The sequence below is a fragment of the Candidatus Trichorickettsia mobilis genome, from assembly GCF_034366785.1.
Lineage (GTDB): Bacteria > Pseudomonadota > Alphaproteobacteria > Rickettsiales > Rickettsiaceae > Trichorickettsia > Trichorickettsia mobilis_A.
The window spans coordinates 692,055-807,397 of record NZ_CP112932.1; the positions used below are offsets into that span (position 1 = coordinate 692,055).

General features: G+C 33.9%; 92 protein-coding genes and 3 tRNA genes (2 of these 95 cut by a window edge). 59 read left to right on the forward strand and 36 right to left on the reverse strand.

The window, feature by feature from the left end; all coding sequences use genetic code 11:
* Positions 1-1,649, reverse strand: the 5' portion of a protein-coding gene (gene yidC / locus Trichorick_RS03225) for a membrane protein insertase YidC (RefSeq protein ID WP_323738814.1). It extends 43 nt beyond the left edge of the window; 1,649 of the gene's 1,692 nt are visible here — the first part of the coding sequence; the start codon lies at positions 1,647-1,649; its stop codon lies off the left edge, out of view.
* A gap of 136 nt (positions 1,650-1,785) precedes the next feature.
* On the opposite strand from yidC, the gene Trichorick_RS03230 reads away from it, so the two are divergent.
* From Trichorick_RS03230 to Trichorick_RS03275, 10 genes are all read left to right on the forward strand, one after another.
* Positions 1,786-3,096 (forward strand): class I SAM-dependent methyltransferase, encoded by a 1,311-nt coding sequence (locus tag Trichorick_RS03230; protein WP_323738815.1) that lies wholly within the window; start codon positions 1,786-1,788, stop codon positions 3,094-3,096.
* A 37-nt stretch (positions 3,097-3,133) separates the two neighbouring features.
* Complete coding sequence (locus Trichorick_RS03235) at positions 3,134-4,453, forward strand: class I SAM-dependent methyltransferase (protein WP_323738816.1); 1,320 nt, start codon at positions 3,134-3,136, stop codon at positions 4,451-4,453.
* Positions 4,450-5,955 carry a carboxypeptidase M32 gene (locus Trichorick_RS03240; RefSeq protein WP_323738817.1) on the forward strand — a complete coding sequence of 502 codons (1,506 nt, stop codon included), beginning with the start codon at positions 4,450-4,452 and terminating at the stop codon, positions 5,953-5,955. The genes Trichorick_RS03235 and Trichorick_RS03240 overlap by 4 nt, the downstream gene beginning before the upstream one ends.
* 71 nt (positions 5,956-6,026) lie before the next feature.
* The gene (truB, locus tag Trichorick_RS03245; RefSeq protein WP_323738857.1) at positions 6,027-6,914 is read left to right on the forward strand and encodes a tRNA pseudouridine(55) synthase TruB; all 888 of its coding nucleotides are present in this window, start codon (positions 6,027-6,029) and stop codon (positions 6,912-6,914) included.
* Between the two features lie 18 nt (positions 6,915-6,932).
* Complete coding sequence (rpsO, locus tag Trichorick_RS03250) at positions 6,933-7,202, forward strand: 30S ribosomal protein S15 (RefSeq protein WP_323738818.1); 270 nt, start codon at positions 6,933-6,935, stop codon at positions 7,200-7,202.
* Positions 7,203-7,498: 296 nt separating this feature from the next.
* Entirely contained in the window at positions 7,499-9,745 is a 2,247-nt protein-coding gene (gene pnp / locus Trichorick_RS03255) for a polyribonucleotide nucleotidyltransferase (RefSeq protein ID WP_323738819.1), read from the forward strand.
* Positions 9,746-10,098: 353 nt separating this feature from the next.
* Positions 10,099-11,178 (forward strand): LptF/LptG family permease, encoded by a 1,080-nt coding sequence (locus Trichorick_RS03260; RefSeq protein WP_323738820.1) that lies wholly within the window; start codon positions 10,099-10,101, stop codon positions 11,176-11,178.
* A gap of 83 nt (positions 11,179-11,261) precedes the next feature.
* Positions 11,262-12,740 carry a UbiD family decarboxylase gene (locus Trichorick_RS03265; RefSeq protein ID WP_323738821.1) on the forward strand — a complete coding sequence of 493 codons (1,479 nt, stop codon included), beginning with the start codon at positions 11,262-11,264 and terminating at the stop codon, positions 12,738-12,740.
* Between the two features lie 343 nt (positions 12,741-13,083).
* A complete protein-coding gene (locus Trichorick_RS03270) occupies positions 13,084-13,290 on the forward strand; it encodes a cold-shock protein (protein ID WP_316354261.1) in 207 nt (68 codons plus the stop codon).
* Positions 13,291-14,466: 1,176 nt separating this feature from the next.
* A complete protein-coding gene (locus Trichorick_RS03275; protein WP_323738822.1) occupies positions 14,467-15,663 on the forward strand; it encodes a DEAD/DEAH box helicase in 1,197 nt (398 codons plus the stop codon).
* Between the two features lie 271 nt (positions 15,664-15,934).
* On the opposite strand, the gene Trichorick_RS03280 is transcribed toward Trichorick_RS03275, so the two are convergent.
* The 8 genes from Trichorick_RS03280 to Trichorick_RS03315 all read right to left on the reverse strand — a co-directional run bounded on the left by Trichorick_RS03280 (position 15,935) and on the right by Trichorick_RS03315 (position 24,298).
* Positions 15,935-16,771 (reverse strand): metal ABC transporter solute-binding protein, Zn/Mn family, encoded by an 837-nt coding sequence (locus tag Trichorick_RS03280; RefSeq protein WP_323738823.1) that lies wholly within the window; start codon positions 16,769-16,771, stop codon positions 15,935-15,937.
* 5 nt (positions 16,772-16,776) lie between these two features.
* Complete coding sequence (gene fsa, locus Trichorick_RS03285) at positions 16,777-17,427, reverse strand: fructose-6-phosphate aldolase (protein ID WP_323738824.1); 651 nt, start codon at positions 17,425-17,427, stop codon at positions 16,777-16,779.
* Positions 17,427-18,296 (reverse strand): ParB/RepB/Spo0J family partition protein, encoded by an 870-nt coding sequence (locus Trichorick_RS03290; protein WP_323738858.1) that lies wholly within the window; start codon positions 18,294-18,296, stop codon positions 17,427-17,429. Before Trichorick_RS03290 ends, fsa begins: the two co-directional genes overlap by 1 nt.
* Positions 18,297-19,079: a ParA family protein gene (locus Trichorick_RS03295; RefSeq protein ID WP_323738825.1), complete on the reverse strand. Its 783-nt coding sequence runs from the start codon at positions 19,077-19,079 to the stop codon at positions 18,297-18,299.
* On the reverse strand, positions 19,079-19,684 hold the full coding sequence (rsmG, locus tag Trichorick_RS03300) for a 16S rRNA (guanine(527)-N(7))-methyltransferase RsmG (RefSeq protein ID WP_323738826.1): 606 nt from the start codon (positions 19,682-19,684) through the stop codon (positions 19,079-19,081). Before rsmG ends, Trichorick_RS03295 begins: the two co-directional genes overlap by 1 nt.
* A gap of 32 nt (positions 19,685-19,716) precedes the next feature.
* Positions 19,717-21,567, reverse strand: coding sequence for a tRNA uridine-5-carboxymethylaminomethyl(34) synthesis enzyme MnmG (gene mnmG / locus Trichorick_RS03305; RefSeq protein ID WP_323738827.1), 1,851 nt, complete (start codon positions 21,565-21,567; stop codon positions 19,717-19,719).
* A 229-nt stretch (positions 21,568-21,796) separates the two neighbouring features.
* A complete protein-coding gene (gene ndk, locus Trichorick_RS03310) occupies positions 21,797-22,216 on the reverse strand; it encodes a nucleoside-diphosphate kinase (protein WP_323738828.1) in 420 nt (139 codons plus the stop codon).
* 183 nt (positions 22,217-22,399) lie between these two features.
* Positions 22,400-24,298, reverse strand: coding sequence for a hypothetical protein (locus Trichorick_RS03315; RefSeq protein WP_323738829.1), 1,899 nt, complete (start codon positions 24,296-24,298; stop codon positions 22,400-22,402).
* Positions 24,299-24,978: 680 nt separating this feature from the next.
* On the opposite strand from Trichorick_RS03315, the gene Trichorick_RS03320 reads away from it, so the two are divergent.
* The 5 genes from Trichorick_RS03320 to Trichorick_RS03340 are packed head-to-tail and all read left to right on the forward strand — an operon-like array spanning position 24,979 to position 30,321.
* A complete protein-coding gene (locus Trichorick_RS03320) occupies positions 24,979-25,692 on the forward strand; it encodes a VirB8 family type IV secretion system protein (protein ID WP_323738830.1) in 714 nt (237 codons plus the stop codon).
* Entirely contained in the window at positions 25,679-26,095 is a 417-nt protein-coding gene (locus Trichorick_RS03325; RefSeq protein WP_323738859.1) for a TrbG/VirB9 family P-type conjugative transfer protein, read from the forward strand. Before Trichorick_RS03320 ends, Trichorick_RS03325 begins: the two co-directional genes overlap by 14 nt.
* Before the next feature lie 11 nt (positions 26,096-26,106).
* Positions 26,107-27,549, forward strand: a complete 1,443-nt coding sequence (locus Trichorick_RS03330; RefSeq protein WP_323738831.1) for a TraB/TrbI/VirB10 family type IV secretion system protein — start codon at positions 26,107-26,109, stop codon at positions 27,547-27,549.
* Positions 27,546-28,553: a P-type DNA transfer ATPase VirB11 gene (virB11, locus tag Trichorick_RS03335; protein WP_410250258.1), complete on the forward strand. Its 1,008-nt coding sequence runs from the start codon at positions 27,546-27,548 to the stop codon at positions 28,551-28,553. Before Trichorick_RS03330 ends, virB11 begins: the two co-directional genes overlap by 4 nt.
* A complete protein-coding gene (locus tag Trichorick_RS03340) occupies positions 28,531-30,321 on the forward strand; it encodes a type IV secretory system conjugative DNA transfer family protein (RefSeq protein ID WP_323738832.1) in 1,791 nt (596 codons plus the stop codon). Before virB11 ends, Trichorick_RS03340 begins: the two co-directional genes overlap by 23 nt.
* 192 nt (positions 30,322-30,513) lie before the next feature.
* Here Trichorick_RS03340 and glmS read toward each other — a convergent pair whose 3' ends face one another.
* Together glmS and Trichorick_RS03350 are read right to left on the reverse strand one after the other, a co-directional pair.
* Entirely contained in the window at positions 30,514-32,331 is a 1,818-nt protein-coding gene (gene glmS / locus Trichorick_RS03345) for a glutamine--fructose-6-phosphate transaminase (isomerizing) (protein ID WP_323738833.1), read from the reverse strand.
* Between the two features lie 2 nt (positions 32,332-32,333).
* On the reverse strand, positions 32,334-33,320 hold the full coding sequence (locus tag Trichorick_RS03350) for a DapH/DapD/GlmU-related protein (protein ID WP_323738834.1): 987 nt from the start codon (positions 33,318-33,320) through the stop codon (positions 32,334-32,336).
* A gap of 149 nt (positions 33,321-33,469) precedes the next feature.
* On the opposite strand from Trichorick_RS03350, the gene glmM reads away from it, so the two are divergent.
* Positions 33,470-34,852 (forward strand): phosphoglucosamine mutase, encoded by a 1,383-nt coding sequence (gene glmM, locus Trichorick_RS03355; RefSeq protein ID WP_323738835.1) that lies wholly within the window; start codon positions 33,470-33,472, stop codon positions 34,850-34,852.
* Positions 34,853-34,863: 11 nt separating this feature from the next.
* On the opposite strand, the gene Trichorick_RS03360 is transcribed toward glmM, so the two are convergent.
* Positions 34,864-35,772, reverse strand: a complete 909-nt coding sequence (locus Trichorick_RS03360) for a mechanosensitive ion channel family protein (protein ID WP_323738836.1) — start codon at positions 35,770-35,772, stop codon at positions 34,864-34,866.
* Positions 35,773-36,024: 252 nt separating this feature from the next.
* Between Trichorick_RS03360 and Trichorick_RS03365 the strand changes: the two genes are divergently transcribed.
* From Trichorick_RS03365 to Trichorick_RS03390, 6 genes are all read left to right on the forward strand, one after another.
* A tRNA-Met gene (locus tag Trichorick_RS03365) sits at positions 36,025-36,101 on the forward strand.
* Positions 36,102-36,137: 36 nt separating this feature from the next.
* Positions 36,138-37,226 carry an LptF/LptG family permease gene (locus Trichorick_RS03370; protein ID WP_323738837.1) on the forward strand — a complete coding sequence of 363 codons (1,089 nt, stop codon included), beginning with the start codon at positions 36,138-36,140 and terminating at the stop codon, positions 37,224-37,226.
* Positions 37,227-37,714: 488 nt separating this feature from the next.
* A complete protein-coding gene (locus Trichorick_RS03375; protein WP_323738838.1) occupies positions 37,715-38,755 on the forward strand; it encodes a rod shape-determining protein in 1,041 nt (346 codons plus the stop codon).
* A gap of 3 nt (positions 38,756-38,758) precedes the next feature.
* On the forward strand, positions 38,759-39,661 hold the full coding sequence (mreC, locus tag Trichorick_RS03380; protein ID WP_323738839.1) for a rod shape-determining protein MreC: 903 nt from the start codon (positions 38,759-38,761) through the stop codon (positions 39,659-39,661).
* 335 nt (positions 39,662-39,996) lie between these two features.
* Complete coding sequence (locus Trichorick_RS03385; protein WP_323738840.1) at positions 39,997-42,039, forward strand: protein kinase domain-containing protein; 2,043 nt, start codon at positions 39,997-39,999, stop codon at positions 42,037-42,039.
* Between the two features lie 10 nt (positions 42,040-42,049).
* Positions 42,050-42,532, forward strand: coding sequence for a hypothetical protein (locus tag Trichorick_RS03390; RefSeq protein WP_323738841.1), 483 nt, complete (start codon positions 42,050-42,052; stop codon positions 42,530-42,532).
* Between the two features lie 7 nt (positions 42,533-42,539).
* On the opposite strand, the gene Trichorick_RS03395 is transcribed toward Trichorick_RS03390, so the two are convergent.
* Positions 42,540-43,304: an alpha/beta hydrolase gene (locus Trichorick_RS03395; RefSeq protein ID WP_323738842.1), complete on the reverse strand. Its 765-nt coding sequence runs from the start codon at positions 43,302-43,304 to the stop codon at positions 42,540-42,542.
* Positions 43,305-43,329: 25 nt separating this feature from the next.
* Here Trichorick_RS03395 and Trichorick_RS03400 point away from each other — a divergent pair, with 25 nt between their 5' ends.
* The 4 genes from Trichorick_RS03400 to Trichorick_RS03415 all read left to right on the forward strand — a co-directional run bounded on the left by Trichorick_RS03400 (position 43,330) and on the right by Trichorick_RS03415 (position 47,826).
* Entirely contained in the window at positions 43,330-44,493 is a 1,164-nt protein-coding gene (locus tag Trichorick_RS03400) for a glycosyltransferase family 4 protein (protein ID WP_410250263.1), read from the forward strand.
* 217 nt (positions 44,494-44,710) lie between these two features.
* Positions 44,711-45,493 carry a glycosyltransferase family 2 protein gene (locus Trichorick_RS03405; protein WP_323737639.1) on the forward strand — a complete coding sequence of 261 codons (783 nt, stop codon included), beginning with the start codon at positions 44,711-44,713 and terminating at the stop codon, positions 45,491-45,493.
* 171 nt (positions 45,494-45,664) lie between these two features.
* The gene (thyX, locus tag Trichorick_RS03410) at positions 45,665-46,552 is read left to right on the forward strand and encodes an FAD-dependent thymidylate synthase (protein ID WP_323738861.1); all 888 of its coding nucleotides are present in this window, start codon (positions 45,665-45,667) and stop codon (positions 46,550-46,552) included.
* A gap of 14 nt (positions 46,553-46,566) precedes the next feature.
* Positions 46,567-47,826 (forward strand): MFS transporter, encoded by a 1,260-nt coding sequence (locus Trichorick_RS03415; RefSeq protein WP_323737640.1) that lies wholly within the window; start codon positions 46,567-46,569, stop codon positions 47,824-47,826.
* Between the two features lie 61 nt (positions 47,827-47,887).
* Here Trichorick_RS03415 and Trichorick_RS03420 read toward each other — a convergent pair whose 3' ends face one another.
* Both Trichorick_RS03420 and Trichorick_RS03425 read right to left on the reverse strand, forming a co-directional pair.
* Positions 47,888-50,356: an autotransporter domain-containing protein gene (locus tag Trichorick_RS03420; RefSeq protein WP_323737641.1), complete on the reverse strand. Its 2,469-nt coding sequence runs from the start codon at positions 50,354-50,356 to the stop codon at positions 47,888-47,890.
* Positions 50,357-50,500: 144 nt separating this feature from the next.
* Complete coding sequence (locus tag Trichorick_RS03425; RefSeq protein WP_323737642.1) at positions 50,501-51,754, reverse strand: hypothetical protein; 1,254 nt, start codon at positions 51,752-51,754, stop codon at positions 50,501-50,503.
* Between the two features lie 534 nt (positions 51,755-52,288).
* Between Trichorick_RS03425 and Trichorick_RS03430 the strand changes: the two genes are divergently transcribed.
* The 4 genes from Trichorick_RS03430 to Trichorick_RS03445 are packed head-to-tail and all read left to right on the forward strand — an operon-like array spanning position 52,289 to position 55,617.
* Entirely contained in the window at positions 52,289-53,266 is a 978-nt protein-coding gene (locus Trichorick_RS03430; RefSeq protein ID WP_323737643.1) for an FKBP-type peptidyl-prolyl cis-trans isomerase, read from the forward strand.
* A gap of 21 nt (positions 53,267-53,287) precedes the next feature.
* A complete protein-coding gene (locus tag Trichorick_RS03435) occupies positions 53,288-54,475 on the forward strand; it encodes an aspartate kinase (protein ID WP_323737644.1) in 1,188 nt (395 codons plus the stop codon).
* 18 nt (positions 54,476-54,493) lie between these two features.
* Entirely contained in the window at positions 54,494-54,751 is a 258-nt protein-coding gene (locus tag Trichorick_RS03440; protein WP_323737645.1) for a DUF1653 domain-containing protein, read from the forward strand.
* A gap of 5 nt (positions 54,752-54,756) precedes the next feature.
* Positions 54,757-55,617 (forward strand): CPBP family intramembrane glutamic endopeptidase, encoded by an 861-nt coding sequence (locus tag Trichorick_RS03445; protein ID WP_323737646.1) that lies wholly within the window; start codon positions 54,757-54,759, stop codon positions 55,615-55,617.
* 47 nt (positions 55,618-55,664) lie between these two features.
* On the opposite strand, the gene Trichorick_RS03450 is transcribed toward Trichorick_RS03445, so the two are convergent.
* The 7 genes from Trichorick_RS03450 to Trichorick_RS03480 all read right to left on the reverse strand — a co-directional run bounded on the left by Trichorick_RS03450 (position 55,665) and on the right by Trichorick_RS03480 (position 65,939).
* The gene (locus Trichorick_RS03450) at positions 55,665-56,417 is read right to left on the reverse strand and encodes an MBL fold metallo-hydrolase (RefSeq protein WP_323737647.1); all 753 of its coding nucleotides are present in this window, start codon (positions 56,415-56,417) and stop codon (positions 55,665-55,667) included.
* A gap of 37 nt (positions 56,418-56,454) precedes the next feature.
* On the reverse strand, positions 56,455-57,765 hold the full coding sequence (locus tag Trichorick_RS03455; RefSeq protein WP_323737648.1) for an adenylate/guanylate cyclase domain-containing protein: 1,311 nt from the start codon (positions 57,763-57,765) through the stop codon (positions 56,455-56,457).
* A 50-nt stretch (positions 57,766-57,815) separates the two neighbouring features.
* On the reverse strand, positions 57,816-59,282 hold the full coding sequence (locus Trichorick_RS03460; RefSeq protein ID WP_323737649.1) for a PAS domain-containing sensor histidine kinase: 1,467 nt from the start codon (positions 59,280-59,282) through the stop codon (positions 57,816-57,818).
* A gap of 29 nt (positions 59,283-59,311) precedes the next feature.
* Complete coding sequence (locus Trichorick_RS03465) at positions 59,312-60,418, reverse strand: AAA family ATPase (RefSeq protein WP_323737650.1); 1,107 nt, start codon at positions 60,416-60,418, stop codon at positions 59,312-59,314.
* Positions 60,419-60,453: 35 nt separating this feature from the next.
* A complete protein-coding gene (locus Trichorick_RS03470) occupies positions 60,454-62,406 on the reverse strand; it encodes a Sca4 family protein (protein WP_323737651.1) in 1,953 nt (650 codons plus the stop codon).
* A gap of 100 nt (positions 62,407-62,506) precedes the next feature.
* Positions 62,507-63,670 carry a hypothetical protein gene (locus tag Trichorick_RS03475; RefSeq protein WP_323737652.1) on the reverse strand — a complete coding sequence of 388 codons (1,164 nt, stop codon included), beginning with the start codon at positions 63,668-63,670 and terminating at the stop codon, positions 62,507-62,509.
* On the reverse strand, positions 63,633-65,939 hold the full coding sequence (locus Trichorick_RS03480) for a pentapeptide repeat-containing protein (RefSeq protein WP_323737653.1): 2,307 nt from the start codon (positions 65,937-65,939) through the stop codon (positions 63,633-63,635). The genes Trichorick_RS03475 and Trichorick_RS03480 overlap by 38 nt, the downstream gene beginning before the upstream one ends.
* Positions 65,940-66,423: 484 nt before the next feature.
* Here Trichorick_RS03480 and Trichorick_RS03485 point away from each other — a divergent pair, with 484 nt between their 5' ends.
* The gene (locus Trichorick_RS03485; RefSeq protein WP_323737654.1) at positions 66,424-69,450 is read left to right on the forward strand and encodes an efflux RND transporter permease subunit; all 3,027 of its coding nucleotides are present in this window, start codon (positions 66,424-66,426) and stop codon (positions 69,448-69,450) included.
* Positions 69,451-69,582: 132 nt separating this feature from the next.
* On the opposite strand, the gene crcB is transcribed toward Trichorick_RS03485, so the two are convergent.
* The 3 genes from crcB to Trichorick_RS03500 form a co-directional block, all read right to left on the reverse strand.
* Positions 69,583-69,990: a fluoride efflux transporter CrcB gene (gene crcB / locus Trichorick_RS03490; protein ID WP_323737655.1), complete on the reverse strand. Its 408-nt coding sequence runs from the start codon at positions 69,988-69,990 to the stop codon at positions 69,583-69,585.
* 134 nt (positions 69,991-70,124) lie between these two features.
* On the reverse strand, positions 70,125-71,615 hold the full coding sequence (locus tag Trichorick_RS03495) for an Npt1/Npt2 family nucleotide transporter (RefSeq protein WP_323738862.1): 1,491 nt from the start codon (positions 71,613-71,615) through the stop codon (positions 70,125-70,127).
* 241 nt (positions 71,616-71,856) lie between these two features.
* Entirely contained in the window at positions 71,857-72,774 is a 918-nt protein-coding gene (locus Trichorick_RS03500; protein WP_323737656.1) for a 50S ribosomal protein L11 methyltransferase, read from the reverse strand.
* 110 nt (positions 72,775-72,884) lie between these two features.
* Here Trichorick_RS03500 and Trichorick_RS03505 point away from each other — a divergent pair, with 110 nt between their 5' ends.
* The 11 genes from Trichorick_RS03505 to Trichorick_RS03555 all read left to right on the forward strand — a co-directional run bounded on the left by Trichorick_RS03505 (position 72,885) and on the right by Trichorick_RS03555 (position 82,451).
* Positions 72,885-73,259, forward strand: coding sequence for a hypothetical protein (locus Trichorick_RS03505; protein ID WP_323737657.1), 375 nt, complete (start codon positions 72,885-72,887; stop codon positions 73,257-73,259).
* A gap of 60 nt (positions 73,260-73,319) precedes the next feature.
* The gene (locus Trichorick_RS03510) at positions 73,320-73,577 is read left to right on the forward strand and encodes a monovalent cation/H+ antiporter complex subunit F (RefSeq protein WP_323737658.1); all 258 of its coding nucleotides are present in this window, start codon (positions 73,320-73,322) and stop codon (positions 73,575-73,577) included.
* Between the two features lie 50 nt (positions 73,578-73,627).
* Positions 73,628-74,113: a glutathione peroxidase gene (locus Trichorick_RS03515; protein WP_323737659.1), complete on the forward strand. Its 486-nt coding sequence runs from the start codon at positions 73,628-73,630 to the stop codon at positions 74,111-74,113.
* Positions 74,114-74,115: 2 nt separating this feature from the next.
* The gene (locus tag Trichorick_RS03520; RefSeq protein WP_323737660.1) at positions 74,116-75,288 is read left to right on the forward strand and encodes an FAD-dependent monooxygenase; all 1,173 of its coding nucleotides are present in this window, start codon (positions 74,116-74,118) and stop codon (positions 75,286-75,288) included.
* 281 nt (positions 75,289-75,569) lie between these two features.
* Entirely contained in the window at positions 75,570-76,616 is a 1,047-nt protein-coding gene (locus tag Trichorick_RS03525) for an ABC transporter substrate-binding protein (protein WP_323737661.1), read from the forward strand.
* Positions 76,617-76,698: 82 nt separating this feature from the next.
* Positions 76,699-77,667 carry an ABC transporter substrate-binding protein gene (locus Trichorick_RS03530; protein WP_323737662.1) on the forward strand — a complete coding sequence of 323 codons (969 nt, stop codon included), beginning with the start codon at positions 76,699-76,701 and terminating at the stop codon, positions 77,665-77,667.
* Positions 77,664-78,503 (forward strand): ABC transporter permease, encoded by an 840-nt coding sequence (locus tag Trichorick_RS03535; RefSeq protein ID WP_323737663.1) that lies wholly within the window; start codon positions 77,664-77,666, stop codon positions 78,501-78,503. Before Trichorick_RS03530 ends, Trichorick_RS03535 begins: the two co-directional genes overlap by 4 nt.
* A 9-nt stretch (positions 78,504-78,512) precedes the next feature.
* On the forward strand, positions 78,513-79,265 hold the full coding sequence (locus Trichorick_RS03540; protein ID WP_323737664.1) for an ABC transporter ATP-binding protein: 753 nt from the start codon (positions 78,513-78,515) through the stop codon (positions 79,263-79,265).
* A gap of 408 nt (positions 79,266-79,673) precedes the next feature.
* Positions 79,674-79,748, forward strand: a tRNA-Cys gene (locus tag Trichorick_RS03545).
* Positions 79,749-79,765: 17 nt separating this feature from the next.
* Complete coding sequence (locus Trichorick_RS03550) at positions 79,766-80,701, forward strand: site-specific tyrosine recombinase XerD (RefSeq protein WP_323737665.1); 936 nt, start codon at positions 79,766-79,768, stop codon at positions 80,699-80,701.
* 64 nt (positions 80,702-80,765) lie between these two features.
* Complete coding sequence (locus tag Trichorick_RS03555; RefSeq protein WP_323737666.1) at positions 80,766-82,451, forward strand: ABC transporter ATP-binding protein; 1,686 nt, start codon at positions 80,766-80,768, stop codon at positions 82,449-82,451.
* A 98-nt stretch (positions 82,452-82,549) separates the two neighbouring features.
* Here the strand turns inward: Trichorick_RS03555 and Trichorick_RS03560 are convergent, their stop codons facing one another.
* Entirely contained in the window at positions 82,550-83,875 is a 1,326-nt protein-coding gene (locus tag Trichorick_RS03560) for an MFS transporter (RefSeq protein ID WP_323737667.1), read from the reverse strand.
* Between the two features lie 543 nt (positions 83,876-84,418).
* Between Trichorick_RS03560 and Trichorick_RS03565 the strand changes: the two genes are divergently transcribed.
* Positions 84,419-85,513 (forward strand): glycosyltransferase family 4 protein, encoded by a 1,095-nt coding sequence (locus Trichorick_RS03565; protein WP_323737668.1) that lies wholly within the window; start codon positions 84,419-84,421, stop codon positions 85,511-85,513.
* Positions 85,510-86,346: a DUF2608 domain-containing protein gene (locus tag Trichorick_RS03570; protein WP_323737669.1), complete on the forward strand. Its 837-nt coding sequence runs from the start codon at positions 85,510-85,512 to the stop codon at positions 86,344-86,346. Before Trichorick_RS03565 ends, Trichorick_RS03570 begins: the two co-directional genes overlap by 4 nt.
* 628 nt (positions 86,347-86,974) lie before the next feature.
* On the opposite strand, the gene Trichorick_RS03575 is transcribed toward Trichorick_RS03570, so the two are convergent.
* On the reverse strand, positions 86,975-87,973 hold the full coding sequence (locus Trichorick_RS03575; protein ID WP_323737670.1) for an efflux RND transporter periplasmic adaptor subunit: 999 nt from the start codon (positions 87,971-87,973) through the stop codon (positions 86,975-86,977).
* A 288-nt stretch (positions 87,974-88,261) separates the two neighbouring features.
* On the opposite strand from Trichorick_RS03575, the gene Trichorick_RS03580 reads away from it, so the two are divergent.
* The 5 genes from Trichorick_RS03580 to idi all read left to right on the forward strand — a co-directional run bounded on the left by Trichorick_RS03580 (position 88,262) and on the right by idi (position 93,744).
* Positions 88,262-88,630 carry a TrbC/VirB2 family protein gene (locus Trichorick_RS03580; protein ID WP_323737671.1) on the forward strand — a complete coding sequence of 123 codons (369 nt, stop codon included), beginning with the start codon at positions 88,262-88,264 and terminating at the stop codon, positions 88,628-88,630.
* Positions 88,631-89,052: 422 nt separating this feature from the next.
* On the forward strand, positions 89,053-90,312 hold the full coding sequence (nuoF, locus tag Trichorick_RS03585) for an NADH-quinone oxidoreductase subunit NuoF (protein ID WP_323737672.1): 1,260 nt from the start codon (positions 89,053-89,055) through the stop codon (positions 90,310-90,312).
* 782 nt (positions 90,313-91,094) lie between these two features.
* Positions 91,095-91,922, forward strand: coding sequence for a 16S rRNA (adenine(1518)-N(6)/adenine(1519)-N(6))-dimethyltransferase RsmA (gene rsmA, locus Trichorick_RS03590; RefSeq protein ID WP_323737673.1), 828 nt, complete (start codon positions 91,095-91,097; stop codon positions 91,920-91,922).
* 2 nt (positions 91,923-91,924) lie between these two features.
* On the forward strand, positions 91,925-93,103 hold the full coding sequence (locus tag Trichorick_RS03595) for a mechanosensitive ion channel family protein (RefSeq protein WP_323737674.1): 1,179 nt from the start codon (positions 91,925-91,927) through the stop codon (positions 93,101-93,103).
* Between the two features lie 92 nt (positions 93,104-93,195).
* Positions 93,196-93,744, forward strand: coding sequence for an isopentenyl-diphosphate Delta-isomerase (gene idi / locus Trichorick_RS03600; protein WP_323737675.1), 549 nt, complete (start codon positions 93,196-93,198; stop codon positions 93,742-93,744).
* A gap of 432 nt (positions 93,745-94,176) precedes the next feature.
* On the opposite strand, the gene Trichorick_RS03605 is transcribed toward idi, so the two are convergent.
* The 3 genes from Trichorick_RS03605 to Trichorick_RS03615 all read right to left on the reverse strand — a co-directional run bounded on the left by Trichorick_RS03605 (position 94,177) and on the right by Trichorick_RS03615 (position 100,694).
* Entirely contained in the window at positions 94,177-94,503 is a 327-nt protein-coding gene (locus Trichorick_RS03605) for a hypothetical protein (RefSeq protein ID WP_323737676.1), read from the reverse strand.
* 196 nt (positions 94,504-94,699) lie between these two features.
* On the reverse strand, positions 94,700-98,572 hold the full coding sequence (locus Trichorick_RS03610; RefSeq protein WP_323737677.1) for a pentapeptide repeat-containing protein: 3,873 nt from the start codon (positions 98,570-98,572) through the stop codon (positions 94,700-94,702).
* Between the two features lie 511 nt (positions 98,573-99,083).
* Positions 99,084-100,694: a hypothetical protein gene (locus Trichorick_RS03615; protein WP_323737678.1), complete on the reverse strand. Its 1,611-nt coding sequence runs from the start codon at positions 100,692-100,694 to the stop codon at positions 99,084-99,086.
* Positions 100,695-101,228: 534 nt separating this feature from the next.
* Between Trichorick_RS03615 and Trichorick_RS03620 the strand changes: the two genes are divergently transcribed.
* Positions 101,229-101,305: transfer RNA gene (locus Trichorick_RS03620), tRNA-Arg, on the forward strand.
* 585 nt (positions 101,306-101,890) lie between these two features.
* Here the strand turns inward: Trichorick_RS03620 and clpX are convergent.
* From clpX to Trichorick_RS03650, 6 genes are all read right to left on the reverse strand, one after another.
* Entirely contained in the window at positions 101,891-103,150 is a 1,260-nt protein-coding gene (clpX, locus tag Trichorick_RS03625; protein WP_323737679.1) for an ATP-dependent Clp protease ATP-binding subunit ClpX, read from the reverse strand.
* Positions 103,151-103,230: 80 nt separating this feature from the next.
* Positions 103,231-103,833 carry an ATP-dependent Clp endopeptidase proteolytic subunit ClpP gene (gene clpP, locus Trichorick_RS03630; protein WP_323737680.1) on the reverse strand — a complete coding sequence of 201 codons (603 nt, stop codon included), beginning with the start codon at positions 103,831-103,833 and terminating at the stop codon, positions 103,231-103,233.
* A gap of 320 nt (positions 103,834-104,153) precedes the next feature.
* The gene (locus Trichorick_RS03635) at positions 104,154-104,594 is read right to left on the reverse strand and encodes a VOC family protein (protein WP_323737681.1); all 441 of its coding nucleotides are present in this window, start codon (positions 104,592-104,594) and stop codon (positions 104,154-104,156) included.
* Between the two features lie 282 nt (positions 104,595-104,876).
* A complete protein-coding gene (locus Trichorick_RS03640) occupies positions 104,877-107,723 on the reverse strand; it encodes a PD-(D/E)XK nuclease family protein (protein ID WP_323737682.1) in 2,847 nt (948 codons plus the stop codon).
* 161 nt (positions 107,724-107,884) lie between these two features.
* Positions 107,885-108,142, reverse strand: a complete 258-nt coding sequence (locus Trichorick_RS03645; protein ID WP_323737683.1) for a hypothetical protein — start codon at positions 108,140-108,142, stop codon at positions 107,885-107,887.
* 114 nt (positions 108,143-108,256) lie between these two features.
* Positions 108,257-109,093 carry a pyruvate, water dikinase regulatory protein gene (locus Trichorick_RS03650; protein WP_323737684.1) on the reverse strand — a complete coding sequence of 279 codons (837 nt, stop codon included), beginning with the start codon at positions 109,091-109,093 and terminating at the stop codon, positions 108,257-108,259.
* 395 nt (positions 109,094-109,488) lie between these two features.
* Here Trichorick_RS03650 and hemE point away from each other — a divergent pair, with 395 nt between their 5' ends.
* The 9 genes from hemE to fmt form a co-directional block, all read left to right on the forward strand.
* Entirely contained in the window at positions 109,489-110,508 is a 1,020-nt protein-coding gene (gene hemE, locus Trichorick_RS03655) for a uroporphyrinogen decarboxylase (RefSeq protein ID WP_323737685.1), read from the forward strand.
* Positions 110,486-111,565 carry a ferrochelatase gene (hemH, locus tag Trichorick_RS03660; protein ID WP_323737686.1) on the forward strand — a complete coding sequence of 360 codons (1,080 nt, stop codon included), beginning with the start codon at positions 110,486-110,488 and terminating at the stop codon, positions 111,563-111,565. Before hemE ends, hemH begins: the two co-directional genes overlap by 23 nt.
* Positions 111,566-111,583: 18 nt before the next feature.
* Positions 111,584-112,021: a protoporphyrinogen oxidase HemJ gene (gene hemJ, locus Trichorick_RS03665; protein WP_323737687.1), complete on the forward strand. Its 438-nt coding sequence runs from the start codon at positions 111,584-111,586 to the stop codon at positions 112,019-112,021.
* A gap of 268 nt (positions 112,022-112,289) precedes the next feature.
* Positions 112,290-112,778 (forward strand): phage minor head protein, encoded by a 489-nt coding sequence (locus Trichorick_RS03670; RefSeq protein WP_323737688.1) that lies wholly within the window; start codon positions 112,290-112,292, stop codon positions 112,776-112,778.
* 118 nt (positions 112,779-112,896) lie between these two features.
* Complete coding sequence (locus Trichorick_RS03675; protein ID WP_323737689.1) at positions 112,897-113,286, forward strand: hypothetical protein; 390 nt, start codon at positions 112,897-112,899, stop codon at positions 113,284-113,286.
* Between the two features lie 51 nt (positions 113,287-113,337).
* On the forward strand, positions 113,338-113,757 hold the full coding sequence (locus Trichorick_RS03680; RefSeq protein ID WP_323737690.1) for a hypothetical protein: 420 nt from the start codon (positions 113,338-113,340) through the stop codon (positions 113,755-113,757).
* 52 nt (positions 113,758-113,809) lie between these two features.
* A complete protein-coding gene (locus Trichorick_RS03685) occupies positions 113,810-114,028 on the forward strand; it encodes a ribbon-helix-helix domain-containing protein (RefSeq protein ID WP_323737691.1) in 219 nt (72 codons plus the stop codon).
* A complete protein-coding gene (gene def / locus Trichorick_RS03690; protein ID WP_323737692.1) occupies positions 114,015-114,545 on the forward strand; it encodes a peptide deformylase in 531 nt (176 codons plus the stop codon). The genes Trichorick_RS03685 and def overlap by 14 nt, the downstream gene beginning before the upstream one ends.
* Positions 114,542-115,343 carry the 5' portion of a methionyl-tRNA formyltransferase gene (gene fmt / locus Trichorick_RS03695; protein WP_323737693.1) on the forward strand. It continues 134 nt past the right edge of the window, so the window shows 802 of its 936 coding nt (coding positions 1-802); the start codon lies at positions 114,542-114,544; the stop codon falls past the right edge of the window. Before def ends, fmt begins: the two co-directional genes overlap by 4 nt.

Consider the following 115,343-nt stretch of genomic DNA (forward strand, 5'->3'; position numbering starts at 1 on the left):
ATAATAGATAAAATATTATTCCATGACCAATAAATTAATAAACCAGCGGGAAAACTACTAAACATCACTAAAAAAATCAGTGGCATAAATCTCATTACCTGAGCCTGAGTAGGGTCTGCAGGTTCTGGACTCATCCTTTGTTGTAAGAACATAGTTAGCGCCATAAAGATTGGCCAAGCACCAATTAATAAGAAGCTTGGTGGCGTAAAAGATAATAGGCCAAATAAATTAAAAATAGAAGTAGGATCTGGAGCGGACAAGTCTTTAATCCAACCAAAGAACGGTGCATGACGCATTTCAATGGTTACATATAATACTTTGTAGATGGAAAAAAATACTGGAATTTGTACGAATAACGGTAAGCACCCTGATAGTGGGCTTGCTTTTTCTCTTTTATATAATTCCATAATTTCTTTATTTAATCGCATTTTATCATCATTATATAAGGCTCTAATGCGCTCAATCTCAGGCTGTAATTTTTTGATCTTTTTCATTGAACGATAAGATTTATTAGCTAAAGAAAACATCAACAACTTAATAATTACTGTTACTATTAAGATACTTACTCCAAAATTACCGACATAATTGTAAAAAAAGCTCATAGCATTAAATACCGGCTTGGTTAAGATGTAAAACCAACCGAAATCAATGGCTCGATCAAAAAGCTTGATGTTGTATTGTTGTTCATATTTATCTAGTAAATCAACTTTCTTGGCTCCGGCAAATAATCGATGAGTTACTGTCGATATATTCCCTGGTTCAATAGGTTGTGAGGGCGACATAAAATCTACTTGAAATTTTTCAAACCCGGTTTTTATAGCGTAATTTAAGTTTGAGCTATATTGATGACCAGCGTCTGGAATGAATGCGGTCAGCCAATATTTATCGGTAATGCCAAGCCAATTAATTGAGGTCATGGAAAATTTATGAAGCTTCTTATCCTTGATGTCTTCGTAGGAATATTCTTGCAACTCGCCATTGATACTGCCAATTAATCCCTGATGTAAGATGTTTATAGCCTTTTCTTTATTAGTGTAGTTACGGTTAATTAACCCATAATATTGGATTGCAATTTTTTGGTTACTATTATTGGTGGTAGTTTGTTTTATGGTAAATAAGTAATCATTATCCATACTAATATTAACAAGAAATTCGACCCCCTCAGGATTGATCCAGGTCAAATTTACAGCTTGTGTCGGCGTTAGTTCCTTATTATCCGTTTGCCATTGCGTACTACTATTCGGTAAATTAGTGACATCAGTACTAAACCAACCTACTTCCACAAAAAAAGCATCTTCTGACGCAGATGGAGATAATAATTCCACTGGTTTGCTGTTCTGAGTAAGATCATGCTTGTATTTCGACAATGTTAAATCATCAAACCTAAGTCCTTTTAAATTAATAGAACCAGACAATGAAGGTGATGTAATCTGCACTCGAAGATTTTCGGTAGTTGCAATAGCTTCAGCCCTGGTATTAGTTGTTGCAATAGCAGTAGTTTGTTTCTGCAGTTCTAATTGCTGGTTATAGGCTTTATGTGAAGCAGTCAATTTTTCAAGTTTAGGTTTTTCATAAAAATGTTGCCACCCAAAGATAATCCCCACAGAAAGAACTATAGCAGCAATTAAATTAGTAATATTATGATTCATTTTATGATTTTTTTAAGATTCAGTTGAGGTTTTATAGGATTTGGATAAAATAATCAAGAATTACAAACGTTAATTTGGGATATATAATCTAAGAATCTTCAAATCCATCTGTTTCTAGAACCAATGAGTATCATCAATGAAAGATTTATTAGCCGTACAAGAACATTATCAGGATTATCCTTATCCGCTTAGAGATCCAGAGGAAGAAACGCAGCGTCTTTTACATGTAACTGGTGAAGGGCTGCCAGAATTAAATCATCATTTGTATTGTGGTAAAGAAGATTTTAAGTCAGGATTCCGTGTTCTGATAGCCGGTGGCGGCACTGGCGATGCTTCTACCTTTCTTGGTGAACAATTAAAAAACACTAATGCTGAAATTATCTATCTGGATTTTAGTAAAGCGAGCATGGAAATAGCGCAAAAGCGTGCAGAAGTACGTGGCTTAAAAAATATCACCTGGATTCACGACAGCATTCTAAATATTCCAAAACTTGCATTAGGTAAGTTTGACTTTATTAATTGTTCTGGAGTGCTCCATCATCTCGCATCTCCGGATGAAGGATTGAAAATATTAAGCGACTCCTTGTCAACGCGTGGCGGCATGCATCTAATGATTTATGCTAAATATGGGCGTGCTGGTGTTTATCAAATACAACATCTGATGAAATTGATTAATTCCGATGTTAGTAGTAGAGCAGAAGAAATAGAAAACTGTAAAGCTATAATTGAGATCCTACCAGATACTAATTGGTATGCAAAGTCGCAAGATTTTATAGCTGATCATATATTATTTGGTGATATTGGGTTATATGATATGTTTTTGCATAAGCAGGATCGAGCTTATTCAATTCCTGAGATGTATGAGTTTGTTAACGCAGCTGGTTTACATTTTGTAGATTTTGCATCACCAAAACAGCGGTTAAAATTAGAAATAGAGCAGTACATAAAAGATGCTGAGTTGCTGCTTCAAATTAAACAACTAGATATTCACACTCAACAAGCAATTAGCGAATTAATTGTAGGAACGGTAGTAAAACACGATTTTTATGTATCTAAAAATCAGAATACTGTTGCAGATTTAGCGTGCTTGAATAACATACCATATTTTTATCCAGAAACTGATTTAGTAAAACAGGTTTATAATTTTATTGATAGCGGTCAAGTGCTTATAGGCCAAGAGATCAAGTTCAAATTAAATTGTCGCTATATACAAGATGTAGATATTACTATTCATGTTTCTAAATACACCAAGTATATATTTAAAAACATGATTGAAGGTTCAAAAAGCTTGCAAGAAATTTTTGATGCTATAAGAAAAGAGTTTAAATGGGATATATTAGATGCAGTATTAATTAATGAATGTAAAATTATATTTACTCAGTTTTTTAAGGTTGGAATTTTATTTCTTCGTGATAAATCAATAGCAGAATTTAAAGAGTGTATTTAGTGATTCGATATAGTTTTTTGATTTATAGGTAACCCGAATGAAAGATTTATTGGTGGTACAAGAACAATATCAGGAATATCCATATCCGTTAAGATATCCTGAAGATGAAAATAAGAGGTTGATTTCAACAATTGGTGATTGTTTAGCAGCATTAAACCATTATTTATATTGTGGTAAGGAAGATTTTAAGTCAGGATTTCGTGTTCTGGTAGCCGGTGGCGGTACTGGCGACGCTTCAACCTTTCTTGGTGAACAATTAAAAAACACTAACGCTGAAATTATCTATCTGGATTTTAGTAAAGCGAGCATGGAAATAGCGCAAAAGCGTGCAGAAGTACGTGGCTTAAAAAATATCACCTGGATTCATGATAGCATACTAAATATTCCAAAACTTGCATTAGGTAAGTTTGACTTTATTAATTGTTGTGGAGTGCTTCATCATCTCGCATCTCCGGATGAAGGATTGAAAATATTAAACGATTCCTTGTCAATGCGTGGCGGCATGCATCTGATGATTTATGCTAAATATGGACGTGAAGGAGTGTATCAGATACAGAATTTAATGCGTCTAATAAATTCAAATGTTCATAACAAAACACAAGAAATAATAAATTGCAAAGCTCTTCTTGGTTCTTTGCCTGACACTAACTGGTTTAAAAAGAGTAAAGAATTATATCATGATCATGCAGAGGATGGTGGATTGTATGATCTACTTTTACATAAGCAGGATCGTGCTTATTCAATTCCTGAAATGTATGAGTTTGTTAACAATGCTGGTCTACATTTTGTAGAATTTAGTATGTTAGAAAGTTTGTTGTTATTGGAATCAAAAAATTATATACGGAACTCTGAGCTATTGCTTAAGGTTAAAAATAAGGATGTTATTAATCAACAAGCAATTTATGAACTAATTACAGGCAAGATCACTAAGCATGAATTTTTTGTATCTATAAAACAGGAAACAGTGGCCTCTATCGCTGATTTAGATAATATTCCTTATTTTTACTATAATACTTCTTATATTCCAAAGCATGCTTATGATTATATAGAAAATAATAAGTTGGTAGCTGGTATGAATGTAAATTTTAGTTTTAATATTGCCCAAAGGTGTAATATTAACTTATTACTTTGTATGTCAGAGTATACAAAATATATATTCAAAAATATGATCGATGGTACAAAAAGTTTGCAGGAAATTTTTGATGCTATCAGACAAGAGTTAAATCGCGATCTTTCAGATGAATTATTAATCAATGAAGCTAAAATAGCTCTGACTCCATTTTTTGAAGCAGGGATATTATTTCTTCGTCACAAATCAATCGCTCCATACATAGATTACGCGGCGGAAAAATTATGAGTTCATCAAATTTAATTAATAATTACCTACAATTAACCAGTCGTTTTGAGCAAATTGGGCATTTGAACAATTTGCTTGGTATTATTCATTGGGATTATTCAGTTAATTTACCAAAAAAATCTGCAGCTAGTAGACAGCAAGAGATTACCACTCTTTCTTCTGTAATTCATAAGCTGCTAACTTGTGAGACTACAGTAAATTTAATTACGGCAGCAGAGCAAGATACTGCGGTTCTGGATATCTGGCAACAGGCAAATTTTAGAGAGATGAAGCGTCAATTTTTACATGCAAGTTGTGTTAGCGAGGAATTACAAGCACGTCACTGTCATACTGTAACTAATTGTGAGTTTGTCTGGCGAGAAGCACGGCAAAATAATGATTTTAATTTATTAAGGCCGCATTTACAGCAAGTAGTAGATGTAACCAAAGAAATAGCAGAAATCAAAGCAGAATATTTTAATATGCCAAAATATGATGTGTTAATTGATAGTTATGATCCAGATAGTAGTAGTGCAGAGATAAAGTCAGTATATGCTGTATTAAAACAACAATTGCCTAAGTTGTTAGAAAAAATTTTAGCGAAACAGCGGCAAGAAAAATTATTGCCGATTACTGAGCCTATGAGTGTGCCTGAACAAAAAATGCTGGGCAAGAAAATTATGGAAATTATGGGTTTTGATTTTACGCGTGGCAGGCTTGATGAATCTACTCACCCTTTTTGTGGTGGTACCGCTGATGATGTTAGATTAACTACCAGATATGAGGAAAACAATTTTTTATCTGGGTTATTAGGGGTGATTCATGAAACAGGTCACGGGCTGTATGAATTGAATTTACCGCTTGAATATCGCAATCAACCAGTAGGTAAAGCAAAAGGGATGGCGTTCCATGAGAGTCAATCATTGATTATGGAAATGCAGGCGGCAAAATCTAGAGAATTTACCGAGTTTTTAGCAAAGATTTTGCGCGATGAATTGGGATTACGTGGTACGGAATATTCAGGAACAAATATTTATCAGCTGCTGACTTTGGTAAAGCCGGATTTTATTAGAGTAGATGCTGATGAAGTTACCTATCCACTGCATGTAATAATGCGATTTGAGTTAGAAGAAGCTTTTATTGAAGGTGATTTAACGGTAGATGATTTACCAATGTTATGGAATCAGAAAATGCAGGAATATCTAGGTATTATTCCAAGTTCATATCAAGAAGGATGTTTACAGGATATACATTGGCCATGGGGAGCTTTTGGCTATTTTCCATCATATACTAATGGCGCTATTATTGCTGCGCAACTAATGGCAAAAGCAAAAGAAGTATATCCTGATATTCCTAGTGCTTTACAAAAAGGTGATTTTAGCTCTTTGAATTTATTTTTGACGCAAAATTTAAGACAATATGGTTCGTTGAAAACTTCAAAAGCTCTTTTGCAAGATGCTACCGGATACGATACTATTCAACCAGAGATATTTATGCAGTATTTAACTAATAAATACTTATAACTCAATGATAGGTAGGCTTCTAGTTTGAGAGAGCGACAGCGCCAATCAGTATCAGTTTAATGAGTATATCTATGCATGGTTGGTTAAATATTTATAAGCCCTTGGGTATAAGTTCTGCAAAAATAGTCGCTATAATCAAGAGAGCTTTACGTGGTAGTAAAGTAGGTCATTGTGGTACTTTGGATGTGGAAGCTGAAGGGGTGTTGCCACTAGCAATAGGTGAGGCTACGAAACTCGTGCGAGTACTGGTTGATGCTAAAAAAACTTACGTTTTTACAATCAAGTTTGGTGCTAAAACTGATACAGCAGATGCCAGTGGACAAGTCATTGCAACTACCACTAACTTCCCAAATAAAGATCAATGTGTTGATGTATGTAATAAGTTTATTGGTTCTATCACGCAAGTTCCGCCAAAATTCTCGGCATTAAAAATTGGTGGAGTTAGGGCGTATACGTTAGCAAGACAAAATAGTCAATTTGAGATATTGCCGAGAACAATTCAAATTTATGCTTTAAAGTGTCTGGCAGTTAATGAGCAAGAAAATAGTGCTAGCTATCTAGCGCAATGTTCCAAAGGCACGTATATCAGGACATTAGCAGAGGATATAGCTTTATCCTTGCAAAGTTTGGGTTTTGTGATAGAATTGCGCAGAACCCAGGTGGGACAGTTTTTTATTGACAACTCATTAAACGTAGAAGAATTTATTGAATTATCGCCACTAGTTCTTCAAGATTTTCTTGAAACAAAAATGCTAAAGACTGAAGCAGTGCTGGACGACATCCCGGTATTGGAAGCTACGTTAGAGCAAGTAAAGCAAATCAAATTTGGCATCAAATGTATATTTGAGTATGGGTACGACCTTGAGTTATGTTGGGTTAGGCATCGAAATATATTGGTAGCGATTGGTAGTTTAAACAATAATTGCTTTAAGTCTTCAAGGGTATTTAACTTAAATTAATTAAAAGGAGAAAGTGTGATGTCGATTACAGCGGAGATTAAACAATCTTTAATAAAAAAATATGCTACTAGTGAGAACGACACTGGTTCTGTTGAAGTACAGTGTGCTATTCTTACAGAAAGAATTAATAATTTAACTTTGCATTTTAAGACCAATCACAAGGATTTTGCTTCAAAGCGTGGTTTGTTGATGTTAGTTGGTCGCAGGCGCAGACTATTAAATTATATTAAAAAACAGAGCTTGAGTAAGTATTTATCACTTATCAATGAGCTAGGGATCAGAAAATAGGTATACTCGGTGAAAATCTGCCGGATTGCGTTGTCGTCATTTAGAGATCTGCGGTGCTCACGTACTCAAGTGTACGCTGCGCTCCGAAGGCTCCAAGACTCCTAGCACTCCTTGATTTTGACCGAGTATACTCTACTCAACTTCAATTGTTATTTCTGTGTAAAAGCAAGAATCAGTCAAGTTTGCTAGCATATTTAGCTATGCCGAGCCTTGAGCGTTTAATGGTGATTTAATGCCTGTAATTGAGCATTTTCATATATCGCTAAAAAAATAATATTTTTAAGGAATAAAAAATAATGTTTAACGAAATTGTTAAAAAAATTGAATGGGACGGTAAAACTCTGGAACTTAGAACAGGTAAAATCGCTCGTCAAGCAGATGGAGCTGTGCTAGTTACCATGGGTGATTCAGTGGTGCTATGTACTACTGTTAGTAATAAGGAAATAAAAGAAGGAGTGAGTTTTTTCCCTTTAACTGTACATTATAGAGAAATGGCTTTTGCTGCTGGTAAAATTCCTGGCGGTTTTTTGAAACGTGAAGGTAGAGGTTCTGAGCGTGAGGTTTTAGTATCACGTTTAATTGATCGACCAATTAGGCCGCTATTTCATTCGACGTTTTTTAATGAGACCCAAGTAATTTGTACTGTACTTTCATACGATCCTGAATGTAATACCGATATTTTGGCAATTATTGGCAGTTCTGCTGCTTTAGCCTTGTCTGGCGTACCTTATTTGGATGTTGTTGCAGCTAGCAGAGTAGGTTTAGTTAATGAAAAATTTGTTTTAAATCCATCATCAGAAATATTAAAAAATAGTAAGCTTGATTTGGTAGTGGCTGGTACTAGTAGTGCAGTAATGATGGTCGAATCTGAAGCAGATTTATTATCAGAAGCAGTAATGCTTGAAGCGATAAAGTTTGGTCATGAAGCTTTTCAACCAGTAATTCAAATAATTAATGAGTTAGTCATTGATGCTGGTAAACCAAAATGGGAGATTTGTGAATTATTTCCAGCTACATTGAAAGAACAAATCAGAAAAATGAAAGAAACAGCGATTCGCGACGCTTTTACTATTGATAGCAAACATCAAAGAATGCGCCAATTGCAGTTGATTATAAGTCAGGTTGTAGAAGAAATACAGAATAATACTGAAACTCAATTTTCAGAGTTGCAAATTAAATCTGCTTTTGAAGAAGTGGAGGCGGAGGTTCTACGTAATGATCTGCTGGAAAAAAAGATTCGGATTGACGGTAGAAAGCCAACAGAAATCAGGCAGATAGATGGTCAGGTAGCATTATTGCCTAAAGCTCATGGTTCTGCATTATTTACTAGAGGAGAAACACAAGGTTTGGTTGTAGTTACTCTCGGCACTAGTCAAGACGAACAGATTATAGATGGTTTGGAAGGTGAATATAAAGAAAGTCTGATGCTTAATTATATCTTTCCCCCTTATTCGGTTGGTGAATCTACGCCACTAAGAGCTCCAGGGCGTCGAGAAGTTGGTCATGGTAAGTTGGCGTGGCGTGCTCTGAATAGAGTAGTACCAACAAAAGAACAATTTCCATATTCTATTAGGATAGTATCCGAAATTACTGAATCTAATGGCTCTTCTTCAATGGCTACAGTATGCGGGGCATCGATGGCACTTATGGATGCTGGAGTACCAATAAAAGAACCAGTGTCAGGTATAGCAATGGGATTGGTCAAGGAAAATGGGCGTTTTATAATATTATCTGACATTTTAGGAGATGAAGATCATCTTGGTGATATGGATTTTAAAGTAGCTGGTGGTCATGAAGGGATTACTGCGTTACAGATGGATATCAAAGTAAATGGCATTACTTTTGAAATTATGGAGCAAGCATTAGCGCAAGCAAAAATTGGACGTATTCATATTTTAGAGCAGATGTGTAAAACTATTGCCAGCTCAAGCCTTGATGTTAGCCAGTACGCGCCAGTAATCAAAACATTTAAGATTGATAAGGATAAAATACGTGAAGTCATCGGCCCTGGTGGTAAAGTAATTCGTGAGATTTGTGATAGCACTGGAGTCAAAATTGATATTGCTGATGATGGTACTATTTCAGTATCAGCAGTTGGTAAAGCTAAAATTGATGCAGCAATTACCAAGATTGCAGCAATTGCCTTTGATCCACAGGTTGGAGATGTCTTTGATGGTACAGTAGTTAAAATTTTAGAAGCTGGAGCTTTTGTAAATTATTTAGGAAACAGAGATGGCTTTGTTCATATTAGCGAAATTTCTCATAGCAAAATTAAATCTGTTGAACAGGTATTAAGTCATGGTGAGGTTGTCAAAGTTAAAATTGTTGGTTTTGATAATAAAGGCAAGGCAAAATTGACCATAAAAAATGTCAGTGACCAAATAATAGCCGCTGGTGTTGAGGAAGCGGTAGCAGCAGCGCCAGCAACTGTTGGTAATAATATTAGAGAGGATAATAAAGATAATAAGCAGCCATCAAATAAAAAATGGCAACAGACTCCAGAAGAACAGAATACAACAAAGGAGCGTAAGTATTTCACTTAAGTAATATTTCGTTTTAAGAGGTGTAGTTATATGTGCTAGGTTATGTGTATATTTCTGGGAGCTTTATAAGTTTTTAAATACTCTTGATGCTATTCCTAGCTAAGTACACTAGTGTCCGGGATCATGAACGCGCACTGTCATACTGCATGCTGTCATCCCGAAACAACCCGTGAAACAAGTTCAGGGCATGGTTCGGGATGACATCGTCTGTTTGGGATCATCCACACTTAGCAACAATTTTCGTGAGGATGGGTCAGTTTGGGATGACGGCCAGTGTTCAAGAGCATTGTGTGCTCGCGTTATACAGGGTGTATAAACATATACAGTACCTAGTTTTAAATAAATTTTTTATAATGTTATTAATTTACAAGCGTTATCTTGCTAAGAGTATTTTACCGTCGTTAATTATAATTACTTTTGTAATTACTGGAGTAGTATGGATAACTCAAATACTAAAATTATTATATTTGATTGATAAAGGTATAGCGCTAAAACATTTTTTATATTTAATTATACTAATAATTCCGTCTTTGTTGTTCATTATCTTACCGTTTGTAACAGTGCTTGCAGTTATTTATACTTATCATCGTTTAAATGAAGAAAGACAGCTAATAACTTTAAGAAATGCTGGTCTTAGTAATGCAAAGCTTGCGACCCCTGCCTTGTTAATTGCTATTATTGTAACGTTATCTTCGTATTATATTGCTGCCCAATTGATGCCATCTGCTTTTATAAAACTCAAATCGGATTTGAGCTTTATAAAAAATAATTATGCTTCTAATATCATTAGTGAAAAAACCTTTAGCCAAATTTCAAAACTAGTAACTATTTATGTCGATAGAAAATTACCAGATGGTAGTTTGCAAGGTATTATTTTATTTGATAACCGTGAGAGAGGAGTGAAACCAGCGATATTATTTGCAAATTCTGGCTATTTTCAGATAGTAGACAATAACCCTTTACTTCAATTAGAGCAAGGTATTAGGCAGGCTTATGATAAGCAAGGCAATTTAACTAGATTAGCATTTGATAGCTTAGTCCTTGAATTAAAATATAATAGTTTGATCTCCACAGAAAAAGATGTCTATAATCGTGATATTAATGAGTATTATATTGATGAATTATTATCACCGGATGCTAGGTTGTCTGAATCAAGAAGAATAAAATTGCGGGTGGAAGGACATCAAAGATTGATTTGGCCGTTATATAATTTAATATTTACTTTTGTTGGGTTGGCGGTTTTCTTAAAATATCCCTATAACAAGAAGTCTCAGTTTAAGCAATTATTGACTACTGCGTTAATAATACTAATTATTGCTTTCTACCATTTTACCATACAAAATATTGCATCACGAGATTTTAATTTTATTTATATTTCATATATAAATTGTCTAATAAGTATATTGGGAGGCATTTTCCTATATACTTGGTGAAAATCAATAATTGGTGTTGTTGTGCTTGAAGATTTGTACTACTCGCTCCTTTTCAACAGAAGTTTATATGAAGCAAGGTGAGTATGAATTTTTATGATTTACCACAATTTTTAAAATTCTTGGAACAAAAACAGCAACTTAAACGCATTAGTTATCCGGTGCAAGCGTATCTTGAGATTACTGAAATCAGTAAAAGATTTTTAGAAGCTAATGGTCCAGCTTTATTGTTTGAGAATGTAATTAAGCAAGATGGAACATCGTCAACAATTCCGGTATTAACCAACTTATATGCTAGTATTGAACGTATTGCTATGGGTTTTGGTCTAAATAATTCAACAGAATTAAAAGAATTAGGGCAATTACTGGCAATGTTAAAGCAGCCTTCGCCACCATCATCAATAAGGTCAGCATTCTCAATGTTGCCGGTATTCAAAAGAATATTAGCAATGTCTCCTAAGAAAGTATCACGAGCACCGTGTCAGGAATTAGTCATTAAAGATCCAGATCTAACAATATTACCGATTCAAACATGTTGGCCAGCAGATGTTAGTCCGCTTATTACCTGGCCGATTATTGTAACCAAAGGACCAAGTGATGCAATGATCGATAATTATAATCTTGGTATTTACCGGTTACAGCCGGTTGGTAAGAATAAGCTAATAATGCGTTGGTTAAAGATGCGTGGCGGTGCAGAGCACCACAAACGCTGGTGCGAGAGTCGTAGTCAACCATTTCCGGCGGCAGCAGTAATTGGGGCTAGCCCTGCAATTACCATGGCAGCCACTATGCCTTTACCAGATAATGTTTCAGAATATCATTTCGCCGGCTTGTTAAATAACAAAAGAATAGAACTAGTAGATTGTATAAGTATAGATTTGCAGGTTCCGGCTAGTGCTGAGATAGTTCTTGAAGGTGAGGTTAGTTTAAATGAATATTTACCGGAAGGCCCCTTTGGTGATCATACCGGTTATTATAATGATGTTGAATGTTTTCCGGTATTTCACGTTAAAGCCATTACTATGAAACATAAGCCAATATATCTCAGTACTTATACCGGTAAGCCACCGGATGAACCTTCGATCATTGGTGTTGCATTAAATGAAATATTTTTGCCGATAATTCAACAACAATTTCCAGAAATTACTGATTTCTGGTTACCTCCAGAAGGGTGCTCGTATCGAGTTGCGGTAGTCTCAATTAATAAGTCGTATCCAGGGCATGCTAAAAGAATTATGATGGGTATTTGGTCATATTTAAGACAATTTATGTATACGAAATTCGTAATTATAGTAGATCATGATATTAATATACGGGAATGGAAAGAAGTGATTTGGGCGATATCTACTCGCAGTGATCCTTATCGGGATACGGTGTTCATTCAAAATACACCTATAGACTATTTGGATTTTGCTTCGCCTAAATCAGGATTAGGTAGTAAGATGGGAATTGATGCTACCAATAAGGTGCCACCTGAAACCAGTAGAAATTGGGGAGAAAAAATTAGCATGAGTGCAGAAGTTATTAATAAAATTGATAAAATCTGGCATATTATTAATTCTTAATGGCATTATATTTGTTAATCTTTCCAAAGATATTAAATAACAATGTTGATTTGATATTGACTTTGGGCTAATTATCACGTATCATGAACTTATACGAGTTTTTCATAGTACTCTTTGCATGTATAATAAGCTACTTATTAGCGGTTGTAGACTATATACTATATAGGTATATAGTGCTCCTTTCGCAGTTAATCACGATAGCGTTTTATTAAGGAGTAAAGTCGGTACTATATCTTATCTATCCAGTTCAAATAGGAAGAGATGTATAATAATACCGATAGAAAAGCTCTTCGTCCTTTTTATAGTGAAAAGGCAATAACGCTAGATGTCGTAGGAGACAAGAATGGCAAATGGTACTGTAAAATGGTTTAATCCGACTAAAGGCTTTGGCTTTATTCAACCTGAACAAGGTGGACAAGATGTGTTTGTTCATATTAGTGCAGTTGAACGTGCTGGACTTTCAATGCTAAATGAAGGACAGCGTGTAAGCTATGAGCTTGCGACCAGCAATAATAAAACCTCTGCTGCTAATCTCAAATTATTAAATTAGTTAGTAAACGCAATAGACCTCTCTACAGCTTGCTTAATAGAAACAAAATGCAAAGAGGTTAAGTATGCAACCAGAATATGTTGATGGTTAGAGTGCGCAAATCAGTGCAAGTGTTGTCTAGAAAGAAAGCTTCCAAGACGGTCAATGATTTTCTTGCTTTCTATATTATGCTATTATAGCAAAACCAATGCATTACGTGCAGTAAGTTTTAGTCATGCCTATGGTTATCACTACAGAGTATATCTTGAAAGTAAAGTAGATATAAGGTAAAGTGTTTGCAGGAATCTACACGTTAAGTTAAGGAAAAATAAGCGATATGAACGTTATTGCGAGGCGAAGCAATTCAAAAAACGAGTAATTTTGCTTCAACTATAAATGGTCTTAGCTCAAACGATTAATATTGATATAGACCTTTTTTCTTAACTTGCTGCGTATGGTTTACTGAACACTCTCGATCATAAGAGAATGTTTTTCAAACAAAAACGAAGTCTAGTTCCGCAGCGTACTTTAAGTTGGTTGCGAACGGAGACAAGTTTTGATAACAAAATTACCTCTTGGATGTACTTTTAAGACATACTCTTAGAGGGTAGATGTAAACAAGAATTTACTGCTCGTGATCCAGTTTTGTTTTATAAATTCACTTGTTGTTACCACCTAAATAATTCTAGCTAATTTGATTTAATACGTTCGTTTATTGAGACTCTAAAAGGCTCAACTGGCTTCTATTCAACCATTCTGTAGCAATAGACTTCTTTTCAGACTGATTGATGATGAAGATTTTATTCAACCTAAGCTTAGGCTTGCGCAAACTTTGACAGCAACTATTAAAATAATTTTAAAAGAAGTCTATCGTCATTCTACGTAACGCGAGTTGCCAATTATAATATTTTATTAAACACCACAGAGATCAGTTCCAACCGTCTGAGCTGAGGGAGCTTCGCTTTCTTAGCTCAGAGGTAGAAATGGGAGTTTTTAGCAATTTTAATTGGTAACTGGAGTTACGTAGACATATGTCAGAATACATGATCTAACTAAAAATAAGCTAAGTCTAAAACAGAGTTAGCATTACGTTTAAATTAAAGTTTTTTATAATTTTATATATATTTTAAGGAGTTACTTATGCAAAATTTTGATACGTTGGGATTGCCCCAGCCGCTTCTATTCTCGTTGGAGTGCATGAAATTTAATGTACCGACGCCAATTCAGGCGGAAGCTATACCTCCAGCTTTGGAAGGTAGAGATATTTTAGGATCAGCTCAAACTGGAACTGGAAAGACTGCTGCTTTTGGCATACCACTTGTAGCGAATCTCTTGGTAAATACACTTAGTTCAGCATTGGTATTAGTACCTACTAGAGAACTTGCTGGGCAAGTTATGGCTACACTAGAACAATTGATTGGCAAAGAAAGTTCGATTAAAACCAGCTTGTTAATAGGTGGAGACTCGATGTCTAAACAATTTCTGCAACTAAAAAGACGTCCTAGATTAATAGTAGGTACTCCAGGTAGAGTTAATGATCACTTAACACGAAATAGTCTGACGTTACATAATACTAGTTTTTTAGTGCTGGATGAAAGTGATCGAATGCTTGATATGGGATTTGGTATACAGCTAGACAAGATAGCTAAGTTTTTACCACTACAGCGTCAAACTTTGATGTTCTCCGCAACTTTACCGGCTAATATTGTCAAACTTTCAGAAAAATATTTAAAGCAACCTGTGCGTGTGTCAGTGGGTTCTACCATTATCCCAGCTGCAAACATAACGCAAGAAGTAATAAATACTACTGAAACTGATAAATACCAACAATTGCTTAAACAATTAGATATTAGAGAAGGCTCAATTTTAGTATTTGTAAAAACTAAACATGGCGCAGAAAAACTTGCGGTTAAATTACGCGGTGATCAACATAGCGCTGATGCAATTCATGGTGATTTACGTCAAAACAAGCGTGAGCGTGTTATTCATGGATTTCGTACTAGTAAGTATAGGATTATGGTGGCAACAGATATTGCTGCACGTGGTTTGGATATTCCTCATATTGCACATGTGATAAATTATGATCTACCTCAATGTCCAGAAGATTATATTCATCGTGTCGGACGTACCGCCAGAGCGGGAGCGGTAGGTGCTGCTGTAAATCTGATTACTCCTCAAGATGGGCTAAAGTGGAAAGCAATTCATAGGTTGATGCATCCTGGTGAAAAGATGGAACGTAGCAGTATTAGTTATTTAACTGAGCATAAGCGACCAAGTTTAGATAGAAGACCAAAGCACAAACGTAATACAGGCGCTCCACGAAGTAATGCTGTGCGGAGTAATGCCCCGCGGAATAATACTTTGCGAGTTGATGCTTCAAGAAAATATAGTTAAAGTCTCACATCAATTCAATTTCACAGGAGTAATATAAAAAATAAAGCAAGGCTTTTGGTTCGAGGATAACTACTTGAACACTTTGAGCCTGAAATTTTTTATAATTAATTGTTTAGAGCCTGTCAGATCAGTAGATATAAGAGAGGAAATTTTAGGAAAAACAAAGTCGAGTACCGCAAGCAGTCTTTTGGTTTGTTTCGGAACTTCGCCTGCGTTTTGAGTGAGCAAAATTACCCCTTATACTACTGATCTGGCAGGCTCTAAGAGAAGTCTAATATTTATCAGTACATTTCATTATAGCTTGAATCAACCTAAAGTATTGATCATAAAATGTTCTGGCATTAACTGTAGCTAATTGCCAATTCTCACTATCTATTTGTATTACTGCAGCAGCTAATTTATCATATAATTTATGATTTTGCTCATTACTGATTATTATGCACTTATTAACAGAATTTGCTAATAATTGCTCAAGGTTATTCATATATTTCAAGCTTTTATATTCAGGCTGATATAATTTATATATTTTATATTTGTCGATGAAAAAATGCTCTGCACTATCACTTAATAAAATAACGTCAGTTAAATTATTTAAAGCCGTTGCTTTTATTTGGGCTAATTCATTGAGCTGTAGCTTTGCTGCGTCTAAATTAGTGAGAATATTTTTTTCTAGCTTGGGAAAAGATTTTACAAAAATTATCGCTAATTCTTCTAAAAGCGCTTGTACATTTGATAAATTCAACCAAAAATGCCAATTATGTTGATTATCCTCTGTCAGAAATTTTATTGATGGTAAATTACTAAGCTTAATAATATTTTTATTATGGTTATTGACTATTTTTACGATAAAACCATCAAATTTATCGTCTATATAAATTACAATATCAGCATGTTTGATTTTCTGTAGATCACTTGGCCTAATATGATAATGATGAGGACAATTTTGCGTTACAGCAATAGCACTAATTTCCGCCTGATTATCCATTAACATTGCTACTATACTTGCTAGTGGCACTATACTGGTAATTATTTTAGGCTTAGCTATTGCTGTAATATTTATTAGTGCAATAGCAATGATTATTAAATGTTGTATAATTCTTCTGATCACAATGCTTAAATAGTTAATCCAGAATGTGCCCAGTCTTTATTAAAGATATCTAACCCTTTATCAGTTAATGGATGATCAAGTAGTTGCCATAAAGTTTTACCAGACAAAGTAATCACATCAGCTCCAATCATTGCTGCTGCAGCAACATGTTGAGGGTTTCTAATTGAAGCCGCAAGGATCTTAGTATCTTGTTTTTGCCGATCATACATATGCCTGATATCACTTATTAGCCTCATTCCATTATCGCCGATATCATCTAATCTACCAATAAAAGGTGATATATAATATGCTCCAGCTTTTGCTGCCAATAATGCTTGATTTACTGAGAAGCACAAAGTCATATTTACTTTTATACTTTGTCTAGCAAAATATTTGCATGCCTTAATCCCGTTCCAGGTTACAGGAAGCTTTATAACAACGTTATCTGCTATCTCTAGAATTTTTTCACCTTGCTGGATCATCATCTCAAAATCATTGGCAACGACTTCAACACTTACATCTCCGTTTACTATCTTACAAATAGCAGCTATTGTTGCGATAAATTCACTATTAGTTTTTGACATTAGCGAAGGATTAGTGGTTATTCCATCGATAATACCTAAATTATAAACTTCTTCTATTTCTTTAATATTAGCACTATCTAAAAAAATCTGCATTAACCTAACCTCGATAAAATTTCATCAAGCATATCTAAAGTTTCATAATGAAATATTAGCTTACCACCATTACGACCTTCTTCTATCGTAATTTTGACACCAAATTTCTGAATTAATGATTGTGTCAATAATTCTAGATCATTGTGATCACTATTAGTTGACGATGTTCTTTGACTATGTTTTGGTGGCGATGCTATAGCTAGATCATCTTGTTTATTCCAGCTCTTTGCAATATTTTCAGCTTGCCTAACATTTAAATCATGTTGAATAATATAATTTGCTATTGCTTCAGCATACTCATTACCTACTAAACATCTTGCATGCCCCATTGTTAACTGACCGTTCATTACTTGATCTTTAACAGCCTGAGGTAATTGATTGAGCCTCAATAAATTAGCAATATGACTACGACTTTTGCTAAGAATTTCTGCTAATTGCTCCTGAGTATAATTAAATTCCTTAATTAATCTAGCAAATCCTTCTGCCTCTTCAATAGCAGATAATTCTTCTCGTTGAATATTTTCAATTAAGGAAATTCTTAAAATTTCCTGGCTAGTTAAATCCTTGATAATTACCGGTATATCAGTAAAGCCAGCAATTTTACATGCTCTCCAGCGTCGCTCTCCAGCAATGATTTTATATTTTCCATCATCAGCAGCGCTGACAATAATTGGATGTAATAATCCTGAGTTGGCAATAGAATCTGCTAGCTCTTTTATTTTTTCGTACTCAAAATGCTTACGCGGTTGATAAACACCAGCTTCAAGTTTATCTATATCAACGAGCTTTACTAACTCATTATTTACCGACACCACCTCTTCTTTCAACAGCGCTGATAATCCTTTACCTAAACCCCGGTGTTTCATTATTTATTCTCCATAAAGAATCTTTTTATCTAATATTTCTTTGGTTAATTCAATGTAAGCGATCGATCCAGAACATTTATGATCATATAATATTGCTGGTTGGCCATAGGATGGAGCTTCTGATAGCCTAACATTTCTTGGTATTGTGGTATTAAAAACCAGATCGCCTAAACATCTCCGTACATCTTCTTCCACTTGCTCGGTAAGACGATTTCTTTTGTCATACATCGTAAATAAAATACCGATGATTTTTATTTTTGGATTAAGATTTTTTTCTATAAGCTCAATCGTTTTTAATAGATGGCTTAACCCTTCCAATGAATAAAATTCACATTGCATTGGAATCAATACTTTATCAGCAGCAACCAAAGCATTAATGGTTAATAAACTCAAAGATGGCGGGCAATCTATAATAATATAATCATAAGTACTACTTAAGGATTTTAATATTTTAGACAAAACATATTCTCGATCTTTTAATGGAACTAATTCTAATTCAATTGCTGATAAATTGGTATTAGCTGTAATAATATTTAAGTTAGGAACTTGAGTTGTAATAATGCATTGATTAATTGAAATTTCTCCAATTAAAGCTTGATAAATATTATTTTTTCTATCTTGTTGCGAAACACCAAATCCAGTACTAGTATTCCCCTGAGGATCCAGATCAATCACTAAAATATTAGCTCCAGTGGTTGCTAACACTGTTGATAGATTTATTGTTGTCGTGGTTTTACCCACTCCACCTTTCTGATTAACGATTGCTATTATTTGGCTTGTGCTCATCAAATTCTTACTAAATTATTGATCTCTAGAATTTTGCTGGTATTTGACAAGATACTATCATATATAACATGATCAAATTGCCAATTCTTTTGCGCTTTAATTAATTCTTCCTGATATTTTGCACCTTTAAGCAGTAAATACTTATCTTTTATTTCAAGATGCTCGACATAGTTGAAAATCATTTCAAGATCTGCCAATGCTCTACTAGTAACAATATCGCACTCTATATTTATATCTTCTATTCTGCCATTAATTATTTCTATTTTATTACTGGAAATTTGTGCTGCTTGCAATAAAAAAGCTGATTTCTTACTATTAGCTTCAACTAAAGTAACCGCTTTTATACCGGCAATCGATAATATTACTCCTGGCAACCCAGCGCCACTACCAACATCAACTACATGAATATTACTATCTTTGATAAAATTCATTATTTGCAAACAATCGACTATATGTCTCTTTAATAATTCATCAGTGGTATTTCTAGATAACAAATTAATGCTTTTATTCCACTCAGATACTAATTGCATATAATCTTCAAGCGCTGACAATGTTTCACGTGAAACATTGCTAATCTCAAACAACAAATCATCAATATTTTTCATAAATCTTGCTATCCCATGAGCATATACGAAATTTAACGAGTATATGATTTTATGTAGATTATCAACGCAGTAAGCGCCGCCGGAGTCATCCCAGCAATTCTTCTAGCCGCTCCAATAGACGCCGGTCTTATTTGCATTAGTTTTTCTTTAATTTCTAAAGACAAAGCAGGAATTATACTATAATCAATATTATCAGGAATTAATTCTGATTCTTCCTGATTAAATAAAACAATATCTGCTTGTTGTCTAAAAAGATAGTTAGAATATTTGGATTCAATATGCAAAGAAAATAAAGTTTTTTTATCAACATTACTAAGCTCAGGAAAAATATCCAAAATTTTATCTAAACCCACATTTGTTAAGCCTAATAAATTAAAGGCTGATCTATAAGCACCATCTTGTGCAATTGTCACTCCTAATTTTTCTAATTTACTGGTAGTGATTTTTAAAGACTGAGTTAGCGTTCTCGCTTGCTCAAGTTTAGCATATTTTTTATTAAATATTTGCATTCTAGCTGATGAAATTAAGCCAATTTTTATTCCTAAAGGAGTTAATCTATAATCAGCATTATCCGCTCGTACAGAAAGACGATATTCAGAGCGTGAAGTAAACATTCGATAAGGTTCAGTAGTACCTAAATTAATCAGATCATCAATCATCACACCAATATAAGCATCAGCTCTGGTTAAAATAAAATTTGGCTGATTTTGGCATGATAATGCTGCATTAATACCGGCAATAATCCCTTGTCCGGCCGCTTCTTCGTAACCGGTAGTACCATTAATTTGACCAGCTAAATATAATCCTTTAATTTTTTTGGTTTCTAATGTAGCTCTTAATTCTCTGGGATCAATGTAATCATATTCAATAGCATATCCTGGTTTAAGAATAATAGCATGCTCGAGTCCTGGTATAGTATGAACAAATTCAAGCTGAACATCTTCAGGAAGTGAAGTAGAAATGCCATTAGGATATATAGTATTATCGTCCAACCCTTCCGGTTCCAGAAAAATCTGATGACTATTTTTAGAGCTAAATTTAACAATTTTATCTTCTATTGAAGGACAATATCTTGGCCCTACACCTTCTATTTGACCTGAATACATTGCAGATTTATTCAAATTATTTTGAATAATTGCAGCCGTCGCTTGCGTGGTTCTAGTAATAAAGCAATTATTTTGCAATACTTTAACAGCTTCTGTCATCTCTGAAAATGGTCTCGGCACCGCATCCCCAGCCTGCGCTTCCAGCTTACTATAATCAATACTATTACCATCTATTCGTGGTGGAGTACCAGTTTTTAGACGCCCTAGTCTAAAATTCATTTTTTTTAAAGTATTTGCTAATGCGATTGATGGTGGCTCACCAACTCTTCCTGCTGGAATAGTTTTACTACCAATATGAATAAGGCCTGACAAAAAAGTGCCGGTAGTGATAATCACTTTCTTACATTCTATTTTATTACCATTTTGTAAAATAACGGCTTGTACTTCAGCATTGTCAACAATAACATCTTCAACAACATTATATGATACTGTTAAATTAGGATAGCTTAAAATGGCGCTTAACATTGCAGCATGATAAAGCTTTCTATCGGCCTGAGCTCGAGGTCCCCATACCGCAGGCCCCTTGGTTTCGTTAAGAATCTTATAATGAATTCCGGCTTGATCAGCTACATACGCCATCAAACCGTCCAATGCATCAACCTCTTTAACTAGAGTGCCCTTAGCAACACCACCAATAGCAGGATTGCAAGACATTGCTCCAATATTTTCAGGCGCTAAAGTGATTAACAACGTCTGCACTCCTAAGCGTGCTGCTGCTGCCGCTGCTTCACAACCAGCATGTCCACCACCAATAACCACTATATCATATTTTGTCATTTGAATTTTTTTTGCAAAGCTTGCATTTTATCAGCAAATTTCAAGAATGTTCAATGAACTGTGTCAAATCGTCATTACGAGGGCGTTATCGAAGCAATCCAGAAAAAACTGCAATCGACTAAATTGCTTCGACCACTATAACGTGGTCTCAAAGCTTGACGATTTGATGCGGTTTATTGAACATTCTTGAAATTTCATACCTTATTTGTTTCACGTGAAACATCTAATTTTATTCAATAATTTCATAGCCGGCAAAGAAAAAACTAATTTCTCTTTGTGCACTCTGAATACTATCAGAACCATGAATACTATTTTCTTCGATATTATTAGCAAAAATTTTTCTGATAGTACCAGCCTCTGCTTGTTCAGGATTAGTTGCACCCATAACTTGGCGATTTAACATTACCGCATTTTCTCCTTTTAGCACTTGTAACACTACAGGGCCTGAGGTCATGTACTTAATAAGACTTGCAAAAAATGGGCGATCTTTATGTTCAAGATAAAATGCTGTTGCCAGAGCAGGAGTAAGGATCATCATTTTCTGCGCAACAATTCTTAAACCCACCTGTTCTAGCAACGAGTTTATTGATCCTATCAAATTTCTTTTAGTAGCATCAGGCTTGATAATTGAAAAAGTATATTCTATCATGTGATTTATAGACCATTATAAATTAAAGTCTTAAATTATTACACGATTTTATAATCTTTAGCAAGTTAAACTTTATTCTTAATTTTTTGATGAGCTAACAAAAATCACTTCACACTAAAATTTAAAAGTAACTAGCTCACTGACTCTAGCTATATATCTTATGAAGATGAAGTTAACCATTAATTAAGACTCAAGATCATACGTCATCGTTCCACCAATCAGTCCGGAAGGATCATTAGCAGCATATAGACTTGTAAAGAATGCCTCAACCTGTTCCACTAGATTTAGCCCATACTTATTGAAATCATCAAGATTAACCTCATGATCCGTCAAGTATTTAGATACTTCTTTTACAATTTGGCTAGGCTCACTTGTGTCATTCATGAATTTACTTATTAAAGTCTTTAATCTTTCAGTTAAATGAGCAACCGTATTTTTGGTAATTTCTGCTTGATGAGTAGCTTCTAACTTAAATATCTGCTTAAAACTATTGCAAATTGAATTTTTAAGCCTTTCTATACCAACAGTAGTCTCTTCTACAGTTGAAGAAGCATAAATTTGAGGTATCGTAGGTAATAACTCTGCTACAATAATAAAATCTTCGTCATCAGGTACTCTATGAGCTTCACCAAATTGCAATAATTTAAATTTATACAGAGATTGATTTAATATTGCTCTTAATGCTTGCTCATAGCGCCACTCCATTCCATCAGTATTATCAGACTTAGCTATCCGATCTAGAATTACTTTAAGCAACCCCTGATCGAAGTTAGGCATAACTTCTTCTATAATATATTGCGAAAAATCTACCTTATTAATTCGAGGTATCTGAGGTTGATTTGTTGATGATGTTAACAATTCGTGCGTTTTGGATAAATCAAGTAATATATTCAGGCTACCGCCAACACAACTAGCATTGAACTCTATCTCTTGCCCTACCTTAACATACTCACAAGCTATTTGAGCCAATGCTTTAATCAGATCACTGGTATAATAGTAAGGCTTTTTAGATGCTACTTCCTGTTGATGTAATTTTTGCCATACTAAGGCCAATATTTTTGTAGCATCCGGAGTTCCTAAATGCACAGCAGCTACTAAACCATCAAATGCTCGATTCGCTAATGTTAAAGCATCGGCAATTTTTAGCGTTGTAGTTACCGTCTTACTACTATCTACAGTTCTTATCCCGACCGCAATGCTATCACCATCAAAAGTAATACTTTGTTTAGGTGCATTAGCATTCGTTTTTAGTTCGTTAATGCATGCACCAATCTCACTTATAGCTTGTTCAATATTGAGATCAGGAAATTGCTGTTTAAGTTTAGCTAATTGCTTTTCTTCTTCAACGCTTCTTGTATGCGCCGATTGAGGATTCGTTACTATTTCTTTTGCTTTTACTACTTCTTTTACTTTTTCTACCGTTTCTTTAGTTATTTCTTGCTTATTATGGCGAAAACCATGCTCACGTAAATACTGCATCATTTCTGGATCAGCAGAATATTTATCCCATAGCTTTGCTTGGTATTCATTAATATTTATTAAGGGCAATCCATCTAGATTTTTTACTGTTATGAGCTTTTTTAAATGATTATTATTTCGTTGCGTAGGACTAAGAGATATAACATTGTATTGAAAGCAATTTTCTAATATTGAGTAGCTGCAATGCGCAGCTGTTATATCAATAACTTTATAAATGAATTCGGAGTTATAACACGATATCATGTCCTGCATATCATCTAGTGTTACTATCGGTGCTCGTTGTAAATACTCTAGAGCAAGATTAGGATGCTTGTCAATTATTTGAGTCACAATTGTATAAACGGAAGAATCCCAAGGCTTAAGAGAATATAATACTTTTTTTATAGTGTCAGTATTATTTGTTTTCTTAATAACAGCTATAAAGTGATGTAGGCCACAATTCACAATTTTATCTAAAGCAAAAAATTTATCAATAAAATCAGCAGTTAGATGACGAATAAAATCCTGTTTAAGTATATCAAGACTTATCTTTTTAACTTTGTTTGAAGCAAATATTTTTAATACTAGCTCAGGCTCGGGATGGTGGCACCGAGCAATTTTCATAAGTTCCTGAATAGTGCGAGTAGTTATTTCAAATAGGTCAGTCGAGTCAAGTATTTGTTGCACTTGATCATTGTCTTCACTCTTAGCCGCTGTAAGAAGAACTGTTTGTAATCTGTCATTTTTTAACTTTTTATTGTATATAAAAATATAATTATTATTTACGTATAAATTAAAATTTGTGTTATTTAATAATAGATCAGCCGAGACACGTATGACTGAGGCACAATATGTTTAGCGTACTATGCTATAGTTAAGGAATTTTTTAGACAAAAATATAGATGAGGATTGTATGCTGCGACTTGAGTCAAATTTTGTACGCAATATAGCTAGAGTCAGTGAGCTAGTTACTTTTAAATTTTAGTGTGAGGCCTTGCGCAAGCTTTATAATACGTGAGCACAGGTGAATCCACGCGAAATTTGAGAGTAACTAGCTCTGACCGACGCTATACCTAGTTACAAGAGGTCTATATATCTTCTTTGAAGCGAAGCTCGTGCTTAAGTTTGTGAGGAGGTAAACTATATAAACAATTACTAACCAAGATCTAATGCGCTGAAAATACAATATAAAAACAACGAATTAATAAGATTTTTATAGCTACAACATGATATTTTGACATTTTTTATTTTTTAATCAAAGAAGTAAAGGCATAATTAAGTCCGACATATTAAACTGAAATCTAATGTTCAATTTAACTAGCTTACTGCAAAAATTCAAATCTACCGCAGCTGCGACACAAGATAGTCAGCAGAGTAATGTAGTACGATCAGTTAGAAATTGGTATGAAGAAAGATACGACAGTATAGTAGTACAACGTAATATCTTGTTTATGTTGTTGTTAATTTTTGTCATACTATCTATAATTTCAATTATATCTGTTGCGGTTGTCATTAATTCTAAAAGATTTGATCCTTTTGTAATTCAAATTGATGAAACTACTGGTATGGCAAAAATTGTTAACCCAACATCATCGCAAATGCTTGAGGGTAACGATTCGTTAGCTAGATACTTCATTAAAAAATACGTTATCGCAAGAGAAACTTATAACCCGGTTGATTTTGATACTCAGGCTAAACAAATAGTAAGATTATTTTCTTCCAGTAGTATATTTTTTACTTATCTTGGTTACTTAAAAAATCAAGATGTAAATCCTAGTGTAATATATGGACAAAAAAACACTACTTTCCTGACAGTCAAATCATGGTCCAAGTTAGATGCAAAAAAATATATGCTGAGATTTTCGATCAGTGAAACTTCAGAAAATAGGAGAGTGTTTAATAAATTAGCAATAATAGACTTTAATTATATAGCAATGGATTTAACAGAAACAGAACGTGATATTAATCCAATAGGTTTCCAAGTACAAGGTTATAGAGTAGATGATGATAATAGTTAGATTTTTAATAGTAATCTTAAGTCTATTAAGTAGTAGTTATGGAGTAATCTATGAAGACGATTTGCCAATTACTACTGATAATAGAATAAAAACCTACATATATAATCCGAATGAGGTATATTTATTAGTATTACATTTTGGGTTTCAATCGCATATAGAATTTGCCAAAAACGAAGAAATTCAAACAATTACTCTGGGTGATTCTTATGTATGGAAAATAACACCACTGGCTAATCGATTGTTTATAAAGCCATTGGAAAAAAATATTAGAACTAATATGACTATCATTACCAATAAAAGAACTTATCAATTTGATATTGTTGCAAAAGAATTAGAAGACGGTGAAGAAAAGGATCTGGTTTACGCAATTAGATTCTATTATCCAAAACGAAAATCTGGATAAATTTTAAAGATATGGCAGAACAAACTACCTCTGAGGTAAAAACAGAACGAGCTGGCACAAAACCTGAAGTTCAACAAGAGCTTTCAAAGGTTGCGGCTAACCCAAAACAAAGTCTTTTAATTTTAGTAGGCATTTGCGGTATTTTTGGGTATTTAATTTTTAATTTATTTATCAATAAAACTCCTACTACCACTGAACCACCAATAACTGCACCTACTCAAGTTACTAAGCCAGTAGAAAGTAAAGTGTCTGATGCGCCAAAAATTCCACAATTACCAGATTTACCAAAATTAATTACTCCCAAAGAAGCACCACCGCCACCGCCACCGCCGCCACCACCATTAAAACTTGAAGAACCACCACCAATGCCACTACCAGAGGTAGTACCGACAAAAGTTGAAACTCCCGCTTTAGAATCCATGCTACCACCAAAATTAGTGGATAACACTGATGCTCAAAAGCGTAAAGAAGCAAAAAGAAAATCAACAATAATTTTAGTGGCTGGAGCTGGATCAAAAAAAACTCCAGAACAGATTCAACAAGAAACAGATTTTACTGAGCGTGGAGCCATGGAATTTGTTCTTGGACGTGGAAAGATAATTGACGCAGTACTGGAAACCGCTATAAGCAGTGATATAGGTGGAGAAGTAAGAGCTGTAGTCAGTAGAGATGTATTTGCTGAAGGAGCTAAAGTTATATTAATTCCTAAGGGAACAAGAGTGTTTGGAATTTATCAAGTTGGCACAATGGATGGTAACTATGGTAGAATATTAATACAGTGGAATAGAATTGACTTAGCTAGCGGTTATACTATAAACCTACAACTTACTCCTATCGTAGACGGTTTAGGTAGACAAGGAATACAAGGTAGAGTTGATAATAAATATACCGAACAATTCTCAAATGCAATTTTAATGTCAGCATTTAATATTGCTATAGCTAATGCTTTAGATAAAATAGTAGCACCACCGATTAGCTCTCAGGCAAATGCGACTAATACTGCTGCCGCTACTTCTATCCAAAATATATTATCTACAGTTACTGCTAGTAATGCCACTGCTGCTGCTAAAGTTATCCAAATTTGTGCGCAAACTCAAGCAGCGATTAGTGATAAAACGTCTTCGGCTTACACTTCTATGACTCAAGCTTGTACAAGCATACAGAGTACTACTGGTGCTACAGACGAGCAAAAGCTGGCATCCATAACCAACAGTGCTAATGCTGCAGTATCAAGCTTACTTACCACTACTGCTGCTAATGCTTCCACGACTCAGGCGCAAGATGCCTCAAAACAAGCATTTACTGATGTAACTGATACTTTTAAAACTATGGTTACCCAACAAGAATTTAAGCCAACAACTACTATAGATCAAGGTACTTTAGTAAAAATTTATGTTAACAGAGATTATAAATTCCCTAAAGCAGCACTAAAAAGATCGAGGTTAATAAAGTGAATTTTGCAGCATTAGAAACTTATTTATTTCCGTTTAAAAATATTTTTGCTGAGGATGGAGTTAATGAGGTTATGGTCAACAGGCCAGGCGAGGCTTGGGTTGAAAAAAGAGGAGATCAAAGGTTAGAAAAAATACCAGAGCTAGATTTAGATCATTTACTAGGTTTGGGCAGACTTGTGGCGCAAAGTACTGATCAGACCATTTCTGAAGAAAGGCCGTTACTTTCTGCATCTCTACCAAATGGTTATCGTATTCAAGTTGTATTTCCTCCGGCATGCGAAATTGGCTGTGTGGCATATGCGATTAGAAAAGGCAGTACCATGCATTTATCTTTGGATGATTATGAAAAGATGGGAGCTTTTGCTTCTACAACCGCAGAAGCTAAGGTAGATGAAAGTCATGCAGTTTTAGCACAGTTCCTTAAAGAAAAGAACATTAAAGAGTTTCTTAAAACCGCTATATTAAACAAAAAAAATATCATTATTAGTGGTGGGACATCAACTGGGAAAACAACTTTTACTAACGCAGCGTTAGCTGAAATCCCTACTCACGAAAGGTTAATTACTGTTGAAGACGCTCGTGAAGTATTATTACCTAAACACCAAAACAGAGTACATTTACTTGCTTCAAAGGGTGGTCAAGGGCGAGCTAAAGTCACTACACAAGAGTTGATAGAAGCATGTTTAAGGCTTAGACCTGATCGTATTATTGTTGGCGAACTAAGAGGAGCAGAAGCCTTTAGTTTCTTACGTGCTATTAATACAGGTCATCCAGGATCTATATCAACCTTACACGCAGATACGCCAGCTATGGCTCTAGAACAGCTTAAATTAATGGTAATGCAAGCTGGTCTTGGCATGCCACCAGACGAAATAAAAAAATATATATTGGCAGTAATTGATATTGTTGTCCAGTTACAACGTGGTAGTGGTGGCAGGAGATACATTTCAGAAATATATTTTAAAAGCTTAGGAAAAGAAGATGGATTTCCAGAAAATTCTTAGAACCGCACGTAATATTTTTGGACATGCAATACTTCATCCAACAGTCATATTTTGTGTCATCTGGATAAGTGGAGCGCTTGTATTAGTGTCGGTTGATCGTTCAACGCAAATAGAGTTAAGCCTACAACCTGTTACTATTGCTTTTACTTATCTAAAATGGCTTATTAATGTATGGTCACAACTCAGTTTTGATTATAATAATTATTTAAAGGTCAAATTGGTACTATCTCTTATTTCTCCTACAATATTAGTATGCATATTTTACTATAAAAATTTTACCAAAATCAAAGATTTAAAGTTCTTTGCTCCAAAAGAGAAAGTATATGGTGATGCTGATTGGGCAACAGCTGATGATATAGAAAGAGCGGGGCTTCGCGCTAAACAGGGAGTGTTGCTTGGTGTAGACAATATCGGTTATTTTGTAGCAGATGGATTTCAGCATATTTTATTATTTGCACCTACAGGCGCTGGTAAAGGCGTTGGTTTTGTGATCCCTAATTTGTTATTTTGGGATCATTCTGTAGTTGTACATGACATAAAATTAGAAAACCATCAGCTTACTAGCGGTTGGCGGGCGAAACAAGGGCAGGAAATTTTTGTTTGGGAACCTTCAAATCCTGATGGAGTAACACATTGTTATAATCCCATAGACTGGGTAAGTAAAAAATCAGGACAAATGGTTGATGATGTCCAAAAGATAGCTAACCTTGTATCGCCAAAGCAGGATTTTTGGGAAAATGAAGCAAGAAGTCTATTTCTTGGAGTCGTATTATCTTTAATTGCCGATCCTAGTAAGACTAAATCGTTTGGCGAAGTAGTACGTACAATGCGTAGTGATGACGTGGTATATAATCTTGCCGTTGCTATGGATACTTTTGGTAAAGATATCCATCCTGCAGGCTATATGAACATCGCAGCTTTCCTACAAAAAGCCGATAAAGAACGATCTGGGGTGATCTCTACCATGAACTCTTCTTTAGAATTATGGGCTAATCCTTTAATTGATGCAGCAACCGCTTCTTCAGATTTTAATGTATTAGAATTTAAAAAGAAAAAAACTACTGTTTATGTAGGACTTACTCCAGATAACATCCAACGCCTGCAAAAGCTAATGCAGATATTTTATCAACAGGCTACAGAGTTTTTAAGCCGGAAAATGCCTGATCTTAAAGAAGAACCATACGGGGTGATGTTTTTATTAGATGAGTTCCCAACGTTGGGCAAGATGGAGCAATTCAAAGCAGGTATCGCTTACTTTCGAGGATATAGAGTACGTTTATTTTTAATTATTCAAGATACTCAACAGTTAAAGGGTACATATGAAGAAGCTGGGATGAATTCCTTTTTATCAAATTCTACCTATCGTATTACTTATGCCGCTAATAATTATGAAACTGCTAATTTAATTTCACAACTTTGCGGTAATAAAACTGTAGAACAGGTGTCTCGTAGTAATCCAGTTTTTGGTCTTAATTTATCTGGTATGTCTAAAAGCGTATCTTCTGTACAAAGAGCATTGCTTTTACCACAAGAAGTAATTCAATTACCTAGGGATGAGCAAATAGTATTAATTGAATCAATGCCACCGATTAAATCTAAAAAGATTTTTTATTATAAAGATAAGTTTTTTACCAAAAGATTGTTGCCAGGTACTTTTATACCTACTCAAGAGCCATTCGATCCTAATAAAAACAAAGCAGCCTCATCAAGCAGCGAAGAAGCCGTCACAAACACTACAGAAAATAGTACAGCCGAACAATCATCATGAACTTACTCTTGTACAAGATAATGTGAATTATTGTTAGTTGTACTTTAGAGGGTAGATGTAAATAAAACGTTAATTGAATTTTTGTGTATCTATTCAGGGGTCTGGCAAACCGCAGATGTATGATATAACTAGTCTTACTTAACTTAACGCACTCGATGTCATTCCCAGCAACGGCGGGAATGACACCATAGGTTATTCCACAGTAACGCTTTTTGCCAAATTACGAGGTTGATCTATGTCATTTCCTTTTAAATCGGCGGTATAATACGCCAGTAATTGTAATGGTATAGTATAAATCATGGGCGCAATAAATTGGTCGCAGTTAGGGATTGGTAGTATCCAGGTAGAATAATCGCCTACTTTATCAGCATCATCTTTGCTTATAATAGATAATACTCTCGCTCCCCTGGCAATTACCTCCTGTAGGTTAGAAAACATTTTATCAAATAAAAAAGCATGATGAGGTATTAAAGCGATCACTGGCATGTTATTGTCAATTAGTGCCATTGCGCCATGTTTTAATTCGCCACCAGCATAGCCTTCGGCGTGGATATATGATAACTCTTTCATTTTTAGGGAACCTTCAAGAGCAATAGGATATAAGCTACCTCGAGCAATAAATAAAGCGCTTTTAAAATCTTTAATTTGCATGGCGATATTTTTAATATTGTTACAGTGTAACAATATTTCTTCGATCATTGTTGGAACTGATAATAATAGTGTAGTTAGGGTTTCAGATTTATGACTAGTAAGATTACCGGTCTTTACTCCTATATCTATGCTTAAGCCAGCTAGTACCATTAATTGTCCTAAAAAAGCTTTGGTCGAAGCAACTCCAATTTCAGCGCCGACCATTATTGGTAATACATAATCTGATATTCGTGCAATCGAGCTTTTTTCTACATTAGTGATTGCGATGATAGTTTGTCCATCAGCTTTTGCTTTTCTAAGTGCTTCGAGTGTATCTAGAGTTTCTCCTGACTGTGAAATAACTATTGTGACTCCATTTTTGCTACTAGCTACCGCGCGATACCTATATTCAGAAGCAATTTCTAGATCAACATTAATATCGGTTAATTCCTCTAGCCAGTATTTAGCCACCAATCCTGAATAATAAGCAGTGCCGCATGCTAGTATTTTAATACGATCAACATGCGGCCAATCGATGTCTAAAGCAAATAACCCTTTTCCTTTTAAATATCTATCTATGGTTCTGGCTAATACTATTGGTTGCTCATGTATTTCTTTAAGCATAAAATGAGGGTAATCTTTTTTAGATATTTCATCAAGCAATAATGACTTATTGGTAGTACGCTTAGCTATGTTCTGATCTTGATCAAAAATATAATAAGAGTCTAGTTTGACTATCACTTTATCGCCATCTTCTAGATAAATAACGTCGCTAACCATATTACCAAATGCTATGACATCAGAAGCAATATAAGTACCATGATCAGCCAGGCCTAATATCAATGAATTTTTTTTGCTGGCTGCAAATAAAAATTGACTATCTCTAAACATAAAAACTACTGCAAACGAGCCTTCTAATTTACTGATAGTTTGATGAGCTGCAGCCTCAGCGTCAACATCTAATGTAAGATAATAATCAAGGAGGTTGGCAACAACTTCAGTGTCAGTATCAGACTTAAATTTGTAGCCTAGCTGCTGTAATTCCTGCTTTAATTGGCTATAGTTCTCAATAATACCATTATGGACTATAGCTACTCGTTCTGTTCCATGCGGATGAGCATTCTCTACACTTGGTGCTCCATGAGTTGCCCATCTGGTATGACCAATACCAATATAACTATTTAATTCTTCCTTGAAAGAGAGTAGCTTTTTTAAAGCATTAACTTTACCAACAGTTTTGACTGTATGTATAAGAGGTCTATTGTTTATTAGCACAGCTATACCGGCACTATCATAGCCTCTATATTCTAATTTTTCCAAACCACTGACTAAGGTTGGTAAAATATTATTAATACTAATACCGGCGATAATCCCGCACATATTTATTTTCTCCGATTTGGTTTCATCTGTTGCTTACTGCGACCACTTGCAAAAGTGCTATTCGGAACATTCTGGTTAATAAATGAACCAGCTCCTATAAACGAGTTGGTGCCAATAGTGATTGGGGCAATTAATGAACTGTTCGAGCCGATAAATGTATCATCTGCAATTATAGTTTGGTGTTTTTTAAAGCCATCATAATTACAGGTAACAACACCAGCACCAATATTAACATTTTTGCCAATGATGCTATCTCCAATATAGGATAGATGGCCTGCTGAACTTGCGGTATCCAGTATAGAATTTTTTATTTCAACAAAATTACCTATTTTAACATTATTTCCAATCCTACTGTCACCACGTATTCGAGCAAAAGGTCCAATTTTTGCGCCACTTTCTATTTCTACTTTTTCTAAGTAAGAGAAAGCTCTAATATGTACATGATCATGTAGCTTAACGTTAGTACCGAAATAAACATTGGGTTCAACTAATACTTTATTGCCAAATTCAGTGTCAAATGCTAGATAAGTAGTGGCAGGATCTTGTAAGAACACTCCTTTATCAATCGCACTTTGTCGTAATTTATTTTGTATTTCCTGTTCAAATTCGATAATTTTATTCATATTATTTAGTAATTTTAGAGGATGAGAGTCAAGATTGTAGATTGGTTCATTGTTAATGGCCTCATCAAAAGATTGAATATTAGGCAAGAATGTGCTCCGTAATTTGCCGCTAATTCCGACCATGCACGCAGTATTTGCTAATACTCCTACTAGAATTTCCTGTTCTGCCTTTTGCTTTATGAACTGATCAATAATTTCATCAGTTAAACCGATTAAATTAGATTTTACAAAGACTATACTATGAGGAGATATCGTGGTAGTAACTAGATAATTAGTAATATTATCCACAGCATATTGCTTTATTGCTCTTGACGCAATCATTTGATTGCTATATTCCGTATCTATGAAAAAAATTGTATTACTCATCGATTATAATATAAAATTCGAGAATGTTCAATGAACTGTATCAAACCGTCATTGCGAGACCATAAATGGTCTCAAAGCTTGACGTGCTCTATTTTTATATCGACGCAGTTCATTGAACACTCTCCTATTTTAGATAAGGTGTAGCGATAATGCAAAAGAAATATTTTGGCACTGACGGAATCAGAGGTAGGAGTAATACCAATATTATTACTCCCGAAATCATGATTAAACTTGCGATGGCTACTGCTGTAGCTTGTGGTTTTTCAGAAAAAAGATCAACTAAACCTACTATAGTAATTGGAAAAGACACCAGACTATCAGGTTATATGTTAGAATTTGCTTTAACCTCTGGTTTTATTTCAATGGGAGTTAATATAGTATTAGTAGGACCAATCCCTACTCCAGCCATATCAATGTTGATCAGAAGTTTACGAGCAGATTTAGGAATGATGATCTCAGCATCACATAATCCATATTATGATAATGGGGTTAAATTTTTTGACTCCTCTGGTTATAAGATGGATGCAGCATTAGAAAATAAGATTGAACAATTAATGTCTACTGATTTATCAGAGTATGTGGCTCATTATAATGATTTGGGCAAGGCGGTAAAACTAGAAGATGCACGTGGTCGTTATATCGAGCACGTGAAATATTCATTTCCACATATTCATAAGTTAGATGGTATTAAGATAGTAGTTGATTGCGCCAATGGCGCTGCTTATGATGTTGCTCCCAAAGTATTCCATGAACTTGGAGCGGAAGTAATTGCTTGTGGAATCAATCCTAACGGTTTTAACATAAATCATCAATGTGGTGTCTTGGACGCAAAAGAGCTAGCTAAAAAGGTAGTAGAACATAAGGCAGATTTAGGCATCGCGTTAGATGGAGATGCTGACCGGATTCTAATAATAGATGAGAATGGACAAGCTATAGATGGAGATCAGATTATTGCCGCACTTGCCGATTATTTATCAGCTATGAATCATGGGTTAAAAAACAATACGGTAGTGACTACAATTATGTCAAATATGGGGCTTGAGCTTTATTTAAATTCCATTGGTATTAGTCTTGTGCGCACAAATGTTGGAGATAAACATGTGGCCCAAAAAATGCGTGAACTTGAGTGTAATTTAGGTGGTGAACAATCTGGTCATATTATCATTGGTGCAAACGAAGCTACAGGTGATGGTATTAAGGTAGCTCTGCAAGTGCTGGCAATGTATAAAATTGCGCAAAATATTCCAATTAGTCAATTACTCAATAAATTCACTCCGGTACCGCAATTTACTCATAATATATATTATGATCATAAATATTATGGCCAACAAAATCTTATTTGCAAAGATAGGATAGAAAACATCACTAGATTGTACCAAAAAATTTATGCCAAAGAAGCCAGGATTATAATACGTAAATCTGGTACTGAACCCATTATCCGCTTAATGGTTGAAAGCATCGACTCAGCACTTGCAAAAAATCTGTTGTCAAATATCCGAATTGAAGTTGAGAAAGAATTAAACCTTGATTAGTTTTTATAAACTTAATCTCCAGGAGTTTTATCGCTTTTGTCAGACAAAGGTTTTAATTCCACAATTTTTGGGTAGACTACAGTAAATTCGTAATCTTTGAGATGTTCTAATAAAGCTATATTTAGCGTTCCCTTTACATATTCTGGGTTTTGAAATTGTGCTATATTACAATAAAAATTAATTAAGAATGTAAATTGGTGGCTATCTATTTTGGTAAGATATATTTCTGTCTCATCAGTGTGTTGATGAGCAAATTCTAAGTTATCTATTACTGTTTTAAGAGCTCTAATAAATTCTTGATAATTAAATTTGCTTGTTTTCGGAGTAGAAATTTCTACTTGATGTTTTATTGCACTATTAGTTAATGTCCAATTTACCAAGCTGTTTTGCATAAGTTTGCTGTTTGGTACTAATACTTCAACATTGGAAAATGTATTTAGTACAACACAGCGCGCTCCTACTGAAGTCACAGTGCCTAGCACTCCTTCCATTTCAACTATATCTCCTATTTTCAAAGGCCGCTCGATCATGATAATCAAGCTGCTAATGAAATTGCCGATTATTGATTGAGCACCGAGACCAATACCTATTGCAAGTGCGCCGCCTATAAATGCAAAAGTTTTGAGCGGAACATGAGCGATTTCTAAAATTGTTACGACATAAATACATAATGCCGTATATAATATAAGTTTTTCGATAGCATTGGCTGCATCTTTATCCGAATTAATTTTAGATTTTATGCAATTTTTTACATATTTTGAAAAATGTCCGGAATATTTAAATCCAGCCAAAAAAAGAGCTATCGCCATGATTATGTTAGATACTCTGACGCTATTACCTGATATTGTCAGTATAGTGTAGTGCCAAATTTCATGTAAATTCCTGCCAATAAGATTCAGAATATTATATATTTCTTCCATAGTATTAATGTTTTGAATTATTTATTTTTATTAATTATGCTCTCCAAATTCACCATATTCTGAAAAATATTAAGGTAAACTAGGCTCTGTGAAGTTTTCCAAAAAATGCAATTTTTTTCTGATTAAAGCCAATAATAGAATTAAAAGATATTGAGCAGTGAAAAACGGAAAAACATAAATTGTAGTATGACAAATTTTTCTGGACTTACAAATATAATAATTATATAAGTTGAAAAGTCTTCAAAAAATTAAGGGTCTGTAGTTCAGTTGGTTAGAACGCACCGCTCATAACGGTGTTGTCGCAGGTTCAAGTCCTGCCGGACCCACCATTTAAGCTGCTCACCTCTTAAATTAATTTGCAGTACATGTTCAATTATAGAACGCTATCTTTCTATATTTTCCAATTATATTATAGATCCTTTGGTATAATCAGTGGTATTCTAGTCGGTATGTTACTGTTATCGAACGCTTTTGATATACTCCAAAGATTTAAATCAACTTATATACCATCTTCATTATTTTGGCGATTAATGTTATATAAAATACCTTATCTTATCAATGAGATCTCGGTATTAATAAGTTTTATTGCTATGCTTTTCTTTTTAAGAAGGATAACCAAATACAATGAATTGGTAATTATTTTGTGTAATGGTATACCGTTATGGCGATTGTTGTTGATTCCAATTATGGCAACGTTGTTATTAGGTATATTTATTATAACAGTAATAAATCCGTTGGGAATATATGGACTCATGAAATATGAGCAAATAGAAACAAAATTAACTAAAAGAAAATATAATAATCTTACGATCTCTCAATTTGGGATTTTCTTTTTTGAAGAATATGATAATTCCAATCGCATTATTCAAACTAAATCACTTAACCCAACAACTCATGAAATGCATGACGTAATAATGTTATTTGTTGATGATAGAAATCGTTTTATTAAAAGAATAGATGCTCCTCATGTTAAATTAGACAATAACGTATTTCAATTAACAGAACCAAAGGTAATCACTAATAATACTACTGAAGCTTATGTAAATCTTGTAATTCCAACAAGTTTATCGATGAATAGCTTAATCAATAGTTTTATTTCTCCTGAAATGATTTCATTTTGGGAATTGCCAACGGTAATTAACACTTTATTGAAGGCGGGATTGCCGGTGGTTAATTATCAACTACACTATTATAAACAATTGTTTAAGCCATTAATGATGGCAGCTACAGCAATTTTATCGTGCTGCTTTCTGAGTTTAAGAACACGGGATAATTCTCATAAAAAAATGGTAGTAAATGGAATTTTGTTGGGCTTTACATCTTATGCTGCAATGGAAATTATATTACGAATATTGGCTTATAATGGGCTTAAGCCTCTTCTTGCTGTATTATTACCTATTTGTTTAATGATATTTATTGGGAGCTTTATTATTTTACATTTATATGAAGCTTGATATACTAGTTTAACTGACGTGTCATATGGCAATTACTAAGACGTGATGTTGAATTTCAGCTCGAGCAAGGTTCCGCATATATTAATACGCGAGCATAAGCAAGTGGTGCAAAATTTAATGTTACGAGCTTAGGCATTGCGTACAAAATTTTAATGGGCTTATTTAAGTGTTTTTTGTCTGCAAAATAACAAAGATTTTTTGAAATAGATAAGCTATTCCTGCAAAATCTTTATTATTTTTCAACTAAAAACCATTATAAATAATCTCCATAAAATTTTGTACGCAATGCCTAGAGAGTGAAGCTATATTTGATTGATTATTGTGGCGTTGTAACAAACTTGTTACTGCTTACGCTCCGAAGGCTCCAGAGTTTTTTGGTGTTGATATCAGTTAAATTTCCACGCGCAAGAACCTAAATCCAGCGAAATTCACGAATTATGAAGTATACAGCTTCTAACCTCTTTTAATGAATATGGAGATATATAAAGATGTTTTTAAAATTACGAGGTCTTTTTTCGTCAGATATGGCAATAGATCTTGGCACTGCCAATACTTTGGTGTATGTGAAAAGTAAAGGCATAGTACTAAATGAGCCATCAGTAGTGGCGTTAATTAAAGAGAATGGCACTTTTAAACCATATGCATTTGGTAATGAAGCAAAAATGATGTTAGGTCGTACTCCTGCTGATATTGAGGCTAAACGTCCACTCAAAGATGGAGTTATAGCTGATTTCAAAGGTGCAGAAGAGATGTTAAAGTATTTTATTAGAACGATACACAATAGAAGAGCTTTTACTGGGCCAATGATTATTATTTGTGTGCCTTCTGGATCCACTCCAGTCGAGCGTAGAGCAATCCAGGAAGCTGCTGAAGCCGCAGGAGCGCGCGAGGTATTTCTGGTTGAAGAACCGATGGCAGCAGCCATTGGTGCTGGCTTGCCGGTAACTGATCCTACCGGCTCAATGGTTGTGGATATCGGTGGTGGTACCACAGAAGTAGCAGTGCTATCTTTAGGCGGTATAGTATATGCAAGATCAGTACGTGTTGGTGGTGATAAAATGGATGAATCCATTATTTCATATATTAGAAGACACTATAATCTACTAATTGGCGATGCCACCGCAGAAAGGATAAAAAAACATATTGGTACAGCATATGTTAATCCTGAATTAGAACAAAAAAGTATGGAAATTAAGGGACGTGACTTAATTAATGGCATACCTAAAGAAATGACATTAAATGCTCAGCAAATAGCAGAAAGTTTAGTTGAGCCCATCAGTCAGATTATAGAAGCAGTAAAAATGGCGTTAGAATGCACACCACCTGAACTATCTTCTGACATTGCTGATAAAGGTATCATCTTAACTGGCGGAGGAGCATTATTGCACAATTTAGACCGTGTGTTAACGGAAGCAACAAAACTACCTGTATTTGTAGCAGACCAACCTTTATTTTGTGTGGCACTTGGTACTGGAAAAGTACTTGAAGAATTCCCTAAATTTAAACATGTATTATTTAAACAAGAATAAATTATGGCAATACTTGCAAATAGAACCAGGTCTACAAATAATTTATTTGACTTTGTTCAATTTAGTATAATGATGGTAAAACGTCTTAATATCATAATATTTATTGTTTTATCAATACATTTGTTATATTTTGCTGAAACCAAAAGTTTATCTAATATTGCGTTAGAAGCTACTGGACGTTGTATATCAGTTAGTCTAATGTTATATGAGCAAGTAATAAATCAAATTAATATAATTACAAGTAAGATAAAATACTTAAATGATATTGAATCGGAAAACATAGAATTAAAATTGGAGATTGCTAGGCTAAAGACACAACAAAGTGACATGCAATCAATACGAATAGAAAATGTGATATTAAGAAAGTTGCTCTCAGTTGTAAAAGATATCGAATATCCCTACACTACAGCTAGATTACTTACTGTATCACTTACTCCATTTAGTCATACAGCAGTGGTAGGAGCGGGGCGGAATCACGGTATAGAGCTTGATCAGATAGTCACAAATGGGGAGTGGTTGATTGGCAGAGTTGTGGATGTGAGCGATAGTTATGCAAAAGTAATATTAATAAGCGATGCTGATTCAAGAATTCCAGTAGTTAGCACAATCTCAAGAGAGAGAGGTATCTTAGCTGGAGGTAACGGTCTAATTAATATGGTGTATTTACAAAATAATCATATCATTCAAAAAGATGAAAAGCTAGTGACATCTGGTGATGGAGCTGTCTATCCGCCAGGAATTGGGGTGGCTAAAATAGCTGCAATAAAACAAGAAAAGGTTATAGTAGAATCAGCGGTGAATTTACAGAAAACTGATTTTGTTACAATATACTCTAGAGGCTCTAAAGATGAATTTCTATTAAAATCTTCTGCTGATGATGCCAATCCAATTTTAAGGGAGCAATAGACCTCTCTCACAAGTTCAAACTTGAGAAAAAGGTTCGGAAGAGATGCACAATCTCGATCCACATATGTTTTGTGTATTTCAGATTACAGTTGGATTAAAATACAAATTATCCGAAGAGGTAGAGTTTGTGAGAGAAATCTATTGAACGCTAAATAGCACTTTAGTTTAGTTTGCTGAACAGTTTTCGTTTTACTCTGCAGAAGGCAAGTACTGCAGAGTATTAAATAATCACTTTCATTTAAATAATTTCTAGCAATTTAGATATAATTTATTAAAAATTTAGTAATATTTATGTTTTTTAGAATTCAAATATTTCTTGACCCTGAGGTTGTTGTATGAAAGATCAAGAAGCAATAGCGATAAATTTTCGTAATCAGATTATAATTCCCAAAAGTCTGCAAGAAGATTTAGTTGAAGGATTATATCAGATTAATATAGGTGATCCGGTACATGAGCTAAATAATGAATTTTGTCGGTATTACAAAGCAACTAACATAGAAAATGACCAAGAATATTTTGCAATTATTTTCGAAAAGAATTTTATCCCCAATTTAGATATTTTTCAAATACTTAAGACCTCCAAGTTTGAAAGCTTAAATAAACTGATTACATATTCCATAGTTAAAATATCTTATACCAAATCTTATAATTTAGTAGCAATAGTAGAACAATATAATTTTAAGAATAGTTTGGCTAACTATCTGGAGCAGAACGGCCCATTATCAGTAGATCAGATTGAGCATCGCTTAATTAGTAGTTTTACTACACTAATTAGTCAATGTGAGAGGATGAATATACCATGTGGAAATATTAATCCATCTAATATAATTATGTTAGATGATGGACAATTTTTATTACGAGAGCCAATTATATCGTATCTTCATTTTCATCAAACTGGTTGTTATGTTGCCCCTGAGCTAGTTGAATGTACTGAAGCTGGTCGTTTAGTATACGGCGTGGCAGCTGATATCTATTCATTGGGAGTTACGGTGTTTTATGCTCTAACAGGAAAACAGCCGTGGATTGATTATGAAAATGCTTATACATTTAATGAAGAACGTTTTGAACAATCAACCTTTAGATTGTTGGTAGGTAAACGTAAAATCTCAGAGCATTTTAGAGTATTTTTTAAATGGGTTTTAAATGATAATGCTGCTGCTAGATGGCAAACCAGGAATATATTTGAGTGGCTTTCTGGGTATATTCCTAAGGCTTCATTATTTGAAAAAATCAGCGAAAATACTAATCTTATTTCCTTTAATGGTCGTAATTATAGTAATTTAAAGTCTATAGCATATGCGATGTTTAATAACTGGGATGAAGCTTTGCAGTTTGTAGATGATGATAGATTATTGAAATGGGTACAACGGCATAATGTAAGCAGTGCTATAACAGAGGAATTGCAGGAATTATTAGGTAGTGAAAAATCCAACAAAGTGTTTGTTCATGGTAATGAACGTACCTGGAAATTGACAAAATTACTTTCAGTCATTGATCCACATGGTGGAATTAGGCAAGAGGGAATTGCGATATCAGCCGCTTCTATTCCGGTGGTCGTACATTATCTACATGCTAGAAATAGGAGATCAGCAATAGATCAGATAGTGAGGATTATAAAAGAGCGTTATTGGCAAGTAAGTGATAATAAATTATCAGCTATGAATGTTAACGCAAACCTTGATGCTGAGTTAAAAAATATCAGTAAATTCTTTGCGCTTGTATCCCCAATATTTGGTTTAGAGCGTGTAGTTTATTCATTGAATTTTTATGCTATTTGTTTTAGTCCTATAGTAGTAAATGAGCATGTGATGAATTTATCAGAGCTATTAATAACTTTAAATGCGATTGCGGCTCAAATACCTGATAAATTTCATATTGATAGGCATATCATTGCTTTTATGGCAGCTAAAATATCTCTTAAGCAGGAAACTGATATTAAAATTCTTAGTAACTTTCCTAAATTTTCTGAACATCATCTAATATATGGTTTATGTATCCTAAGTGTTGCACAGCAACACGAACCGGATATTAATGTTTCTGATTTATGTAAAGTTATTACTGTTAAAGTGATAGAATTATTTAATGAACACTTGCATAACATTCAATTTAAACAAAAACTTGCGGCTACACTCACAGAAGACTCTATGACAGGTGATTTATCCAAGATAGTTGGGAGATTGAATAATCAAACTGAATTTATTAATGATTATAATGGCTACTATAATGCTTGTAAAGAAGTTCAGCGCCTTAAAACTCAAATTCAGTTTTTGAAAATAGAAGATAGAATTTTTGATCGAGCTATATTTTTAGGGCAAAAATTGACAGTGTTAGTTTCTTATGTGCTGTGTTTTATTGTAACAGTTATTTTAATAATATAATTTAAGTATTATGGCTCCACAACAACAGAATCCTGATGAAAGTAATTTCAAATTTGCAGCATCTTTTATCAAAGTCATAACTTTTGCTATAGCACTTTTTTTAATAGTAATATCAAGATATGCTTTTATATTTTTTTCTGCAGCAATGTTACCGACGATAATTGCACTTTTTTTTGATCGTCATACTCACAAATGTGCTTCTGCCACGATTTGTACGTTTAATTTGATAGGAGCAATGCCATATTTAATAAGATTATGGGAAAGCCCATCAATTAATGCTATGGCAAAATTAGTAATTGCTGATGTAGATACATGGATGATTATATATGGAGCTGCATTTGTAGGTCAGCTCTTATATATGTCGATGCCTTTATTGATAGTAAGAGTGTATTCTGCGAAAGCTAGAGTACAAGCAAGCATTTTAGAGAAGAAACAAAAGCAACTTTGTGAAGAATGGGGAATTGTAGTGGATGAGCAAACCCCACCTAATTAAGCTTTGTCTAGGCTCTTAGATTGATAATTTCATTTATTGAATTAGCGATGATTTCTAGATCAATTGAGCGTGCAAGACGATGATCAGCATCTTTAACGAGTTTAAGTACGATAGTATCGCCTGCAATTTTTTCCATAAGTTTTACTGAAATATGATAAGGTACGTCTAAGTCTTTTAGTCCATGAATTAGATGCGTTGGGCAATCAATGGCAATGGTTTTTTTATTTAGTAGTAAATGACTTCTGGCTTCATGAACTAGTTTGTAACTAATTGGGTACTTTGTGTCGCAGCAGCTACCACTAACCTCTAATACTCCATCTTTTTGCATTTTTGTTTGCTGTACTAAAGGTAATTTTTTCCAAATTAATTCTTCGGTAAAATCTGGAGCAGCGCTTATGCAAATGATACCAAGTAAGTTATGAGTATTTTTGATTGCTTGCAGCAAGCTAAGCCAGCCACCCATGCTTGAACCTATTAAAACTATTGAGCCTGTCACTAATTTATTTAAAATCATTTCAAGGCCACTCATCCAGGAGCTGATAGTTTGTTCAGTAAAATTTCCGGAGGAGTTACCATGACCGAAATTATCAAATCTGATAAAATTATATCCAGCTTTTATGCAGTAGTTTTCAAGGTATAATGCTTTAGTGCCATGCATATCACTCATTAGGCCATGCAGAAAAATTATAGTAATAGTGTTTTTTTGATTGCTTTTAATCTGATTATAGACAATAAATTGAGAATCATCAGTATCGTTATATATTTTTCTCATAATTTCACGTTGAATAACAATGTCTGTGCCGGTTAATAATAATCATCCAGAATATCATAAAAAAACTATCTTACAAGTACTACCATCATTAGTATCAGGTGGAGTTGAGCGTGGTACGATAGAATTAGCAAGAAAATTAAAAGAATTGAATTATGGTTCACTAGTAGTATCGGCAGGTGGACCATTACTAGAACAATTAAAAGAACTTGATATTCCTCACATCAAGTTAGACGTAGACAGCAAAAATCCATTAAGAATTAAAGCTAATGCCAAAAATTTGGAACAGATAATTAAAGACTATAATGTTGATCTGGTGCATGCAAGATCACGAGCTCCAGCATGGAGCTGCTATATGGCAACACGTTCCACTAATGCTAAGTTCATAACTACTTTTCATGGAATTTATAATATTTCAGGAATGTTTAAAAAATACTATAATAGTATCATGACTAAGGGTGAGGTAGTTATTGCCGTGTCTAACTTTGTTAAACAGCATATTTTACAAAATTACGATATTGATGAAGATAAGATCAGGATAATATATCGTGGTGTTGATCCAAATTATTTTACGCAAGCTAACATTAGTGATGAATTATTGTTAAAATTTAAAAATAAATATCGTGTCCCCAAATCAATACCGGTAATCTTATTACCAGCAAGGATGACCGAGTGGAAAGGCCATATAAATCTAATTGAAGCATTAAATAAAATTAAACATCTGGATTTTTATTGTTTAATGGTAGGTGATTTATCGAAGCATCCAGCATTTGCCAAAAAAGTGATGGATCGAATTACCGAACTCAAATTACAGACTAAAATTCAGATATTTGGTAATGAGTTGGATATGCTGGGGTTATACGGGATAGCAGATCTGGTACTATCAACATCAATCGAACCAGAAGCTTTTGGGCGAACAATTATTGAAGGCCAGTCCATGGAAAAGTTAGTAATAGCTACCAATATCGGCGGTGCAGCTGAAACTATTATTGATGGCGTTAGTGGTTATCACGTCAAACCCAACAATATTGATGATTTAGCAGACAAGATTCAACATTGTTTAGCCATATTAGGCAGTAATCAAGCTAAAGAGCTAACGGCTTACGCTAGACAATCAGTGTTAGATAATTTTTCTCTTAAGTCAATGTTGAATAAGACCTTGAGTATATATGACGAAGTATATACTTGGTGATTCTTGCGGATTGCGGTGTCGTCATTTAGAGCCTGTCAGATCAGTAGATATAAGAGAGGAAGTTTTAGGAAAAACGAAGTCGAGTACCCGTAAGCAGTCTTTTGGTTTGTTTCGGAACTTCGCCTGCGTTTTGAGTGAGCAAAATTACCTCTTATATCACTGATCTGACAGGCTCTAAGAATAAATGGTTGTTTCAGCTAAATATCACGGAGCGTGTGTGGCAAAAATTTCTGGATTTATTATCGTAAAGAATGAAGCGTCTAGAATTACTAATGCAATAAATAGTATTAAGAAGATAGTAGATGAAATTATAGTTATTGATAGTGGCAGTACTGATGATACTGTAAGAATTGCTGAATCATTAGGTGCCAAGGTAGTGTTCAATGAATGGCCTGGTTATGTCAAACAAAAGGCTTTTGGCGAAGGTTTGTGTAAGCATCAGTGGATCTTGAATATTGACGCAGATGAAGAGCTATCAGTGGAATTGCAAGATGAAATCGCGTTTATTTTTAGCTCAAATATACAAGAGCGTTACTATGCATATCAGATTAATTTTGTAATCCTTCATCGTAATGATCTGAAGCCCAGATTGTTTGCTCCAGCCAATAAATTTATTAGAATATATAATCGTGCGTTTTGTAGTTTTGCTAATACACTTAAGTCTACTACCCATGATGCAGTGTTGTTCAATGATGGCGTTAGTTCTAGCAATATGGTATATGATCTAAATGCTATAGCTTTTCATAGATCAGGTACATCAATTACTCAGCTCGTTGATAAAGCCAATTTTTATTCTACAGAACAGGCAAAAGATATGCTGTTAATCGGTAGAAATCCTGCAATAATCAGAATTGTTTTTGAAATGTGCTTCTGGTTTTTAAAAGCATTTTTTATCAGAAGATATTTTGTATTTGGTTTTGATGGATTTGTAGATTCGGTAATTTTTGCTTTCGCACGCTTTATTAGATTAGCTAAGGCCAGGGAGCTTAACAGGAAATAAAAATATCTTATGGGATTCTGAATAAATTCAGGATGACGGCGTTGTTATTTTTGACTTCCTTTGTCTACTTACTTAACAAAGAACACTCTCAAGAGCATGGTATATATACTTTCAATATAATCAACATTTGGTAATAAGATGCAACAGGATAAAGAAGAATCAGTAATTTTTATGGAATCACAGTATACCAAGAGAGCAACTGTAGCTGCTTTAGAGGATTTGTTATACCACCCCATACCGGTGTTAGATCACGGTTTTATTAGAGTCATTGACTATATGGGCGATGATAGCGCGGTGGTACAAGCAGCACGTGTATCATACGGCAAGGGTACTAAGCAGGTTAATCAGGATAAGGGCTTAATTAACTATTTAATGCGTCATCTTCATACTACTCCATTTGAAATGTGTGAAATAAAATTTCACATAAAATTACCAATTTTTGTTGCAAGACAATGGATACGTCATCGTACTGCTAGCGTTAATGAATATTCTGCTAGATATTCTATCTTATCCAGAGAGTTTTATTTGCCAGATCCTGATCATCTTGCAGTTCAATCGATTAGCAATAAACAAGGAAGAAGTATCGATAAAATGCCGCAAGCTAAAGCTAATAAAATTCTTGATACTTTAAAGAATGATGCATTGAATTGTTATCAGCATTATATAGAAATGCTAAATGAAGATGAGCAAGGTAATATTATTGATGAAACTAGCGTTGGTTTAGCTAGAGAACTGGCAAGGATGAATTTAACTATAAATTATTATACAGAATGGTACTGGAAAGTTAATTTACATAATTTATTACATTTTTTGGCTTTAAGAGCTGATGCTCACGCACAATATGAAATCAGAGTATATGCTGCAGCGATGTTGAATATTGTCAAATTATGGGTACCTTTTGTCTATGAAGCATTTGAAGAGTATAGGTTATATGGAGCAAAATTATCAAGAAAAGGAATTAATGTCATCAAAAAATTGATTAAGGGCGAGAAAGTAAATCAAGAATCTAGCGGGATGAGTAAACGAGAATGGGAAGAATTACTGCAGATTATAAGCTAAAAATCATTTTTTGAATGAGACGTATATTAAAGGTTATAGAATATAAAACAGAAGTTTTTCTTTTTTTATTTTTAGGGTTTATCAGCGGTGTACCATTTCTTTTAGTATTGTCTACTTTAGCGTTCTGGTTAACAGAATTAAAGATAGCCAATACCATTATTGGTATATTTATGCTTACGACAACTCCATATAGCCTTAAACCCTTATGGGCACCAGTTATTGATAGTTTTAATCTACCTATTTTAGATAAATTTTTGGATATTAAGTATTCGTGGGGCATTTTATCTAATATATTATTGGCTGTCAGTATTATCGGATTAGGATTTAGTGACCCACAAAATAACTTATGGGTGACCGTTCTTTTTGCTTCATTAGTATCATTCTTTGCTGCTACCCAGGATATCGTAATTGATGCTTTGCGCATCGAGTTAACTCCAGCTCATCTTTCAGGTATAGTGGCAGCGTCGGAATCTATAGGCTTCCGTGCCGGTATGCTAACTTCTGGAGCCGGAGCGCTCTATATAGCGGAATATTTTTCATGGCCGATAGCTTATGGCTCTATGGGAGTTATAGTTGTTTGCGGAAGTTTAGTTTTTTGGTTATTACAACGTTTGTCGAAGGTCAAAACTCAAAATCAACAACCAAAAATCAATACTGATAGGCCTTTTTTACAACTTTTCTATAATTCTTTTTACAATGTCGTATCTCAATCATATTTTTTTCCGATCATTGCTTTTATTTTTTTCTATAAAGTTGCTGATACTTCTCTTAATGCGATGTCAGCGCCCTTCATATATGCATTAGGTTTTAGTAAAATAGAATATGCTAATATCTCAAAATTCTTTGGTACCACGATGATGATTTGTGGCAGCTTAGCTGGCGGATTACTGGTTAATCGTTGGAATGCATATATAACTCTTAAGCTTTACGGTGGGCTACAAATAATCTCGGCATCTATGTTTATTGTTCAGACATATATGGGTTATAATTCTTCATGCTTAATTTTGACTCTAGGCTTGGAAAGCTTTGTCTCCGGTTTAGGATCAGTAGCATATCTGGCATATCTGGCTAAATTTTGCCGTTCATCTTTCACGGCTACTAGCTTTACCGTGCTTTATTCATTTGGATCACTATTCCGAGTGCTAATTTCTTTGCTAGCTGGCTGGTGTGCTGATTATTTAGGGTGGTATGTACTTTTTTCTTTGGCAGCTGGATTGACTGCACCTATTTTTTATTGTCTTAATAGAGTTGAGCGTCCTAGGCTCTGTAAATAAAATTTAATGGGTTTATTTATAGAGCCTAAAATAGAGCTTGGTAAAAATAAGATATATCTGTTTAGAACAATATTTTTAGCTTAACCGTACCTTGATGATTTTGATATTTTTTACGAAGGTTACAATTATAATTTGCTGAAACCTCTATATTATTATATTTAGCAACTATTCCACCACCAACATTATAACTAAACTTTGCTGACTTAGCTCCAAGGCTTGCATTATTTTCAAAATAACTATCCATCCACGCTAACTTTGCTTTTACCTTCTGTTTTTTATTGAGTAAGTAACTTTCTATCGCAACATGTACCGATGGCACAACTATTAAAGCTTCCGATAGCTTTTGTGGCATTATCATGTTAATACCAGTTATAGCGGTTAAGGTATTATTTGATTTTGCAGCGACTGAGACATTATATACTCCAACACCACGCTCAGAGTAAGCTCCATCTCTGTAATGCGCATATCTAAGACCAACATTAGGCATAAAATACAAATTTTCATTCGCCATGATCTTATAATTCAGAGATGCTTCAGCACTATAGCTTTTATTTTTAACTTTGCCAGTAGCTATTTTATCCATAATCAATCGCTTGGTAGTAATTTTACTCATACCTGCTGCTAACATAGTTTTTAGTGACAAACTATCATTTAACTGATGTGCCCCATATAGCGATAAAATATGGCTATTACCAGTGGTTTTATCACCAGCTCGACTTTGCTTATACTTGAATCCAGAACGAATATTACTATAAGCAATACCAACTATATTTTTTTCGTTTAATTCAAAATCACCACCGATAGTACCACCAGCACTATTACCGTTATAACCAGCAGATCCTTTATCTGCTTGCTGTTTGCTTACGCCATATATGCCTCTAGCCCATACACCTTGTAATTTACGTTTAGTTTCATCACCAGCTGCAACACCAAGACCACTGGAAACCATGATTTCAGGTTGATTACTTAACTCATTCATTCTATTATCGATAGTATGATGAATAGTTTCTGTAACTTGTTCAGCAACCTTAATATGCGCCTGTACTGCTTGCTCCATTCTATTGATGGTAGTAGTACGCTCTTCTGGTGAAAGTATTGTCATACCAACTACATATAATAGAGCTTGTTGTTCTCGAGTTTTAGGAGTTACTGCTGCATCTAGCTTTGCGATCTCTACCTCTGCTTTATCAAACGTAACTCCCATATTATTTAATTGCTTGATTGGATCTTCAACATTTTTATGATTTTGGATTACTGGTGTTGTAAGCTGCGATACTAAGTTTTTGGTAGTCCTATCTTGCTGCTCTACTGTGTTAGAATTTGTGTCTATTATAGTACTTGTTGCTTGAATCAATGATTCTTTAATTTGCACTACACGCTGCTGCTGTACCTCAGCATCTATTTGAGTGTAGTGTACTTGTGGCACTGGCTGTTCTATGTCTATTATTCTGTTTTCTTGTCGATTCTGTTCATTAATAACTACCTCCTGATGCTGATTATCGACTACTTCTAGCGGTTGTTGCTGTAGCACTGGTCGATCGTTGTTGACTTCTAGCTCTAGCTGCTGTAGTTCATTCTGCTCGTTTTGTCTTAATTCTTGACGTTGATTATCAACTATTTCTGCTTCTGGCTCTGGTTGTCGGTTTCGATTGACTAGTTGTATCGGCTGTTGATGTTGATTTACTGGTGGTTGTACTAATTGTTGCGCTCTAGCATTTGCAATCAAAGCACCTTGTACATATTGCCATCCTGCTGGAATATTGTTTATACCTCCTTGAGGTACCACAATTTGAATATTTTGATTTTGTGGAGTAAAAACACCATTATCAAAGATAATATTGTTAGTATAAATATCGCCACTTAAATTATGTTGTGCATTATTTCGGAATTCTGTTGTACCTACAGGAGTACCATTTTGACCAATAGCACCAACATTACCATTAGCCGCAAAAATTACGTGCCCATGACCAGGTGCAGCTGCCAGAATAGCTACAGGAGCAGCAAAGCCATTAACAATGGTAATTCGTGCGTGTTGATGATTCAATAAAATATGATTAGTTGATAAAGTACGATCAATAATTCGTACTGGTGAATTACCATTAATTTCAACTATGTCGGCATAAATTGGTTGATTAAAGTCAACATTGCCAACACCCGCACGTACTCGTGCAACTCTTGCGTTTATTTCTCCAATTTGTGCTACTGTACTTCTACCAGCAAAATCTACTGTACCACGACCTCTTATCTTACCAGCGAAGTTTATATTATCATCAACTGTCAAAGTTTGTCCGGCATCTAATAAACTCAAGTTCATAGCATGAATATTATTAGTTGATAATTGAATATTAGCGCCGGCAGTAGAAAATTGAATAGATTTTAACTTAGCATTTCCAGCGCCAATTTGCTCTTGTAACTGCCTATCACCTTCGTATATAACGGTACCAGTATTTCCAACTCTTGTTCTAATATCGCCAAAAATATTCTTATCTTCAGCTATTTTTATAGCTCCATCACCAATAAATTCTAACATGCCACGATCCTGCACTACCCAATTTTCTCTTCGTGGAACTATTATTGCATCAAATTGTTGTTTTGCATTTAACCAATTATTTCTAGCAATAGTAGCTGCTTGTCTTAAATTTATAACTTGTGCATCTTGTTCTATTTCAGCTTCTTAGAGTTGATTTAAATCAACATTTGCTAATACACCATCACGTTGTCTAATTTGATTTTCTACAATTTGACGTCGTTGATTAATTGCAGCTTGTCGTTGAGCCATAATAGCTTGAGTTTGCATGACAATTACTTGTTGCTGAGCACGTTGTTGTAATATTAATACTGGTTCTTGACGCTTAATCATATCAACGTCTTCATCAAAAAGAACCAAATTTTGATCTATTTCTATTTTTTTAGCAAATACTAGGTTCTGAAATTGTGTTTCTTTACCGGGAGCTATAGTAATTTTAGATATTCTATTATCCTCGCCACCTACATCTTGTGTAAAATTTACAGAATAATTTTGATGCCCTTTAATTTCGATAATACCTAGATCGTCGTCTTTTTCTCCAACAGTAGTATTAAACGTAGAAGATATTTGAATATTACGATTTGATGGATCTATAACTATTCTTGCTTGTGCAGAATCAAAAATTACATCTGCTACACCGCCACCATATAGGTCATTTTTCAGTGTAACAGTTTTGTTATCTCTTATCTGCATTAGTCCAATGCCGGATATCTGATCCTGATTATTTTTACCAATTACATTATTGAATGTAAGATTATGATCAGCAATGATTCTACCAGCTCTACCACCAAAAACTTTGGCATCTATTGCTGTAGCTGACTCAAATTTCAAAACAGAACCTCTAACATCTATTGACCTTACAGCGCTAATATCATTACCAGTAATGGTTAGTTTAGAGTTTACTAACCCACCACCAGCATTACCTTGCGCAAGCGCATTTAATACTATACCTTGAGATTGTAAAACAAGATCTATTGTAGGATTTAAATCCATTCCAGGATTTAGAAGAACGTTTTGATTCGCAACAGTTACAGCATTTATCGCATTCTGATTTATATCATTTACTATATTACCGATTCGGATATCTCTGCCAGGAGCAACGTAAATCGTATCTCCCATATTACCATAAAGATTAATAGTTCCTATATTAACATCAGTATTAAATCCTATGCTACCATTTGCCAGTAAAATCATGTTATCACCATGTTGCGGAGCATTATTTTCCCAATCATTAGCCATAGCAGTATAACTTATTTGTTGGAATCTATTGTCTTCGCGATTGTTATTGGGAGCCGTTAATCTATCGGCACCATATGTGGTAATATTACTATTTAAACCTATTAAACTAGAAGTAGCTATTAATAAATATTTTAAAGATTTAAATTTATTGCCCGATCTCATACAACACCTTAGATAAAATAATTGAGAAATATTTACGATTAATTATTATATTCAATAACATATTAAACATTAAATTACAAGAGATTATTTTATTGTGATTAATAATGTTTACAAAATAATTAATGAGATGCAATGATTTTAGGTGCATAAAGACTCAAAGAAAGCAAAAACTCTAACAATCTCAAAAAGCGAGAGTGTTCGCAGAAAACTACGCATCAAGTTAAGAGAAATTAACACTCAGCCGTCATTGCGAGGTGCATAGCCGAAGCAACTCCAGGAAACAACTTAATAATTGGATTGCTCTAAAAGATTGCAACGACTACAATGTAGTCTCGCAATCTGGTATATCCCCACGAATTGCGTAGTCATTAGAGAGCGTTCAAAGCTTGATGACTCTTTTCGTGTAGGTTTCTGCGAACACTCCCTAAAAAAACCAATGATCTATTCAGACTCCTGATATTTTATCTATATTTTTGTACATATTTTTATATACTGGTTACAAAATATCATCTGCAAATCAAAGAGGCTTAAGTCATGCAAAAGTTTTTAAGTTTAGTAATTACAGCCGCTGTCTTATATATGATTTTTCAAATGAAAACTGATAATAAGTCAGGTAGTCAAGATACTGAAAAAGCTCAACAACAGAGTACCACAGCATCAACAACAGAGAACCAAAATCTTACAGGAAATTTTCTTGAAAAGACGGTGTCTAATGTGCTAATTAATGTTTTAAAAACTGAAGAAGGTAAGTTGTTTTTTGAGAATATTTTACAACCAGTTAACAAACCAATAGCAGGAATCGAGGGATTTAAAGTTAATAATGCTGATTTAATTAAATCAATGTTTAAGATCAATGATTTCGGCGAAGGCACAATAGGCCCAGCTTCTTGTGGACATGTTGTTACTGTAAGTTATCAGATTCTAGATCTAAGCAATAACATGGTAGATCAACAAACCAAAACCTTTACCTTGGGATCACAACCAGTTATAGCTGGTCTTGATAATGTCATAGTTGGCATGATGGTTGGCCAAACTCGGCATGCAATTATACCAGCAAAATACGCTTATCAGGCTGATCGATACAAGAATCTTGGTATAGATCAAGATGCTACTTATAAAATTAATGTAGCTCTAAAAGAGATTCTTCCACATAACTTTGCCAAAATTGGTGAGGTTAAAATTTTTGATGATGAAATTGCTTATCGAGTACCATTAATTTGCGGTGATAGAGCAATATTTAATGCTAAAATTACTAAATTGGCAAATGGTAAGGTGATATATGATACCGTCGCAAAATCACAGAAAATTCAAATGAGAATTGGCGATATTAATTATCCAATGATTTTTTCTCATGCTCTATATGGTAAAATTCCTATAGGAACTAGGACAGTAATTGCTAAAGGCAGAAACTATAAAGCTCTAGGTGCTGGAGTTAGTGTACTCTTTCCTAAAGAACAATTGCCGACTGATGAATATTTTATGTTGGAACTAAGCGATTTTGAAACAGAATAGTAGACTCTAGAACAAAATTTTATGGAGTTAATAGTTCAAAAATTTGGAGGAACATCAGTTGCTGATACTAACAGAATTAAAAAAGTAGCACAGCTAATTCAGACTGCTTTAACTGAAGGTAATCAACTCATTGTGGTGGTATCGGCAATGGCAGGAGTCACGAACCAATTAATTACATTATGTAGTGAAGTATCGGCTCTGGACACATCAGCTAATTGGGCTGAATATGACACTGCTTTATGTAGTGGCGAAATGGTCACGACGGCATTACTAGCATTATGTTTACAGACTGCAGGTGTTAAGTCGAGATCAGTGTTGGCCTGGCAATTACCTATTTTGACTAACGACAATTATGGTCATGCTGCAGTTGAATTAATTGATAATAATATATTAAAACAGTGCTTAAGACAAGGAATCGTTCCAGTGGTTGCAGGATTTCAAGGAATTACCTCCGAGCATAAATGTACTACTTTAGGCAGAGGAGGATCAGATACAACTGCTAGCTTAATTGCTGCAAGTATGCAAGCCAACCGTTGTGATATTTATACAGATGTTGAAGGAGTATTTACTGCAGACCCACGGATTGTATCTACTGCTAAGAAGCTTAAAGAAATATCTTTTGAAGATATGCTGGAATTATCCTCATCCGGAGCAAAAGTACTGCATCCTCGCTGTGTCGAAACCGCAATGAGGTATAATATACCTATTAGAGTAGTATCCTCATTTGCTAATAACGTTAGCGGCACCTTAGTTACGACAAGAGATAAAATAATGGAACATAAAGCTATCACCGGTATTACCTCAAATAAGAATTTATTAAAACTCACTATATACAGCCCTAAAGTTGATTTTGGCATAATTTGTTCAGAGCTAGCGCAAAATAATATTCATATTGAACTAATGATAAATATGACTGTCGGTGAAAATTATAGTTTTATTGTACAATTAAGTGATAAAAATAAATTAGAGTTACTATTATACAAGCTGAACATTGATTTTGCTATCGATGTAAATATCGCAACTGTATCAATAGTAGGATTTGGTATTAAAAATAACAATTTATTTATCCAAGCAATGTTGGAAGCAATTAACAAAGAATCAATAGCAATATTTGCGGTACAAATCTCGGAAATTAAAATGCTGGTGTTGATAGAAGATACTCATACCGAAAAAGTAATTCGTATTTGTCACCGATTTATTGACGAATAAATATAGAGAGCAGTCACTATGATAAACAAAGATAATCCCCAAATTAAACCCGGTCTTTATCAACATTACAAAGGAAACCTGTATCAAGTAATTGGTGTTTCAAGGCATTCTGAGAATTTAGAGGTGCTAGTAGTATATCAGGCATTATATGGTAATTACGGTTTGTGGGTTAGACCAATAGCCATGTTTAATGAGTTAGTGGAACCATCCAATATTCCACGCTTTCGCTATATTGCCGATTCTTTAGGTACAGCAGCAGAACTCATAAAAAGGTAATAGTAATGGTGGTTGCATATGCTTGTTTATTAATAGCGGTGATTTTATCATTATTCGGCAAAAACATAAAAATATTATTGTGTTTTATTATAGTCGCCCATATTGCAGCGTTCTATGCTCATATAGTTACTCTTACTGGCTTAATGATAATTATGAGTTTCTCTACTATTACATGGTTATATTTTCATCATCACGACAAAATAAGGTTAATAAAATGGTGTCTATTCATCATGATGATAAGCTATGGCGTATTATTTTCTCAGCATTTATTGCCAGGATTTAATAATTTCTTGATATTAAATAAAATACGTTTTTCTTTAATATCTTGTCCATTTTCGATGTATCTAAACTTTGACAAGGTAGTAATGGCATTGATTTTATATATATCTAGTCCATTATTACTTCAGGAAAAATTTTTGAATCTAACTGCAATTAAGCAATCTTTTAAACTATTAAGTATTTGTCTGCTAATAATTATTCCTACAGCAATGTTGGGGAATTATTTAACTATTGATTTAAAGATCTCGAAGTACCTCATTATCTGGGCTATCAATAATTTGTTTTTTGTCTGTTTTGCAGAGGAAGTATTTTTTCGTGGTATAATTCAAACTCACTTTATATCTTTATTAAACAATTATCGCTTACCAGCAATAGTGGCAATTATCATAACCTCGTTATTTTTTGGAGTGGCGCATATTAAAGGAGGAGTGTTATATGCAATTTTTGCTACAGTTTGTAGCATATTTTATGGTTATACTTATCATAGTACTGGAAGAATTTTTGCAGCAATGCTAGTACATTTTATGCTGAATTTATGTCATTTTATATTTTTTAGTTATCCGGCAGCCATCTCTATGTGCCCTTAGAGCCTGTCTGACACGCGCATCTAAGAAGTCTAGTGAATGACGTATAATTAAAATAGGAATGCTTGCCCTTTCTGTACAAATCCTAAAAAACCATCATCTTGAGCATTTGGTAACATCCCTGAGTTATAATGATATAGCCACATTTTATTTTTGATATTTAATGGCAATTTAATCAGTTCATTATAATGAGCGTGCACAGCGCTTGGAGTATTTTGAGTCTCGCAATCATGAAAAATAAGGTTACTTTGTTCATAGCATGGCAAAAATCGATCGAAGGCCATTCTGGTATCTGTGGTAAGGAATATTTTTTTATCATTAGCATTAAAGAATAAGCCATAAGAATCTACTAGATGATGATTATTTTTTACATGCACAGTTTTAACTAACTCAAAATTAATATTTTCCCACTGAAAATCTCTTGTGTGATCTAAATATTGAGGAATAAAATATGTTTCAAGAGTGGCACTTTCGGTATCTAAAGTTTGCATACCTGCTGATAAGGAGTGTTCCCATAGATTATTTAATATATTTTTATGAGCTATAAGATAAGGCTTAGTACAAGAGGTATCAAACTTACGAGAAAAACCAAGCCATTCAAGTCCACCGCTATGATCAGCATGAATATGACTTATATATATAGAATCAATATCTTTATAAGAATATCCTAAATCGCGCAAAGCAAACCTGGCATCAGATCCACAATCAATAAGTAATTTTTTATCATTAGACTCAATAAGTATATTAGAATGATAATTATTACTGGTAAAAGCAGCTCCGCTACCAATGAAGGTCATTTTCATTTGAATAATATTATTGATTCAATCATTAGTACAAATTTTATTTAACCATACAAATGGTAGCACCATCCCATGCTTCCGGACAACCATTTGCTATAAAATTTTTACATCGTTCAATATATAAGAGCAATAATTGATCATTTGGTTTTTGCTCCAGACATTGGACAAATAATTTTTGAGCTGCAAAAAAATCTTTATTTTGATATAATTGACAAGCTTTTTCCATATGAGGTTGAATAGAGAGCTTATATGACTGCTGATCTAAGCTATCTGCATCAAAGACTTCGTATAATTCAGTGATTTTAGATTTACCCATGACTTTAACTTTATCGATAAAACGTATTTTAAATTGCTCAGTACTTGGTAATTTACTAAGTACATCACCAGTAATTAATAATTTAGTACTATAAATACGGTTTAGCGACTCAATACGTGATGCTACGTTAACCGCATCGCCTATCGCAGTATCATCAATACGGTCTTTTGTTCCTAAAGTGCCCAATACTACTTGACCAGTATTGATTCCAATTCCTACTACTATTGGCTTAAGCCCTTCTTTAATTATAACTTCATTAAATTCATTCAATATTTTAAGAATCTCAACACCTGCTTGCACTGCATAGTGAGGTAGTTCTTTAAATAAAGCTATTACACCATCACCAAGAAATTTATCTATAAATCCTTGGTTATGCTCAATAATAGGGTTAATCTTATTAAAATAACGATTCAGAAGATTAAATATTTGCTCAGGAGTTAACTGCTCTGATAATGTCGAATATCCAATAATATCGCAAAATAATATAGAGAGCTCAAGATTTTTAACTATTTCAGGCTCAATATTGTCAAATTCTTTAATTAACAACATTTCCAAAAATTGACGAGGGACAAATTTACGAAAAGTTGCCACTTGATTCTCTAAATCTTCTAATAGTCTATGTTGCGTTAATCCTTTTTCTACAGCTAATAATAAACCTTCTTCATCCCAAGGCTTACGTAAGTAGCTAAATAGATTAGCGTTATTAATAGCATTTATTGCTGATTCCAACGTAGCTTGCCCTGTAAGCAGTAATTTTATTGGTTTTGGATATAACGAATGAATTTTAATTAACACTTCGTCACCAGTCATTCTTGGCATTAATTGGTCAGTAATAATTAGCGCTACTATATTTCCTTCCTCATAAATGTCCTTAATAATTTCTAATGCTTCTTCTCCGCTTTCAGCTATTTCATACTCATAACTATCTTTAAATTTATTCTGTAACTGCGATAATAAACTATCTAACACAAACTTTTCATCATCCACGCAGATAATATAAGCTTTTTTAAGAGATTTTCTATGGTCAGCTTGCATTGCAAAATCCTGCTTCTTCTGGTTGTGTATAGCTAGAGTCAGACATGCTCTTAGGTGGTGACCGACGCTATAACTGGTAATGTTATTTTAAAACATGTAGCGCCTGGCCTACTAGTAAATGTGATTTGACCATTATGAGTCTTAATAATTTTCTGACAGATCGTTAGCCCTATACCAATTCCTTCTCCTCTAGGCTTAGTAGTAAAATATGGTTCAAAAATTCTTGGGATAAGTTCAGGCGAGATACCAGGTCCATTATCCTCAAACTCTACAATAATATTATTTTCTTGCAGCGAGGTAGTAATAATGATTTGACCATTACCTTTCATAGAATAAATAGCATTGTTTAATATATTCGTCCAAACTTGAATTAATTGTTCAGCTCTACATAGAAATTTAGGTAATGGTTGATAATTAGTAATAACATTAATGCCATATTTTAATTTGTTATGCAGGATAGTAATTGTAGTATCTATATCATTACATATATCTGTTTCAGTGATTGTTCCAGCATCCGCCCTAGAATAAGAGCGTAAAGCACTGACCAAAGAAGAAATTCGACTACCAGCTACTTTTATATTCTTAATATGCAAGTAATTTATGCCAAACTGTTTCAAAAACTCAATAACATAATTACCATTTGGATTTTTTAGAATTGATAGTACCCCATCCATATTTTGATCAGTAAAGCCCATGCTTGCTAGGTCTTTACTTAAGGTAGATGATAGATCAAACCCATTAGCAACTAGTTTTTCACTAATTAATTTAGCAGCACTGCGACGTTCTTTAGTAGACTGACCAGCATAATTAAATGATAAAATTTGCGTGCATAAGTCATGGTAAATAGTTTTTTCAGATTCAGCTAAGTTTAGAAACTCAACATCAACTTGCGTAGAACTACTATAATATTTTTCTATCTCACCAATACCAGCAATAATTGCCCCTAGTGGAGTATTAACCTCATGCGCAATTCCCGTAATAAGCTGCCCTAAAGATGCCATCTTCTCAGATTGAATGAGTTGCAACTGGTTTTGTTTTAAAGTATCTAACGCTGTTACTAGTTCTTGCGTGCGCTCGTTAACCAGATGTTCTAGATTCTCTTTATATTGCTCTAATTGCCTTATGGCTTTAACTTTTTCGGTAACATCACGAAAGCTCCACACTCTACCCACAATCTTACCTTCTATTTGCTGTGGAATAGAGTAGCGTTCAAATATTCTACCATCTTTAAATAACAAAGTATCAAAACTTTCTTTGGTGAGATCCTTATATAATTCCTTTACTTTCTCTACGAATGATACAGGATCTATAAGCTGACTAAGAACATAGTTCAGCGCCGGCTCATCATTTTCTTGCTGCTCAACTTCCGGAGGAATATGCCATAAATCTATAAAACGTTTATTATAACCAAGAATTTTGCCTGTGTTGTCTACAACTAATATACCATCAGCAGTAGATTCCAAAGTAGCTAATAATAACGAAAAAGACTCAACATGCGACAATATTTTATATTTCATAAAATTTAATTATAAGATAAGCTTTTAAATTAAATGTCATGACGACCTTTTGTAGTAGGTTTAGAAATTTTAGGGGTATGACCTGGTTGTGATACACGTGCATTATCCTCTAATTTAAGGGAATGCACGTGCTTTACAGTTTTAGTTATATTTTGTGCTTTTGATTTTAATTTTGATGCGTGTAATTCTTTAGCTTGATGATCTTTGCTTAAATTATCAGGAATGTCTATTTCTTTTACTAAACGTTTTAGCGTTTTTAATCCACAATGATCAGGATTGATCGACCCTTCTCGCTCATATCGTTTATTGTGAATATGGTGATGCTTTTTTATAAGGTGATGCGCTATATTTTTATCTAATTTTGGATCAGCTAATAATTCTAACTCCTTATCTCTTTTAGCGCATTTTGTTTTGATAGCATTTAAGGTTTTGCTATGTTTATCAATTTTTTGTTGGTGTTTAATTTTTAATCTTATTAGCTCTTTCTGTTTTTCATGCGGCAAGTCAGTAGTTGCTAACATTTTATCAAACTGCGCTATTTTTTCTTGTTTATATTTAAGGGAATTAGTGAGCTTTTCTTCCAATTCATATATTTGCTCCCACTTTTTAGCCTTGGTTGCTAATTTCTCTTCAGCCTTTGCTTTTTCGTCTGCACTATCATGTTGACCAGTTAATTTTGCTTGTTCATTTTTACTTAGCTCTTTACCTGACAATGCTTTTTCCAGAAGTTTATTATCATGCTCTAATTCTTGCAGCATATCTGCGCTATATGAATTATATTCTTTTTTTAAAGATTGTATTTTTTGTTCATGCATCTCGTGAACAAATGCTTCATCAAAATGCTTGTTTAAATCTGCATTATTATGCCTTTGTTCTTCTGTTAATCCCGATTGGTTAATGTTAGTATCTTTTATTTGCTGTTCTTGTGCGGCAATTTTAAAGCTAAGATCACTAACGATATTACGTAATGCTGGTGGAATATTAGGCATAGCCAATAGATTAGTAATAATATTATGCAATCTATCAAAATCAGCTAATCTTAAACTACTAATTTCTGCTTTAATTTTATTAATTTCGTTGATGACAAAAGCTTGATCATCATTAGGTTTCTGCGTATTTTTATTTTGAAGGGGCATATTAAATTACCATTCATTGACATTTTTCTTGATCTTTACCTATTTTGAATTCCTGTATCTTTACTTTGGGTTGCTCCTTTAGACGGAGTTGAGTCTGGTTTTATTGTTCCAATTGATTCTTTAATTGGTCCTTGCTGCTGAGATTCTAAATTCTTTTGAGCACCAGTTGCAATTAACTTAGCATCATTTGACATTCTGATATCAATCTGTTCTTTAGCTTCATGAGATTGTTTATCTACAATTAATCGTTTTTGCGTGTCCTGCAATCGCTTTTCTGCGTCTATGCTACCGGTTTGTTTCTCAGGAATATTCGCTGCTATGCCTTCCGTGCTTTTCTCAGCTTCTTTTTTCTCTTGTTGTTTTTTTTTCTCAACTTCTTCTAACTTTTTTTCAACATCTTGTTGTAACTCTACTACCGGATCTTCTCTTTTAGGCTCTTTATCTTTAGGGTCTGTTGCCTTAATTTCAGATTTTGTAGCTGCCTGTACGACCTCATTATCAACATCAGTCTTTTTTAATGATTCTATAGCTTCTTTTTTACTTTGTAATCCTTGAAACCCTGCTTTTTCTTCTTTTGTTGGATCGTCTACTTTGGTTTTATCTTGATTAGCTTTTTCTTTGTCTTCTTGCCCTTCTAAAGCTGGCTCCTGTTTTTTTCCATCTAAGGCTAATTTTTGCTTAGCTTCTACTGTTAAATCTGTAGATTCAACTTGTAGCACTGTGTCCATACCTAATTTTTGCGCAAGATCAGATTTTTCTTTTAATATTTTTTCTTCAGCGGTAAGCTCTAGGTTTTTACTCTCTTTGCTTTGTTCTAGTTCTGGACTCTTGATTTCTTTATCACTTTTTTCCTGTAACACTGTTCCAAGACCTAAACTATCAGCAAGTGATTTATCTCCTAAAGCTAATTTTTGATTAGCAGCTTCTATTTCTAAATTTTTAGGCGTTGTCTGTAATTCTGCATTCACACCTAATTTTTCAGCAAGCTCATTAGTTTTGACCGGGACATCAAGAGTTTGAGATAAATCCATCCCCATACCTTGATTTTTAGCCACTTCTTTCATCATTTCCTTATACTTACCTTGAGTTACTGGTAAAGTATAAATATTGCCGTCACGTTCTATATAACCTATAGCATCATCGCCTTTTCCCATAAATTTTACTGGCATTGGCGTACTGACTTCAGTGAGTTTGCCTTGTTTATCATAGTGTGCGCTAAAATAAACAGCTTTATCTTCCGCAATATTTTTACCGTCTGCTCCTTTCACTGCCATCGATAGATGTAGTGGGCCTTCGCCAGTTAGCTCCTTTGGAAAATCGACTTTACGGTAACCAGATACTTCCTTAGTTGAGCCGTCAGCCAACGTTACTGTTGTTGGTTCCTTAACCATAGTTTCAGTTAAAGTACATAATGACTGACCGTCTTTATTTTTTACTTCCTTGGACCGAGTTGATTCGTTCGATCCAGGCCCCCATTGTAAATCCTGAAATTTATCTTTAAATTTATTGTGAAATTGCCCATAACCCTCTACCTCAGCATTATTTAATGCTGCATTAAGCTTAGGATCAGCAAGAGCTTTATTGATCGAATCTTTATTCTTTTCGTCTTGTAAAAACTGACTTAATTCTAATTGGCTAAGTTTTTTGATTTGAGCTTTTTGTTCTTCGTTTTCAGCTTGTTCACTTAAAGCGTTTTGTAGCAATCCAAGTTGTTTGGAAATAACTTGATCACGAATTTCTTTGGTAATAGTGTCAAATTCTTTGTCTTCAAAGCCAATACTATCTTGAGCAGTTTTCTGTGGTTGAATTTGCTGTTCTGGCTCTAGTTTTGTCTGTAATCCAGACTCAACTTCTTTGTCCTTAACCTGTAGATCTGTTTCTTTATTTTGAACAACTGTTTCTTCCTTAACTGACAACTGTGCTTCTTCTTTATTAAGTTCAGTGGTTTGTTTTGGTGGTTCTATTGATGAATCTTCTTCTTTACTCATATTTGTATTTACTAATTTTTTTATATAATAAGTATAATAAATTAATGCTTTCAGTTAAATCATGGATCGGATTTATATTAAATTGATTACACAATCACTACTACATAGTGCGGCTACCACCACTCTGTTGCAGTGGTTTCTTACTACTGACCGGTTCTTTGCTCTTATCTTCTAATAGCTTTGGTTCTTGTGTTTTTATATTACTCTTGATTTGAGAAACACTTTCCTGTAACGATGGCAGCTTCACATCTTTCTGTTGTTCAACTTTTACATTTGCACTTACATCTTGTTGTGTCTCAGATACAATTTTAGTTTGTTGTTGTTTTTTCTCTTTTGCTTCATTTAGCGCTTGCTCTAAAGGTTTAACCTCTCTTTCCTGTTGTTTTGCTAAATTATTCGCTAAACTATGATCTTGTGTTCTGTCTGGTGAACCAATAGATTTCTCTATTTCTTTGAGGCGCTCCTGAGATACAGCTTGGCATTTAGTTTGTTCTACTAACCACTCTTTAGCCCTTGGATCGATAGCACAGCTCTGGGCAGCCTCAGTCAATTTAGCACTAACAGTCTCAAGAGCTTTATCCCCCAATTGTCCGATAGTTTTTCCAGTAAGTTTTTCAACTGCAAGGTCTACACCTTTACCTGCCGTAGCACCTGCTAGTAGCACTGGTAATGACATTCCACCAGTCAACGCAGCTGAAGCTATGATACCTGCCGCAACACCAGCAGAGTTCATGTGTTCTCCAATATTTTTTCCTGTAAGTTTTTCGCTTACAACTTCTAACCCAACGCCCGCTGCTAAAGCCGTCACTGGTGGAATACCTGCTTGCATCCCAACGCCAGCAGTAATCAACGTTCCAACTCCCACTTTCTTTCCTACAACATGCCCAACTCCAGTACCTACCGCTCCCATCGCTAGTGCACATCCAGCATATATCCCAGCAGTAGCAGCTAAACCTACACCTCCAGTAAGAGCCGTGGCAGCAACAATGGCACCTGCTACCATAACACCGGCCACTACTCCTACTACCGCACCAGCAATTCTTCCCCACTTAGGACCAAGTTTAGCTTCCATGAAATCACTAACTTTGTGCCCCGCTTCTCTAACTTTATCAACAATTTTTGCTCCAACTCCAGCTAGACCGCCAATAATTTTTCCCGCCACTCCTTTTTGATACCAGGAAGGATTTTTCTGTTTTTCTATTTCTTGACTTTGTGTTTTTTGTTCTTCAATGGATTTTTTTTTCGTTGGTAACTTTTCCTTCACTATTAAATTCTTTTAGATCCCCTTTAGCCTCTTTAATATTTGCTTTAGCCAGGTTAGTAGCAGCATCGACTTCGGCTTTCTCCATATTAACTTTTGCTAATATAGCCTCCCTTAGATTAGCACTACGTATATTCGCACTCTCAAGAACAGCTGATGTAAGATCAGCTTTTTGACCATCAACACCTTCCATTATGGCCTTAGTAAAATCTGCACCTCTAGCTTTAGCACTAGTTAACTTAGCTCCGGTCATGTCAACGCCAGAAGCGTCCGCCTTATCTAATATTGCTTTATCTAAATTAGCGAACCTAGCCTTAACGCCTTCAAGATTTGCGCCAGTAAAATTACCAAATTCTGCATTAACTTTATCTAAAGTAGCTTTTTCAAAGTCAATTTGTTCTGCTTTAACTTTCTTTAAGATTGCTTCTGTTAAATCTGCGCCTTTAAGCTGAGTAAATCCTGCTAATTCAGATTCTGATAAATTAATACCCGGTGCTTTGATATCATTTAATAATGTATCTTGAAATTTTGCTTTTATTGCGTGCACGTCTTTCATTAGCGCATTAGAAAAGTCACTTTCAATAACTTTACAATTATTTAAAACTGCATTATTTAAGATTGCATGCTGAGCTTGCACTCTCTTCATATCAGCACCAGCAAGAGAGATACCCTCTAGATTAGCAAAATTAAAAGTAGCTTTATTGATTTCAACATTATCCCATTTGCCATTTTTAATATTAGCATAATCAAAATTGGTATTTTCAATTTGTGCAAATGCTCCATCGGAACGTGGCATGTGAGCTCGTTTAAAATCACTATCTTTGATAGTTGCAGCATTAAAATTAGTATTAAAAAAATTAGCATCTCTAGCAGTAGTATTGTTAAAAATTACTCCTTGCGTACGTGTTGAGCCATTTACTTCTATTCTTTTAAGACCAAGATCCGCTCCTTCAAAACTTGATCGACTAATATCAGCACCAGTGAAATTACATCCGCGTAAATCAGAGCCAGCAAAGCTTACACCATCTATTTTAGCATTGGTAAAATCAAGGCCGGATAAGTCGACTTTCCTTAATGAATTTGTGCTATCTGTATTACCTTTAGCAGAACAATCAGCAATATATTTTGTATTAGGATCTAATTCTTTTCCTTCTTTTGCTAGCTCCTCTTTTTTAATTTCTTTTGCAAAATCATTTAAAGATAATTCTGGTTGCGTCTTAATACGATCTAAGTAAGCAACAACATTTTCTCTAGATAATTCAACATACCCCTTTGGTTGATCTCGCTCCGCTTTACTTGAGCCTCTGATATAAGCTGGATCAAAATTATCTGATTGACTACTAAATACATTCTGAAAGCTTTTGTGCATTATGTATTCTTTTTCTGGAGGCTTAGCTCTCATTTCCTTTAACTCTGCACTTAACTTGTCATATTTTTTGTTTCCTGTGCTTGTTCCCGCGTAAGCCCAAGCAGTCTCTGTATAACTAAGTTTGCTGTATGCTTCCTTAACCTCTTGTTTTTTCTTGTTCAATAATTCCGTATATTCTTTATTTGGAAACCCTCCAGATTTTGCTTGCTCTAGCTCAACCACCAAATCATCATATCTCTTATTTCCTGTATCTACTCCAATTTTAACATACATAGCTTCTACATTAGTAAGATTTTTATAAGCTGCATTCAACGCTTGTTCTTTTTCTTTTACTAACTCTTGGTGTTCTATTGTACGAAACACATCAGCCTTAATATCAGCATATTGTCTACCTAAAGCAGAAGTGGTATTAAATTTAATACCTTCAACTCGATTACCCATGCCCAGCTGATGATAATCCTTGTATTCACTGCTAAATTTACATGTTGCTAAATCGGCACCACGAAAATCTATATTTTTTATGGTATTATTTCCTTTAAAATTAGCATTAGTTAAGTCGGTATCACAAAATACAGCATCTGTCAGATCACAGTTAGTGAAGCTGGTATTTTTGATAACACTGCCACTAAAATCCGCTCCTTTTAGGTCAAGCAAAGAACTTACTGCTGTTCCATCCTTGTATTCCCTATCAAATTCCATACCAGATAGATCTGCCACTACTACAGTATTTGAGCCTTTGTGAGCGCTATTTTCTTTTAGATAGTCATTTAAAGTTATATTTGAATTTTCTTTCAACGCTTGCTGTTGTGCTTGAACATAATTTTTGATCTCATCTAAAGTTGGTTTATACGCCTCTATTTTAACATTTAAATCAAGTTTCAATGATTCATCAGATTTAGCCATATTGTACTTTCTATATTAAGTTAAGAATACCAAAGCAAAATGGTACTTGATTGTCAGACAAATCACAATTTTGGTTAATGAAATATTATAATAAATTTTGTGATATATGGTAAAATAACCTTGTAGGCGTAGAATTTTTAATTTTATTTTGATAATTTTTGTAAACCTGAAAAATTCGAGAGTGTTCGCGGAAACATGACTTACTTAGTAGCGGCATTTTCGAATAATAAAATGCAGAAAATATGGCGAGTTGCTTGAGGAAGATAAGGCTGCTAAAATTGCTCTAACAACTATCATGCGTAAAATGATTGTTTGTTTAAATACCATGGTAAAAAACAACAAATTATATGAAATATATAGATTTTACTCTTGACTCCAAGACAGTAGATTGCAATAAGAGCAAAGCCCCTTCGCAATAGTTACACTATTTCTAAGTTATGCAAGATGTCTATTAAGACAAGTACCACGAATATAAGGAAGTCTAATGTCGTTATCTGAAATTTGTATAAAAAGACCAGTATTTGCTACAGTTTTAAGCTTAGTTATTATTACTTTAGGCATCATATTTTTTACTAAACTGCAAATTAGAGGTATGCCGGATATTGATCCACCGATTATTACAGTAATTGCAAATTATGAAGGTGCAAACGCACTATACATGGAACAACAGGTTACCACCAGGATTGAAAAAGCTTTGAAAACGGTTAAGGATATTGATTTTATTAGCTCTCAAAGCTCAGTGGGTGAAAGTATAATTACTTTATCTTTTAACTTATCAGCTGATATTGAAGTGGCACTTAATGATGTACGTTCAAAAGTTTCGGATATCAGCAATTTATTACCGGAAGATATGAAGGCACCAGCGGTAGCTAAAATGGATTCTGATAATTTTCCGAGTTTGTGGTTAAGTGTTAATAGCGACCAATATGACCAGCTAGAACTTACTAAAATTACTGAAGACCGGATTCGAAGCGTTTTGGAGCGTTTGCCTAGCGTTGGTCGAATAGTCATGCACGGCGCAAAATATTATACTATGCGTATAGAGCCTGATTTTGTACAAATGTACCAACATCAAATCGCTCCAAGTGATATTGTCGATGCAGTCACTAAGCAAAATAAAGATTACCCGGCTGGAGTGATTAAAACTGAGGTTCGCGATTTTATTGTTAAGTTGAACGGTAGATTAAGTTTAGCGCAAGAATTTGAGAATATAATCTTAAAGAGTGATAATAATAACCTATTGAAGTTGAATAATGTCGCTAAGGTACATTTGGCACCAGATGAAAATGATACTATATTACGATATAATGGTAGTAGGTCAATGGCTATTGGAATTGTAAAACAATCAAAGGCTAATGAGATCGAGTTATCTAATGATGTTCGTACTGCTTTACAGAAGATTAGCAAAAACTTGCCACCGTCAATTAAAATTGAAGTAGCACATGATCGAGCTATTCCAATTAATGCCTCAATCAAAGCGGTATTCATTACTATTTTTGAAGCGCTAATTTTGGTAATTATCGTAGTATATTTATTTTTATCCTCCATCAGAATTACTCTGATACCGTTTGTAACTATCCCGGTATCTTTGATCGGTACATTTACCGTAATGCATTTCTTTGGCTTCTCAATCAACAGTTTCACACTATTAGCAATGGTTCTGGCAATTGGCTTAGTAGTAGATGACGCCATAGTAATGCTTGAAAATATTTTTAGGCATTATGAACTCGGTAAATCAAAGATAGAAGCAGCGCTAAGTGCGGCTGCTGAAATTCGTTTTGCGATAATTGCCATGACCATAACTCTTGCAGCTGTATTTTTACCGGTCGGGTTTATCGATGGCTTTATGGGCAAATTATTTATTGAATTTGCTTGGACTTTAGCGTTTTGTGTGCTTTTCTCAGGGTTTGTGGCCTTAACTTTGACACCAATGATGGCAAGTAAGATGATTAGCGACAGTCATAAGAGCGATTCATTACCAATTTGGCTTACTAAATTCAATTATTACTTAAAATACAGTCAAACCAAATATTCATATTATTTGAATTTTGCACTTGACCATCAAAAACAGCTATTAATGATCATTGCTCTATCAATTGCAACTCTTACCATTAGCCTGATATTAGTGAATAAAACTTTTTCTCCTGAAGAAGACAATGGTTTTTTGCAAGTAATGTTTACAGGCTCGGAAGGTTCAAACAAAAAACAGGCTGAACAAGTAGTAATACAGGCTGAACAGATATTCAAATCATATAAGGATATTTTAGGATTCTTTGCGGTAATCTGGGAAGGTAGTAGCGCATTTGCTTTTGTACCACTTAAGGATTGGAGTATACGTTCCAAAAGCGCCAATGAACTGCGGCAGGACTTAAATAAAAAACTTGATCGGATACCAGGTATGTCAATTTTTGCCATGAATCCAAACCCTATGGGCAGAGGAGGTTCAGGGAAACAGATAGAATTTAACCTACAAACTTTATCAGAATATGACACTATCGATCAACTATCGAAAAAATTTATAGAAAAAATGAAGCAAAATCCACTTTTTGAAAATATTGAGCGTGATTTTAAATCTTCTACACCAACGTTGGATGTTATGATTGATCGGGATAAAGCTTATTTTTATGGAGTAAGCCTTGATAATATTGGTTCAACTATTCAATATCTTATTGCTGGTAAACCAATCGGTGATTTCATGATTGGCAATGATGTTTATGATGTGATCTTACAATATAAACTTAATGATCGGAATAATGTTAATCACCTAGAAGAAATTTTGGTGAAAGCAAAGAATAATCAGATGATACCGCTTGCGGTGGTTACACAAATAACAGAAAAGATTACTGTAAAGTCATATTGGCATTATAATAATGCAAAATCCATCACTATTTCTACTGATTTAACTAATAAGAGTAATGTTAAAGGTGCAATCAAAGCTATCAATGCCATTGCTGAAGAATTATTAGACAATAGCGATAACACTCTTGAATATTTGGGAGAAGTTAAACAGATGCAAGAATCTGAATCTAACTCGATCTTTACTTTTTTGTTGGCTTTAGTGTTTATCTATTTAGTATTGGCTGCACAATTTGAAAGTTTCTTTGATCCATTATTAATTCTAGTAGCAGTGCCATTCTCAATTACTGGCGGGGTATTAGCACTATTGATTGCTGGTGATAGTATTAATATGTATAGTAATATTGGCTTAATTACTTTAATTGGCTTAGTTACTAAAAATTCAATTATGATTGTTGAATTCACTAATCAATTAAGAGAGCGTGGAGTGCAAATAAGAGCAGCAGTGCTTCAGGCAGCTGAATTAAGATTAAGACCGATTCTGATGACTAGCTGCGCGACAATTTGCGGATCGATACCACTAATTTTTGCAGATGGTGCAGGAGCCGCTGCTCGTAATTCGATTGGTTTAGTGATTGCTGGGGGCATGATTATTGGTACTTTATTTACTATTTTTGTGATTCCGATGTTATATTATAAATTTAAGAAAGCGTAGAATAAGAATCTTAAGTTGTTTTTTGGATCAACTATGATTTTCTTTGATTTTTAACAAAATCTTGCAATAACACAATTTTTGTTAAGACTAGCCCACTGGGCGGCGCAATTCAAAGTGCTTTACTATATAAATTTATGGAAATAGGTATGAAATTAATAAATGAGTGATTTTACTACCAATAACAAAGCCTAATATTGCAATACAAACACTAAGCACAACGTACAATATTGCTAATAAATCTAAGTTTTTAGCTACCAAATTTCCGAATTCTAATGTAAAAGAAGAAAAAGTAGTAAACCCTCCGAGAAAACCAGTAGCTAAGAATAGCTTAATTGTAGAAGCTTGAGCTATTAAGTATAATTCTAACAACTTTTCTAATAATTCGGCTACACATCCCATCATCAAACAACCGACTACATTGATTAAAAAGATCTGTACCGGAAAATGTACAAAGACAACTTCAGGCAACGCTCTGCTGACGGCAAACCGGCTCATAGCCCCTAACGCTCCTCCTAATCCTACTAATAAGTACTCTTTCATGATGGATAAGGCCTTGCAATTGCTGATACTTTTACACTTTTAACCTTAATAGCATAGTTAGATTTTTCTTTAAAGTAATTTTAGAATAAGATAGCAGGATTTTGAGTATTTAATAAAGAGTCTTTGTACAAAAGCTAATAACTATGATCTATCATTTGCTTATGATACTCTTTATTTAAAGCTTTTATGCCATACAACCATAATATAACTATAACAAAGAAAATTCCTGCAAAATAAGGAGTAGCCTCAGCAAAGCCCCATGTTGGCAATAATGCAAAGAATGTTGATTGAATAATTCCACCACCAGACTTACCGAACCTTCCTCCAACTACATCGACTGCTGCCTTACCCTTAGTCTTTAATTCATCATCAAGAGGAATATATGCCATTTCTTTAGTAGAATCGAATAATGAGTATTTTGTTGCTTTACTCAGTACATTTTGAATCATACCAATTACTACTGCAACCACTAATGGCCCAGAAGCTAGTAGTCCAGTGATATGCATGGCAATTATATTATCAAAAAATATAAAAGCAAAAAATGCAACTCCGGTAATTAAAATCATTAGAGGAGTTAATATGGCCGCTGTTCCCCATGAAACTCGTCTAAGTATATTACTACCCACAACCATAAAGATAATGGCTGCAAATCCTTGCCAAGCCTGAAATTCTCCCATAAACATAGTATAAGCCTCTTTCGTAGGATATAATTGTTTAACTTTTGCTTTCCACACTCCTTCTACAAGATTAATTGATATACCATAGGATAAAACTAGTATTGCAATAAGACCCAAATATTTTGAAGAAAAAATCATTTTTAAACTTTCTCCTATAGAAAGCTTTATTTTAGATTTTTTTACTTTGCTACTAGATGGAGTATATAAGGTAGGATCAGTCAAAACATTAGCATTAATCCATGCATACAGAAACATCACAGTAGCAGCACTGATTATTACAATCATAAGCACCGGAATAAACCTGAATTTCTCAGCTACTATATGCACATTTTCACTTAAAAAGTAACCAATGACTACCGAGGCTAACGGTAAAGCGGCATTACCAAGTAAACCAAACATTGAGTAAAAACGTTTTGCTTCCTCAGTTTTAGTAATCTGATTTGCAAACTGCCAGAATAATAAACTTAACATCAAGCTCCCCCATAGCTCGGAGATAGCATAAAAACTTGCAAAACTCCAATGCCCTATGATTCTAATGAACCATTTAAGATTAGGATATTGTTCACTCAAACGAGCAATTGTTTCAGAATCAAGATTGAATTTGTCAGGTTCAGGGTATAAAATAAAAGCAAAGATTGCGATATATGCAATAAAAAATGAGGTAACAACGTAAAAAACTTTTTGCTGACTCAGAGCATTACAAAGTTTTGTATAAATTATCATGGCTAATATTGCTGCTGGCAAAACAATATAAGTTTTGAGAAAACCTATTGCTTCCGGACCTATAGCTGTAACGACAAAACCATCTTTTACCGATCTTAAGATCGCATAATTGAACAAAATGCAAAACATCATCGCTGCCATTGGTAAGAATTTTTTACTCTCATGCCATTCAATAGGCCAAATAATTTTTCTTAGCTCTGAGAAATAAGTAGATGTTTGATCCATAAAACACGCCATTAATTAACTAAAATTAAAAATAAAAATAAAGATTATAATAAAAGTTTATATTTTTATAAGTAAAATGTACAACTTTTAATGATAAAAGTCAAGCTAGATCAGATTTTTTTTAAAGTTTGACAATAAAAAGTCTTGAGATATTGCTCACAAGCAGTCTTTTGTTTGTTTTAGAATAAAATGAGTTTTAACGCAAAATTACCTATTAGAGATGCACTTATCAATACAGGTTTTAAGGAGTATATTGCATTACTAAGATTACCCATGAGTTTTTATAAATAGTAGCGACTGATTTAAAATTTAATTTTTCATAAGTATCAACTATTTCAGATAACTGATGATCAAGAAATCCTGATAATATTAGATAAGCAGCAGGAGTAGATATTTGTTGTATTTGTTTAGATAACATTATTAATGGAGTTGCCAAAATATTAGCAATAATTAAATCATATTTAGGTAATGAAGCTTGCGAAGGGAATAATTCTTCAGGACAATTTTGAAAAAACTGAACATTAACATCGTTAAATTTGGCATTATCTTTAGCAATCTCAATTGCCACCTCATCGGAATCACAGCCATAAATTTCAGCATCTAACCAAAGATGGCTGGCAGCAAAACTCAAAATACCAGTACCGGTACCAATATCCAGAATCTTACAAAATTTTAAGCGCGCTAAATCCTCCATTGCTTCAATACACCCAGCAGTTGTGTTATGCTCTCCTGTACCAAAAGCTCTTGCGGCATCAATAAATATGCCGATTTTATCTTGAGGACATAACTCCTTGTGAGCTCTAGCGCTGATAAAAAAATGACTTATTATTATGGGCTTTAACTGACTATGATATGCCGTGATCCAATCCTGATCATGAATTTTTTGTAGTTTTATTTCATTTAGTACCTCTAGATCATGAAATTCAGCAAATGCTGTAATTTGCTGTTGAATAATTGATAAATTTGGTTCTTCACTAAGATAAATTTCAAAACACCAGATATCATCTGGCATCGCTTCTACAGTTTTTGACTCAACTTCGTAATAGCTTATATTAATCAGATTTGAGATTGGTAATGTATCAAAAACATCAAGATGTCGATATTTTGTTTTAAAAAAAATTTTATAAGTATCTTTTGATTGACTGAAGGGAGTGTTCATGTTTTAATTTTGTAATGGGTGAGGTGCTACACTTGGCATACTTTCAATGAATTAATAAATCAACACTAAATAAATTCAACATATTTTTTACATTGATAGGAATATATTTTATGGTAAGAAATTTTATAATTACCTGCTTATTGTTGCTTAGTATAAATACCGTTGCGCTGGCAGCTAATAATCAGCAAGAAATTAGCCCAAGTTTGACAAATCAGCAAGTACAACAACAAATTATTGACGAATATAAAGCTATCGTAGCTAAAATTCCTCCGGAAGTACGCGATGAAATCATTGCTTTTAGAAAAAATATAGTTGCCATTAACAAACAAAAGCGTGAAGCCTATCAAAAATTATCTCAAGAAGCACAAAACTATTTAGCTAAAGAACAAGAATATAAGAAAAAATTGCCAATTAAGCAAAAACAATTGATTAATATACAAAATCCTGGAGAAAAGCCAAACAAAGATGATAAAGCTGCAAAATAGTCCTATTTAAAGTGCTTCAGTTAACCATGCGCACTCTCAATTATTCCTTCTTGGATATGTATGCTAAATTATTGTTTAATATTTTTATCATTAATAGTTTTATTACTTATTATCGGTCTAATAAAGAACAGAAATATTTTTATTAAAATACTGTTTCTCAACACTATTACTAATATTATCGCATTATTTATTTGTTTTTTGGGTACATTTACATTTAATGATTCTTATGTAGATATAGCTATTATTTATTTATTATTAAGTTTCATTGCAACGTTAGCTTACCTGAAATATTTTTCACAAAGCACAGCACTCAATTAAATTACCATAGGCATCATTCATCAAATAGTCGAAGTTTACAAGAGGTATTAATGTCTATTACAGCCTATGATTTTGAATTTGAAAATATTTCTGGTGTAGATAAAATCAGGTTAGATAATTACAAAAACCAGCCAATGCTGATTGTCAATACCGCCAGTTTATGCGGATTCACACCGCAATATGCGAATCTTGAAATATTATGGCAAAAATATAAAAAATTGGGGCTAATAGTAATAGCTGTTCCTAGCAATGATTTTGGTCATCAAGAACCGGGAACAAATGAAGTAATAGCAGAGTTTTGCAAAGTAAATTTCAATATTTCTTTTTTGATCACAGCAAAGACTAAGGTCATTGGTCATAGTGCTCATCCATTTTTTCATTGGAGTAGACAACGACTAGGATGGCTCTCTGGCCCCAAATGGAATTTTTATAAATATTTAGTCAATAAAAACGGCGAATTAGTAAATTGGTTTGCGCCTTTTACCTCCTCGACTTCTCAAAAACTACAAAATATAATAGAAGTCCAATTATCATGAGTATGTCGCATATATTTCAAGAATTTGATAGCAATATAGTAATCCTAGGCAGTGGGTTTAGTGGAATGTTGACTGCACTATCACTGGCTAGAGCTGGCTTTTCTACTATTATTCTTGAGAGCATGGCTTGTGATGATAGTAAATTCTTACATGACGTGCGAACCACAGCTTTAACTGCTGAATCTAAATATTTTTTAATACAATTAGGCTTATGGTCATTGATAGATAAGATAGCAAGCCCAATCTTAGACGTTTATGTAGTAGACAATAAATCACCAAAAATGCTGCATTTTGCTCAAGATTTAATAAATATAGAAGCTCTAGGATATATCGTTAAAAACTCTGAGTTTAAAAAAATATTGCTAGAAACAATACAAAATAATCCACTAATAACTTTAATTGATAAATGTAGTGACTATAATATTCACAGCCAAGAATCAGGCAATAACATATATTTAGCTGATGGTACTTTTATAAGTTGCCAGCTATTAATATTATGTAATGGCAGAGGATCAAAAATACATGCTTCTTATTTTTCAACAGAAATCTCCAAGCATTATTTACAAAACGCTCTCACTTTTAACGTATGGCATCAACAGTTGCATGAAGGCACTGCAGTTGAACATTTTTTGCCTTCAGGACCTTTTGCCATATTACCATTGAAAGGAGGAAACCATTCTTCAATAGTATGGACCTTACCTAAAAACTATGCTGCTTTATTACAAAATCTTCCTGCTGACGAATTTGAATATATGGTACAAAGAAATTTCGGTGACTTTTTGGGAGCATTAAAAATAGATAGTGAAATAGCTAATTTTCCTTTGCGTGCTTACCTGTCAAAAAAATATTATCATAATCGTATAGCACTTGTAGCTGATAGTGCTCATATTATTCATCCATTAGCAGGACAGGGATTGAACCAAGGAATTAAGGATATACAAGTATTAACCGATCTAATTAACTCTAAAAATATTGATCAAGAAATGTTAGCTGAATACCAAGAACTAAGACAAACTGATAATAAACTAATGTATTTAATTACCGATAATATTAATCGTATTTTTTCTAATAATGTACCATCGCTTAAATTTTTAAGACGTGCCGCACTACTGGCAGCAGAGCATATATCGTTTGTTAAAGTAGAATTATTAAAATATGCAATGGGTAGAAGGTAATTGATTTTTTTAAAGTTTAGAACACACCTCACAGAGTCTAAGATTATAAAATACGATAATAATTAATTAGTTCTTCTTGACTTATCCACTAAGAATATTATAGAATATCTGAGTAATGTTTACATCTACCATCTTAGATCCTAAATTATTTATATGACCCAACCATACTGTTCAACATTCGGATTTTATCGATTTAGATATCATCGATACGTAAGATTTTTTATTTTTGGGCACACGCTCAAAACTTTACTAAATATATTATCACCGAATAGGAGCATTTTATGGAACAGCATATTAATAATAAAGCAGCAGGTATCATCACCCAAATAATTGACCACAAGTTACAGTTATTCTCCATTAATATTAACCACCTGTATCTATTACTTATCTCAATAATTTTAGCCTACGTCAACCCAGTATTCGCCAAACCTAACAAACCTCAAACGGTAATTGCAATCACTGAAATTGTCCAGCATTCTGCGCTTGAAGAAGCTAAAGTTGGAATTATAGATATTTTAAAAGAATCTGGATATATTGAGGGAGAAAATTTAAAAATAATTCAACAAAATGCTCAAGGCAGTATTGCTAATGCGAGCTTAATTGCTAAAAACTTTATTCACCTTAATCCAGATGCAATTGTTGCTATTTCTACTCCTTCAGCACAGTCTGTACTAAATGTAGCCAAAAATACAAAAATTCCGATTATATTTTCTACAGTTACAGATCCAGTGGCTGCAGGACTGGTTCATGATTTATCAATAGCAGAAGATCGTATTACCGGATCCATGGATTATCCACCAATCCCAGAAGTCGTGGCACTAATCAAAGCGCTAATGCCTAATATCAAAACTCTTGGTATTTTATATAATACTGGGGAGGCTAATTCGGTCAAGACGGCAGGATTGCTGAAAGCTGCTGTAGATAATCAATGGCAAATTATTGAATCGACTACTCCTAATTCAGCTCAAGTAAGCCAGGCCTTATATCGGCTTGTAGGTAAGGTTGACGCAGTATATCTTCCTTCAGATAATACTGTATTTGCTAGTATGCCTACAATAGTACAAATTGCTCGCAAGCATAAACTGCCGCTTTTTGCTAATGAGCCTACTGGAGTTAAGCAAGGAGTATTAGCTTGTATTGGTTATACTCAATATGCTGTTGGCAGGACAGCAGGAAAACTTTTATTAAAAATGTTAGACGGAGAGACCAAGCTTAAAGTTGAAAAACCGGAACAAACTGAAATTTTTATTAACAAAACCTCTGCAGAGATTATAGGTATTACTATACCTGAAAAGATGTTGGGGCATAAAGTTCAGATAGTAGAGTAAAGATATACTTGTCTATCCATTTTATATAGTTCATTGAACACTCTCATCTATTATACTTTTAGAAATATTAAAGAGTACTATTATGTTAACTATACTATTTTTATTTAAGCGGCTAAGGAAGAGCATTACGCTTTTCCTAACTTGCATAATATTTATAACTTCATTATTTATTCAAACTGCTGTTGCTAGTAGTAAGATTTTGATAACAATAAACCAATTTGTTAATCATCCTGCACTCGATGACGCCAAATTTGGCATTGAAGCAGCATTAAAAGATAGATTATTACTGCCGGAACGCGTAGAAATCAAATTCGGTAGTGCTCAAGGAAATATAGCTAATGCTGTTCAGATTGCTCAATATCATGCTTCGCTGGATCCAGCCTTTATGGTAGCTATAGCTACCCCATCAGCTCAAGCTAGTCTTAGAGCCCGCAATAATTCTACTTTAGCATTTTTAGCAGTGACTGATCCAATAGCTGCAGGGTTTGAACATATTAATAATATAATAGGTGTCAGTGATGCTCCAGACATCTCTCGACTTTTAGATATAGCTAAAGAATTATTAAAATTTCAAACTATCGGTGTTATTTTTAATCCTGGTGAATCTAATTCTGTCCAAACTGTTGAAATGCTAAAAAAACTTGCGGCTACTAGTGGCATTAAAGTGCAACAAGTAGCAATCAATTCTTCTGCTGATGTTAAGGTAGCGACACAAAAGCTTATTGGTCAGGTAGAATTGATTTATTTACCAAAAGATAATTTAGTAGTTTCAGCTTTAGATAACCTAATTCAAGTTACCAGTAAAGCAAAAGTTCCAGTAATAGCCAACGATCCAAGTTTAATGACCAAGGGTTTATTATTGGCATATGGTTGTGATTATTTTGAAAGTGGTAAACAATTAGGTAATATGATTGCTGATCTTGTTGAAGGCAAAGAACTTGCTACTAAAATCCAGTCGGCAAAAATTAATAAATTACAAATTAATCATAAAGTAGCTGCTGCGTTAAATATTCATATACCCAAAGAATTAGAGTTACAGGAGACACCGTGAATCAACTACAATTTCTGGGAGCATTAGAAATAGGTTTGATCTATGCACTAGTAGCAGTTGCGGTATTTATTACCTTCAGAATCATTGACTTTCCTGATTTAACTGTTGACGGCACTTTTGCTTTAGGAGCTGCCGTATCAGCGGCAATGATTACCGTTGGTTATAACCCTTGGGTTGCTACAATAGCTGCTATTCTAGCTGGAGCTGTTGCTGGAACTGTTACTGGTTACTTACACGTTAAATGGGATATTTTAGGATTACTAGCTGGCATTCTAACAATGACTGCTTTGTATTCAATCAATTTAAGAATAATGCAAAGACCCAATATTGCTATAATTGATGATCTAACGGTTTTTAGTATGAGTTCAGTAATTACTATAACTTTTATAATAGTAGTAATCTTAATTTTATTGCTAACAAGTTTTTTTGCCACTGAATTTGGCCTCGCCATTCGAGCTGTAGGAATTAACTCTAAAGTAAGTACAGCTTACGGCATTAATGTCGGATTAATGAAAATTATTGCACTTAGCCTTAGCAATGGTATCGTGGCTCTTGCCGGTAGCCTATTTACTCAATCTCAAGGGTTTGCAGATATATCAATGGGTACAGGAGTAGTAATTGGTGGGTTGGCTTCAGTAATTATTGGGGAAGCGATATTGCATCCTAAAAAAATATGGATAGGATTAATTACCTGTGTATTTGGTTCAATAGCATATCGCATCGCAATAGCACTAGCTTTAAATGCCAATGATATTGGACTTGAGGCATCAGACTTGAATTTAATTACTGCCGCATTAGTGGCGATTACTATGCGCTTACATAAATTAAAGCCTTAAGTTAAACAAATGATAGAATTACAGAATATTAATGTTTGTTTTAATAAAAACACCAAATTAGAAAATCATGTTTTAAAAACCATCAATCTAAGTGTATTAGATGGTCAATTTGTTACAATTATTGGTGGTAATGGTGCTGGCAAATCTACTTTAATGAATATACTATCTGGAGATATAACACCTGATAGTGGTAGAGTTTTAATTGACAAACAGGATGTAACTAAACTGTCAACTGCACAACGTTCATGTTTTGTGGCTCGCGTATTTCAAGATCCAATGATCGGAACTTTCACCAACCTGACTATAGAAGAGAATATGAGCATAGCTTCTAAGCGCGGTAGCCAGAGAGGATTAGCATTAGGGTTAAATCATAATCTGCGAGAATGGTTTAAAGAATCTCTAGCTGAGCTCGGTATGGATCTTGAGAAAAGATTAAATGATAAAGTCGCTAGCTTGTCTGGAGGACAACGTCAGGCTTTAAGTTTAATTATGGCAACATTATTAGGCTCAAAGGTTTTATTATTAGATGAGCATACTGCAGCATTAGATCCTAAAATTGGTAAAATAATAATGGAACTTACTAATAAAATCATTAAGAAACATAATCTTACAGCGCTGATGATCACTCATAGCATGGCTCAGGCTCTAGATTATGGCGATAGAACAATTATGCTTTACCACGGTGAGGTAATACGTGATATGCAAGGAGAAAATCGTACAGCTCTTTCTCCAGATGATCTGATCAAATATTTTGACTTATAGCAATATGTCCTATAGTTATTTGAGTGAATTTTATGTAAGCGTTGTTCACGGTTTTCAGAAAAAGTCGTCTTGCTTGAGATTTTGTTAAAAATCGAAGCAATTGTAAGATAGGAACGTGATATAATACTATAGACTATAGACGCGAGAGAAAAAATAGCCCCGAATGTTGATAGGACATTTTAAATAACTATACATTGTGTACGTTTACGGAGTGATAATCCTTGCGTTTTAGTATAATATTAAGTAAATAGTGTATATTAGACCTCTTGCATAACCTAGAAGGTTACGGAATTTTTCAAACAAAACTCGTCTCCGTTCCGCAAGCAGTCTCTTGTTTGCTGCGGAACGGAGATGAGTTTTGACAACAAAATTACCAACCAGCTATAGTTATGCAAGAGGTCTATTAAAGGCTAGGTAGCAAAGTGGTAATGCCGTGGACTGCAAATCCTCAATGCGCCGGTTCGATTCCGGCCCTGGCCTCCAATCTTCTTGCAATAATTATGGAATTTACTGAGCAGTTTCTAGAAATGATGATTGCTGAGCGAGGGATTGCTAAAAATTCCGTGCTTGGATATAAACGTGATTTATTGGATTTTAATATTTTTCTAATTGATCAAAAATTATCTGCGCTAGATGTAAATACAGAGCACATTAATAGCTTTATTAAGTTTTTGGCGGCAAAAAATCTTCAAGCTCGATCGATCAATCGTAAATTATCTACTATAAAAACTTACTATGCTTTCTTAGTTAGCGAGAACTATACTACTCACAATCCTGTGCTGATAGTAGACTTACCAAAATATTCTTCTAAATTACCTTTAATATTGCAGGTCGCTGAAATCAAAGAGTTGCTGGATTGCTGTGATCTAGATAAAACTCCTGAAGGATTACGTCTAAAAGCAATGATTCATCTACTATATGCCAGTGGATTACGCGTATCCGAACTAGTAAGTTTAAAACTTTCAAATCTATTAAAAAGTACCAATAAATCTGAAATCAAAAAAATATTTACTATTGATGGTAAAGGTAACAAAGAAAGGCATGTAGTAATTAACGATCAAGCAATCTCTAGCATTAGGGAATATTTACTAGTACGTGACTTGTTTATTGCTCCACATAACCCCAAAAATATGCTATATCTATTTCCTTCAATAGCCGAGTCTGGATATATGACCAGACAAAATTTTGCTATTTTATTGAAACAATTGGCGATTAAAGCTGGTCTTGACCCAAATAATGTATCACCACACGTGTTGCGTCATAGTTTTGCCAGTCATTTGCTAGAAGGTGGAGCCGATCTTAGAGTAATTCAAGAATTACTTGGTCACGCCGATATTAGTACTACGCAAATTTATACACATTTGCAAACTAATTATCTTAAAAAGATCTTAAATGAATGTCATCCATTAAATCAAGCTATTAATGATTATGAATAATCCTCTTTCGATTTATCTTAAATCGGTCTTTTTTCGCTATAAAATATATTTCTGCTCATTATTTATGATTGCAATCATTGGCTCCATGTTCAATGTTGTAGTTGATTATCAAATAAAAGAAATCATTGATACTATTGCCTTGGATCAAAATGCCAATGTTGAAGCTTTATTGTTGTTATTTGTTTTTTATAAATTTATGCATCATGGTCTATTTTTTATTAGGCGACTGCTGGACATGAAATTTAAGCCTATACTTCTTTCTGAGACTGTAACTGATATGTATACCAAGACTCTTGGGCATTCACTACATTGGTTTGATTCTCATCTATCCGGTGAAATCTCAAATAAAATTTCGGACTTCCAAAGTAATGTACTTACTTTAATAACTCACTGCTTTAATGCCTTAAATAGCGTGGGTATTATTGTTATAGGTATATTATTTTTATTCAATGTTAGTGCGTTACCAGCTGTAACAATTCTCGTATTTGTAATGATTTATACACCGGTAATAACGTTACTATTAAAAAAGCAAATGCAACTACAAGAACAATATGTGTCTGCTAGACAAGAGACTTTAGGGATTATTAATGATTCAATCACCAATATCTTTGGTATAAAAATTATTGGTAATATCAAGAGCGAGTTTAAACTCAAACTGACCCCTGCATTACTAAACTGGAGCGATTGGGAGAAAAAGACTCGTAAGTTTGACGCTTACTTTGTTGATAATGCTGATACTATTATGGTGCTCATCCAAAGCGCAACGCAAATTTATTTACTTAGCTATCTCTACAAAACTGATCAGATTACCGCTGGGGTTTTTGCTTTTGCAGCAATGATTATGCTTAAAGTACATTATACGCTTGATGAATTTTTAGAAAATTTATTATTCAATATTAATCCAGGAATTGCTTCAATCAAAGCATCCTTTGATTTTATTAATACTAAACATGATACTCCAGATTCTCCAAACGCTAAGTTCTTAACTAATGTACGTGGTGATATTAAATTTAAAAATGTTAGTTTTGCTTATAGTGGTAGTCAAACTAACGTGTTACATGATTTTAATTTGCATATAGAAGCTGGTCAAAGAATTGGTATTGTCGGAACTTCTGGTGCCGGCAAAACTACCTTAATCAAGTGCTTGCTAAGATATTTTGATGTACGTAGTGGCGAGATTTTGATTGATGAGCAAAATATAATCTCTGTAACTCAGGAATCTTTACGAGCAAATATATCAGTTATCCCACAAGATATTACCATGTTTCACCGATCTATTTTAGAAAATCTACAACTTGCAAAATATGATGCCAGCTTTGATGAAATTGTCAGTGCCTGTAAAAAAGCCAGAGTACACCAAGATATTATGCATATGGTACATGACTATAATTCAATTGTTGGTGAACGCGGTGTTAAGGTTAGTGGTGGCCAACGGCAACGTATTGCAATAGCCAGAGCAATTCTCAAAAATGCTCCAATTCTGATTTTAGATGAAGCTACTTCTGCACTTGATACACCTACTGAGAAATTAATTCAGGAATCACTGAATGAAATGCTTGAAACCAATAACGCTACTACCATTGTCATTGCTCATCGCCTGTCAACCTTACTATATATGGATCGAATCTTAGTGCTTGAACAAGGCAAAATCATCGAGATGGGCACTCATCAAGAATTGTTGGCAAAGGCTGGTCTCTACAAGACTCTCTGGGATGCCCAAGTTGGCGGCTTCTTACCTGATAAAAAGTAAAGAAGTATATGGCATAGAGTCTGTCACTGATTGGGCAAAGGGCATTCTCTAGCAATTGCAGACACTGCAATTGCTGCCAACAACATAATTAAATTATGTTAAGTGCTTTTTTTGGCACTGGCATTCCAAGTCAAAGCAAAAAACATTCCGCCAAATATTGCTGAGAGAATAAAAAATAAAAAAACTCCATCCCAACCTGAAGAGTCAACTATCCAACCCACGCATACTCCTGATAATGCCGAACCAAGGTAAGCAAATACGCTAGCCAAGCCATTAGCAGTACCAATAGCCTGTTTACTAGTAAAATCAGCAGAAGCAACCCCTATTAGCACTTGTGGTCCATATACAAAAAAACCAGCTAAAGTCATAGCACACATACTAAGTAATTCATAACCTGCTGGTATTTGCCAAAATAAAATCAGCATGATTGCCAATGCTATCATAAAAATTAACCCTACTGGTCCGCGTCTCCCTAAGAAAATTTTATCCGACATCCAACCTGCACAAAGACCGCCCAATAACCCTAAGATCTCGTATGCTGCTACTTGCCACCCCGCCTGAGACAAGCTCATACCTTTTAATTCGCGTAAAAACATTGGTGCCCAAAATATAATACCTAAACGTACCACATATAAACACATATTTGCCATACAAACGTACCACATTAATCTATTTATAAATACCATTTCTAATAATTGACGTGTGGTCAGCGCAAGCTGATTACCAAAAGGATTAATACTATCTTCTTTGTATTCTTCTACTACTGGTAAATCAACTTCATCCGGTGAGTTTCTTAATCGATCAAATAAAAAAATGGCGATTAATATACCTACTACTCCAGGGACGAAAAAAGCCATTTCCCAGCCATATTTATCCACTAAATATCCACACAAAACCATAGTTATAGCACCACCAATCTGATGCGAGGTAGCTCCTATCGCCCACTTAGTGCCTAATTCTTTTGGCGCAAACCAGTGTGTTAACATCCGCGCTATTGGCGGCCATCCCATAGATTGAAACCAATTATTTAAAATCCATAAAATTCCTAAACTTGTAATACTAGAAGCAAATCCCGAAAAAAAAGTTACTACTCCAACTAAGCCAAGGCCACATGCCATAAATATACGGGCGTTGGATTTATCGCTAATAAATCCATTAACAAACTTTCCGACACCATATACTATCGAAGCAGCTGTTAATATCCATCCAAGCTGGGTTTTAGTAACATGGAAATGATCCATTAATACCGGCATGGCGATATTAAAGTTCTGACGACAAAAATAAAAAGTAGCATAGCCAATAATAATCGAATATAAAATTCGAATACGCCAACGATTATATCTCCTGGCATATATCGGTCTTTTCTTTATCGGTTCTATGGTAGAAGGTTGTATAGGTTGAAGAATAGAATTGGTATTCTGCATAAGATTTTGCTAGGTTAAAATTATTGTGATAAATCGCCCAGATATACTAATGTTCAGTGCTTAAAAATTGATAAACGAAGTTAAGAAGACTGATGATTAATAGTCCAACAAGTACATTACAAAAATAATAAATTAAAAGCTAGTTAAAATAATTAAACTTAATATTACAAAATGTTTCAATCAAGAAGAAAGTCATTGCAGAGCTTTAATGAAGCAACTTTATATAGTTATTTGAGTTAAATTAGCATAATTTTATAGAAAATCATGCTGAATTCATTTCACTTTAAGCTGTTCCAGAGCAATATTTTATATAATTATCAACAGATCCCGAACTTGTTTCTGGATCTTATGAAATCCTGACGAGATCCCGAAACAAGTTCGGGATGACGTTGTGTGTTCGGGATGACCTTCATGTTAACCCTATGTTGTATTTGTTGTATTTGAGATGACATCAGTTCAAGATGATATTATGCTAATGCAACCTAAACAATTATAGTTTAATAAAAACAAGAAGCCAAAATCAACTCCTTTCAAGAGCTCCATATGAAAATAATTAATGTTACTTTTACGACTCGTATTGGAGGTTTGGAACAGGTATTCTTAGATTATAATGAATGTATAAAGTCCACAAATAATCAAATTATCTCCTTAGTACATAAGAAATCGCTATTAATACCATTAATTACTGCTCCTTATTATGCAGTAAATAATTTTTCAAAATACGATATCATAACACTGGTTAAGATATATACTATCATCAATAAGGAAAATCCGGATTTAATAATCACTCATGGAAATCGAGCGCATTATATGTTGACCCAAGTTATTCGCCATAGATTATTAATTCATAATTTATTAAATAAACCTCTTGGCGCTAATAAAATTAAAGTAGACATTCCTATTATCGGTATATGTCATGATTACAGCTTTGCTCATATTATCCGTTGCAATTATATTATATCTGTTAGCAATGATATGCGCCAACAGTTAATATCTAAAGGATATCCTGTAGATCAAATATTTCATATTCCTAATATGATAAAAATACCAGCTGACCTCACTTATTCTCCTCCGCAACCTAAAGCTATCCCAGTAATTGGTATACTCGCACGTTTAGAAAAAATAAAAGGAGTGGATATTTTTGTTAAAGCTTTAGCTTCATTAAAACAACAAAATGTAGTTTTTAAGGCAAAAATTGCCGGAAATGGTGTCGAATATAATAATATAAAAAATTTGATATATAAATATAATTTACATAATGAAATTAAAATGATAGGCTGGATAGATAATAAAAAAGATTTTTTCAATAGCATAGATATACTGTGTGTACCATCTCGGTACGAACCTTTCGGGTTAGTGATCTTGGAAAGTTTTTTACACTCAATTCCGGTAATTGTGAGTAATGTCCCTGGGCCTATGGAAATTGTACAACATGGCATAAATGGTCTGGTTTTTGAGTCTGAAAACCATGATGATTTAAGCGATGCAATTAAACGCCTCATAGAGGAGCAAGAACTAGCAAAATATCTTACTTTATCAGCCTTTGAGCGAATAAAAACATATGATATGGTTGAGATTAGCTCAAGATTAGTCAAGTTTTTTCAAAATGTATGTTTAATTAATGCAGTAAATCAATGAATCATCTAATTGTTAGCATCACCTTCTTATTGTATATTATATTAAACTATGCGCAAGCAGAAGTAATTCAGACCAGTAGTTTAATTCCTATCGAAACGGCAGTTAATAACTCCAATGAACATACTCTGTTAATATTTGATGTCCAAGAAGTGTTAATGGTTGCACAAGACCAAGTGCTAACTCCTGCTCATAAAGTTGAAAGAAAAAAAATTAAGCAACAACTCCTCTCTCATCTACCTACAAAAGATACTGAAACTATCGAAAGTATCATCTTGATAGATTATAAGCCAGTCTTAGTTGACCCTAACATAGTAAATTTAATAGCTCTTGCAAAGTCAAAGCAAATCAAGACACTAGCTTTAACTAGTGGATATACCGGTAAATTTGGTAAAATTGATAATCGAGAAAACTTACGTATTGAAAAATTAAAAGCTTTAGGTATTGATTTTAGCTCTAGTTTTCCACAGATACCGACATTATCTTTTTCGTACTTACAAGACCTGCATCATACGAAATACACCCCAATGTTTAAACAAGGTATAATTTTTACCTGTAGATTACCAAAAGGTGAAGTGCTGGAGGCATTTCTTATACATGTAAAATCTCCAGTAAAGAAAATTATCTTTGTTGACAATAGGCTTAAAAACGTAATGTCTGTAGAATCATTCTGCAAAAGCAAAGGCATAGAGTTTCAAGGATTTGTGTATGAAGCCGTGAAAACAAGGCCTAAATCACCATTAAATCAACAATTGGCCACTTATCAATTTAATACATTAGTAAAACAACAACATTGGTTGAGTGAACTAGAAATACAAGCACAGTTAAAGCAATAAAATACAAAATATTAGATTATTACAGCAACTACACTTTCTTGATTTTTGTTTAAATTTTCCGAGAGCGTGTATCTATTCACGTCCCTGGCGCAAACATTTACCGTATCAGGTATACAGATGGTGAGTTTGACAACAAACTCTGCTTCCACGGTGTCATTCCCAGCAACGGCGATCTAGCGTACATCTAAGCATTTGAGGTTTTATTCCTAGATTCCCGCCGTTGCTGGGAATGACATCGAGTGCGTTATAGTGTATATATCATACATCTGCGGTTTGCCAGACCCCTGAATAGATACGAGAACGTTCGCAGAAACCTATACCGTCAAGTTAAGGAAAAAGAGACGATATGAACGTTATTGCTGAGCCATTTGAGTCGAAGCAATCCAGTAAAACATGTTGTTCATTTCCTGGATGGCTCGCATGCGCTCGCAATGACGGGTCTCTTATAAATTACCACACTTTTTTGAACATTCTCATTAGACCTCTCTCACAAACTCGCTGTTGATAGAGAAGTGGTAGGAGATTTAGGCGCACAGGACCGGAGTGTACTTGACGTACACGAGGATCCGAGCACAAAATCGACGCACCAATTTTCATCAACAGTAGAGTTTGTAAGAGAGGTCTATTCTTAATCCAATATTTTAACAGTTACACCATCTTGAACTTTAGTAAGTCCTTCAAGCACGATTTGATCACCCTCGTTTAAATTATCAGAAATTATTTCTATCAAATTATTAGTACGAGTACCAAGTTTAACATATACTTGTTTTATTAAATTATTATCACCAATTTGATAAACAAAATTACCATTTTCATTTTGTAGTACAGCAAGTGATGGTACTGCAAGCCCTTGATGTTTATTGATAGTTAATTCTGCTTGTACGTAGCTACCATGAGTAAATTGCGGTTTATCATTAAGATTAACTTGTATTCTCACCGTACCATTCTCAGATAAATATTGTGAAATTGAGCTGACATTACTAGTAGCTACATTACCAAAGCTGTCAGTAATTTTCACTTCAGTATTAGTGTGTACTGCTTTACGCAAAGATTCTGGCAACTCTAATATAATAGTTTTGGCTTGGCCGGCTACTATGCTAAATAAATAATCCCCTATATTAACATGATCACCCATCCTTAACTTTGAAACACCAATTTCTCCATCAAACGGTGCTGTAATAACCATATTATTATATGTATTTATAGCTTGTGCCAGCTCATACTTAGCTTGCTCAAGCGCAAGTTTTGATTTATCCAGCGTGTCAAAACTAATCACTTTTTTGGTAAATAAAGCCTGATCACGTATGTATGATACATTTGCTAGGTGCAAGGCCGCTTGAGCCTTACTACGAATAGTTTCAGCAAGCGCACGATCAATGCCTATAATTAAATCGCCTTTTGCAATTTTCTGCCCCTGTTGTTGTGAAATAAAGTCAACAATCCCTGCAACATTAGCATAATAATCATGATTTTTATCGTTACGAAGAAGACCAGCAACATTGAACTTATCAAATAACTCTACTGAACACACCATTACTGGCTTAATAAATATTGGTTTTTGCCAGGCTGCATTAATGTTTATTGAAAAAAGCATCATAATAAGAGCTAAGATTAGTTTATGCAACATGTGGATTATTCTTGACAAACTGATTAATAAAATTATTTAACTTGCTGAAATATACGAAAAACTAGCATTATAGTCATCAAGTTTTTAAATAAAATTTGATAGGTCAAGGTTATGCCGTATTCATCGAATATCAGTTGATTTATTGTTGCTAAAAGACCACTTTAACGTCTGTTTTATCATTAATTTTTTTTCTAACCTATGCAGTTTCGGTTTATATCTTGATTGCTTATGCCTCGCATAATAAAATAGTTTTTGCATTATTAATCAATCCTTCTATGAGGTTTAAGTATGAATTTTTTAAATTTTCGCTTGGAACTAGATCGTGATCTAGTGTGGCATCTGTTTTTGGCGCTTTGTACAATCAGTTTGGTGTTAATGATGACCGATGTAGCATTAGCAAGCGCCAGTACATCTTTGGATCCGAATGACGTAGTAGGTGCAACATTATGTCGTTTGGTCAAAAATTTATCAGGTGGTATCGCACGTGGTATTGCAACTCTAGCTATTTTTGCCGTTGGTGTTGGCTTATTCCTTGGTAAGCTAAACTGGGGTATAGCTGCTGCTACTGCTGCTGGTGTTGGTATAATATTTAGTGCACCTAAATTAGTAGGTTTCTTATCTGGTGATGGTAATTTAGCTACCTGTCCAGTATCTTAACCATTTGTGGAGTATAACTAGAGTTAGTTAAGTGGTACATACGCGTCAAGTTAAAGAAAATTGATGCTCAGTCGTCATTGCGAGGCTACGTTAGTTAATTGGCCGAAGCAATTCAGTAAACATGCCTTCACATTTCTTGGATTGCTTCGACTTTCTCAACGAGACGGTTTATTTATATCGTCTCTTTGCTCCTTAGCTTGCGCGTGCACTACCTAACCTACCGACACTATGGCATTGTTAACAAAGCGTTGATAATGAGGCGATTTATAGGCATTTTCCCCTACAAAACTGCAATGTATTTAATATACATGAGGATTCGAGGACCAGAAAATAACGTATAAATCGCCTCATTATCAACGCTTTAGTTAGCTTTAGTTAACAGTGCCATAACAATCAGGATAGGTTTATGTAAGAGGTCTATTATGTTATCTACGTCTGATCAAATCTTTTCAAATCTTTATGGCCAAGAAGGAGCTGACTTGAGTAGCTCAAGAAAACGTTCCGATTGGGATAATACCAAAAACCTACTTGACCAAGGCAGAGATTGGATTATCGCTGAAGTAAAAAAATCTGGGTTACGCGGCCGTGGAGGCGCTGGTTTTTCTACCGGTGTGAAATGGTCTTTTATGCCTAAAAACAGTTTAATGCCCAGTTATCTAGTGGTAAATGCCGATGAATCTGAACCAGGCACCTGTAAAGATCGCGATATTTTAAGATTTGAACCACATAAGCTAATAGAAGGTTGTTTGCTTGGTAGCTACGCCATTGGAGCGCAAGCTTGTTATATTTATATACGTGGTGAATTCTATAATGAAGCGCTGAGTGTCCAAAAAGCGATAGACGAAGCCTATAGCGCTGGACTGATAGGTAAGAATGCGTGCGGTTCAGATAATAATATTGATATTTATTTACATCGTGGAGCTGGAGCTTACATTTGTGGTGAAGAAACAGCGTTACTGGAAAGCCTGGAAGGGAAGAAAGGTATGCCTAGATTAAAGCCACCATTTCCAGCTGGAGTTGGTCTCTATGGATGTCCTACTACTATTAACAACGTTGAATCAATAGCCGTAGTACCTACCATCTTAAGAAGAGGAGCTGATTGGTTTGGGTCGATTGGTAAGCCGAACAATACCGGTACAAAAATTTTTTGTATATCTGGTCATGTCAATACTCCGTGTAATGTAGAAGAAGCGATGGGTATTCCATTGCAAGAATTGATAGAAAAGCATGCTGGTGGTGTGCGTGGTGGTTGGAAGAATCTCAAAGCTGTTATTCCCGGGGGATCTTCGGTACCTATGTTACCAAAGTCCATTTGTGAAACTGTGACTATGGATTTTGATTCTTTACGAGCAGCAGGTTCGGGTCTTGGTACCGCAGGAGTGATCGTTATGGATCAATCTACAGATATTATCTATGCTATTGCCAGACTTAGTAAATTTTACATGCATGAATCTTGTGGGCAATGCACTCCCTGCCGAGAAGGTACAGGGTGGATGTGGCGAATGATGATGCGATTAGTGCAAGGAAATGCAGAAATAAAAGATATTGATCAATTGTTAGATGTTAGTCAACAAATAGAAGGACATACTATCTGCGCCTTAGGAGATGCAGCTGCTTGGCCAATTCAAGGTTTAATCAGGCATTTTCGTGGTGAAATTGAGGAACGTATAAAAACTAGCTAGTATGTTTTGTTTACATCTACCCTCTTAGAGCCTGTCAGATCAGTAGATATAAGAGAGGAAGTTTTAGGAAAAACGAAGTCGAGTACCGTAAGCAGTTTTTTGGTTTGTTTCGGAACTTCGACTGCGTTTTGAGTGAGCAAAATTACCTCTTATATCTACTGATTTGACAGGCTCTAAGATAGGCTCTTAGGTTTTTGTAAGCTTTGATGTTCTATAGTTGTGTTCGCAAAAGAGTGTTTATTAAATCATATGTGCCAAATTAAGGAAAAGAGACGATATGAACCGTCTTGTTTGAGGTCACGTTAGGCCGTAGCAATCAGTAAATAGTTGTTTTCCATTTCCTGAATTGCTTTCTACAACGCCATCGCAATGACGGTTCATATCGTCTCTTTTCCTTAATTTGGCACATATAGTTCAATAAACACCTACAATTTGCACCTTTCCTGTATGATTCAACTGCTGCAAAGCTTAATCTAATTCAGACGAAATTAGACTTTGGAATTCATTTCTGGTTGTGATTTAAATTCATAAATCACTATTATTATAATAATAGACCTCTTGCATAACCTAGAGATGGTCGAGGAATTTTTCAGACAAAACTCGTCTCCGTTCCGCAAGCAGTTCCTTTGTTTGTTGCGAAACGGAGACGAGTTTTGACAACAAAATTACCAACCAGAATAGGTTAATGCAAGAGGTCTAATTTATAAATCAAGAATTTTGTACGCAATGCCTAGGTTATACGATCTATCTGCTAAAAACATCTTAAAAAGTCTATAATATAAATGTTACCATCCATTGCACAACATGCTAATCAACATGGTATTCATCCATTAAAACGGTATGGACAAAATTTTCTCTTTGATTTTTCTTTATGTGAGAAAATAGTACGAGTTAGCCAACTTAAAATTGGTGCTAATGTAATAGAGATAGGGCCTGGAACTGCAGGATTAACTAGAGCTATTTTAGCTAGTACACCTAAGTCACTGACTGTTATTGAAGCAGATTATCGATGTGTAGCTTTACTGGCAGAAATTAAACATTTATATCCAAATTTATGTATTATTCAAGGCGATGCTTTAAACTGGAAATTATCTGACTTAACTACTAACGACCATAAGATCGACATAATTTCTAATCTACCTTATCAAATAGGTACTACTCTATTAATTCAATGGCTAAAAAGTACTAATTATATTAATAGCATCACTGTAATGTTGCAACGTGAGGTAGTCGATCGTATTTGTGCAAAACCGGGAACAAAAACTTATGGTAGATTATCAATATTGTGCCAACTAATTTGTGATGTACAAAAATGTTTTGATGTTGCACCTAAAGCATTTTATCCACCGCCAAAAGTATATTCAAGCGTGGTAAGATTATCTCCATTAGCAGTAATTCCAGAAATATCCATAATAGAGCGGGTAGAATTAATCACAAGAACAGCTTTTGGTGAACGACGTAAAATGCTTAGGTCTTCCTTGCGGTCTCTAGATAAAAATATTGAAGATATATTATATAGTATTAATATAGATCCAGAGAGTAGAGCTGAGAACCTCACACCAACAGATTATCTGACTTTAGCCAATTTAAAATTAAATTTCTTATCTTAGATATGAAAATACTAGACAACTATAATAATTGGAATCAAGAAATTGTCATACTTAGCTTGATGATGCTATTCGCTATAATTTTTGTAATGTTTTTACAAAAATTTATGATTTCTACAATTAAACATTTTGTTCATAAATTTAATCCAACTTATGTCAATATATTAGAGCAATATAATTTTTTCCGTTATCTGTTACACAGTTGTTTTGCTTTATATTTATTATTCTGGAGTAATTTATTTCGTCTTAGCGGTATTTTTTCTCCATTTTTTTATAATATACAAAAAATTGCCCTTGCTATATACTCGACCATTGCGATTGCGTTGTTATTAATAGCAATAAACAATATTGCAAGCCGAATATATGCAACTAATGCAGTAGTAAAGCGCATTCCTATTCGTTTACATGCACAAATATTAAAAATATTTATCTCAATTTGTGCAGTAGTAATTATTATCTCATACGCTTTCAATATTTCTTTAATTTCTCTAGCTACAAGCTTAGGCGCAACAACTGCATTATTGACCTTTGTATTTAAAGATACAGTATTAGGTTTATTAGCTAGCTTACAATTAACATTCCAAGACATAGTTCAAGTAGGAGATTGGATATCTGTACCACAATATAATGTCCTGGGAGAAGTTTTAGAAATTACTATCACGGTAGTCAAAGTAAAAAATCCTGATCAAACAACTTCAACTATTCCTACATCAACATTACTTGCAACAAATGTAATTAACTGGCGAAACGTATATGAAGTAGGCGGTAGAAGGCTACAAACTGCAATTTATATTGATATAAATACTATAATGTTTTGTTCACAAGAGCTTTTAACTCACTTACAGCAAGTATGTCTTATTTATGATGAGAGCTTTAGAGTGAATGGTGCAGACAGTAAGATAACAAATATTACTCTTTTCCGTTTGTATGCATATAGATATTTGACAAATCATCAGCAAATACATCAAAAAGAGTTTAATTTTATTGTGCGTGAATTAGATCCAGCTCCTACCGGATTACCCATAGAAATTTATATCTTTACCAAAGAAGTAGAGTGGTCTAAATATGAAAACGTAAAAGCTGAAATTATTGATCATTTAATTTCAATTCTACCAGAATTTAAATTGAAAGTATTTCAATATCATACTGCCAGTCAATTTTGTCCTCCTCAACTGCTTAAATAATAGATTCAACATGAAAAAAGCTTATTGCAACGATCTCTTGCGTGCTTTATATTATATCTTTAACAGTCTAAATTCTTGAAGAACCCAATCTCATGCTAAATTCTAAACATGTAGTATTAGTAAATGACCAAGACGAGGTATTGGGTACTGTAGACAAACTCGCAGTACACGATCTTAATACTCCGCTACATAGAGGGGTATCCGTATTTATTTTTAACTCTAAACGGCAACTATTGCTGCAAAGAAGACATCCATCTAAGAAAACATGGCCTAATTTCTGGTCAAACAGTTTTTGCGGTCATCCGCAACTTGATGAAACATATGAACAGGCAGCATTTCGTCATGCTCAATTTGAGTTAGGTCTAAAGTTAGACGAACTATCATTAATTTCTGATTATCGTTATAAATTTATGCATAACAATATTGTGGAGAATGAAATATGTCCTATCTACTTTACAATTTCAGATCAATTAATGTTGCCAAATTTTAAGGAAATCTCAGAAACTAAGTGGATAAAGTGGACTGAATTTTTACATTCTACTACAACTACACCAGAAATATTTACGCCCTGGTGTATAGAAGAGGCTAAAATATTACAAGAAAGTGATATATTTAAACGATATTTCTCTGAATTGATTTAGCTGCCTCAGTTTAATGACGCTATACAGCTTTGATTTAATAACGTCGGTTAGGGTAACGTCAAATTTTAAGCGTTCACGGTTTTTAGAAAAAGTCATCATTGTGGGATTTTGTTAAAAATTTAAGCAATTGTCCAAAGTCTTTGTAATGTAAAGTTGAATTATAACATAATTTTTATAGAAGTCATGCTGAATTCATTTCAGCATCTCCTAAAACCATCTTAAATAACTATATACCTCTCTTTTACTCGAGCTGCAACTGGATCACTACGCGGAGCCTTACGGCTCCTCGTGATGACGCCTTGTATGCGGTTACTAACGTCAAACTAAAAAACTCGTGAACGCTCACGCTTACACTCTTAGCTGAAATGTATTATTTTTATTTTTCAATAAATCATACCAATATAATGATTTTTTCAAAGGTCGTTTTGACTTCTACGACCTACCGGCACCTTGAGTTTGCTTTAGATCTTTTGGAGCAACAGAAGTACGTCCCTCTATTTTTGGATTAGCTATACTTTCTACAGTTTTTTGCGCAACCTCAAGGTTTTTTGCAACAATTAATATTGGATCTACTAAAGTTTTTACCTTTTCTTGTAACTTAGTTTTAAAATCACCAGTAGCGACTTGATTCTTATCAAGCTCTATGGTACCAGTGCCACGATTCTTGCGGTCAAGAATCTCCTTCGTACCTTCACGAAAATCCTCTACAAGTTCTTTTGCCAATGTTTCAATAATCTGCGCCCCATTTTTTGGTGTCATTACCTTTGAGATATCTTTCCCTTCATTTTCTATCTTAATCTGATGAATAACATTTTTTAATGCATTTTCAATAATCTTGGCATCACTAAATCTTGCGCCACCTTCTTCTATTGCTGCTGCGCCGAATAAATTTGCACTAATTGTGTTGGCTACAGTTTCTATACCTTCGTGTTCTTTCTTATTTAGTGGATAAAGATCAGGTACTTGTGCTTGTGATAGTTTTTATCTCTTCTTCGTTTAGTTTGATTGTGCCACAAGCAACATTCATTTCGGCAGTAATCTTATTTGCTATTGTTTCGACTGGGATATTTGCTTTTAGTTGAATTCTTTCATCATTGCGTGTTACTGCCCCAAGCATAGTTTTTTCTGTAGCATTATTTTTTATTACTTCAGTAATTTCAGCAATTAGCTTACCTCCCTCAAGAGTTCCTAAAAATTTATTAAGATCAACTCCAGGATTATCTTGAGTAAATTTAGTGGTCGCTTGTTGTGTTAATTGTTTAATAGTTAGACCATCTTTACCACGACCGGTACCTTCTTTGAATAAGTTTGTGGTTACCTCATCAGCGATCCCTTGTGCAGCTACAGCATTACGAGTTGTTTCGAGATCATTAGTTCTGTTTTCTAGAAGTATAGTCATTATATTACTAGTTTTACCTTCATAATCAGCAACGTGAGTTATTTTTGCTGGATCGATTGGAAAGTTTTTATCGGTTATATCTTTAGGAGTTGCAGCTAAGCTCTCGTTTATATATTTTTTAACAGCACCGCTCTCACGAATAAGTTCTTTAATATTAGCGTTAAGAGCTGTTTTTTGTTCAGTACTCATCGGAGTACCAGCATTACCTGCAACCTCAGCAATTGCATTAACTACTTTTTCAATCGCCTTATCACCTTGCTGTTTTATTATATCTGCAAATGCTCCTTTATCGGTTATAGCTGTCTTATTGAAATTATAAGTCTCAACAAATAATTGTTTATTTTCTGGAAATTTTACGTCAGTGAGATTAGTTTCTTTAAGGTTGACGTTGTCCATTGAAGTCACTTTAGTTAAATCAGCCAGTTTTAATGATTTTCCTGATAAATCGATGCCAGAAAAATCTCCGACAAGTTTTTTATTTTCCAATGAAATCTCTTTTCCTTCAGCGATCATGCGTTTTAAATCAGGACCAGTAATTACTCCATGAGTATCATTAATTTGGGTCTTGATTCTATTTGCTGCATCTTCAACTGAAATATTTGTTTTTAGTTGAATTCTGTCACTATCCATTCTTACTGTTCCAGCCCAGGTTTTCTCTATTATTTTATTATTAGGGTCTCGTATGGTTTCAGTGATGCCATTAATTAATTGAGGTTTTTGCTCTGGATTATCCAAAGCTGTAGCTAGTCCAGTTTTGATTTCAGGATTGTCTTGAGCAAATTTGACTACCGCTTGTTGTGTTATCTGTTTAATAGTTAGACCATCTTGACCACGACCGGTACCTTCTTTGAATAAGCTTGTAGTTACCTCATCAGCGATTATATTTGCTGATATAGTATTACGGATTGTTGCAATATCACTAGTTTTGTTCTCTAAAAGTATAGTCATTATATTACTAGTTTTACCGGTATAATCAGCAACGTGAGTTATGTTTTTCGGATCAATTGGGAATTTTTTATTGAGTGTGTCTTCAGGAGTTGCTTCCAAGCCCTTTTTGATATATTCACCAACAGCACCACCATCACGAACTAGTTCTTTGATAGTAGTATTAAGAGCAGTTTTTTGAGCATCGGTCATTGCTGGTTCGTGTCTATCTGTAACAACTCTAGCAATTTGAATTACTGCTTTATCAATAACTTTATCTTGTTGAGCTTGAATTGTTTCCTGAGAAATTGCACCTGCAGTAACAACTGCTTTATCAAGGTTATAAGTATCTGCTAATATTTTACCTTCTGGCAATTTTACCTTGGTTAAATTAATATCTTTTAGATTTGCATTTTGCATTGAGGTAATTCCAGTAAAATCAGCTCCATCTAACGGTACTTTTAAGAAATCCGCATTGCTGAAATCTCCTACAAATTTTACTCCGTTTAACGAGATATTGCCCTTTTCTACTTCACTACGGATACTTTTAAAGGTAGCAGCATCTATGGTTGCTCCAGTGAAATCTGTATTTTTGAAAGATGCACCATCAAAAGTTGTATTTTTAAATATTGTATCTTTAAATGAAACATTTTCTAGCTTGGAATTAGCAAAATTATTTCCTTCAATTATCAAATTTTCTAGTTTTAATTTTTCATCTGCGCTCTTACCTGCAATTGTCATATTCTGCAATAAGCTATTAATTAAATTTGGATTTGTCTTTAGTTCAGGTTCAAGATCTTTTTTTAGATAATCATTGAATTTTAGCGGCTCTGTAGTATCTCGATACGCATAAACTGAGTCTTTTAAAGTCTGAGTTACCCATTCCTGTTGTTGTGCTTTTGCTTCAGCTGATGGCGTTCCTGCCCCGGTTGCCCACTGATATGCAGCTCGTATACCCTGTGTTGTGACATTTGCTGCGATATTTGCTGCAGATGTAGGGTCATTATATGCTATGGTAGCAAGAATTTGTGTTCCGTACTTAGCCATCTCTGTTTTATTACCGTCATCATATGCTTGTACTAAATGTCTCATTGGTTCTGGATTTTGTAATATAGTGTTAGCAATCTGCCCTACATCAGCTCCTGCAAGATATTTTGAAACCACTGATTCTGGATCTTTCTTTAATTCACCAACTACCTTATTCACTATTTGTTTTAAATTTTCTGTATTGCTTTTGATATAGTCTTTTAATTCATGATTCTCGAGTAACAGACATGTTTCTTTGGCAACATTAGTCCACTTTCCTTGTTGATAAGCTTCGGCAATTTGCTCAACTTTTTCTTTAACCTGGTTATTTTTTATTAATATTGTAAAGATCTGTCCAATATCGTCTGTAACTTTTACTCCTATTGTTGCTTCCACTGCTTTTGCTGTGAGCTCTACCCCAGCTTTAGCGAGAGCTCCTTGAAGTTGAGGGTCTTTCGCCAATTCACTAAATTTTTGAGTGATCTCAGTATAATTGCCAGTTTTTTGGGCATCAATAATTTCGATCAGTTCTTTTGGATGCTTCAGTAGAGCTGGTACGATGTCATACAATTCTCCTTTAAGCCCCATCCCCTTAAGAGCAGGAGTTTGCTCAATGGTTGTATTTAACACATTAACAAATAGATCTCTGTTTTCAGAGAAATATTTTTCAATATTTGAGTTGTCCTTAACGTTAGACAGCAACGTTTTAACCATTTCTGGGTAGTCGCTTTTTTGAAATTGATTGAAAACTTTTTGTAGTACCTCAGGTTTGTCTAATAATAAGGGAAAAATCTTGGTAACTTGAGGCAAATCTTTAGTAGCAAGACCATACTGATTTAAGGTCTTGTCTAAATTATTCATATCCATGAATTGTGGCAGCATTTTATTGATTGTAGTGCCGAAAGTTGGGGCATTATGTTGTAGAAATTGCTGAAATGAGCGGTCATTGATGGCTAAAGCAATGGCGTCAGTAGCAATTTTTGACATATTAGCTTTTGAAGAAATAGCTTCAACTGCCATATTTTTGAGTTTTGTTAAATTTGCAGTGTTAGCTATAGTACCTTTAAGCGCTGTCATTGATTTCTCATTGAACAGCTCAGGGTTATCCTTAACCACGGTAATGCCAATGCCTGATAATGCCTGAGTCAATTGAGGTAATCGTTCAGTTATATCTTGAATGAAAGGCAATAGTTTTGGCTTTTCTAATAGATCTTTTTGAAAATCAGGATCTTTGAAAGCCTTAGTTATTTTATCACTATTCCACCATAATTTAATAGCCGCTCCAAAACCAATTTCACTTATTGCCTTCCATGCGAGACCAAAACTCCAATCAGGGTTAGGCTTGGTATAATCTTTAATAAAACGGTCGAAAATTTCTCCCGTGCCTTTCTTTTTGGCAAGAACACCATCTATCAATAGATTAAGACCTTCCCATGATTTTCTTTTTTGTTCTAAGGTTAATTCTGATTCCTCTGCCATAAAGACCCCTCATAATAAGCACTATATGTTGTTTTTAATGATTACTCATACAATGATATACAAGTAGAAATTAATAATTAATTAATTTCTATTATATAAGTAACTATTATTCAAAATAAATTGAATTTTTTATCAATAAAAAAGCAGAAAAATAGTAAGGTTAAAGGGTTAACATGCTCTTTTTTAAGATAAGCATGTCTAACAAACTTCAGGACTCTCATAGTTATAAATTTGCACAAGCTAAATACAAAATCAGTCCAGTATATTTTTAAACTCGTTAATTACTGTCATTTATGACACACTGTTAAATATGCTGGACTTCTCTCATAAACTGCTATTACAGACAATTACGTTGTCACACACATAGAACAAATTCAAAACAAAATGTATGTGCGGGTCAAAGCACTAAATACTTCTAATTTAGGACTGAGATTTATAGTAGAAATCAGTGACTTTTAGGTTATAGTTATTGAGCACTCTTGCCCCCGCAGTTTACGTTCCTCTACTCAAACTATACGATCTCTGTAAAATCTCCTAACAACTCCGGTTGAGTATATGATATTACGTCAAGTAAATGTGAATAATGTTTAAAAAACATACCATAGATACTTTTATCTACTGTATTTAAGTACGCTGCTGCATGTGTTTGAATTATACTAAACTCCTCTTTACTACAAGGAACACCATTAGCTAAATCTGCTATCATCTTAACACATTTATTGGAGTCATTATATGCAGTATATACAGTTTGTTGAATATTTTTATATAACTCTTCTGCCGTTTTATATATTGAACATTTTTCTTTAGGAAAACATTTAATTATAGTTTTTAATTGATCAATATTCAATTCACTGTCTAATAAATGACAAGTTGCTGGATCTAGTAATGAAATTTGGTAATTATAAAAAATACTATTAATCTTCAGCTTTACTACCTCAACAAAATTTAACCATTGTTCAAATAAATTATTAGTCTCATTAATATCAATATTTTTGGCTTCACAATAATATTTAAAATATTTCGCACTAATTTTTTCATGCAGCAGGTAGTAATTTTCTTGTCCTTTATACTTTGTTAAGATTAACATACTAATATATTGGTCTAAAAAAGGAGCAAATTTATCATAAGTGTTTACTACTCCTTGTTTAGAAATTATTTGTTGAATCTCATCTTTTCCTGAGCCGTGATAAATATAATTTGTAAGTTGATGGTTAATGATATTAGGAGTGACTATTTTTTTGTCGTGATGGGTATAATATAAAAGATCAATACTTTTAAGTTGGCAAATATTATTCCGAATTTCTGCATCTATATAACAGTTATTATATGGATATCCAGTAGTGAAAAATTTAAAAAAAGCTTCCTGCCCTTTATCCAGTAAATATAACAATTGTTGAGGTTCATAATGCTCAAAATCATTAGGATCTTCAAGAATTATAGGCTTAAATCCATGCGATACCAATTCTTTATTTAGCCATAACGTAATAATACTGCGACAATTACCATCGGAAGCGTTATGTATATCTTCCACAGTTTGTGCCATTGTCACTATATGAAGTAGCAAGGCTTTTTGATCTTGAGCTAATTCTGTTTTGATTGAGTTATATTTCGCACTTAGTATTTCAATATATTTTTGTCTTTCTTCTGGCGTCCAAATTGTTTCAATAATCCCTCTGGTAGCTGACTGTGGAACATATTTCCATGGAGCCTTATCAGCGTCAACCTGAATTTGAATTTCTTGAGCTCGTACTGTAAGATATTGTTCAGCCGAAGCTGGAACGCCGAATGTTCTTTTCGTACCAACAATAGTAGATTTCCAACTAAATAATAAATGATCTTCAAAAGGAAATGCTGATTCATGGATTTTTGTAAGTAATTTATAACTTAATGGTTCATCAATATATTCTTTGCTAAATAACCATTTGGCTGTGTCTTGCATTCTTTTTAGACCATGCATTTCTCTCATTGCCCAATCTAAATGACCAAATTTAGCTTCGTTTAGTCCATTTTGTTGTTGTGGCTGCTTTTGTTGCTTCTTACCATCAACAAATAATCTCCAAAAATTATCCTGAGTTAAAATTTGCTGTAATTGCTCTATATATTCTTCTTTTTTACTTTTCATTATTTAACTATTATTTAAATATCTGCACATATGTATTAGTATAATTAACAGTTATAGTCAAGATTTTTATAAAATGACAATATATATACACATAATGTTGCCTAATATTAATACTAGACAACATTACCAAAAACCAAATATGATACTTATACCGATACAAAAGCTGGATACTGATTTTTAATTGACTAAGATTGCAGGTACAAACAGAACGTTAAAATGATTTTTAGGATATTTTTACATTTCTTAGATTTTTATGATAATAGTAAGCTTTGTGAATAAAATTTTACTTAAGAAGATAAGAAAATAGACAAAAACTCAATTAACGTTTTGTTTACCTACAGTTAGAGTCATATAGATAGTTACAGACGAGTAAGTCTGCGTGGATATTTGTTGCGCACAACAGGAGTCCTGCTGAATTTGGCTGCAATGCCTAGACGACAGCGACACTATACATGCTTTAATTTTTTTTTATTTTAAGTCCGCTTTAATCTATTTATTTACATGTAGGATCTAAAGCTATATTTATTACATATTGGGGTCGTAGCTCAGCAGGATAGAGCGAGTGATTCCTAATCACTAGGTCGGAGGTTCGAATCCTCTCGATCCCACCATATATACCTAAATACCGACTCTATAACATAATAATAATAACAACCGCTATGAGTTCTATTCAACTGCCAGAACAAGAATAATATAAATCACTTGATTTTATAAAAGATCTTAGAGCCTGTCAGATCAGTAGATATAAGAGAGGAAGTTTTAGGAAAAACGAAGTCGAGTACCGCAAGCAGTCTTTTGGTTTGTTTCGGAACTTCGACTGCGTTTTGAGTGAGCAAAATTACCTCTATATCTACTGATCTGACAGGCTCTTATTGGTGAACAATCTTTATTAGATTAATAAGGTTTGTGACAACTTTGTTGGGAGGTATGGTGTTTTGGTGTTTTGAAGTTTCGTCTATATACGCATCAAGTTAAGAAAAGAGCCTACCTCATTGCATCGCCTCTTCGGCTTGCAATGACGTTCATATCGCTTATTTTTCTTTAACTTGACGCATATGGTTCTACTACTGTCTTAGGAGTTAAGCACTAGACAAGTATTAGAACCGCAGTTTACACCATACCAACTTATCGATTTAAGTTATAGGTAGTGACTGAATTTTGTAAAGGCTCCTACAAGCCTAGAATTGTCGCATGGGCTATACTGCTAATTTTTTAGGACGAGACTTAAGGATACGTGGTCTTACTGTAGGTTCAGCCTTTCCTTCGATTACCTCTTTTGAGATATAAACCTGCATCTTTTTTAGATCAGTCACATTATACATGCTTTCTAATAATAGGCTCTCAATAATTGATCGTAAACCACGAGCCCCAGTTTTTCTCTCTAAAGCCTTTTCAGCTATTGCTCCTAGTGCTTCATCATCAATCACAAGCTCTATATCATCAAGTTCAAATAATTTTTGATACTGCTTTATTATTGCATTCTTAGGTGAGGTTAGAATAGTAATTAAAGCTGATTTATCTAAATCATCTAAAGTCGCAACCACCGGCAATCTACCAATAAATTCTGGGATCATTCCAAATTTAATTAGATCCTCAATTTCAAGTAATTTTAATACATCACCATGCCTCAGCTCTTGCTTAGATTTTACATCTGCAGCAAACCCTATTGCACTTTGCGCTGTACGGTTAGCTATTATGGTCTCTATACCCATAAAAGCTCCACCACAAATAAATAATATGTTAGTGGTATCTATTTGCAGAAACTCTTGCTGAGGATGTTTTCGTCCACCTTGAGGCGGCACAGACGCAACCGTTCCTTCCATAATCTTAAGCAATGCCTGCTGTACTCCTTCACCGGAAACATCTCTGGTAATTGATGGATTCTCAGACTTACGCGCAATTTTATCTACTTCATCAATATATACTATTCCTCGCTGTGCCTTAGTAACATTAAAATCAGCAGCTTGAAGTAATCGTAACAATATATTTTCAACATCTTCACCAACATAACCAGCTTCAGTAAGAGAAGTGGCATCAGCCATAGTAAAAGGAACATCTAAAATTTTTGCCAAGGTTTGTGCTAGTAAAGTTTTGCCGGATCCAGTAGAACCAATAAGCATAATGTTTGATTTGTTAAGCTCTACGTCAATATTGCCTTTTTCAAGATACTCTAACCTCTTATAATGGTTATATACTGCAACAGCCAGTACTTTCTTAGCACGATCCTGTCCAACTACGTAATCGTCAAGAATCTGACGAATTTTCTTTGGAGCCGGTATTGAAGAAGTGGTTTTTTTAAGACCTATTTTATTCTCTTCTTTGATAATATCCAAACATAACGCTATACATTCATCGCAAATAAATACCGTAGGACCTGCTATTAGTTTCTTTACCTCATATTGATTCTTTCCACAAAAAGAACAATGTAAAGTTTTTTTCTCGCTTTCACTTACCATATTTGTTTAAACTAATTTATTTATTAAAACTTGTAGCTACTTATTTTGTAGATGTAAATCAATTTTTTAATGCACTTATACTATTTCTTCCTAGGAATCAACTCTCTATTAGTAATAATCTGGTCAATAAGCCCAAACTCCTTTGCTGACTCAGGATCCATAAAATTATCGCGTTCCATATTTTTTTCAATATGAGCTAGTTTTTGACCAGAATGTTTTACATATAAATTATTAAGCAAGGCTTTAATCTTAAGAGTCTCTTTAGCATGTATTTCTATATCCGTAGCTTGCCCCTGATAGCCACCGGATGGCTGATGAATCATGATCCGGCTATGCGGTAATGCGTACCTCATTCCTGAAGTCCCAGCACTTAACAATAATGAACCCATTGAACAAGCTTGTCCAATACATAAAGTTGCAATCTTCGGTTTTATGTATTGCATAGTATCATAAACGGCCAAACCAGCTGTCACCACTCCTCCAGGAGAGTTAATATACATATAAATATCTTTTTCTGGATTATCAGCTTCTAAAAACAATAATTGTGCAACTACCAAATTTGCCATATAATCTTCTACCTGACCACAAACAAATACTATACGCTCCTTTAATAACCTTGAATAAATATCATACGATCTTTCGCCTTTAGCGGTTTGTTCCACTACTATTGGTACATAACTCATGTTTTTTCCTTATTAAGTTATCTTAAAATTCATTAGAGATGAAATAGACGAAGGTCAAAATCAAGAAGAGCTAGTAATTCTGAAGTCGAGCACCGCAAGCAGTCCTTAGTACATGAGGAGCGCAGATCTTCAAGAATAACGACGCCAATTCTTGATTTTCACCGAGTCTATTTATAATAGACCTCTTTCGAAACTCGCTTCTGGGAGAGGATTTGAAGGAGACACGGAACCTCGACCCGCAGCGCACTCTAGGTTTGTTTCGGATTCGAGTACCGGATCTGTGTACAAATCATCCGCAGAAGTAGAGTTTCGAAAGAGGTCTAATGTTTGGTTGCTATATTACTATCACCCAAGTAAGTAGCAAAAGACCATTCATACCCATCTATATCAAGTAATGTACAAAAACGATCGCCCCAGAATCCTATGCTAGGAATCATTTTAGAAATAGCTCCTACTTTGATTGCCTGTTGGTATAATTTATCAACATCTACACAATAAATATACATACTTAATGGCATAATAATATTTTGGGTTATTGGAGCTTTATTGATATTACCAAAAGCTCCTTCAGGACAAAACATTATTATTACTTCTGCCTTACGCATTTCTACATGAGTGATTTCATTACCCTCACCATGCCCTAGTTGGATTACTTCGAAGCCAAAAGCCTCTTTATAAAATTTTATCGATTGTTCTGCATTTTGTACCGTAAGATATGGAATCAAATCTGGCACTCCTTGTGGCTTATAGCTATTTACCATATATATCAATACTCTTTAGAATTTATAGACCTCTTGCATAACTATAGCTGGTTTATAATTTTGTTGTCAAAATTTGACTCAAGTCGCAACATGTACTAACGACATTTGCGATCCTCGCTTGCATTTTTGTCTGAAAAATTCTCAACCATTTCTAAGATGGTAGATATAAATAAAACGCTAAGATGATTTTTAGGATATTTTTTATATTTCAAGGCAAATTTGATGATAATAGTGGTGCTATTGAATAAAATTTGAGTAGGGAGATAAAAAATATCCTAAAAATCATCTTAGCGTTTTATTTATATCTACCATCTTAGTGTTGCGCGTTAAATTTTTATAATCATTGTATTTTAATAAGTCAAGCTGGGAAGAGAATTCTTTACAAGAACTATATTTATTTAACAAACGTTGTAAACCCGTACAATGTTCTTTTAGTTCTATAGAGGTTAATTGTATTTCTGTAGTTTTAATATATGGTTTAGAACTGGCAATTTTTACATATATGATTCGTGGTGCATTACTTATTTTTACATTAGCTATATTAAAGCCACTATCTAAGGCTATCAAAGATTCTACTATCAATTGTGGAGATAATCCGGATAATATATCTTTCCTGGTTGGCACTACACCAGTTTTATAATCTATAATAGTCAGTTGACCTTGAGTATCAACTTCAATTCTATCAGCAATTGTAGTTATTTTTATTTTTTGGTTACTAGTTTCTATAAACGTCTCTCCAGCAATTTCAGCATAGATTTCTTTGGCATCACTACGACGATTTAGATCAAATTCAATAAATTCTTCAGCAAATGCTGCAAACTTATTTCGCCAAACTAATTTGGTAGCCATTGGTAAAATATTATTTGCTAATATATTAGAACTAATATCTAATATATAGGATAACGCATCCTGTGCTCTCAAACTATTATTATAAGCTTTTGTATATTGTTCGATAATCTTATGAATAAAACTACCAAATTCTGCCAGATTTGGACCATTAGCCAGGCTCTCCTGTTTTCTTAATCTTAGTATCTTTTTAGCATAAAAACTATAAGGGCTGCGAATTAATATTTCAATATCTGTAGCTGATAGCCTATCCGGAAAAAAATCGCTTGTCGCTGCTGTGAACACATTTGACAAGTCATCAACATTACTTGATGGCTTCCTCTCAACCACTTGTGTAGGGGTAACTCTATTCACAATATCATTCACAGAGGTAGAATTTTGAAAGAAGTCCAATAGAATTTGTAGTCTTTTTATATAGCTAGAAGGTAAAAGTTCGCTTTTACCTTCCTGTTTCTTAAATCTAGTGATTACTACATGCGAATTATGCAATAACAAATAAAAATTATATAAAGATAGCCCCCACCGTATTTGTTGTGAATACAATTTTAACTCTTCTTGCATCTGTCTACTAAACCACGGATTATTAGTAGGTGAAGTTGGCCATTCTCCTTCACTAAAATTAGTCAGAATCACTAAATCAAATTTTAATAATGCCGCATCCTCAGGCCTACAAATTATTAAATTAGAATTATTATTCTCTGCAAAGGATCTTGCTTCTATTATTAAAGATCTCAAAATCTCTGGAAAATCTATCAAACTAGGCAAGACAAAATGCCAATTTAAATTTATCAATTCAGAGAAGAATTCATGAATATCAAGCTTAGACCAAAGTTGCGGATAAAGTTTTTCAGCAATAATAATAATTGATTGTAAAATATTACTAAACTTATAATTCTGTATATACAAATCACTCCCCAACAAATGCTGTAAATTTTCATACCATTCTATTAATTCCTGATTTTTTGTAGCAGTAACCAACTCTTTCAACTGTTGCCAATTTGAAATAAAACGATTTTTACTACCTAATAATTGTTCAAATTGTACAACTGAGGGAGAATATATAAGAGGATTTTTTAAGAAAATAAGTAATTTTTTTAGATCAAAAATATTACATACCAACTCACTTAAGGAAAATATTAAATGAACCTCTTGAGTTTTACTTAAAGAAGAACCAAATAAATCGTCAAAAATTAAAGCAGCAGAACGTAATCTATTACAATATAATTCTTTGGTTTTTTCATTATTAACAATGATTGCTATCTTTTTATTATCGGCATGTTTCAAACACATTAGACTTATTGCTTCGGCCTCATCAAAAATACTCTCATACTCAAAATATTCTATATTATTTATATCAGCTTTATTAGATATTGATGCTATTAGACCTCGCTCACAAACTACTTCATTATCCGCAAAAGTAGGTTTGTGAGCGAGGTCTATTGTTGGCATTATTAATTTATCCAATGTGCTTACTGCTGCGATATTACCTAAATGTTGAAAATCTGATAAATTCTTATTTAAGACAGTAAGTAATTTTTGTAAACAATATAGCACATCTTCTCTAGGTTGCGTACAGGAGCTAATTTTTTGATCATTGAAATTAGTAATGGGCGGTAAAATTATATAACCAGTTGGCAATTCAGCTATTTGTTTTAAAAAATTCCATATTAAATTATTATGACCAAATATACCGGCTACTATTATTACCGCTTTATCATTTCGTAAACGTTCAATTTCAACTTTTATGTTACTAATCTGATAATGTGCTTTATCAAGCTTTTGTAAATTAGTTATTTTTTGTTGCCATTGTTCATATGCATATTCTAAAAATTTATATATTGTTTGCCAATGTTCTGCTTGTTCAACAGTCGGTAAATTTTTTATCCTTTCAATAGATATATCACTGATGATTAATTCATAAAATAGCTGAGCTAATTTTGAACTAAAATTTAAAGATGGGCTGATGTTAAGTTGTAATTCCTTATAATCAAAAATAATTTCTGCCAATATTATTTTTTCTTCTAAATAAGTGGAAACACTAATGTTTTTCGTAGGAATGGTAAATACTTCCGCGCCTTCAGCGATGAGATTATCTAAAGGGATGATGTTCGGTAAGATACTGATTTTTTGTTTTTCTATTAGAATTTTTTGCAGATTTAAGCATGCACTGCCACTTGGCAAAACAACTTTTAACTGATCAACATTATTGGATAATTTGGCAATTATAAAATCAGCAATAATATTTAGGAATGAGTGATATGGTGCAACTCTATATAGATTCATTAATACTATCTTAAATGTTATGAGAAGAAACTTAAAAAATACTAACTAATTCTTAAAGTAAAAACCTCAACTTTAAATAAACTAATTCAAAATTAAACTACAATAAATTTTCTTCCCATAACATAAAGCACTTATTCACTATCTATAAATGTTAGCAATAATCACGAGGGTGGTGTATAATATTTACTTACCAGAATCTCTTCTTTTGCTTCCTTTTTAGAATTTATATACTCTAAACTCAACTTAGAAATTGCTAATAATTTTTTGGATATCAATTTTGATATAGTGGTTACAGATAATATTTGATGATCATTATCACTAAATTCTTTAATACTTTTGAATTTATTTTCAAATTGTAAATCGTTTTTTCTAAACACAGAATCTTGTTGTTCTAGGTGATTTACATTCATCATATTCATGATAACCTCCAATTATTGCAAGGTATAAGTATAACAAATTATTTATTATACATCTATTATAGTAAAACAACTAAAGATTAAGTCAAATAGAATTTTATCGTTTTTATAATAAATTTATTCAATTTCTAATTTATTTATATATTTTTTATGATCATAAAAGTTTTTCATGATAATTGCTGCAGTTTCTTCAATTGATCTTCGAGAAACATCGATAACTGGCCATCCTTTTTGCTGGCACATACGTTTTACCTGAGTACATTCTTCCTGAACTATTTTTAAATCCGTATAATCGGTTATTTCAGTAATTTGTAATAAATTCATTCTTGCTTCTCTAATCTCAATAAGTCTTGCTGGATTAATAACTAAACCAACTATTAATCTTTGATTCAATTGATATAAATATTCTGGGAATGGAGAATTATAGATATATGGTACGTTAGCAGTTTTAAAACCATTATAGGCTAAATAAACTGCTGTTGGTGTTTTCGATGTTCTTGAAGGACCTATCAAGATTATATCAGCTTCATTTAGCCCAATAATATTTTGACCATCATCATGCCTGAGAGTATAATCTATCGCATTAACCTTATCAAAATAGCTTGCATCAAGCTTAGTACGATTTTGCATTGAAATATCTTCTGCTCCTATTCCTAGCAGCGTTGATATTTCTTTTACGATCTTACCAACAATAGAGATACATGGAATTCTTAATTTATAACAAAATTTTTTTAAAATATCTCTTAATTCCGGATTAGAAATAGTATACAACACTATCCCTGGCTTTTGTTGAATTTTTCTTAATACTTCATTAAGCAATTCCTTATTCCTAACTAATGGCCAATTATACTCTTTTGCTTTTATATCAGAAAATTGTGATATTGCAGATTTGGCTGCATATTTTACGGTTTGACCGGAAGATTCTGATATTAAATGTATTATTACTTTTTTCATTAATTTTCACATTTCTTTGTGGATAATTTTATTAAAAGTAAATTATATTAAAGTTTGTTTTATTCAAAAAAACCACTACATATAGTGGTAATTTACAGTATAAATACTATAAAATTAGTCTATTTTCTTATGTGAATAAATTTGTGTATAACTATTAGCTTAGTAAAGCAGACAAGGCTTATCTACATACATTCAAGCCCTTATACACTAATTTATCCACTGTATAAATTAGTAATTAAATAATGTGAAAAATACTTGAAATTGCTGATAGCTACAACAATTCCTAATGTAAAAATATGTTGATAAAGCTGTTGATAAGTTTTAACCTCTCTTTTCCACTGCGTATACTATAACAAAATTTTTAACTATATAAATATTATATAATTGAGTAAGTTATGAATTCTATTCTGCAAAAATTTGTTACTAACAATCAGAATACTCCTATTTGGCTAATGCGTCAGGCCGGCAGATATTTACCGGAATATCTGAAAATCAGAAGTACAGTTAATAACTTTCTCGATCTTTGTTATGATCAAAATAAAGTGGTAGAGATAACGCTACAACCAATAAAAAGGTTTGATCTTTCAGCTGCAATTATCTTTTCCGATATTTTAATTTTACCGCATGCTTTGGGGTGGCAAATAGAATTTGTAGAAAATATTGGCCCAGTTTTAGCACAATTTAAATCAGCTGCAGATTTTAGGTACCTAGATAATAATGATAGTAAAAAACTACAAATAGTATATGATGCAATTGCTAAAACTAAAGCAAATTTACCAAACAATATTCCATTGATAGGCTTTGCTGGAAGCCCTTGGACGGTAGTAAGTTATTTGTTAGAAGGTAAGGGTCAAAGAGACTTTTTATCAAGTAAAAAATTTATTTATCAAAATCAAAACTTAGCTAAGCAACTTACAAATTTAATTACCGAAAAAACCATTCAACATCTGATAGAACAGATAAAAGCCGGTGTTGATTTAATTCAACTATTTGATTCCTGGGCAGGAATCTTAAATAATACTGAGTATAATGAATTTGTTATAGAGCCAACAGTACAAATTGTAACAGCAATTAAAAACATATTTCCCGATATACCAATAATAGGTTTTCCTAAAGGGTCTGGTTTTTTATATGAGAAATATATTACTGATGTTACTGTTGATGTAATTGGAGTAGATCAGTCGGTGCCAATAAGTTGCATGAGAAAATGGCAGGATAAAATCATAGTACAAGGAAATCTTGATCCGGTAATATTGCTGACTACCAAAGAGATTATAGCGCAAAAAGCCGATGAAATTTTGTCAAATTTATCAAAAGGAAATTTTATATTTAATTTAGGACATGGAATTTTACCACAGACTAAGCTTGAAAATGTTGAATTTTTAGTTAATTATGTCAGAGAATACCGATATTAGAAAAGCAGAGAAGGTTGCAATAGTTTTATTCAATTTAGGCGGTCCAGATAGTTTAAATTCTGTACAATCTTTTCTGTTCAATTTATTTTATGATCCGGCAATCATTAAGCTACCTAACCCATTACGCTTTTTAATTGCCAAACTAATTTCATTTATTAGAGCTGAAAAAGCTAAAGCAATATATGCTTTAATCGGTAATAAATCTCCTATTTTAGAAGAAACAATTTTACAAAAAAAAGCATTAGCTGATTTATTATCACAAAAAATAACTACAAAGTTTGAGATTTTTATCTCTATGCGCCATTGGCATCCAAGAGCTTACACAGTAATAGATCAAATAAAACAATATCAGCCGCAAGAAATAATATTATTACCGCTATATCCGCAATTTTCTACTACCACTACTGGCTCTGCAATTAACGAATTTCGTAATCTAATCAATAAGAGTGAAATTAATAAAGAAGTTCCAATAAAAACCATTTGTTGCTACAGCAGTGAAAGCGATTATATAAAAGCTCATCTTATATTAATTAAGCAAGCAATAGCAGCAATAAAAGACGATGCAAAATTTCGTATATTGTTTTCTGCTCATTCATTACCAGTAAAGATTATCAATGAAGGAGATCCATATCAATGGCAAATTGAGCAAACGGTAAAGCAGATAATAGCTGAGATAAATATTAAAGATCTTGATTATAGAATTAGTTATCAAAGTAAAGTTGGACCGGTAGAGTGGTTAAAACCAACTACTGAAGATGAGATTAAAAATGCTGGAATCGAAAACAAATCTTTAATTGTAGTACCAATAGCCTTTGTATCTGAACATGTAGAAACTTTGGTAGAGCTTGATATAGAATATGGCAATATCGCAAATCTTTATCAAATACAGTATATTAGGATAGCAACTTTGAGAATAAGCGAATTATTTATTAATAGTCTTGCGAATATTATTCAGAGATTTATAAATAATAATGTAAATGATATTTGTTCTAGCAGTAGTTTAACAAAAATATGCCCAGACAAATTTGTAAAATGCCCATGCAATGTTCAAACTTAAATTAATAGGAAATAATTAATGGATAATTATTATTCATGGTTCAAAGTATTACATATTTTTGCGGTAATTTCATGGATGGTAGGTTTATTATATTTACCAAGAATCTATGTATATCACACTAGAGTATCTAGAGATTCAGAAGCAGACAAAATTTTTCAGCTGATGGAATATCGTTTATTAAAAATCATCATGAATCCAGCAATGATCATGACTTTTATTTTTGGTTTAATCAATGCTCATATATATGGCTTTGTTGCTTTAGGCGTATGGTTTCATATAAAAATAACAGCAGTATTAGGGCTCTCTTGTATTCACGGATTACTGGCAAAATGGAGAAAAGATTTTGCCAATGGTACGAACAAACATTCAGAAAAATTTTATCGTATCATTAATGAAATACCAGCAATATTAATGCTGGTTGCTATTATCATGGTGATCATAAAACCGTTTGAGTAGTCCTAATTAAAAACACCGAAGCTCCAGTTCTAGCCGTCATTGCAAGCTGATATATCCCCACGAAAATTGTTGCTAAGTGTGGATGACTTTATGGGTTCGGAATGACACTAAACTAGGTGCTCGGGATCTTATATATCTAACTTAGCAACAATTTTCGTGAGGATATATCAGCTCGCAATGACGTAGAAACGGGAGTTTCTGACAATTTTAATGGCAACTCGCATTATTTAATATTTTTACCTTAAAGCACTTAGTGCGTATTTCTTAAATGATATACTGGCCATCTTATGATTCATTTAAGATGGTATGTTTTGTGCAACGTAGAGATCTTTACATAGAAAAACACTATAATCCAGCCTACCACAAAGCTTTTGTAGCATATCTAAGATATGGTACAGCAATCACAGTGCCATATTATGTAATTAAGGCGGCGTCACCAGAGCATTACATATGGCGTACTCAAGAAGATAATAAAGTCCGATTAACGCACGCTGCCAATAATGGCAAAGTCTTCGCTTGGGATAAACCACCTGCTACGGGTCATCCGGGGCAACAACGTAACTGCCGATGTTGGGCTGAGCCGGTAATGGTAATCATTGAAGATTTGAGTAAAGTCGAAGCATTGATAAAAATGACCGATACTAAAACCTGGCCAGAACCGCCTATTAATGGTATATTAAGAGAGGGTTTAGCTTCAAAAACAAAGCCTCGTAATAGAAAAGAAAAAAGCCTATATGATCAATATGGAGGTGAGTGACGCCCGCATATAGACAGCGGTCATAATATACATTGGGATTATAAGGCTTCAGGAAGATGTTCAAGCTGGATGAACATTCCGATAAATAATTTACCAATTTTAAAAGAAGGATGGCAATATGTTAAAAATGAAATGTTTTCCAGAGTTCAAAGGAGCAACTCATTTGGTTATAGCTGGAGGTGACGAAGATTATGCGCATGCTGGTAAAATTTTAACTAAGAAATTAGCTAACAAAGAAGCAATATTTTTAAATAATCCTGAGTTTGTCATCTATTACCCTACTCCCTTAATTACAAAGGATGTACAAAACTTGCCTCTAACAAAAGAAGAGAGTCAGGAATTACTTGCTATTTTTGAGGATTTTAGTACAAGACATGGTGGTGCATGTCATGATTACTTTGATATAGAAGTACTTCCTGAAATAGAACTACTGATTTCATACTTGGAGTATGATGATCAGCTATTTACTGATGATCGGTGGTATCACAAATTTAATGGAACTAGTTAAATATTCTTCTGTAATCTATTTTAAAATTATAAATAAATAATATAGGCATCTATGTCTGCAGTACGTGAATATTATAGATATTCTCCCATAGAGAAAAACAGTAATATGTTGAAGATGAAATGTATTCCAGAGTTTGAAGGACCTATAACTATGCTAGTAATAGCTGGAGGTGACGAAGATTATGCGCATGCCAGTAAAATTTTAACTAAGAAATTGGCTAACAAAGAAGCTATATTCTTAAATAATCCTGAGTTTGTCATCTATTACCCTAGCCCTCTAATTACAAAAGATATACAAAACTTGCCTCTAACAAAAGAAGAGTGTGAGGGATTACTTGCTATTTTTGAGCGCTATGGGTCGAGAGGTGGTGGTGCATGCCATAACTATTTTGATATAGAAGTGCTTCCAGAAATAGAACTACTGATTTCATACCTGGAGTATAATGATAAAATATTTACTGATGATGATTGAGATCATTCAAACAAATTAAATTGACCTGTTTAATAAAAAATGGTGTAATAATATGACGGTAATTAGCACGCAAATACCAGAAAGACTATATTCTTCCTTATCTCAGGTTGCAAAGCAACTAGATCGATCAAAATCCTACCTTATCAGAGAAGCGCTTGAAATTTATTTACAGGAACTACTAAAGGGAGTAGAAGATTGTAGTGGAAGTAAAAAATTAAAACAAAAAAATTTGAATAGAGCTAAATTAATACAAAATTATGACTATACTTAATGTAATAACAGCGCCAGATCCAATTTTAAAAGAAAAATCTGCTGTTGTAGGACAAGTAGATGACAATGTCAGAAAATTAATGGATGATATGTTAGTAACAATGTATCATGACCATGGTGTTGGTCTTTCTGCAGTACAGGTTGGAATATTGCAAAGAATTTTAGTGATTGATTTACAGGATGATAATGATCAAAGTGAAAGAGAGCAAGGTTTTTTTCCACTTTTTATGGCTAATCCTGAAATTATCGAGCAATCTACAGAATTGGTGCTAGCAACAGAAGGATGCCTATCTTTGCCTGAACAAAGAGTTGAAATAGCAAGGCCGGATAGTATCAAGACTAAATTTCTGGATTATACCAACAAGTCGCAAGAAATTACAGTTAGTGGTTGGTTGGCTAGGGCAATTCAACATGAGATAGATCACTTAAATGGTAAGTTATTAGTAGATTACTTAAGCAATATAAAGCGCGATGTAGCCTTACGCAAACTTAAGAAATTAAAGAAGAATTGTTTGTGAAAGTAATTTTTATGGGTACGCCAGAGTTTGCGATACCGGCTCTAAGTGAACTCATTAATTCACAAACAAATCAAGTAGTGGCAGTCTTTACTGCTGCGCCAAAACCTCAAAATCGAGGGTTAAAGCAAGTTTATTCGCCAGTGCATATATTAGCAGAAAATCATCACATACCTGTCTATACTCCAAATAGTTTAAAAAAAACTGAAGTAATTGAACTAATAACATGTATAGAAGCAGATATTATAGTGGTGGCGGCCTACGGATTTTTAATTCCTAAAGAAATTTTATATGCTAAAAAATACGGATCTATTAACATTCACCCTTCTGCCTTACCAAAATATCGCGGAGCTGCTCCTTTGCAGCGAACTATAGTAAACGGTGAACAAGAAACCGCAATTTGTATAATGCAAATGGACGAGGGGTTGGATACTGGCGATATAATTTTACAGGAGAAACTAGCGCTTAGTCCAAAGATAACTTTTTCAGAATTACATGATCAATGCGCTGCTATTGGTGCCAGGCTTCTTATAAAAACTCTAGCAGAATATACAACTTTACCTAAAATTCCTCAAGATAATAACCAAATTATCTATGCTCATAAGTTAAAGAAAGAAGAAAGCAGAATTAATTGGGAAGAATCTGCTGATAAATTAGATTGTAAAATTCGTGGTATGAATCCATGGCCAGGAGTATATTTTGAATATAAAGAAAAGATTATTAAAATACTAGAAGCTGATTTTGATAATCAGGAACATAATTTTATGCCAGGAACAGTAGTCAATAATGATTTAAAAATTG

Bases quoted from the DNA above. Each gene is read 5' to 3' on its own strand.
- Trichorick_RS03230 (WP_323738815.1), top strand. From the start codon at position 1,786: ATGAAAGATTTATTAGCCGTACAAGAACATTATCAGGATTATCCTTAT.
- Trichorick_RS03235 (WP_323738816.1), top strand. From the start codon at position 3,134: ATGAAAGATTTATTGGTGGTACAAGAACAATATCAGGAATATCCATAT.
- Trichorick_RS03240 (WP_323738817.1), top strand. From the start codon at position 4,450: ATGAGTTCATCAAATTTAATTAATAATTACCTACAATTAACCAGTCGT.
- truB (WP_323738857.1), top strand. From the start codon at position 6,027: ATGCATGGTTGGTTAAATATTTATAAGCCCTTGGGTATAAGTTCTGCA.
- rpsO (WP_323738818.1), top strand. From the start codon at position 6,933: ATGTCGATTACAGCGGAGATTAAACAATCTTTAATAAAAAAATATGCT.
- pnp (WP_323738819.1), top strand. From the start codon at position 7,499: ATGTTTAACGAAATTGTTAAAAAAATTGAATGGGACGGTAAAACTCTG.
- Trichorick_RS03260 (WP_323738820.1), top strand. From the start codon at position 10,099: ATGTTATTAATTTACAAGCGTTATCTTGCTAAGAGTATTTTACCGTCG.
- Trichorick_RS03265 (WP_323738821.1), top strand. From the start codon at position 11,262: ATGAATTTTTATGATTTACCACAATTTTTAAAATTCTTGGAACAAAAA.
- Trichorick_RS03270 (WP_316354261.1), top strand. From the start codon at position 13,084: ATGGCAAATGGTACTGTAAAATGGTTTAATCCGACTAAAGGCTTTGGC.
- Trichorick_RS03275 (WP_323738822.1), top strand. From the start codon at position 14,467: ATGAAATTTAATGTACCGACGCCAATTCAGGCGGAAGCTATACCTCCA.
- fsa (WP_323738824.1), bottom strand. From the start codon at position 17,427: ATGCAGATTTTTTTAGATAGTGCTAATATTAAAGAAATAGAAGAAGTT.
- Trichorick_RS03295 (WP_323738825.1), bottom strand. From the start codon at position 19,079: ATGAGCACAAGCCAAATAATAGCAATCGTTAATCAGAAAGGTGGAGTG.
- rsmG (WP_323738826.1), bottom strand. From the start codon at position 19,684: ATGAAAAATATTGATGATTTGTTGTTTGAGATTAGCAATGTTTCACGT.
- mnmG (WP_323738827.1), bottom strand. From the start codon at position 21,567: ATGACAAAATATGATATAGTGGTTATTGGTGGTGGACATGCTGGTTGT.
- ndk (WP_323738828.1), bottom strand. From the start codon at position 22,216: ATGATAGAATATACTTTTTCAATTATCAAGCCTGATGCTACTAAAAGA.
- Trichorick_RS03315 (WP_323738829.1), bottom strand. From the start codon at position 24,298: ATGAAAATTGCTCGGTGCCACCATCCCGAGCCTGAGCTAGTATTAAAA.
- Trichorick_RS03320 (WP_323738830.1), top strand. From the start codon at position 24,979: ATGTTCAATTTAACTAGCTTACTGCAAAAATTCAAATCTACCGCAGCT.
- Trichorick_RS03325 (WP_323738859.1), top strand. From the start codon at position 25,679: ATGATAATAGTTAGATTTTTAATAGTAATCTTAAGTCTATTAAGTAGT.
- Trichorick_RS03330 (WP_323738831.1), top strand. From the start codon at position 26,107: ATGGCAGAACAAACTACCTCTGAGGTAAAAACAGAACGAGCTGGCACA.
- Trichorick_RS03340 (WP_323738832.1), top strand. From the start codon at position 28,531: ATGGATTTCCAGAAAATTCTTAGAACCGCACGTAATATTTTTGGACAT.
- glmS (WP_323738833.1), bottom strand. From the start codon at position 32,331: ATGTGCGGGATTATCGCCGGTATTAGTATTAATAATATTTTACCAACC.
- Trichorick_RS03350 (WP_323738834.1), bottom strand. From the start codon at position 33,320: ATGAGTAATACAATTTTTTTCATAGATACGGAATATAGCAATCAAATG.
- glmM (WP_323738835.1), top strand. From the start codon at position 33,470: ATGCAAAAGAAATATTTTGGCACTGACGGAATCAGAGGTAGGAGTAAT.
- Trichorick_RS03360 (WP_323738836.1), bottom strand. From the start codon at position 35,772: ATGGAAGAAATATATAATATTCTGAATCTTATTGGCAGGAATTTACAT.
- Trichorick_RS03370 (WP_323738837.1), top strand. From the start codon at position 36,138: ATGTTCAATTATAGAACGCTATCTTTCTATATTTTCCAATTATATTAT.
- Trichorick_RS03375 (WP_323738838.1), top strand. From the start codon at position 37,715: ATGTTTTTAAAATTACGAGGTCTTTTTTCGTCAGATATGGCAATAGAT.
- mreC (WP_323738839.1), top strand. From the start codon at position 38,759: ATGGCAATACTTGCAAATAGAACCAGGTCTACAAATAATTTATTTGAC.
- Trichorick_RS03385 (WP_323738840.1), top strand. From the start codon at position 39,997: ATGAAAGATCAAGAAGCAATAGCGATAAATTTTCGTAATCAGATTATA.
- Trichorick_RS03390 (WP_323738841.1), top strand. From the start codon at position 42,050: ATGGCTCCACAACAACAGAATCCTGATGAAAGTAATTTCAAATTTGCA.
- Trichorick_RS03395 (WP_323738842.1), bottom strand. From the start codon at position 43,304: ATGAGAAAAATATATAACGATACTGATGATTCTCAATTTATTGTCTAT.
- thyX (WP_323738861.1), top strand. From the start codon at position 45,665: ATGGAATCACAGTATACCAAGAGAGCAACTGTAGCTGCTTTAGAGGAT.
- Trichorick_RS03415 (WP_323737640.1), top strand. From the start codon at position 46,567: ATGAGACGTATATTAAAGGTTATAGAATATAAAACAGAAGTTTTTCTT.
- Trichorick_RS03420 (WP_323737641.1), bottom strand. From the start codon at position 50,356: ATGTTAGAATTTATTGGTGATGGAGCTATAAAAATAGCTGAAGATAAG.
- Trichorick_RS03425 (WP_323737642.1), bottom strand. From the start codon at position 51,754: ATGAGATCGGGCAATAAATTTAAATCTTTAAAATATTTATTAATAGCT.
- Trichorick_RS03430 (WP_323737643.1), top strand. From the start codon at position 52,289: ATGCAAAAGTTTTTAAGTTTAGTAATTACAGCCGCTGTCTTATATATG.
- Trichorick_RS03435 (WP_323737644.1), top strand. From the start codon at position 53,288: ATGGAGTTAATAGTTCAAAAATTTGGAGGAACATCAGTTGCTGATACT.
- Trichorick_RS03440 (WP_323737645.1), top strand. From the start codon at position 54,494: ATGATAAACAAAGATAATCCCCAAATTAAACCCGGTCTTTATCAACAT.
- Trichorick_RS03445 (WP_323737646.1), top strand. From the start codon at position 54,757: ATGGTGGTTGCATATGCTTGTTTATTAATAGCGGTGATTTTATCATTA.
- Trichorick_RS03450 (WP_323737647.1), bottom strand. From the start codon at position 56,417: ATGAAAATGACCTTCATTGGTAGCGGAGCTGCTTTTACCAGTAATAAT.
- Trichorick_RS03455 (WP_323737648.1), bottom strand. From the start codon at position 57,765: ATGCAAGCTGACCATAGAAAATCTCTTAAAAAAGCTTATATTATCTGC.
- Trichorick_RS03460 (WP_323737649.1), bottom strand. From the start codon at position 59,282: ATGAAATATAAAATATTGTCGCATGTTGAGTCTTTTTCGTTATTATTA.
- Trichorick_RS03465 (WP_323737650.1), bottom strand. From the start codon at position 60,418: ATGCCCCTTCAAAATAAAAATACGCAGAAACCTAATGATGATCAAGCT.
- Trichorick_RS03470 (WP_323737651.1), bottom strand. From the start codon at position 62,406: ATGAGTAAAGAAGAAGATTCATCAATAGAACCACCAAAACAAACCACT.
- Trichorick_RS03480 (WP_323737653.1), bottom strand. From the start codon at position 65,939: ATGGCTAAATCTGATGAATCATTGAAACTTGATTTAAATGTTAAAATA.
- Trichorick_RS03485 (WP_323737654.1), top strand. From the start codon at position 66,424: ATGTCGTTATCTGAAATTTGTATAAAAAGACCAGTATTTGCTACAGTT.
- crcB (WP_323737655.1), bottom strand. From the start codon at position 69,990: ATGAAAGAGTACTTATTAGTAGGATTAGGAGGAGCGTTAGGGGCTATG.
- Trichorick_RS03495 (WP_323738862.1), bottom strand. From the start codon at position 71,615: ATGGATCAAACATCTACTTATTTCTCAGAGCTAAGAAAAATTATTTGG.
- Trichorick_RS03500 (WP_323737656.1), bottom strand. From the start codon at position 72,774: ATGAACACTCCCTTCAGTCAATCAAAAGATACTTATAAAATTTTTTTT.
- Trichorick_RS03505 (WP_323737657.1), top strand. From the start codon at position 72,885: ATGGTAAGAAATTTTATAATTACCTGCTTATTGTTGCTTAGTATAAAT.
- Trichorick_RS03510 (WP_323737658.1), top strand. From the start codon at position 73,320: ATGCTAAATTATTGTTTAATATTTTTATCATTAATAGTTTTATTACTT.
- Trichorick_RS03515 (WP_323737659.1), top strand. From the start codon at position 73,628: ATGTCTATTACAGCCTATGATTTTGAATTTGAAAATATTTCTGGTGTA.
- Trichorick_RS03520 (WP_323737660.1), top strand. From the start codon at position 74,116: ATGTCGCATATATTTCAAGAATTTGATAGCAATATAGTAATCCTAGGC.
- Trichorick_RS03525 (WP_323737661.1), top strand. From the start codon at position 75,570: ATGGAACAGCATATTAATAATAAAGCAGCAGGTATCATCACCCAAATA.
- Trichorick_RS03530 (WP_323737662.1), top strand. From the start codon at position 76,699: ATGTTAACTATACTATTTTTATTTAAGCGGCTAAGGAAGAGCATTACG.
- Trichorick_RS03540 (WP_323737664.1), top strand. From the start codon at position 78,513: ATGATAGAATTACAGAATATTAATGTTTGTTTTAATAAAAACACCAAA.
- Trichorick_RS03550 (WP_323737665.1), top strand. From the start codon at position 79,766: ATGGAATTTACTGAGCAGTTTCTAGAAATGATGATTGCTGAGCGAGGG.
- Trichorick_RS03555 (WP_323737666.1), top strand. From the start codon at position 80,766: ATGATTGCAATCATTGGCTCCATGTTCAATGTTGTAGTTGATTATCAA.
- Trichorick_RS03560 (WP_323737667.1), bottom strand. From the start codon at position 83,875: ATGCAGAATACCAATTCTATTCTTCAACCTATACAACCTTCTACCATA.
- Trichorick_RS03565 (WP_323737668.1), top strand. From the start codon at position 84,419: ATGAAAATAATTAATGTTACTTTTACGACTCGTATTGGAGGTTTGGAA.
- Trichorick_RS03570 (WP_323737669.1), top strand. From the start codon at position 85,510: ATGAATCATCTAATTGTTAGCATCACCTTCTTATTGTATATTATATTA.
- Trichorick_RS03575 (WP_323737670.1), bottom strand. From the start codon at position 87,973: ATGTTGCATAAACTAATCTTAGCTCTTATTATGATGCTTTTTTCAATA.
- Trichorick_RS03580 (WP_323737671.1), top strand. From the start codon at position 88,262: ATGAATTTTTTAAATTTTCGCTTGGAACTAGATCGTGATCTAGTGTGG.
- nuoF (WP_323737672.1), top strand. From the start codon at position 89,053: ATGTTATCTACGTCTGATCAAATCTTTTCAAATCTTTATGGCCAAGAA.
- rsmA (WP_323737673.1), top strand. From the start codon at position 91,095: ATGTTACCATCCATTGCACAACATGCTAATCAACATGGTATTCATCCA.
- Trichorick_RS03595 (WP_323737674.1), top strand. From the start codon at position 91,925: ATGAAAATACTAGACAACTATAATAATTGGAATCAAGAAATTGTCATA.
- idi (WP_323737675.1), top strand. From the start codon at position 93,196: ATGCTAAATTCTAAACATGTAGTATTAGTAAATGACCAAGACGAGGTA.
- Trichorick_RS03605 (WP_323737676.1), bottom strand. From the start codon at position 94,503: ATGACACCAAAAAATGGGGCGCAGATTATTGAAACATTGGCAAAAGAA.
- Trichorick_RS03610 (WP_323737677.1), bottom strand. From the start codon at position 98,572: ATGGCAGAGGAATCAGAATTAACCTTAGAACAAAAAAGAAAATCATGG.
- Trichorick_RS03615 (WP_323737678.1), bottom strand. From the start codon at position 100,694: ATGAAAAGTAAAAAAGAAGAATATATAGAGCAATTACAGCAAATTTTA.
- clpX (WP_323737679.1), bottom strand. From the start codon at position 103,150: ATGGTAAGTGAAAGCGAGAAAAAAACTTTACATTGTTCTTTTTGTGGA.
- clpP (WP_323737680.1), bottom strand. From the start codon at position 103,833: ATGAGTTATGTACCAATAGTAGTGGAACAAACCGCTAAAGGCGAAAGA.
- Trichorick_RS03635 (WP_323737681.1), bottom strand. From the start codon at position 104,594: ATGGTAAATAGCTATAAGCCACAAGGAGTGCCAGATTTGATTCCATAT.
- Trichorick_RS03640 (WP_323737682.1), bottom strand. From the start codon at position 107,723: ATGAATCTATATAGAGTTGCACCATATCACTCATTCCTAAATATTATT.
- Trichorick_RS03645 (WP_323737683.1), bottom strand. From the start codon at position 108,142: ATGAATATGATGAATGTAAATCACCTAGAACAACAAGATTCTGTGTTT.
- Trichorick_RS03650 (WP_323737684.1), bottom strand. From the start codon at position 109,093: ATGAAAAAAGTAATAATACATTTAATATCAGAATCTTCCGGTCAAACC.
- hemE (WP_323737685.1), top strand. From the start codon at position 109,489: ATGAATTCTATTCTGCAAAAATTTGTTACTAACAATCAGAATACTCCT.
- hemH (WP_323737686.1), top strand. From the start codon at position 110,486: ATGTCAGAGAATACCGATATTAGAAAAGCAGAGAAGGTTGCAATAGTT.
- hemJ (WP_323737687.1), top strand. From the start codon at position 111,584: ATGGATAATTATTATTCATGGTTCAAAGTATTACATATTTTTGCGGTA.
- Trichorick_RS03670 (WP_323737688.1), top strand. From the start codon at position 112,290: ATGATATACTGGCCATCTTATGATTCATTTAAGATGGTATGTTTTGTG.
- Trichorick_RS03675 (WP_323737689.1), top strand. From the start codon at position 112,897: ATGTTAAAAATGAAATGTTTTCCAGAGTTCAAAGGAGCAACTCATTTG.
- Trichorick_RS03680 (WP_323737690.1), top strand. From the start codon at position 113,338: ATGTCTGCAGTACGTGAATATTATAGATATTCTCCCATAGAGAAAAAC.
- Trichorick_RS03685 (WP_323737691.1), top strand. From the start codon at position 113,810: ATGACGGTAATTAGCACGCAAATACCAGAAAGACTATATTCTTCCTTA.
- def (WP_323737692.1), top strand. From the start codon at position 114,015: ATGACTATACTTAATGTAATAACAGCGCCAGATCCAATTTTAAAAGAA.